This window comes from Streptomyces sp. BF23-19 (genome assembly GCF_041106355.1).
GTDB lineage: Bacteria > Actinomycetota > Actinomycetes > Streptomycetales > Streptomycetaceae > Streptomyces > Streptomyces virginiae_A.
The window spans coordinates 1-108,345 of the sequence record NZ_JBGBPT010000023.1 but is presented as its reverse complement, the minus strand read 5'-3'; the positions used below and the strand labels follow the sequence as shown (position 1 = coordinate 108,345).

The window sequence follows — 108,345 nt, the reverse complement described above, 5'->3', positions numbered from 1 at the left end:
CCCCCCCCCCCCCCCCCCCCCCCCCCCGGGCGGCCCCGCCCCCCCCCTCCCAGGGGCCGTGGGGCGGTGACACTGCGGGGGCTCCCCGCAGGACGAGCGCGCAACCGAGGTCGCACCGCATGACCATGGCCGCGCCGCGCGAGCCGAGGAGAGCCCCCGGAGGGGCACCGCCCCACCCGAAGCCCGACCCAGCCCCGCCGGCGTTTGAGGCGCGACCACCCGGCCGCACCCGGGACGGGACCCGCACCGCCCGGCCAGGGCAACGGCGCCCACCGGGCCGCACCCGGGGACAGGACCCGCACCGCCCGGCCAGGGCAACGGCTGGTTCAATGGGTGGGTGATCGAGATCGCAGGGGTCGTACTCGGCGCCGTGGGGGCCGGGTGGCTGCTGCGGCGCAAGCATCGTGCGCGGACGGCCACCGGGCCCGTGCCCGGGATCCCCTGCATGGTCCGGATTCCGGCCGGAGAGGGTCGGTGGCGGGCCGGGCGGGTGTACGCCGAGGAAGGCGCGGCCCGGTGGGTTCCGCAGCGGGGGGAGCCCGTGGCGCTGCCCGGCGGGCGGGCCACCGGGATCCGGGTGCCCTCCGTGAAGGAGGGGATCGTCATCAACCCCGGCTCGCGGATCGTCACCTGCGCCTACGACGGCAGCGGGAGCATCGAGATCGCCGTCATGCCGCTGGACGTGCGGGAACTGCTGGAGTGCGTGCCGCAGGCCGAATCCTGAGGTCCCCGTCTCAGCTGTTGAGTTCCGCGAGGACGCGCAGGGTGTGGGGGTCCGGGGCCGTCAGGAGGAGGTCGGTCACGGGGCCCTTGCGCCAGAGGTCGAGGCGTTCGGCGATCCGTTCCCTGGGGCCGATGAGGGAGATCTCTTCGGCGAACGCGTCCGGTACGGCCAGGACCGCTTCCTCCTTGCGGCCCGCGAGGAACAGCTCCTGGATGCGGCGGGCCTCCTCCTCGTAGCCCATGCGGGCCATCAGGTCGGCGTGGAAGTTGCGGGCCGCGTGGCCCATGCCGCCGATGTAGAAGCCGAGCATCGCCTTGACCGGGAGCAGTCCCTCGGCGACGTCGTCGCAGACCTTGGCGCGAGCCATCGGCGCGATCATGAAGCCCTCGGGGAGGTCGGTGAGGGAGGCCTGGTAGACGTCGGTGCGGGTGGGGGACCAGTACAGGGGGAGCCAGCCGTCCGCGATCCGGGTGGTCTGGGCGATGTTCTTCGGGCCTTCCGCGCCGAGGAGGATCGGCAGGTCCGCCCGCAGCGGGTGGGTGATCGGCTTCAGCGGTTTGCCGATGCCGGTGCCGTCCTCGCCGCGGTACGGGTGGGTGTGGAAGCGGCCGTCCAGGGCGACCGGGCCCTCGCGGCGCAGCACCTGCCGGACGACGTCCACGTACTCGCGGGTGGCGGTGAGCGGTGAGGCGGGGAAGGGGCGCCCGTACCAGCCCTCGACGACCTGCGGCCCGGACAGGCCGAGGCCGAGCGTCATCCGGCCGCCGGAGAGGTGGTCCAGGGTCAGGGCGTGCATGGCGGTGGCGGTCGGGGTGCGGGCGGCCATCTGCGCGATGGCCGTGCCGAGGTGGATCCGGGAGGTGTGCGCGGCGATCCAGGTCAGGGGGGTGAAGGCGTCCGAGCCCCAGGCTTCGGCGGTCCAGACCGAGTGGTAGCCGAGGTTCTCGGCCTCGGTGGCGAGGTCGAGGTGGTCGGGGTGGGGGCCGCGGCCCCAGTAGCCGAGTGCGAGTCCGAGGCGCATGTACGGTCCCTCCAGAATCTGACGAGGCGTCAGGTGACTGTAGGGCAACGGCCCCCCGCCCGGAAGGGCGGGGGGCCCGTCGGCCTGGGTCCGGGTGGCGGTCAGCCGCGCTGGATGCCCGAGGTGTCGTTCAGGACGCCGCGGCGGCCGTCCTGGGTCTGGGCGATCAGGGTGGCGGCGCCACGCTGCTCGACGGCCAGGTACCAGGTGCCCGGGGCGAGTTCGGCGATCGGGGTCGGCGAGCCGTCCTCCGCGTACAGGGGGCGGGCGACCGGCACCGCGAACCAGAACGGGGTGAAGTCCGCCGCCGGGGCCGGCGTCGGGGCCGGGGTGTGCTGCGCGTCCTGCGGACCGGGACCCGGGTTCGGCGTGCCGCCGTACGGCGGGACCGGCTGCGGGGTGGCGCCGTACGGGGTCGGCTGCCCGCCCGGGTAGCCGTAGCCGGCACCCGGCTGGGGCTGGCCCGGCTGGCCACCGTACGGCGGGACCGCGGCGGGCCGCGGTTCCGGGACGAGCTGGCCGGCCAGTGCCGGGATCTTCGCGCCGGCCAGGGCCACGCCGGCCAGGGCGAGCGTGGCGATGAAGGCGAGGATGGCGCCGGCGCCCAGGTCGAGCATGTCAGGGCACGCGATGAGCCCCCACAGCGCCGACCAGGCGGCGGAGACGGCGAGCACCGTGCCCCACGCCGTGAGCGGCAGGCCGAGCACCTTGCGCTCCGGCTGGAAGCGGGACGCGATCAGCAGACCGGCGGCGATGAAGCCGATCAGGAAGACGGTCGGGAGCGTCAGGTGGTTGGAATCGAGGTCCCACGCACTCGGCCGGTCGACACCGGTGGCGGAGTAGTAGTCGAGGAACGAGGCGATGAACAGCAGCGCCGCTGCTCCGATCACCACGCCGTCGCCTCGAGTGAGGGAGCGGATGTTCACGTCTCAGGTGTCCTTCTCGGTCTCGGTCGTCGTCTCGTGGTGCCACGGTCGCAGAGCGTGTCTGCAGCAGGGCGGGCGGCACCATGGTACGGAGGTTTCCGACGGCCGAGATGATCGGGTCGGCGGGCGGTCCCGCCGGACTCCCGAGAGGACCTACCCGCCGAGGAAGCCGACGATGCCGTCCGCGATGCCTTGGGCCGCCTTCTGTCGCCACTCCGGACTCGTCAGCTGCGCCGCGTCCTTGGCGTCACGCATGTTGCCGCATTCGATGAACACCTTGGGCTGAGTTGACAGGTTCAGTCCGCCCAGATCGTCGCGCACCACCAATCCGGTGCCGCTGCCGAGGTAGTTGGCGGGCGCGGAGCCGGTGGTGCGGGCGAAGTTCCCGGCGATCCGCTCACCGAGTTGCCGGGACGGTTCGACGATCTTCGCGGTGTCGGCGGCGCCGCTCTTGACCTTGGCCGGGAGGATGATGTGGAAGCCGCGGTTGCCCGCCGAGACCCCGTCGGCGTGGACGGACACGACGGCGTCGGCCTTCGCCTCGTTGCCGATGCGGGCCCGCTCGGTGATGCAGGGGCCCCACGGGCGGTCGGCCTGGTGGGTGAGGACCACCTTGGCGCCTTGGGCCTCCAGGGCGGTCCGCAGGCGCCGGGAGACGTCGAGGGTGAAGTCCGCCTCCTTGTAGCCGGCGTTGGTGGTGGTGCCGGTGGTGTCGCATTCCTTGCGGTTCGTACCGATGTCGACCTGCTGGTCGATCTCCTCGGTGTGCTCGAAGTTCCCGGCGTTGTGGCCGGGGTCGACGACCACGGTCCTGCCGGTGAGCGGGCCCTTGGCGGGTGCGGGTGCGGGCGCGGCCGCGGGGGTGCTCGTGCTCGCACTGGGGCTCGCGCTCGCGCTCTCGCCGGCGGTGGAGCCCGGCTTCGCGTCCCGCTGGCCCGGCGAGAGAGCCGAGTGCGAGGCGGGCAGCGGCGCCGAGTGGGACTGCCCGTCGGACCCCGACCCGGCGAACGCCTGGGTCAGGACCCAGCCCGCCAGAGCGGCCGGGGCGAGCGCGGCAACCCCGACGACGAGCGTGGAGCGTCGGGTGAACCAGGGCCGGTGCGGGTCGATGGACGAGCCGGACTCGGGGGGCGGGGGACTGTTGTCGTAGCGCACGCCGCGATGCTAGACCCGCCTCCCGACCCTCGTCCGGACCGTAGGCCATCCGAAGGCGTGGTGCGATTGTCTGCCCGGCGTTCATCAGGTCGGATGACCGGCTGCCCTCAGTGCGAGGCCTGGCTTTCACGCTTCCGCGCCGAGCGCGCCCACCCCCACACCACGTGCCCCACGAGCGCCAGGGCGATGAGGACGGCGAGCACACGAATCGTGCCCCAGGTCACGTCGCCGAAAGCCGCGTTACCCGCTTCCGCTTCCAGGCGTGCGGATGTCTCGACAAAGGCGATCAGCGGAACGAGGAGACGGAAGAGGAGTCCGCCGATTCCGGGGATCCGCGCCAGATTCCCGAAGAGACCCATCGGGGCGCCGAAAAGGAAAGCGGCAATTCCCCAGGCGAGCATTCCCGACGAGACGCCTTCCACTTCCATCCCGTCCGCCGACATTCCGATCGGAGCGACGGGGCTCAGCCACTTGAGCGTGTAGTAGACGACCACGCCGACGGCCAGTGTCGAAGAAGCCAGCACGGCGGACTCGATCTTCGATCGCCGGGCGTACCCGACGAGGAAGGCCAGGCACGCCCACGACCATCCCCCGGAGAAGACGAGGCCCGTGATGTGGAAGATCGGGGTGTCGAATTTGCCCGAGAGTGCGCCGAGCGCGCCGATCACCGCACCGGCGACAAGGGCTAAGAATATGGACATGGCGCGAGTGCGCGATGAATTCACGTCGGTCTTCCCTGTCTACGGGTCGCCGGTGGGCGGGTCGGTGATCTCCCCGGGTTCCGTACCGGCGATTGCGCGGGAACCAGGGCGCCGAAATAGCTGCGGTGGCAGCCTACGGTTTCGCGTACGGTCGCCGGAAGTGGAAATCGAGCTACCCGGACCGAGCACGACGAGCGACCCGGCGAACCGTGCCGGTCACCGCACTAGGTCGTCTCTTTCGGATCTTGTCGGGTGAGCCCGGGTCGTCCGGTGCGGTGCCTCGCAAGGCGGAGGGGCGCCCGTGTACTGGCCGTACTCGAGTGCCCCGACAACGCGGCGAGGTGCCGTGCCGGGCGGGCCGGGCCCGGCAAGATCCGGAAGAGACGGCCTAGACGCCCGCGCCCGTACGCCGCAGCACGCGCAGCGAGTCGGTGACGGAGATCTCCTCGAAGGCGCCGGAGGCCAGGGCCCGCAGATAGATGCGGTACGGGGCCTGGCCGCCGTCGGCCGGGTCCGGGAAGACGTCGTGGATGACGAGCGTGCCGCCCTCCGCGACGTGCGGGGCCCATCCCTCGTAGTCGCCGGTCGCGTGCTCGTCGGTGTGGCCGCCGTCGATGAAGACGAAGCCGAGCTTGCCGCCCCAGGTGGCCGCGACCTGCGGGGACCGGCCGACGATCGCGATCACGTGGTCCTCCAGCCCGGCCTTGTGCAGGGTCCGGCGGAAGGTCGGCAGGGTGTCCATCAGCCCGACCTCCGGGTCCACGACCGTCGGGTCGTGGTACTCCCAGCCCGGCTGCTGCTCCTCGCTGCCCCGGTGGTGGTCGACGGTGATCGCCGCCACGCCGGCCTCGCGGGCGGCGTCGGCGAGCAGGATGGTGGAGCGGCCGCAGTACGTGCCGACCTCCAGCAGCGGCAGCCCGAGCGCCCCGGCCGCGGTGGCCGCCTCGTACAGGGCGAGACCCTCCCGTACGGGCATGAACCCCTTGGCGGCCTCGAAGGCGGCGAGGGTCTCCGGCTTGGGCTGGGCGGCCATGGTGTTCCTCCTGCTGAGCGACGTGTGGCGGCCCATGCTGCCTTACCCGCCGGTAGGGCGCTACGGCCGGGGCACGCTCGTACGCCGCCTCCCGGTCAGCGGCCGAACAGCCGGGACAGGCCACCCGTCCCACCGGCCCCCTCGGCGCGCCGCTGCTCCCGTACGGCTCGCCCCTCGCGTTCGGTGCGCCCGAAGTCGTGGATGGTGGCGATGTTGGGGTGCGCGAGGTTCCCGGCGAGGCCGGCCTCCCGCTCGAAGCGGCGGGTGTCCTCCGGCGTCTGCGGATATCCGATCTTGACCGCGACCTGGCGGCCCACCCGGCTGTCCTCGGCCCGCCACACCTCGCCGAAGCCGCCCCGGCCGAGCAACTCGGCCAGCGCGTACCGGTCTTCGATCACTTCCCGCACCTGCCAGGCCCCCGTCACCGCAAGATCAGTTCGGCAGAGCATTATCGCCGCATACGCGCGGAGCGACTGACGACCGCTTCTGACCGACCGCGACCGATCGCATGATTCGCACCACCGGAGCGCATCCGGCTGATTACGCTCGGCTACAGGGCGAAACGAACGCCGAACGCACAGCGTGCACTTGGGGGTGACCACCTCATGGTCAAGATCCGCGAGCTCGATCCCAGCGCCTCGCCGCTGGACTACTACGGGTACGAACTGCGGCGGCTGAGGGAGCAGGCGGGCCTGAAGCAGGCGCAGTTGGGCGAGATCATCTTCTGTACGGGCTCCCTGGTCGGCCAGATCGAGACGACGAAGCGCGTCCCGACCCGGGACTTCTCGGAGCGGGTGGACGCGGCGCTGGGCACCGGCGGGGTGTTCTCGCGGCTGGTGGGTCTGGTGCTGCGGAGCGTGCTGCCGACCTGGTTCCAGCCGTACGCGGAGATGGAGGCGCGGGCCACCTACCTCTCCACCTATCAGGCGCAGTTGGTGGACGGGCTGCTGCAGACGGAGGCGTACGCGCGGGCGGTGTTGGGGGTGTGGAGTGAGGGCGACCTCGATGCGAAGGTGGCCGCCCGGATGGAGCGCCAGCGCGTACTCGACCGCGAGAATCCGCCACTGATGTGGGTGGTGATGAGCGAGGCCGTGCTGCACCAAGAGATCGGCGGCCGGGAGGTCATGCGGAATCAACTTGCCCATTTGTTGGCCCAGCAGAGGCGGCAGTGGGTGCAGGTGCAGATTCTGCCTTTCGAGGCAGGTGCTCATGCCGGGCAGCCAGGATCGTTCAGTCTCATGCGGTTCGACGGCGACCCGGACCTCGTCTACACCGAGGACTTCGTACAGGGCCATATGACGGCCAATCCACAAGCTCTCAGGGAGGGTTCGCTCCGATACGATCATTTGCAGGCAGCCGCCCTGTCCCTGGAGGACTCGGTGGCACGGATCGCCCGCGTAATGGAGGAGCGATATGGACACCAACCGGAACCTGACGGGCGCGCAGTGGCGTAAGTCCTCGTACAGCTCCGACACCGGCGGCCAGTGCGTCGAGTGCGCGCCGCTCGGTGACACCGGCTGGCTCAAGGCCTCGTACAGCGGGGACACCGGCGGTGATTGTGTCGAGATCGCCGCGCAGCCCTGCCGCGTCGCCGTCCGGGACTCCAAGAACCCCGAGGGTCCCGTATTCACCGTCCACCCCGCGGCGTTCGAGGCCTTCGTGAAGTCCGTCTCGGTATGATCCGCTCCCTGACGACGGGGAGGGAGTCGGGGGGAATGGAGCGCGTAGGACCGGCAGGTCCGACGCACGTGGGGCCGTTCAAGGTGGCCGGCGTGCTCGGGCAGGGGGGCATGGGGCGGGTACTGCTGTGCGCGGGGCCTGACGGGCGGCTCGTCGCCGTCAAGCAGGTGCTCGCGCACTTCGCCGACGACGAGGGCTTCCGGGCCCGTTTCCGGCGCGAGGTCGCGGCCTCGCGCAAGGTCTCCGGTGCCTATACGGCTGCCGTGATGGACGCCGACCCGGACGCGCCGACCCCGTGGCTGGCCTCGGTGTTCGTGTCCGGGCCCTCGCTCGGGGCCATGGTCAAGACGGACGGCGTGCTGGAGGAAGCCGTCGTCCACCGGCTGGCGGCGGGACTCGCGTCGGCGCTCGCGGAGATCCACCGGGCGGGGCTGATCCACCGGGACCTCAAGCCCGACAACGTGCTCCTCACCGAGGACGGCGTGCGCGTCATCGACCTCGGTATCGCACGGGTCACCGAGGCCGAGGCCGAGGCGGAGGGGGACACCGGGCTGACGCGTACCGGGTGGGTGATCGGTTCGCCGTCGTTCATGTCGCCCGAGCAGGCCGAGAGCAAGTCGCTGACCCCGGCGAGCGACGTGTTCTCGCTCGGCTCGTTGCTGGTCATGGCGTTCACCGGCAGCAGCCCCTTCGCCGGGACGTCGACCCTCCGGACGCTCTACGACGTGGTGCACTCCACCCCCGACCTCAGTGCGGTACCGGTCGGGCTGCGCGGGATCGTGGAGCGCTGCCTGGCCAAGGATCCGGCCGCCCGGCCCACGCCGGCGCAGCTGCTCGAACTCCTCGGGCCGGTCGCTCCGGCAGGCCTGCAGTGGCCGCCCGCCGTGGACCGGATGCTGGCCGCGCAACGGGCCGACATCGACCGGCTGTTGTCCGCAGACACGGAGACCGTGGTTGCGCCGCCGGAACCGCTCCCCGAGCCGGAGCCGGAGCGCGAGCCCGAGTCCGATGAGGTGGTGGAGCGGGCGGCCGGGGCCACGGAGTCCACCCCGCCGTCCGTCGTCCTTCCCCGGCCGACGAGCCCGCCGACCGAGCCGGCGTCGATCCCGCCCCGGAGGCGGTCGCGGACGGTGGCGCTGGTGGCCGCCGGAATGCTGGTGGCGACGGGCGTCGGCGTGGGTGCGTACACCCTGGACCGGGTGGCGGAAGGCGCCGATCCCGCGGCCTACGCCGACGTGCCGGCCTGCCAGAAGGCCACCCAGTACATCTCGCTGACCGGGCGGGATGCCAAGGAGGACTTCCACAGCGCGAACAAGACCGAGGTGCACACGATGTGCACCTGGTACGACTCCTTGGCCGGTCGGCGGACCGCGCTGGTCCGGTGGGACGTCAAGCGGGGAAGTGACGACGGGGCCAACGCGAGGCTCCAGCAGGCCGGTTTCGCCACGGACGCGGCCAGGGGGAAGCGGGTGAACAACCTCGGGTTCGGCGACGGGGCGTACTGGGAGTCCGACGGCACCACCGAGTGGACCTGTGCGCTCTCCGTCCGGCACGGCAATCTGGTCGTCCGGGTCGGTCTCTACCATCCCGGGGCGTGCGAGCAGAAGGCCAAGGAGGTCGCCAAGGCGGCGCTCAAGGCGGTGCCGGTCACATCCGGCTGAACCCCTCCTACTGCTTCTCCTGCTGCCGTCGCACCATCTCGCCGATCCAGGCGGGCGCGAACGGAGACGTGCAGTTCGGGGGAGTCGGATAGTCCTTGAGGACTTCCAGGCGCTCGCCGATGTCGATGGCGCGGGCGCGGTACTCGGGGTGCTCGATCCCGATCTGGGCCAGGCAGTGGTTCATCGCCCACTGCAGCCGCTCCGGGGCGTCCTTCATCTCCGCCTCGATGGCATCGAGCAGCCCCGGGAGGTCGAGGCCGGCCGGCTTCTTCGCGACCCGTTCGGTGGTCAGCGCCCAGCCGGCACTCGCGACCACCGGATCGGGGTCCGCGAACCAGGCGAGACGCAGTTCTTCGACGTGCGGGCTCTTCTTCACGACGTAGTTCACGAGCCAGTCGTGCACCTTGGGGGTGCGGGCCTCGCGCAGCATGGTGTCCAGCTCGTCGCGCTCGAAGGCCTTCGGGCGGCAGATCAGCAGCGCCAGGAGCCTGGCCGCGGTGTCTTCGGTCTTCCAGAGTTCGCGTGCGAGGTCCTGCTGCGTCTTGAGGCGCTTGGCGACCGCGCGCAGCTTGGTGAGGTTCACACCGTGATCGTCACCGTGCCTCTCGTTGACCTCGCGCATCCGCGGGTCCTCCAGCGCCGCCAGCTCGGCCATGACCTGCTCGACCGTCGTCCCGGTCATCTCGGCCTCCCGCCCGTCGTGGATGAGTTCCGGCCAGCCTATGGCGCCCGGACCGGTCATGCCGGTGCGCGGGGCCGCTTCCGGTCGGGTCGGTGACCCGCCTCAGCGGAATTCGTGGGTCACCTGGATCTCGCCGACGATGTGGGCGTTGAAGTCGTCCAGCTCCTCGGCCGGAACCCAGAGCTCGAGGATGGTCCGCCCGCCCGCCTGCTGGACGGGGTAGCGGCTCAAGAACTCCGAGTCGACCTCGAAGCGGGTGACGAAGCCGACGCCGCTGTGCTTCACGTTCCAGTCCCGCGCGATCCTGATCGCGTAGTCCTCGTTGAGGACCGGGTAGAAGATCGGCTGCTCGGGCAGTCGGGGCGGCCACGCACGCCAGTTCAGCTCCCGCACCAGGGCCAGCTCCTCGGGGCCGGTGGGGCGCCACAGGGTCGTCGTGGTCCGGGGGCTGGTCATGTGCGTCGCTCTCTGAACGGGTCCGCCGGTACGGCGGGTCGGGGGACCGGACGATACCGGCACCGCGAACCGGGCGGCCACGCGATTTCCGCGCCGGCGGTCACGAGCTCCTACTGCCCGGCCGCGGCCTTCGCGGCGGCCATGGTCTTCTGTTTGGCGGCCAGCGGCTCTGCCAAGGTGCTCTTGTTGGTTTCGATGGCGAACTGCTGGTATTCGCTTTCGGCGTCGGACCATATGCCGATCAGGTTCACCTTCTGCTTGCACAGGACGTCGGCGAGCGCCACTTCCTTCTCGTGGGGTCCGGGGGTCGCGGCGCTGAATTCCTTGTCGTTGATCGCGGCGAGCGGATCAGGGTAGGTGTGACCGGATTCCTTCATGCATGCCGACCATGCCTCGGTCGCCTTCACCACCGCGGGGGCCTTCTGGGACTTCAGGTAGCTTTCCATGTTGAGCTTTTGGGGAAGGGCCAGGGCTCCCTGCAGATCGGCCTCGTGAAGTTCCCGCTGCGCCTGCCCCGCGCACCCGCCTTCCGGTACCGGGAGGCCGTTGTACGTGGTTGCTTCGCCCGTGACGAGCGGCATGATCGCCGATGGGTAGTCTTCGGCCGGTTTCACCATGTCTGGCACGTGGTATCCGTGCTGCTTCGCGAGTTCCGCATCGGCCAGGCCGTAGCGCCGCTCGTTCGTTTCGATATCGGCGCTTCCCCGCGCTTCGGGGGTGTACGGGGCGCCCAATCCGCCCAGGCACCGCTGCATGAGGGAATCGCGGCCGCGGGCGAGCCCGCCCGCGTCGATCGTCGTCAGCAGGTAATCGTCCAGCGGCAGCTTGAGGGCCTTGCTGTCGGCGAGCCGGTGCGCCGCGGTCGGGCCCGGGGTTTCGCCCGGGTCGGCGGGGTCGGCCGTGCACGCCGACAGGAGCGGGAGCAGGAGCACCGCCATACCGGCACACGCTCGGGAGGAAAGGGTGGTCACGTTCACTGGATTCCTCTACGGGTGGCAAGGAAAGGGTGTTCCGCGGCCGCGACGGCGGTTGCGGAACACCCTTTCCCGGTCCAGGTGCCGATGCTCAGCAGATCAGGTCCCGGACGGAAGCGTTGTTGTTGTACGTGTTCACGAGGTTCCGGGACGAGTGAGCCGGAACGGTGTCGTACGGGCCGGCGTAGTTCGAGTTGTAGTAGACCCGGTAGCAGTAGTTCGAGGCGTTCTGGGTCGACGCGGCATTGTTCTTCACCGGCTCACCCTCACCAGTGGCCCACGTGGTGAATTCTTCCCCGGCGAGATTGGGTACATCCCCGTCCGTGAACCATCGGGCTCCGGCCTGGTTGGAGTTGTAGTAGAGGCAGAAAAAGCCGGTCTGGCAGGCGTACGCGCTGGCCGGGGTGGCCATTCCGATCGTGACGCCGGCTGCGGCGGCCAAGAGTGCCAGGGTCCTCTTCATGCGCATGATTCATCCCCCTACGTCGTGGTGTTCTCGCCGACGCCGAATCGGGCGCGACGAAGGGGAGTTGGTTCCCGAATGCGGCACGCTCGGACCCGGGCCGGCCGTGTCGGTGCCGACTATAGTGAACGGTCGATTGGTACTCAACAGCCTGTATATAAGCCCGAGTTGAGGTGTATTGGGTTCGGTGGACCCTCCTACCGGTGGTGCACTCAGATGTGCAACTCGGGCGGAAAACCGGTCCATCGCAGCTCATTCGGCAGGTGCCGCATGTCGTTGGAGAACAGGACGGAGGCGGGCCGGTCGGGCGCGTACCGGATGACCGTCAGGGCGGCGTTGGAATGATTCAGGCCGAGCCAGCGCCATTTCGGCGCGAACATGGCGTCCCGAACGAGCCAGGCGACCAGGAAGTTGTGCGTGACGACCAGCTCGTGCCGATCCTCGTCGCCGTCCACCGGCCCGGTGAACAGGTCCATCGCCCGGCGGGCCAGCGCGGGCCCGTGCTCCCGCTCCTCGGCGGAGGCGCCTTCGAGGAAGCGCAGGAAGAGGTCGGCCGATTCGGGCGGGAGCTCCTCGCGGCCCGGCAGGTACGGGACGTAGTCGCCGGCCGCCTCCGAGCGGTGCAGGGGGACGTCCGCCAGCTGGTCGCCGATCAGGCGTGCCGTCTGCTCCGCCCGGGGCAGTGGGCCGTGGTGAACGGCCGCGAGGGGGACGTCCTGGAGGCGTCGGCCGAGCAGGACGGCCTGCCGGCGGCCGTTCTCGGTGAGCCCGCTCTCGTCCGGCAGCGCCTCGCCGTGGCGGACGAGATAGAGGTATCGGGTGGCCGTGCCGGTCATTCTGACTCCTTCGAACCGGTGATCGATCTTGTGCATCGGTGGACGTCGCCCCTCCCGGTGCCGGTTCCCGCCTCCGACTCACCCCCCATCTGACCTTCCGTCAGATTGGAACGTGTTCTAGTCTGCCGCGCATGGGCATCGGAATCACGCAGGAGCAGCGGGAGTTGGCCGAGGCGGTGCGCGGCTGGGTTGCGCGGGCCGTGCCTCCCGAGGAGGTCCGCAAGCTGCTCGACACCCCGCCGCAGGCCGGGGCGCGGCCCGCCTACTGGGACGCGCTGACCGCACAGGGGCTGCTCGACCCGCACCTGGACGGCGGCACCCTGCTCGACCTGGCCGTCGTCGTCGAGGAGGCCGCCCGGGCCGCGCTGCCCGGGGCGTACCTGCCGAGCGCGCTGGCCTCCGTACTGCTGGAGCGGGCCGGCGCCGAGCCGCTCGAAGGCCGGGTCGGGGCGGTCGCGCTCGGGCCCGGGACCCTGACCGCCGTCGCCGTCGAGGGCGGCGGGTACCTGCTCGACGGCCTCGCCCCGCCCGTCCTCGGCGCCGGCGAGGCCGATCTGGTGCTGCTGGCCGCCGAGGCCGCGCACGGCACCCGCTGGTTCGCCGTGGACGCCGCCGCGCTGGACATCCGTACGCACGAGAGCGCCGACCCCACCCGCCCCACCGCCGAGGTGCGGGCGCGCGGTGTCGCCGCCGCCCCGGACCGGCTGCTGGCCCTGGACGCGGCCCTGGTCCGGGACCTGGCCTGCACGCTCTTCGCCGCGGACGCCTGCGGCACGGCCGCCTGGGCCCTGCACGCGGCCGCCGCGTACGCGAAGGTCCGCGAGCAGTTCGGCCGGCCCATCGGGCGGTTCCAGGGCGTCAAGCACCTGTGCGCCGACATGCTCGTCCGACTGGAACAGGCCCGGGCGCTGGCCTGGGACGCCGCGCAGGCCATGGACGAGCCCGCCGACGTGCGCTCGCTGGTGGCCGCGCTCGCCGCCGGGACCGCCCTGGACGCCGCCTACACCTGCGCCAAGGACTGCATCCAGATCCTCGGCGGGATCGGCTTCACCTGGGAGCACGACGCCCACATCTACCTGCGGCGCGCCCTCGTCGCCCGCCAACTGCTGGGCCCCGGCGACGGGCACCGGGTCCGGGCCGTGCGCTGCGCGGCGGGCGGTGCGCGGCGCGAGCTGCGCCTGGAACTCCCGGCGGAGGCCGAGACGTACCGGGCGAAGGCCCGGACCGCCATCGAGGACGCGCGCGGACTCGATCCGGCCGCCGCGCGCCGGATCCTGGCCCCCACCGGCTACGCGGCCCCCTACCTGCCGCCCCCGTACGGGCTCGGCGCGGGCCCCGTCGAGCAGCTCGTCGTCCAGCAGGAGCTGGCCGCGGCCGGGGTCAAGGTCGCCGACCTCGGGATCGCCACCTGGGTGGTGCCCTCGCTGCTCGCCTACGGGACGCAGGCGCAGCGGGAGGCCTACCTCCGGCCGACCCTGCGCGGCGACGTCACCTGGTGCCAGCTCTTCTCCGAGCCGGGCGCGGGCTCCGACCTGGCCTCGCTGCGGACCCGGGCGGAGCGGCGGGAGGACGGCTCCTGGAGGGTCAACGGCCAGAAGGTGTGGACGAGTTCCGCGCACAGCGCCGACTTCGGGATCCTGTTGGCCCGGACCGACCCGGCCGCGCCCAAGCACAAGGGGCTCGGCTACTTCGTCGTCGACATGAAGAACACCCCCGGCATCGACATCCGGCCGCTGAAGGAGATCACCGGCGAGGCCCTCTTCAACGAGGTGTACTTCGACGACGTGGACCTCCCGGCGGACGCGCTGGTCGGCGCGGCCGACGGCGGCTGGAAGGTGGCCCGCAACACCCTCGGCAACGAACGCGTCCACATGGCCGACCAGATGACCTTCGACACCGGCCTGGAGGTGCTCCTCGCGCGCGCCGCCGACCTCGACGGCACCTACCGGGCGCGGATCGGCGCGCTCGCCGCCGAGGCGCACGCGCTGGCCTGCATCGGGCTGCGCACCACGCTCCAGCAGGTGTCGGGGCTGGAGCCGGGCGCGGGTGCCTCCGTACGCAAGCTCGTCCAGACCCCGCACCAGCAGCGGACCGCCGAGCTCGCGCTCGAACTGCTGGGACCGGCGGGCGCGGTGCGGGAGGGGGCGGGGGAGCGGGCGGTGCACGGGATGCTCATGTCCCGCTGCCTGACCATCGCCGGGGGCACCACACAGGTCCAGCTCAACGTCGTCGCCGAGCGGATCCTCGGCCTACCCAGGGACTAGGAGTTGTCGGGCATGAAGTCGTACATCGTGGGCGTCGGCATGACGAAGTTCGAGAAGCCGGAGTCGCGGGACTGGCAGTACTGGGACATGGTGCGGGAGGCCGGATCGGCGGCGCTCGCGGACGCGGGCATCGACTACGGGCTGGTCGAACAGGTACCGGTGGGCTACTGCTTCCAGGCCTCCACCGCCGGCCAGCGGGCGGCGTACGAGCTGGGGCTCTCCGGGGTGCCGGTCTACAACGTCAACAACAACTGCGCGACGGGCTCGACGGCCCTGATGATGGCGCGGCAGTTCGTGCAGGGCGGGATCAGCGACTGCGTGCTGGCGCTGGGCTTCGAGAAGATGAAGCGCGGCGCGCTGGGCGGGGGCGCCGACGGCGGTGCCCGCGGCGGAGCCGCTGATGAATCCTTCACGACCTCACCGGTGGCCCGACACTACGGGATCATGGCCGCGGGCCACGGCTTCGAGATGTCCCCGCCCACGGCGCAGATCTTCGGCAACGCGGCGCGCGAGCACATGGAGCGGTACGGGACCACGCCCGCGCAGCTCGCGGCGGTCGGCGTGAAGAACCACCGGCACTCGGCGAACAATCCGAACGCGCAGTTCCAGGACGTGTACTCGGTCGAGGAGATCCTGGCGGCGAAGGAGATCCACGCGCCGCTGACGAAGCTCCAGTGCTCGCCGACCTCGGACGGCGCGGCGGCGGCGCTGGTGGTGTCCGAGCGGTTCGTGGTGCGGCACGGGCTGCACGACAAGGCCGTGGAGATCGTCGGCCAGGCGATGACGACGGACACCGAGGCCTCCTTCGCCTCGGGCTCCTGCATCGACGTGGTCGGCAAGCCGATGACGGCGGCCGCGGCCCGGCAGGCGTACGAGGCCTCGGGGCTCGGCATCGAGGACGTGGACGTGGTGGAGCTGCACGACTGCTTCTCGATCAACGAGCTGCTGACGTACGAGGCGCTGGGCATGTGCGGGGACGGCTCGGCCGGGAAGCTGGTGGAGTCGGGCGCGACCACCTACGGCGGGCGGTGGGTGGTGAACCCCTCCGGCGGGCTGATCTCCAAGGGGCATCCGCTGGGGGCGACCGGGCTGGCGCAGGCGGCGGAGCTGGTCTGGCAGCTGCGGGGCGAGGCCGGGCCGCGGCAGGTCGCGGGGGCGCGGGTGGGGCTGGCGCACAACATCGGGCTGGGCGGCGCGGCGGTGGTGACCCTCCTGCGGCGGGGATAGGAACGCGCTTTTCGGCCACGGGGGCGGGGCATTAGGCTCCGCCCCCGTGAGCGAGATACGCGAGGCATCCTTCAGCGCCACCGGCAGCCCGACCAGGGACGAGTACGACGAGGCCGCCAAGGTCGCGGGGCTGTTCCGGCGGGGCCGGGTGGTGGGCGCCCTCGGTACGGTCCTGCTCGCTTCGGCGGGCGTGACGCTGTCCTCCGACGGTCTCACCCTGCACCCCGTCCCCCTCGGGATCGCGGTGGCGTACGGCCTCTTCGCGTTGCTGGTGCTGCCGAGGTGGGCGGTGGCCCGGGGCTTCCGTAGCGGCAGGGCCGCCGAGGAGAAGCGGGTCGTGGTGGACGACGCGGGCATCGAGGTGTTCCGGGGCGAGGAGTCGCAGCGGATCGTGTGGGACGAGATGCGCTACTACCACGAGACGCCCCGGCTGCACGTGTTCGTGGGTCACACGCGCCGCCGGACGTGTCTCGTGGTGCTGCCCAAGCGGCTGTTCACCGCCCCGGGCGAGAACGACCTGCTCGCCGCCTTCGGGCACGCGCAGGCCGGCGACGGCGCGTAGCGGCCCTTGCCGAGGAGACGGCCCAGGACGCGGGTCAGAGCTTCTCGATGTCCTTGTGCTTCACCTCGGCCGAGTCGGAGTGGTAGGCGGCCAGGCGCACCTTGAGCGGGTGGCCGACCGGCGCCTTGATGATCCTGTCGGGGTACTCGCCCAGGCCGGTGCCGCCGCAGGAGGGTTCGCTGGTCAGGCTGCTCCAGCCGGTGGGGTTGTGCGGGTCGTTCCAGTCCAGCCAGGCGCAGTCACGATCGCCGCCGGTGACGTGCACCGAGATGATCCTGACCGCGTTCGCCGCGCCGTCGACGCGCTCGTAGGCCACCGACCCGGTGCTGTGGTGGAGGCCGTCGCCGGCCTCCAGGGGGACCACCAGGAGCGGCCCGGCCGGGGCGTCGGCGGTGGCCGGGACGGCTCCCGCGGCGAGGGTCGCGACCACGAGCGCGGCGGCGGTGGACAGGGCGGATACGCGCATGATTCCGTCTCCCCGGAACTAGGTTGAGGGAGCCTCATCCTGCTCCGGTACACGCACGCGCGCTGCGGCGGATTCCGTCAAAATCGGTGGCCGGGACGGAACGCTCGCGCCCCTGCCCGCAGGCCCGGATCAGCGGGGTGCCACCTTCAGTTCGCAGCGGTCGTCCGTGCACTCCCGTTGCAGGCGGCCCCGGGACAGCGTCTGGGCCAGCCCGATCGCCCAGCACATCGGGCAGCCGCGCAGCGCCAGCAGACCGACCGGGGCGAGGGCCAGGGTGATCGGGCCGTAGAGCGGGAGGAGGGCGACGGAGCCGGCCAGGGCGCCGATGCCGATGGCGCCGCGGACCAGGTGTCGGGGCAGGGTGGAGCTCGCGAAGTCGGGGCCGTCAGTGATCGGCATCGTCGCCTCCAGGAGTCGGGTAAAGGGTGTGCCGGAGGGCCGCGCGGGCCCGATGCAACCGTGATTTCATCGCGGCGGGGCTGAGCCCGAGCGCGTCCGCGGCCATGCGGCCGCTGTAGCCCTGGATGTCCCGCATGATCAGCACCCGCCGCTGCTCGGCGGGGAGGGCGGCGATCGCCCGCGCCACCCGGGCGGCCTCCAGGCGTTCCAACACCTCGTCCTCGGCCGACATCACCGCTTCGCCGGTGTCCGGCAGCGGAGCGGAGCGCTCGCGGGGCACCAGCCGGGCCCGGCGCAGGCACTCGTTGCGGACGATGCGGAACATCCACGAGGCCAGGGCGCCGGACGCGCGCAGCATGCCGATCCGCCGGTAGAGGATGATCAGCGCCTCCTGGGCCGCGTCCTCGGCGTCCTCGGGGGAGGCGCACAGCGAGTACGCGAACTTCCGCACGTTCGGGTGCGATCCGGAGACCAGCGCGGTGACCGCGTCGAGGTCCCCGCGCTGCGCGGCGACGATCAGTGGCTCGGCGGGCCAGGTCGACTCAGCCACGGGAGCGGCTCCGTCGGCGCGCCACGAGGACGGTGCAGGTGCAGAGCAGGAGCAGGACGACGGCGCCCACGGCGACAAGAGTGGTCACGACAACCTCCAGGTCAGGTGCCGAACTCGGCGTCGGCACATGCATAAGAGGCGTGGGCACCGCGAAAGGATTCACCGGAATCCGATCGAGTTCATTCCAGGGCCGGGTCCACCACCGTCTCGCCCGTCGAGGCGCGCCGGACGCAGTCTGCCAGGTCCCCGATCGGGCCGTCCCGCAGCACCAGTCCCACCGCGCCGGCGGCGAGGGCGGCCTCCGCGAGGCCGGGGTGCGCCGAGCCCGTCAGGACCAGCACCCGGCACTCCGGATCGTCGGCCAGCAGGGCGGTGACGGCCGCGAGCTCCTCCACCAGGGCCACCGCGGGCCGGGCCATGGGGTCCCGGACCACCTCGATGTCCGGCTGGAGGCCGAGCTGGAGCGCCAGGGCCGGATTCGGCGGCTCCAGCAGGACGCGCAGGGCGCGGACCTCACGGTGGTCAGCAGGCATTTCTTCCACGCGGGCAGAGTATTGCCCCGCCCCCCGGTGGGCGTGCAACACGCTCCGCACGCAGCGGATCTGACGTGAAGTCAAGAGTCTTCCCAAGTGTGGGGGTGTGCGTTATACATTCCCTCACCGGCCGGGCCTAGAACGCGTTCTAGAACCGGCCCCCGCATGCGACCTCGGTGCGGCCGACGGTGCGGACGGCCGCACCGAGGTCTTCCACGGCTCTTCCACAGCTCTGCCCCGGCTCTTCCACGGCCCCGGTTCTCCAACGACAGGGAGCAGCATCCCCATGCCGATCGATGCCGCCAAGGCCCTCGCCGCCGACCCCCGCCTGGGGGACATCGGCTGGGACCACAAGGACATCCAGCTCTACCACCTCGGCCTCGGCGCGGGCCGGCCGGCCACCGACCCGGACGAGCTGCGCTACACCCTCGAATCCAAGCTCCACGTCCTCCCCAGCTTCGCGACCGTCGCCGGCGCCGGGATGGCCATGATGGGCGGCCTCGCCGCCCCCGGGATCGAGATCGACCTCGCGAACGTGCTGCACGGCGGCCAGTCCATCGAGCTGCACCGGCCCATCCCGGTCAAGGGCAGGGCCACCTCGACCGCCAGGGTCGCGGCCCTCTACGACAAGGGCAAGGCCGCCGTCGTCGTCCTGCGCACCGAGGTCGCCGACGCCGACGGCCCCCTGTGGACGAGCGACGCGCAGATCTTCGTCCGGGGCGAGGGCGGGTTCGGTGGCGAGCGCGGTCCCTCCGTGCGGGAGGAACTGCCCGAGCGCGCCCCGGACCGCGTCGAGGAGCGGCACATCCGTGAGGACCAGGCGCTTCTCTACCGCCTCTCCGGCGACTGGAACCCGTTGCACGCCGACCCCGAGTTCGCCAAGACGGCCGGCTTCGACCAGCCGATCCTGCACGGCCTGTGCTCGTACGGGATGACCCTCAAGGCCGTCGTCGACACGGCCCTGGGCGGGGACGTCTCCCGGGTCCGCGCCTACCGCACGCGCTTCGCCGGGATCGTCTTCCCGGGCGAGACGCTGCGCATCCGGATGTGGCAGGAGCCCGGCCGGGTCCTGGTGTCGGTGACCGCCGTCGAACGGGACGACGCGCCGGTCCTCGCCGACACCGTCGTCGAGCACGCGTAGCCACGAGCACGCGTAGCCACGAGTACGCGTAGCCACGAGCACGCGTAGCCACGAGTACGCGTAGCCACGAGTACGCGTAGCCACGAGTACGCGTAGCCACGAGTACGAGAACCAGACCGTACGAGTACGAGACCCAAGGAGCCGCACCGTGCGCGCAGCACTGCAGAGCGAGATCGGCCAGGACAAGCTCGAAGTCGTCGACGACATGGAGGCCGTGGGCCTCGGCCCGGGCAAGGTGAAGATCCGGATCAAGGCCACCGGCCTGTGCCACTCGGACCTCTCCGCGATGAGCGGCGTCCTGCCGCAGCCCGCCCCCTTCATCCCGGGCCACGAGGGCTCCGGGGTGATCTCCGACGTCGGTGACGGGGTCACCACCCTCAAGCAGGGCGACCGGGTCCTCGTCTGCTGGCTGCCGCCGTGCGGCCACTGTCCGTCCTGCAAGCGCGGCCAGGGCCACCTGTGCCTGGCGAGCCTGGTCAACGCGGGCACCCCCAACTTCCGCCGCGCGGGCGGTGACATCTTCGGCTTCGCCGCGACCGGCACCTTCGCCGAGGAACTCGTGGTCGATGCCGCGTGCGCCGTCCCGATCCCCGACGACGTGCCCTTCGACATCGCCGCGCTGATCGGCTGCGGTGTCACCACCGGCCTCGGCGCGGCCATCAACACCGCCAAGGTGGAGGCCGGATCCTCGGTCGCCGTCATCGGTTGCGGCGGCGTCGGCATATCCGTCATCCAGGGCGCCAAGGTCCAGGGCGCGGCCCAGATCATCGCCGTCGACCCGGTGGAGTCGCGGCGCGAGGCGGCCCTGCGGTTCGGGGCCACCGAGGCCGTGGGCCCGGAGGCCTTCGACGACGCCAAGAACCGGATCACCGGCGGCGAGGGCTTCGACTACGTCTTCGAGGTCGTCGGCAAGTCCGCCACCGCGCAGACCGCCTACAAGATGACCCGCCGTGGCGGCAGCGTGGTGATCGTCGGCGCCGGCGCGATGGACGACAACTACCAGATCGACATGTTCTCGCTCTTCTTCGACGAGAAGAAGATCCTGCCGTCGATGTACGGCGGCGGGGACGTGCTCCGCTCCTACGAGCGCACCATCGCCCTGTGGCGGGCCGGCCGGGTGGACCTGGCGAGCCTGATCACGCACCGGGTGCAGCTCGCCGAGATCAACGACGCGCTCGACCAGATGCGTACGGGCGTGGCCCTGCGCACCTGCATCGAACTCTGACCTGCTCCGAGACCTGCGAGAGGAACGCTACGGATGTCACTCCCACTTGAGGGGCTCTCCGCCATCGTGACGGGCGCGGGCCGCGGGCTCGGCCGGGCCGAGGCGATCGAGCTGGCGCGGCTCGGCGCGAGCGTGGTCGTCAACGACTTCGGCCGGCCGGGCCGGGACGGTTCCGGGGAGGCCTCGGCCGCCCCGGCGGAGGAGGTCGCCGCGGAGATCCGCGCCGCGGGTGGTCGGGCGGTGGTGCACCTGGGCGACGTGGCCGACTTCGAGCAGGCGCGGGAGCTGATCGAGTTGGCGGTGGCCGACTTCGGGAAGCTGGACATCCTGGTCAACAACGCGGGCATCCTGCGCGACCGGATGGTCTTCTCGATGTCGGAGGAGGAGTGGGACTCGGTGATCCGGGTCCACCTCAAGGGCCACTTCAACACCACCCACTTCGCCTCCGTGCACTGGCGCGAGCGGTCGAAGGCAGCCGGCGGCCCGGTCTACGGCCGGATCGTCAACACCTCTTCCGAGGCCTTCCTCGGCGGCTCGGCCGGTCAGCCGAACTACGCGGCGGCCAAGGGCGGCATCGTGGGCCTGACCACCTCCACCGCCCTGGCGCTCGCCAAGTACGGGGTGACGGCCAACGCCATCTGCCCGCGGGCCCGTACCCGGATGACCGAGGACGTCTTCGCCGGCTTCGCGGTCCCGGAGGAGGGCAAGCTGGACGCCCTCGCCCCCGAGCACGTCTCACCGCTCGTCGGCTACCTGGCCTCGCCCGCCTCCGCCAAGGCCAACGGCCAACTGTTCGTCGTGCACGGCGGCATCGTGGCCGTCATGGAGCGCCCGAGGGTGGCCGCCAAGTTCGACACGGCCAAGGAGTCCTTCTCCTACGAGGAGCTCGACGAGCTCCTGACCCCGCACTACGCGTCCCGCCCGGCGAACGAGACCTTCGCCGCGACGGAGGTCCTGGGCCTCAAGCACGCCTGAGTCCGCAGGCGGCGCCCCCCGGCCTAGCGCCCGGCCAGCGGTGCCTGCTGGAGCGGGACCGGGCGGGGGGCGGTCGGCGTGGGCGGCTCCAGGACCACCGGCGGGGGAGGCGGGACCGGCAGGTTCAGGCCGACCATCCCGCAGGGCACCTCGGGGGTCGCGTACGGGAGGTGCAGACGGCCCTGCGCGCTCCACAGGCCGCTCCCGCCGAGCCAGCCCGTCGGGGCGGCGAGCCGGAAGACCTGCCGGTCGGCGGGCCGCCACAGCCCGATGTCGCCCTCGGGCAGCCGCAACGCCACCCCGCAGGTCTCCGGCATCAGGGACTGGCCGGGCTGGACCGCGAACGGCCGGGCGTCACCCAGTCGGGCCAGGCACTCCGGGAAGCGGACGGGCAGGGAGCTGCCGAGCACGCCCCAGCCGAGGCGTGCGGTGCCCGGGGCGTCGGAGCGGATCAGCAGCAGCCCGCTGTCCGGGTCGGCCAGCAGCAGCCGGTCGTCGCTGTCCTCGGTGATCTGCAGCAGCGGGGACACCGCGGCGCTCCCCAGGTCCACGGCGACGGCCTTGGTGATGCCCTCCAGCTCGCGGTCCAGGGCCAGCAGCCGGCCCGCCCGGTCCAGCCAGACGCCGCCCGAGCACCGTCCCGGGATCCGGGCGACGGGCCGCGGCCCCGACGGGTCCCCGGTCACCTGCCAGACCGTGGTCACGGTGTCCTCCGCGGCCAGGGCGAAGGCACCGGATCCGGCCGGGCACGGCGGGAGCAGGCGCACCCGTACGCCCTCGCGCGCGGCCACCCCGCCCAGCTGGAGCTCGCCGGTGCTCGGCCCGGTCTCGGCTCCCGTCGGGTACAGCAGTGCGAAGGCGTGCCGCTCCGCCACCCGCCGGTGGATCAGCACCCGCCCGTCGGCCAGCGGCAGCACCTCGCTGTCCGCCTCCTCGGGCTGCGCGAGCGGCAGCGGTACCGCGTACGCCTCCGGCCCGGCGAGGGTCCAGCGCTCCGCGTAGAGGGCGTCGCCCTCCCCGGCCAGCCGGGCGGCGTACGACCCGTCCGCGGCGATGGTGAACGCGGTCGTGGTCGTCATTTCGATGGCACAGACAGTCATCCGTGGTCACCTCCGGGGGGGAAGCTAGTTTTCGGGCATCACGGCGAACAACACCACCAACACCGCTTCACACATACGGGTGTCCGGGCGGCGATTCGCGCGTGGCGGACGAGGCGTTTGTGCTGTTCGGCATCGGGGCGGGGGCCCGCGGCCGGTTTCGGGGCCGGGACCGGGGCAGGACGGTGGACGGAAATATTCCGGTATGTCCGGCCCGCGGGGTGGGGGCCTCGTCCGGCAGGGCTGTCCTGACCGGGACGGTCGCCCCGGACGGTAGCCTTGGCCCGTGCCCCGTCTCTCTGAAGTCATCGCCGCGCTGGACGCTCTCTGGCCCCCCTCGCGGGCCGAGCAGTGGGATGCCGTAGGAACCGTCTGCGGCGACCCGGACGCCGAGGTCACCCGGGTCCTGTTCGCCGTGGACCCCGTTCAGGAGATCGCCGACGAGGCGGTGAAGCTGGGCGCCGATCTGATCATCACCCACCACCCTCTCTACCTGCGGGGCACCACCACCGTCGAGGCCGGCACCTTCAAGGGCCGCGTCGTGCACACGCTGATCAAGAACGACATCGCGCTGCACGTCGCGCACACCAACGCCGACACCGCCGACCCGGGAGTCTCCGACGCCCTCGCCGGCGCCCTCGACCTGCGGATCACCGGCCCGCTGGTGCCCGACCCGACCGATCCGGAAGGCCGCCGCGGCCTCGGCCGGATCTGCGAACTGGACCACCCCGAGACCCTGCGCGAGTTCGCGGCCCGCGCCGCGGCCTGGCTGCCGCCGACCGCACAGGGCATCCGCGTGGCCGGCGACCCGGACATGCCGGTCCGCCGCATCGCCGTCAGCGGCGGCTCCGGCGACAGCCTCTTCGAGCAGGTCCGCGCCGCCGGTGTGGACGTCTTCCTGACCGCCGACCTGCGTCACCACCCGGCGTCCGAGGCCCGCGAGACGAGCCGCCCGCTCGCCCTCGTCGACGCCGCGCACTGGGCCACCGAGTGGCCCTGGTGCGAGCAGGCGGCCGCGCAGCTCGACGCCGTCTCCGAGCGCCATGGCTGGGGTCTGCGGACCCACGTCTCGCACACGGTCACCGACCCTTGGACGGCCCACGCGCCGTCCGTCACACCCCCTTCTATCTCTGGAGCCCCCAACTGAACGCCGAGCCCGCCGACCAGATCCGACTTCTCGACGTCCAGGCGCTGGACGTCCGGCTGTCTCAGCTCGCCCACAAGCGCAAGTCGCTGCCCGAGCACGCCGAGCTCGACTCGCTCACCAAGGACCTGGCGCAGCAGCGCGACCTGCTCGTCGCCGCCCAGACCCAGGCGAGCGACACCGCGCGCGAGCAGACCAAGGCGGAGCAGGACGTGGACCAGGTGCGCCAGCGCGCCGTCCGCGACCAGCAGCGGCTCGACTCGGGCGTGGGCATCTCGGCCCGGGACCTGGCGAACCTGCAGAGCGAGGTCGTCTCCCTCGCCAAGCGTCAGGGTGACCTGGAGGACGTGGTCCTGGAGGTCATGGAGCGTCTGGAGGGTGCGCAGGAGCGCGTCACCGAGCTGACCGAGCGCGTCACGGCCCTGGAGGCCAAGGCCGCCGACGCCACCGCGCGCCGCGACGCGGCGACCTCCGAGATCGACACCGAGGTCGCGAAGGTCACCAAGGACCGCGAGGTCATCGTCGCGTCCATGCCGGCCGACCTGATGGCGCTGTACGAGAAGATCCGCGTCAAGCAGGGCGGGGTCGGTGCCGCGCGCCTCTACCAGCGCCGCTGCGAGGGCTGCCGGCTGGAGCTCGACATGGCCGAGGTCAACGAGATCAAGGCCGCGGCCCGCGACCGGATCGTCCGTCACGAGAACTGCGGCCGCATCCTGGTCCGTACGGCCGACTCGGGCATCTGATGCCGCGCTTTGTCGTGGAGGCGGACGGCGGGTCCCGGGGCAACCCGGGGCCGGCCGGCTACGGCGCGGTGGTGCTCGACCCGGCGACGGGCGAGACGCTGGCCGAGCGTGCGGAGTACATCGGTGTCGCGACGAACAACGTGGCCGAGTACAAGGGTCTGATCGCCGGGCTCGCGGCGGCCCGTGAGCTCGCCTCCGACGCGCAGGTCCTGGTCCGGATGGACTCGAAGCTGGTCGTCGAGCAGATGTCGGGCCGCTGGAAGATCAAGCACCCGGACATGAAGCCGCTCGCCGCCGAGGCCGCGCGGATCCTGCCGCGCGCCCAGGTGACGTACGAGTGGATCCCGCGCGAGCAGAACAAGCACGCGGACCGGCTCGCGAACGAGGCGATGGACGCGGGCAAGCGCGGCAAGCAGTGGGAGCCGTCGGCGTCCACGGCCGCCCTCGACCACGGTGCGGCGCGCGCCCTGGCCACCCCGCCGGCTCCGGTGGGTCCGCCGGGGGACGCGGCCAAGGGGGCCGCGGCCGTGCGCGCGGCCCTGGTCACCGCCGCCGCGGGCACGGCGGCCCAGGAGCTCGCGGACACGCTGTTCGCCGACGCCGAGGCCCTGACGGAGGCGATCGAGCCCTGCCTCGACGCCGACGCGCCGGCGGTCGCCACCGGCAGCCACGGCTGGGGCCCGGACATGGGGGCGCCGGCCACCTTCGTGCTGCTGCGGCACGGCGAGACGGCCCTCACGCCGCAGAAGCGCTTCTCCGGCAGCGGCGGCAGCGACCCCGAACTGTCCCCGGCGGGCCTGCGACAGGCCACCGCGGTCGCCGAGGCGCTGGCCGCCCGCGGCACCATCCAAACGGTCATCAGCTCCCCGCTGCGCCGCTGCCGGGAGACCGCGCAGGCGGTCGCGGACCGTCTCGGCCTCACGGTGACGGTCGAAGAGGGCCTGCGCGAGGTGGACTTCGGGGCGTGGGAGGGCCTGACCTTCGCCGAGGTGCAGCAGCGCTTCCCGGACGACCTCCAGGCGTGGCTGGACTCCCCGAAGGCGGCCCCGACGGGCGGCGGCGAGAGCTTCCTCTCCGCCACCCGCCGGATCTCGGCGACCCGCGACCGCCTGCTGTCCGCGTACGCGGGCCGCACGGTCCTGCTGGTCACCCACGTGACCCCGGTCAAGATCCTGGTCCGCCTCGCCCTGGGCGCCCCGCCGGAAGCCCTGTTCCGCATGGAACTCTCGGCGGCCTCCCTGTCGGCGGTGGCCTACTACGCGGACGGCAACGCCTCGGTCCGCCTCCTGAACGACACGTCCCACCTGCGGTAGACCCGCTACGGGAAGGCCCTCGCCGACGGCGACCCGCCGGCGGGGGCGGATCGTCACCGCGCCCGTGTCCGCGTCGGCGCCCGCGTCGGCGCCCGTGTCCGCGTCCGTGTGCCGGTCAGGGCGCGGCCTTGAAGGGGCCGAGGGCGTTCATGGCCCGGTCGAGGTCGCGAACCATGTTCCGTGCTTCGGCCTGGGCGGACTGGACGGCATCGCCCGCCTGCCGTGCGTACGGGCGGTGCGCTTCCCCGTCCGGCGGGACCCAGTCGCCCTTGTCCCGCCGCCGCACATGGGTCTCCAAGTGGCGCAACGCGTCCTCGAGATGGCGGGCGAGCTCGCGCAGGCTCCCGGTCACGGCAGCGATCTCGGCGGGGCTCGCGTAGGCGTTGCGGGGGTCGGTGGTCGCTTCGGCGAGTTCACGTAGGTGCGCGGCAGCCGCGGCCGCGCGGGCAGGGTGCTCGGTCATGTGGCTGAGAGTGCCGCATCGGCCGGACCGCCGATAGGCGTGTGCACCGATCGCCGGGATCGCGGCGGCCACCCGGATCTTCGGCGGCACCCCGAACGGGGGTGGAGAAGGCAGACGAGCCGGCCTGTACGCCGGGTTCTGTCGCCCGGTGACCTCGCGGTCGCCGGGGAGACGGCCATCCATCTAGGACCGGTGTTGCCACCGGCCTCGTGCGGTCTACCCGCGAACTCGGGCGAGCAGCCCTCGATCGTTCGCGCAGACCCGTCCGGGGACGGATCCTCTTGACCTTGCTCCGGGTGGGGTTTACCTAGCCGCCTGAGTCACCTCAGGCGCTGGTGGTCTCTTACACCACCGTTTCACCCTTACCGAGGGCCGAAGCCCCTGGCGGTCTGTTTTCTGTGGCACTGTCCCGCGGGTCACCCCGGGTGGCCGTTAGCCACCACCCTGCCCTGTGGAGCCCGGACGTTCCTCGGCGGGATCCTGAGACCCCGACGCGGCCGCCCGGCCGACTCGTCTGCCGTGGCGACCATGTTACCCGTGGCGACGACCCGGCTTGACCTTGACGCAGCGGCAGGGTTTCTACTGGGGGCATGCGGATCGGAGAGATCGCCGCGGTCGTCGGAGTCACCACCCGGGCGATCCGGCACTACCACCATGTCGGGCTCCTCCCGGAACCGGAGCGGCGCCCCAACGGCTACCGGGCCTACAGCCTCCGTGACGCCGTCCTGCTGGCCCGCGTACGCCGGCTCACCGAGCTCGGGCTCGGCCTCGACGAGGTGCGGGACGTCCTCGCCGACGACGCCGGGCGCGAACTGGCCGAGGTCCTCACGGAACTCGACGCCGACCTCGCCCGGCAGGAGGCCGAGATCCAGGAGCGGCGGCGCCGGCTCGCCGTGCTGCTCGCCGCCGGGCCGGGAGAGGCCGAGCCCCTCTCGCCCGGGCTCGCCGCACTGTTGGCGAAGGCGCCGCGGACCGACTCGCCGGCCGCCGCCAAGGACCGCGAACACCTGACCCTCCTCGACGCGACGGGGGTGGGCGGCCAGGAGATCTACGCCGCGCTCGGCCCGCTGGCCGCCGATCCCGCCGTGCTCGCGCTGTACGTGCGCCTCGACGAACTCGCCGACGCGCCCGTGGAAGATCCCCGGATCCCGCCCCTGGCGGCGGAGCTGGTGGCGGCCGTCCCCGACGAGGTGTTCGCCGCGGTCCCCACCGACGGGGTGGTCGTGGCCGGGTTCAAGGAGGCGCTGCTCGCCGAGTACGCGCCCGCGCAGGCCGAAGTCGTCCGCCTCGTCATGGAGGCGTTCATCGAGAGGGGGCGGGGATGACCCGCATACGGGCGGCGCGCATCGCCGTCACCGCCGTCGTTCCGGCGGAGCTGGTGCTCGTGGTGTGCCTGGTGGCCGGGGTGCGCCTGCCCGGCTGGGCGCTCGCCGCCACCGAGGCGCTCGTCGCCGGCGTGCTGCTGCTGGAGGCCTGGGTGCTGTACGGCCTCTACGCCGCCGAGCGGGCCCGCGGCGCGGACCGCCGGGCCGCACGCCGCGCGGCGGTCCGGGCCGTGGTCCCGGTGCAGGTGCGGCGGCTGGTACGGCACGAGCTGCGCGCCGTCGCCGCCCTCGGCCGGTGGGCCGTCCGCGGCAGGCACGGGGTGCGCCCCGGGGACCTCGCCGCCGCGTACACCGGACCGCAGACGGCCATGATGTACGGGTTGCTCTTCGTGTCGGTGATCGAGACCGTCGGCCTGGCCCTGCTCATCCCCTGGCCGACGGTGCACCGGGTGATGCTGGTGCTGGACGTGTACGGCATCCTGCTCGTCCTCGCGCTGCACGCCACGTGCGTGACCCGGCCGCACGTGGTCCGCCCCGACGGGTCGCTGAGGATCCGCTACGGGGCCCTGTTCGACCTGGCCGTCCCGCCGGACGCGGTGGCCTCCGTACGGGTGGACCGGCGCTACCCCGAGGGCCGGCTGGTCACGCTGTCCGAGGACGGGGTGCTCGACCTCATCGTCGGCAGCCAGACCACCGTCACCCTGGAACTGAACCGGCCGCTGCGCTTCACCCGGCCGCTCGGCGCCACGGGCGAGGCCCGGACCGTCCGCTTCCACGCCGACGACCCGCGCGCGCTGGTCACCGCCCTGCGTCGGCAGCCCGCCGGAGCCTAGGCGGGCGCGAAGAGGATCTTCGAGGTGCCCGGGTCGGCCTCCGTCAACCGGACCCGGATCCGGTCGCCCAGGGGCAGGTCGAGCGTGGTGGACCGGATGCGTCCGACCACCGCAGGGTCCTCCAGGTGGACCGTGCCCACCAGCGGCTCCCGGTCCTTGACGTCGATGACCGTGGCTTCGAACGTCTCCCCGACGCGGTCCTTGAGCACGGCGGCCTCGACCAGGTCCACGGACTCCCGTTCGACCGTGTTCGCCAGCCGGCTGCCTTCCGCCATCTCGTCCGGGAGCGCGGGAAGGGCCTCCAGTACCCACGATGGCGGTTCCGTCCCGGCCACCGCCGCCAGGCACAACTCCCCGCCGTAGCGGTCGACGAGCCGGCGCAGCGGCGCGGTGCAGTGCGTGTACGGGGCCGCCACCGCGGAATGGATCGCCGGGTCGGGGCTCTCGCCGCCGGTGAACACCGTGTAGCCGGCGCCGCGCAGCAGGGCCGTGCACTCCTGGAGGAAGGCGGCGTGGGCGGGGCGGTGCGGGTCGAGGGAGCGCACGAGTTCGGCGTACGGCACGTGGTGCGGCCAGTCGATCCGTAGGGCCTTCGCCGTCCGCCGGAGCTTGCCGACCGCGCCGTCGGGGGCGTTGGGCAGCGTACGCAGGATGCCCGTGCCGGTGGCCAGCATCAGATCGGCCGCGGCCATGCCGGTCATCAGGGAGAGCTGCGCGTTCCAGCCGTCGGCGGGCAGCGGGGCGCGGTAGGCGAGGGAGTAGGTGCCGTCGCGCTCGAGGATCTCCTGTTCGGGCACGTTGAGGGAGATGCCGCCGCGTGCCTGTTCCAGGGCCCCGCGGAGCCGGCCGATGTCCTTGAGGAGGGCGAGCGGCTCCTCCGCCGTACCGGTGTCGAGGGCCTTCTGGACGCCGTCGTAGTCGAGCCTGGCCCGGCTGCGGATCAACGCGCGGCGGACGTCGACGGTCTCGACCCGGCCGTCGGGGTCCAGGTCGAAGCACCACACCAGGGCCGGGCGGATCTGGTCGGGCAGCAGGCTGGCCGCGCCCTCCGAGAGGACGGCCGGGTGCAGCGGGACCTTCCCGTCGGGGAAGTACAGGGTGGCCACGCGGCGGTGGGCCTCGGCGTCGAGCGCGCCGCCCGGGGTGACGAAGGCGGCGACGTCGGCGATGGCGTACCGGACCCGGTAACCGCCGCCGGAGCGTTTCGCCAGGTGCATGGCCTGGTCGAGGTCGACGGAGTCCGGCGGGTCGATCGTGAAGAAGGGGGTGTCCGTACTGTCCAGCTCCGGCAGGCGGGGGTGCGCCGCCGCTTGCTCGGCCTCGGCGAGGACGGCGGCCGGGAACGCCTCGGGCACCTCCAGCTTCGTCCGCAGTTCGCGCAGCGCGGCCCGCAGAGCAGTCCCGTCTGCGCCGGTCATGTGCATCTGACGGCGTGGCATGCGTCGAGCGTAGGTGCGGGGGGCCCGGACGGCGCGACGAGCGGGGGCGGCGGACGTCTACCCTGGCTCGGGGGCCGCACCCCCTGCGACGTCGTACCGAAGGAGAACCACCGTGCTCGTGCTGCTGCCGCCGTCCGAAGGAAAGGCCGCCGGCGGCTCCGGCGCACCCCTGAAGCCGGAGGCGCTGTCCCTGCCTGGTCTCGCTCCGGCCCGTGCGGCGGTGCTGGAGGAGCTGGTCGAGCTGTGCGCGGCGGACGAGCTGAAGGCGCGCGAGGTGCTGGGCCTGAGCGAGGGCCTGCGCGGCGAGGTGGCCAAGAACGCGGAGCTGCGTACGGCGGGGGCCCGTCCGGCGGGCGAGATCTACACGGGCGTGCTCTACGACGCGCTCGGCCTGGCCGACCTGCCGGCCGCGGCGCGGGCGTCGGCCGAGGACGCGCTGCTCGTCTTCTCGGGGCTGTGGGGCGCGGTGCGGATCACCGACGCGATCCCCTCGTACCGCTGCTCGATGGGCGTGAAGCTGCCCGGGTCGGGCGCGCTGGGCGCGTACTGGCGGGGGCCGATGGCGGAGGTCATGCCCGAGGCGGCCGGGGACGGGCTGGTGCTGGACCTGCGGTCGGCGGCGTACGGGGCCGCGTGGAAGCCGAAGGGTGAGGTGGCGGGGCGGACCGCGACCGTCCGGGTGTTGCACTCGCAGCTGGTGGACGGGGTGGAGAAGCGGTCGGTGGTGAGCCACTTCAACAAGGCGACGAAGGGTCGGCTGGTACGGGACCTGCTGACGGCGGGGGCCGCGCCGGCTTCGCCCGCCGAGCTGGTCACGGCCCTGCGGGACCTGGGGTACACGGTCGAGGCCGAGGCCCCGGCGAAGGCGGCCAAGGCATGGTCCCTCGACGTGGTCGTGACGCAGATCCACCACTGACGCGCCGTACCGGGGGCTCCGCCCGATCCAGCCTCGCCGGCGTTTTGAGGCGCGGGGGTACGGGGCGGAGCCCCGAGTCCGGGCGGAGCCCGGGTCGCTTGCGCGGCGGGGTCGCCCTCGGCGGAGCCCCGAAGGATCAAGCGGTGGCGGCCGCCCGGGCTACTGGCCCAGGGGCCAGGCCACCGTGGCCGGGGTGCGGTCGGCGGCGCCCGCGTAGGCGGCGCAGGCGTCCGTCAGGGTTTCGAGGAGGGTGAGCGGGTCCGGGAGGGGGTGCTCCATGCCGCGGATCCAGGTCACCGCCTGGTCACCGGGGAGGGCGGCCGGCGGGACCAGGACGTAGCTGCCGCGGCAGTGCCAGCGCAGGCCCGGGTGCTCGTCCATCGTCTCGGGGTGGCAGTCCAGTACGCACGGCCACCACTCGTCCTCGTCCTCGGGGGTGCCGCGGGTGGCGGTGAAGAAGAGCATCCGGGCCTGTTCGCCGGTGCCGCCCGATTCGGCGACGGGGCCGACCTCGATCCCGGCCGCCAGCAGTCGGGCGAGGGCGGCGGTGCCGGCCTCCAGCGGGACGTCGAGGACGTCGTGGACCATGCCGGTCGCGGTGATGAAGTTGGCCTGGGGCTGGTTGCGCGCCCAGCGTTCGACCTGGGCGCGGTCGGTGGTCGACTGGGTCTGCCAGGCGAAGGAGACGGGGTGCCGTGCGGGCGTCGGACAGCCGATCCGGTCGCACGAACATCGGTAACCGGCGGGATGGGCGGCGGGGGCGAGCGGCAGGCCCGCGGCGGCGACGGCCAGGAGGAGCGCCTCGCGCTCCACTCCGGGGTCCTCGGCGGTGGGTTTCTGCCGCCGGCGCAGCCACTGGGAAATCCTGCTCTGCTCGCCGCGTTTGACGCGGCCGGACTCAGACCCCATCTATCCCCTCACCTCACCGTATCCCCGGCGGACCAACCCATCGTCCCACCATCCTGAGCCCCGGGTGACCGCTCTTGACGACCGGGGGGTTGGAGATACGCGACCGGAAACCCCCACATAACCATAGAATCCGGCCAAATGTTCTCGGCCGATCTTCGATTCCCTGCCCGCTATCGGGCGGTGACGTTGGCCACCCCGCCCAGCACCCGGTCCACGAGCGCGTCGGTGTAAGCGTGCGTCAGGGGCGCGGTGCGCAGCAGCCAGCGGTAGGTGAGCGGTCCCACGAGCATTTCCACCATCAGCCGCAGGTCCGTGTCAGGGGCGAGCCGGCCGGCCTCCCGGGCCGTGCGCAGCCGGGCCTCGTACAGGGCGAGCTGGGGTTCCAGCAGCTGCTCGGTGAAGCGGGCGCCGAGCTCGGGGTCGGTGGCGCCGGCCGCCGTCAGGGCGCGCGTGGGGGCGTCGTACTTCTCGTCGTTGAACTGGTCGACCGTCGCCCGCAGTACCTGCTTCAGATCGGCCGCGAGATCCCCGGTGTCGGGGAAGCCGGTCCACTCGGCCTCCGTCTCCGCGTCCCCGGCGAGGGCGAGCGAGGCGTCGAGGAGGACGGCGGCCTTCGAGGGCCACCAGCGGTAGATGGTCTGCTTGCCGACACCCGCGCGGGCGGCGATGGCCTCGATGGTCAGCTTGTTGTAGCCGACCTCTCCGACGAGGGTGAGCGCGGAGTCGAGGATGGCGCGCCGGGAGCGGTCGCTGCGGCGGGTGGCGTCAGGGGTCTTGGGCATGGCCCGAAATTACCAAAGCGAGACGTCTCGTCTTTTTCCAGGTTTGCGTAAACCACCCAATCAGTTCACTGTGCTGTCCAGGTGGAGGAGAGACGATTCTCTCCAGCACTCGTCCCGAGTCGTGAAAGTCGTGAGGAGCCTTCTTTGCGCAGAGACGCCACACCCCGGCGCTACCTGATGTGCCCACCCGCACACTTCAAGGTCACGTACTCCATCAATCCGTGGATGGATCCCACGAAACCGGTGGACCTGCCCCTCGCACTGGCCCAGTGGGAAGACCTGAGGGACCGTTACCGCTCCCTCGGCCACATCGTCGAGACCCTCGAACCCGACCCCGCCCTGCCCGACATGGTCTTCGCGGCGAACGGGGCTCTCGTCGTCGACGGCCGGGTCCTCGGGGCCCGGTTCGCCTACCCGGAACGGACCGCCGAGGCCGAGCGGCACCTCGACTGGTTCCGCGGCAACGGCTACACGGACATCCACGAGCCCTCGCACGTCAACGAGGGCGAGGGGGACTTCGCGGTCACCGAGCACTACATCCTGGCCGGCCGGGGCTTCCGCTCCAGTCCGCTCTCGCACGACGAGGCCCAGGAGTTCTTCGGCCGTCCGGTCATCGGCCTCGACCTGGTGGACCCGCGCTACTACCACCTGGACACGGCCCTCAGCGTCCTCGACGGCGACGAGATCATGTACTACCCGGAGGCCTTCTCGCCCGGCAGCCGGGGAGTGCTCAGGCGGCTCTTCCCGGACGCCCTGATCGCCGACGGCCGGGACGCGGCCGCCCTCGGCCTGAACGCGGTCTCCGACGGCCTGCACGTCCTGCTCCCGCAGGCGGCGATCGGCCTGCTGGAGCCGCTGCGGGACCGGGGGTTCGAGCCGGTCCCGATGGATCTGGGCGAGCTGCTCAAGGGCGGCGGCAGCGTGAAGTGCTGCACCCAGGAGCTGCGCCCGTAGGACCGGCCACGGCTGCGGCTACGGCTGCGGTGCCGGGGGCCAGGCCTGGCCCCAGTCGGTGTCCCGGGCGGCCTTGTAGAGGTCGCCCTGGCGCTTGGTCACGTTGACCCGGGTCAGGCCGCTCCCCTCGGGGCCGCACAGTTCCAGCAGGACGAGCCCCTTCCGGATCTGCGGCTTCCGCGTGATCCGGGAGGCGGCCGGCTCCGTCGGGAAGCGGGTGGCGGCGACGTAGCTGAACTTCTCGTCCTCGTAGGGGAGCGAGCCGCCCTTGACCTGGCGGTGCAGGGAGGACCGGCTCACCCGCGCCGAGAAGTGGCACCAGTCCTGGCCGACCTCGATCGGACAGGTCCCGTCGTGCGGGCACGGGGCGGCGATCCGCAGCCCGGCCTCGATCAGCTGGTCGCGGGCCTCGCGGATGCGCAGGTAGCCCTCCGGCGTGCCCGGCTCGATCAGCACCACGGCCTGGCCGGCCCGCGCAGCCTCGGCGACGACGGCCGTGCGCGCCGGTGCGGTCAGTTCGCCGAGTACGTAGGACACCGTCACCAGGTCCGCCTCGGGCAGGGTCAGCCCGGAGCCGATGACCGCCCGGCGCCAGACCGCGGCGCGGAGCACCTCCGAGGTGGACGCCGCCGCCAGTTCCCGGCCGAGGGCCAGGGCCGGCTCCGCCCAGTCCAGCACCGTGGTCTCCCGCGGGCCGTCCCAGGTGGCGTCCACCGCCCAGGTCGCGGCGCCCGTGCCGCCGCCCACGTCCACGTGCGAGCCCGGCGCCCAGTCGGGCGCGGCCTCGGCCAGCCCGTCGAGGGCGCCCCGGACGGCCTCGAAGGTGGCGGGCATCCGGTACGCCGCGTACGCCGCCACGTCGGAGCGGTCGCGCAGTACGGGCGCGTCGGTCGGGGTCTGCCCCCGGTAGCTGGCGATGAGCCGCTCGACGGCGGCAGTGGCCTGCTTCGGGGGGAGCCCGTCGAGCAGGCCGCCGAGCGTGCGGCGGAGGGTGTCGGCGGAGGTGGGGGCGGAGACGTTCACCCGCGAAGTTTATGCCGCCGGTGCCGGGCCGCCGGTCCGGTGCGGCTGGGGGATCGGGCTCCGCCCCGGACCGCGCGCCTCAAACGCCGGTGGGGCCTGATGTGGCGGGTGTGCTCTGCCACGGGCGGCAGAGGCCGAAGAAGGCGCTCAGGGCCAGCACGGCGCACACCAGCTGGACCAGGGCCATCGGGACCGCCGTGTCCTCGCCCGCGATGCCCACCAGGGGCGAGGCGATCGCGCCGACCAGGAACGAGGTGGTGCCGAGCAGCGCGGAGGCCGATCCGGCCGCGTGCGGGGTCCGCATCAGGGCCTGCGCGTTGGTGTTCGGCAGGACCACGCCCATCGCCGACATCAGCACGAACAGGGCGGCGGCGATCGGGGTCAGCCCGACCTTCCCGAAGACGCCGGTCGACATCAGCAGCAGGGCCACCGCGGCGACGGTGACCACCGCGAGCCCGACGGCCAGGACCTTGTCCAGGCTGACCCGGCCCACCAGCAGCTTGCCGTTGATCTGGCCGACGAGGATCAGGCCGACGGAGTTGAGCCCGAAGAGCAGGGAGAAGGCCTGGGGCGAGGCCCCGTAGATCTCCTGGATCACGAACGGCGAGGCGGATATGTAGGAGAAGAGCGCGGCGAAGGCGAAGCCGCCGGTCAGGGTGTAGCCGGCGAAGACGCGGTCGCCGAGCAGGCCGCGCATGGTCCGCAGGGCCGAGCCGACGCCGCCGGTGTGCCGCCGCTCGGGCGGCAGGGTCTCGCCGAGGGCTCGCCAGACCAGCAGGGTGAGCGCCGCGCCGACGACGGTGAGGACGACGAAGACCCCGCGCCAGTCCGCGAAGCGCAGCACCTGGCCGCCGATGAGCGGGGCGATGATCGGGGCGGCCCCGGATATGAGCATCAGGGTGGAGAAGAAACGAGCCATCTCCTCGCCGTCGTACAGGTCGCGTACGACGGCTCGGGCGATGACGATCGCGGCGGCGCCGGCCAGGCCCTGGAGCAGCCGGAAGGCGATGAGCAGCTCGGCGGTCGGGGCGAGCGCGCAGATCGCGGTGGCCAGGACGTAGACGAGCATGCCGATGAGCAGGGGCCGGCGGCGGCCCCACTTGTCGCTCATCGGGCCGATGACCAGCTGGCCCATGGCCATGCCGGCGAGGCAGGCGGTGAGGGTGAGCTGGATGGTCGCGGCAGGGCTGTTCAGGGCGTCGGTGACCTGCGGCAGGGCCGGCAGGTACATGTCCATGGACAGCGGGGGGAGGGCGGTGAGCCCGCCGAGTACGAAGGTGACCAGCAGGCTCGTGCGGCGGGCGGCCTTCAGGGGTGTCGAAGCGGTGGGGACGGGGGGTGACGCGGGCGACGAGTCGCGCGAGGCGGCCGTCGCGGGGCCTCTCTCCGACATGCGGAACTCCAGTCTGCTCATCTGATCTACGCACCCCTGACCGACCCATGCTCTCAGCAATCGGAACGTCCGGGGAACGGGGCGCCGTGTGACGTACCCTGCGGCCCCATGGATGAAAGTACGAAGAAGATCGCCGTGGTGACAGGCGCCGGCTCCGGGATCGGCCGCTCCGTGGCGCTGACCCTGGCCGCCGCGGGCTGGGCCGTGGCCGTGACCGGCCGGCGCACCGAGCCGCTGGAGGAGACCGCCGCGGCCGCCGGGGAAGGCGCCGACGTGCTGTGCGTACGGGCGGACGTCAGCGATCCGGACGACGTGACTGCGCTGTTCGAGTCGGTCCGGGCCCGGTACGGGCGCCTCGACCTGCTCTTCAACAACGCCGGCACCTTCGGCCCGGGCGGGGTCCCGCTGGAGGACCTCACCTACGAGGCCTGGCGCTCGGTCGTCGACGTCAACCTCACCGGCTCCTTCCTGTGCGCGCAGGCCGCCTTCCGGCAGATGAGGCGACAGGACCCGCAGGGCGGTCGCATCATCAACAACGGCTCCATCTCGGCGCACGTGCCGCGCCCGAACTCCATCGCCTACACCGCGACCAAGCACGCGATGACCGGCCTGACCAAGTCCCTGTCGCTGGACGGACGGCCGTACCGGATCGCCTGCGGCCAGATCGACATCGGCAACGCGGCGACCGATATGACCGAGCGGATGCAGACCGGCATCCTCCAGGCCAACGGGCAGCTGGCCGTCGAGCCGGTGATGGACGCCGCCGACGTGGCCCGCACGGTGCTGCACATGGCGGAGCTCCCGCTGGAGGCGAACGTGCAGTTCGCGACGGTGATGGCGACCTCGATGCCGTACATCGGCCGCGGCTGAGCCACCGCCGAGCCACCGCCGAGCCGTGCCGGTTCCACCGCCGAGCCGCGCCGGCTCCACCGCGGGAATCGCATTGCCAGGCCGTGGGGACGCGGTCGATCATGGCCGGATGACCGATCCCGAGGTACTGCGCTACACCGCCTTCTCCCACGACCCGGACGGCGGCAACCCGGCCGGGGTCGTGCTCGACGCCACCGGGCTGGACGAGCACGCCATGCTGAAGATCGCCGCCGAGCTGGGCTACAGCGAGACGGCCTTCCTGACCGCCCCGCCCGAGGGGTTCGGCGGTGCGGAGGGCCGCTCCTTCACCGTGCGCTACTTCAGCCCGAAGGCGGAGGTCCCCTTCTGCGGGCACGCGACCGTGGCCACGGCCGTGGCGCTGGGCGAGCGGATCGGGCCGGGGGAGCTCCTCCTCGCCACCCGGGCGGGGACCGTACCGGTGTCCGTCACCTCCGAGGGCGGGCGGCTGCGGGCCACGCTCACCAGCGTCGAGCCGCACACCGAGGAGATCGGCGCCGAGGACCTCGCGGAAGCACTGGCCGCGCTGGACTGGCCCGAGGCCGACCTGGACCCGGCGTTCCCGCCCGCGATCGCCTACGCCGGGGCGCGGCACCTGGTGATCGGCGCCCGCACCCGGGTCCGGCTCGCGGACCTGGCCTACGACTTCGACCGGCTGGAGGCCCTGATGCGGCGCCTGGACCTCACCACGGTCCAGCTGGTGCACCGGGCCGGCCCGGCGGAGTTCCACGTACGCGACCCCTTCCCGGTCGGCGGGGTGATCGAGGACCCCGCCACGGGAGCCGCCGCGGCCGCCTTCGGCGCGTACGCCCGCGAGCGCGGCCTGGTCCCGGCGGACGCCGTGCTCACCCTCCACCAGGGAACGGACCTGGGCCGCCCCGGCGTGCTCACCGTGGAACTGCGTTCCGGTGACCCGCGGGTCAGGGTGGGCGGCGAGGGCGTCCGCATCCCATGAGCGAGATCCGGTCCCGCCGACGCCCGGGGCGCGGGGTGCCGGGGGCAGCGCCCCCGGCAGCTTCGCTGAGATCGAGTTCGGAGGTCCGCCGATGAGGGTGCTGCGTTTCGCGGAGGCGGACCTGCCCACGGAGCTCGCACGCGAGATCGCCGAGCTGGAGGCGAGGGCGTGGCCGGGCTCCACTCCGGGGCACGACCCGGCGCTGCACCCGCGGACGATGCTGCTCGTGGGCGGCGTCGGGACGGTGGTGGTCGCGCTGTCGCTGCTGTACAAGCCGGTTCCGCTCGCGGGCCGCACGTACCGGGCCGCCGGGCTGAGTTCCGTCGTGACGCGGACAGGGCTGCGCGGCCGCGGGCTCGGTGGCCGGATGGTGGCGCAGGCCCGCGCCGAGCTGGCGGCGGACCCGGCCGTGGACCTGGCGCTGTTCAGCTGCGACCGGCCCCTGGCGGCCTTCTACGAGGCGGCCGGCTTCGAAGTGCTGCCCGGCACGGTCCTGGTGGGCGGGACCCCCGAGGATCCCCTGGCCACCGACGATCCCGGCTTCGACAAGGTGGTGCTCGCGGCCTTCTTCTCGGACGACCCGGACCGGGACCGTGCCGCCTTCACGGGCGTCCGCGTCCCGCTCCACCCCGGAAACACCGACAGGCTGTGGTGACGGGCCCGAGGGCCCCCCACCACAGCCTGTCGGCGGCAGTCTCCGGGAGACGTCCGCTCAGTTGGCGGGCGTCGAGTCCGAGTCCGAGTCCGCGGGCCGCAGCTTCGGCGCGGCCGGGCGGCCGCGGTCGAGGAGGAACAGCGTCAGCACGGGGACCAGGTACAGCAGCCACACCGTGAGCTGGAGGACCGTGGGGTCGGGCTGGAAGTTGAAGACGCCCTTGAGCAGGGTCCCGTACCAGCTGTCCGGCGGGATCGTCTCGCTGATGTCGAAGGCCTTGTCGCCCAGGCCGCCCAGGAAGCGGGCCTCCTGGAGGTCGTGGACCCCGTACGCGAGCACGCCCGCGGCCACGATCACCAGCATGGCGCCGGTCCACCGGAAGAACTTCGCCAGATTGATCTTCAGCGTGCCCCGGTAGAAGAGGTAGCCCAGCAGGATCGCCGTGGCGATGCCCAGCAGCACACCGATCAGCGGCGCCGAGGAACCCTCGCCGCTGGCCCGTACCGACGCCCACACGAACAGCGCCGTCTCCAGGCCCTCCCGGCCGACGGCCAGGAACGCGGTGGCGACCAAGGCCCCGGTACCCATGGCCAGCGCCGTGTCGAGCTTGCCGTGCAGATCGGCCTTCAGATGCCGCGCGGTGCGCTTCATCCAGAAGACCATCCACGTCACCAGACCCACCGAGATGATCGACAGGGTGCCGCCGAGCAGCTCCTGCGCCTCGAAGGTCAGCTCCTGGGTGCCGAATTCGAGCATCGCGCCGAAGGTGAGGGAGAGCGCGCAGGCGATCGCGATGCCCAGCCACACGGCACGCAGGGCGTCCCGGCGCTCGGTCTTCACCAGGTACGCGACGAGGATGCAGACGACCAGGCTGGCCTCCAGCCCCTCGCGCAGGCCGATCAGATAGTTGCCGAACACGGCGGTGGTTCCTCTCCGGCGGGGACTACGCGAACAGCGTCCGGCCCCACCAGTCGTCCTTGTCACGGACGCCCGGCGGGACGGCGAAGACGGCCGAACCCACGTGCTGGATGTATTCGTTGAGGACGTCGGACCGGGCCAGATTGCGCTGGATCGGGATGAAGCCCTTGCGTATGTCGCGCTGGTAGGCGAGGAAGAACAGGCCCGCGTCCAGGCGGCCCAGTCCGTCCGTGCCGTCGGTGAAGGAGTAGCCGCGGCGCAGGATCGTCGCACCGTTGTTGGTGTCCGGGTGCGCGAGGCGCACGTGCGCCTCCGGCTTCATCGCCTTCAGGAACGGCTCGTCGCGCTCCCGGGACTTGCCGACCGGGGCACCCTCGCCCTTGTCACGGCCGAAGATGTCCTCCTGCTCCTGGAGCGGGGTGCGGTCCCAGGTCTCGATGTTCATCCGGATCCGGCGCGCCACCAGGTACGAGCCGCCGGTCAGCCAGTCGCTGCCGTCGCCCGCGCCGACCCACACGTGCTTGTCCAGGGCGGCCTTGTCGGTGCCGGAGATGTTCCGGGTGCCGTCCTTGAAGCCCATCATGTTGCGCGGGGTCTGCTCGTCGGGGGTGGTCGACGAGGTCTTGCCGAAGCCGAGCTGCGACCAGCGCATGGCGGTGCGGCCGAAGCCGATGCGGGCCAGCTGGCGGATCGCGTGCACGGCGACCTGCGGGTCGTCGGCGCAGGCCTGGACGCAGAGGTCGCCGCCGGAGCGGGCCGGGTCCAGGTTGTCGCCGGGGAACAGCTCCAGGTCCACCAGCGCCTCGGGACGCTTGCCCTCCAGCCCGAACCGGTCCTTGGCGAACAGGCCCGGCCCGAAGCCGATGGTCAGGGTGAGCCGGGAGGCCTTCAGGCCCAGCGCCTCGCCGGTGTCGTCCGGCGGGGCCTCCGGGAGGCCGCCGAAGCCGCCCTCACCGACCGGCAGACCGGCCGCCATCAGCCGGGCCGCCACCGTCCACTCCTTGAGGAGCTTGATCAGTTCCTCGCGGTCCTTCGTCTTCACGTCGAAGGCCGCGAAGTGCAGGCGGTCCTGCACGGCGCTCGCGATACCGGCCTGGTGCTCGCCGTGGAACGACACGGACGCCCCGGCGGCCGCCGCCGACACCATGTCCGGGCCGCCGCCGAACGCGGTCACCGCACCGCCGGCCGCGGCGGCGCCGAGCGCGAACCCGGCCCCGCCCCAGCCCAGCACCGCACGCCGCGAAGGAGCCGCGGCGGGGGCCGGCACCGCACCGTCGCCGTCCTGCTGAGAGTGCTGCGGCTGCTGAGCAGCCGAGTCCGACTCGGTCATCATTCTCTCCCGCCTGCTTCCGTCTCCGCCGGCTACTTGGTGACCGCTGCGGCGAGCTTGGAGAGCGGCTCGGCGAGCGCGTTCACGCCGTCCGACAGCTCCTTGCGCTCCGGCTCGCCGACCTTGTCGTACGAGGTGAACTCGTAGCCGTTCTTGTCGGTGCGGTACTTGTCCAGCAGCACGGTCAGCGCCGCGAACTGGGTGTCGAGCTGCTTGACCAGCTCCGGGTCGTTCTTCGAGGCGATCGGCTTGAGGAGCTCGTACGCCTTCTGCGCGCCCTCGACGTTGGCCTTGAAGTCGACCAGGTCGGTGCGCGAGTAGCGCTCCTCCTCACCGGTGACCTTGCCGGTGGCGACCTCGTCGAGGAGCTCCTTGGCGCCGTTGGCGATCGAGGTCGGGGTGATCTCCGCCTGGCCGACCTTCTTCTGCCAGTCGGTGAGGTCCGTGATCAGGGTGTCGGCGAGCTGCTTCTCGCGGTCGCCGATCTTGTTGTCGGCCCACAGGGCCTTCTCCAGGCGGTGCCAGCCGGTCCAGTCCTTCTCCAGGTCCTGACCGGCCTCCAGGCCGTCCTCGCGGACGTCGACCTTGGGGTCGATGTCGCCGAAGGACTCGGCGACCGGCTCGGTGCGCTCCCAGCCGATGCGCGAGGTGGCGTAGAGCTTCTTCGCGCCCTCGATGTCACCGGCCTTCACCGCGTCCGCGAAGGCCTGCGCCTTGGGAAGGGTCTCCTCGGCCTGCTGGACCACGTACGCGCGGTAGGCGGCGACCGCGGCGTCCATCTCGGGGCTGCGCTTCTCCTCGGCGCCGCCCTTGCCGGTGGCCTTGACCTTCTGCTTGATGCCGTCGCCCTTCATGCCGGGCTTGCAGACGATCTCGTAGTCGCCCGCCTTGATCTCGGCGGTGATGGAGGCCTTGGTGCCGGGGCCGATGTTCTCGCGCTCGGTCACGATGCGGGCGTCCGGGAAGAGGACGTAGACCTCGGTGACCTTGGAGCCCTTGTTCTCGACGTCGATCTGCACCTTGCCGGAGGGGAACTCCGTCTTCGACACCTCGCAGGCGCTGTCGGACGCCGCCACCTTGATCGCGTCGTTGCCGCCCGCTTCGCTCTTCTGGGAGCAGCCGGTGACGGCGGTCAGGGCGGCGGCCACGGAGGCAGCGGCGATGACAGTGAGGCGAGCGGGGCGCATGTGGGGGCTCCTGGCGTCGGACGAAGGGGCCGTCCCGAAGGGGGAGAGGCCGATGAGGCGGACCTAACTTAACCGAGGCTTACCTCACCCATACCCCCGCGTACCGTGATTCAGCTCACGGCTTTCGGCCATGGACACGGCCCTGTCACGGGCCCTCCATGACAGCCCCATGACACGGTCAAGCGACGGTCAAGTCCGGACGGGGACGACCAGTGGGGCCCCGGTGCGCGGGTGCGGGAACACCTCCACCGGCTGCCGGTAGACCCGGCTCAGCAGCTCGCCCTCGAACACCTCGGCCGGCGGGCCGTCCGCGGCGATCCGCCCGTCGTGCAGGACGGCCGCCCGGTCCGCGTAGGCGGCGGCGAGCCCCAGGTCGTGCAGGACGACGACGACCGCGTCCCCGGCCGCGGCCCGCTCCCGGCAGATGCGCAGCACGAGCTCCTGGTGGCGCAGGTCGAGGGCGGCGGTCGGTTCGTCGAGCAGCAGCAACGGGGCCCGCTGGGCCAGTACGCGGGCCAGTGCGACCCGGGCCCGCTCACCGCCGGAGAGGGCGGAGAAGGGGCGCGCGGCGAAGTCCGTGACCTCGGTGGCGGCCATGGCGACGGCCACCGCCTCCTCGTCGGCCTCGGCGAGGGGGGTGCCGGCCCAGGGCGCGCGACCCATCCGTACGACCTCCTCCACCGGGAAGGGGAAGGACAGTGCGGCCGACTGGGGGAGTACGGAGCGGCGCAACGCGAGATCCGGGGCGCTCCACTCGCCCACCGGGCGGCCGTCGATCCGGATCACGCCGGAGGCGGCGGGCAGATCGGCGGCGAGCGCGCCCAGCAGCGTGGACTTGCCCGCGCCGTTGGGGCCGACCAGGGCCAGCACCTCGCCGGCCCGGGCGGTCAGGTCGATGCCGGCCAGCACCTCGCGCCGCCCGAGCCGCAGGCGCAGGTCCACGGCCTCGGCGACGGCGTCGCCCGGGGCGGGCCGGGCCGGGACGGTTCGGCGACCACGGGCGAGCAGCCCGGTCAGCTTGCTGGTCACGCCCAGCCTCCTTGCTTACGGCGGGTGCGGCGCAGCAGCCAGAAGAAGAAGGGGCTGCCGAGCAGGGCGGTCAGTACACCGAGCGGCAGCTCGGCGGGCTGGGCGAGGGTCCGGGCGGCCAGGTCGCCCGCGACCAGGACGACGGCGCCGGCGAGGGCGCTGCCGGGGACCAGGAAGCGGTGGCCGGGGCCGTTGGCCATGCGCAGCAGGTGCGGGACGAGCAGGCCGATGAAGGTGATGACGCCGGCCACGGCGACGGCGGCGGCGGTGAGCAGCGCGACGACCAGGATGAGGGAGAGCCGCAGCCGTTCGACGTCGATGCCGAGGTGGCGGGCGGGGCGTTCGCCGAGCGCGAGCAGGTCGAGGCGGCGGGAGTAGAGCGGGGCGACGAGCAGGCCGGCGACGGCGCACGGCAGGACGGCGAGGACCTTGGGCCAGGTGGCCTGGGCGAGGGAGCCGAGCTGCCAGAAGGTGATCTGGTTGACCTGGCCGCTGTCCGCGAAGAAGACGAACAGGCCGATGAGGGCGCCGGCGAAGGCGTTGACGGCGATGCCGGTGAGGATGAGGGTGACGACCTCCGTCCGCCCGGCGTTGCGGGAGAGGAGGTAGACCGAGCTGACGGTGATCAGGCCCGCGACGAACGCGCAGACGGTGATGGTCCAGTTGCCGAAGAAGCTGAGGCCGAGGCCGATGGCGGCGACCGCGCCGACGGCGGCGCCGGCCGAGATGCCGATGACGCCGGGCTCGGCGAGGGGGTTGCCGAAGACGCCCTGCATGAGCGCGCCCGCGCAGCCGAGGGCGGCGCCGACGAGCAGGGCGAGCACGACGCGGGGGAGGCGGACGTTCCACAGCACGCTCTCGCCGACCCGGTCGAGGGGGGCGCCGCCGAGGCCGAGGTGGTGCTGGACGGAGGCGAGGACGTCGCCGAGGGGGATGTCGTAGGCGCCGGTTCCCGCGGAGACGAGGGCGAGGACGGCGAGGACGGCGACGAGAGCGGTGGTGAGCAGGGCGGGGCGGCGGGTGCGGCTGCCGCTGCGGTTGCGGTTGGGGGGCTTTGCGGGGGCGGGGGCGGTGGTGGGGGCGGTTCCGCCGGGGCCGGGTGCGCGCCGGGGCGTCTCCTCGGGCGCCGAACGTGACGAGGGGTCGGAACGTCGGGCGGCAGTGCGTTCGGCGCCCTGCGGGGATCGCCCCGACACGCCCCCGGCCCCGTCGGAACCGCGCGGGGACTGCCCTGGTACGCCTCCGGCCCCGTCGGAACCGCGCGGGGACTGCCCTGGTACGCCTCCGGGCCCGTCGGGACCGTGCGGGGATCGGCCCGGTGCGCCTCCGGCCCCGTCGGGACCGGCCGACCGGTCTGCGGGTGCGGTGCTTTCGGCCCCGTCGGGGCCGTGCGGTGCCGCCGTGGTGGTCGGTTTGCTGGAGTCCATGCCGGGAGCGGACCTTGCCTCGGGGTCGTAGCGGGTCACCGCAGGCGGCCGTAGAGCTGGGTGACCAGGGAGGAGAGGACCTGGTCGGTGCGGGGGCCGTAGTTGAGGAGGACGCCGTCGTCGACCGTGACCACGCGGCGGTCCATGCCGGCCGGGGTCTGGGCGACGCCCGGGATCTTGACCAGGCCGTCGATGCCGCCGACCGATTCGAGGCCCTTGGACATGACCAGGATGGCGTCGGGGGCGGCGGCCGCCAGGGCCTCGCTGGTGATCGGGGTGAAGTCCTTGCCGAGGCCGGACTCCTTGCCGGTGTCGACAGCGCCGGCCGCTTCGAGGAGTGAGGCCGCTCCGGAGTCCGAGCCGCCCAGCAGGTAGACGGAGGCGGTGCCGCGGAGGTAGAGGAAGGCCACCCGGGGCTGCTTGGCCGTGGAGGCGGGAACGTTCCTGCGGGCGGCGGCGATCCGGTCCGCGGTGCGCTGGTTCAGCTGCGTGCCGGCCTCCTTGACGCCGAGGGCGGCGGCCACGGCGTCGATCCGCTTCGGAACGTCGTCCAGTCCCTTGGCGGGGGCGATGACGAGGACCGGGACGCCGGCGTCGCGGATCTGCTGGATCGCTTCTCCGGGGCCACTGGTGGTCTCCGCTATGACGAGGGTGGGGCGCAGGGACAGGACGCTCTCCGCGGAGACGTCGTGTCCACGTGTCACCACCGGTAGCTGGGCGGCCTGTTCGAAGGTGGCCGTGATGTCCCGGGCGACGACCTGCTTGCCGAGGCCCAGCGTGTGGACGATCTCGTTGAGGCTGCCGCTGAGGGGGACGACCCGGTCCGCGGACGTGATCGTGACCTGGGCGCCGTCGACCGAGGGCACGGTGACCGGCAGGGCGGGCTGTGGCGTCGGGAGCGGTTCCAGCCGATCCGGGACCGCGGCCGCGCTGGGGGCGGATGGGCCCGGGGTGGTGGCCGTACCTCCGCAGGCCGTCAGCGCGAGTGCCAGTGCTGCCACGGCAACTGCGAGACGGGGAAAGCGGGTTGACGCGGCGGGCGTAGGCACGAAGGCACCGTCCTGATCGTCCGACTGAGGTTCTGGAGACCGGGGGGTGTTCATCCGGTCGCGGTTAGCTTAGGTTAGCCTAACCTTGCTCGCTAGACCTGAGGAGGGGGCATTCATGCCCACGAGACCCGTCCGTACGTTCGCCGTCGCCCTGTTGGCGGCCCTGTTGGGCGCGCTGCTCCCGGCGACCGCCGCTCAGGCGGGCACCGTACAGGGGGGTCGACTCGACTGGGGCATCAAATCGTCCTTCCAGAGTTATGTCACGGGTCCGGTGGCAAAAGGTGGTTTCAAGCTGAAGAGTGGCGCGGCCACCGTGGGTGGCAGTCTCTTCCGCTTCCATTCCGCGGCCGGTTCCTACGACCCCGACTCCGGTGCCTTCGAGGCCTCGTACTCGGGCGGGGTGACCTTCCAGGGCCATCAGAAGCCCGACGGTGTCCACGAATTGGACATGACGATCAGTCGCCCGACCGTCAAGATCTCCGGCGGCAAGGGCACCCTGTACGTCGACGTCTCCAGCAAGGCCAAGGACAGCGGCGCGGTCACCGAGCAGTCGCAGGTCGCCTTCGCCTCGCTCGGCGTCGGCGGCATCAACATGAAGGGCGGAGCGAGCCCGCTGTCCCTCACGAACCTCCCGGCCACCCTCACCGCGGAAGGTGCCAAGGCCTTCGCCGGTTACTACGGCGCCGGCACCCAGCTCGACCCCGTCTCGCTCTCCGCCGACGTCAAGACCGCCCCGTCCGCCGAGCCCGCGCCGTCGGCCACGGCCGCGCAGCCGAGCGCCACCGCGCAGACCCCGCAGGCGCCGGGAGCCTTCGCCGACGCCGCCGTCGACTGGGGGGTGCGGCGTACCTTCCGTGAGTACGTCACCGGTTCGGTCGGTCAGGGCAGGTGGACCCTCGCCGAGGGTGCCCAGGACGGCGGCGCACTGTTCCGCTTCCCGCAGGGCAAGGGCTCGTTCGACGGCGCGAAGGGCGCTCTTGACGCGGCCTTCGCCGGTACGGTCCAGTTCACCGGCGCCCACCTGGACCTCACCCTCGGCAAGATGAGCGTGAAGGTGGAGAACGGCAAGGGCGTCCTGTCCGCGGACGTCACCACCGGTGGCGCGACGAAGAACGCCGTGCCGCTCGTGGAGTTCGACGCCAAGGGTCTGAAGACCGAGGGCAAGCTGGCCACCCTGACCGAAGCCCCGGCCACCCTCACCGAGGGCGGCTCCCAGGCCTTCAACTCCATGTACAAGGCCGGCACCGAGATGGACCCCGTCTCGCTCGCCGTCGCCCTGGACGCCACCGCCCAGCTGCCCGCCCTGCCCGACCTGGGCTCGACGGCCTCGCCCGCCCCCGCGTCCGCGTCGCCGTCCGCCGAGTCCGCCCCCGCCGCGAAGGCCACGGAGTCCTCGAACACCGGGCTCTTCATCGCCCTCGCCGTGGCCGTCCTGCTCCTGGCCGGCGGTGGCACGTTCCTGGTGGTGCGCAAGCGTCGTACGGCGGCCGAATCGCCGACGCCGACCGACGCGCCCCAGTAGGCAACCCCCTCCTCTCCCCTTCCCCCTGTTCCTTCAGGAGTGCCCAGCCATGTCGTCCATCCGACGCCCGATCTCCCTCGCGGCCGCGGTCCTGACCGCCGCGGCGCTCGGCGCCACCGCCTTCGCCCTGCCCGCCACCGCCGCGGGCGGCCCGCCCACCGAGCCGATGAAGATCACCGGCGGCACCCTCGACTGGGGTGTGCTCGCGAGCTACCGCGCTTATGTGACCGGCATGGCCAAGGGCACCATCACCGTCGCGGACGGGGCCAAGCAGAACGAGGACGGCACCCTGCGCTTCGTCGAGCCGACCGGCGCGTACGAGCCGGCCGGCGGGAACGTGGTGAAGGCGGCCTTCAAGGGCAGCGTCACCTTCTCCTCGCCCGCCCCGCCGACCGGCCACGGCTTCGAGGTCAAGCTCTCGGACATCCGTATCGACACCGGGACCAAGAAGCTCACCGCGGACCTCACCAAGGGCGGCACGACCACCCAGGACGTGCCCATGGCCACCGTGGCCTTCACCGACCGGTCGATGACGAACGTGGCGACCACGCTCACCCAGGAGGCCGCGGACGCCCTCGGCTCGGCGAGCTACAAGGACAAGCCGGGTGACCCGCTCGACGCCGAGCTGGAGTTCGAGCAGCCCGCCCCCGAGCCCACGCCGGAGCAGCCCACCAAGAACCCGACGCCGCCGGCCGACGACACGCAGAAGGTGCTCAGCGGCAAGCTGACGTGGGGCGTGAAGGAGTCCTTCCGCAAGTACGTGCTGAGCGCGGGCTCGATCACCCCGGCCGGCGGTGCCGCCAAGAACGGCGACACCTTCGACTTCGCCTTCGGCAAGGGCGACCTGGACGTCAAGAAGCAGAAGCTGAACGCCTCCTTCCAAGGCAGCCTCCGGTTCCAGTACGCGGCCCACGGCATCGACATGACCTTCGGCAACCCCCGCGTCGAGGCGACCGGCAAGACCGGCACCCTCTACGTGGACGTCAAGAACGCCTCCGGCGCCAAGACGGGCCTTCGCTTCGCCACGCTCGACCTGTCGAAGACCGACTACAAGACCAAGAACGGCCTCCTGGCCCTGAACGCGGTCCCGGCGGCCTTCACCGCCGAGGGCGCGGCCACCTTCGCCAACGACGCCAAGGGCTCCATGTACAAGGCGGGCGACGCGATGGACCCGCTCAGCTTCGCCGTGGCGGTGGACAAGGACGTCGTCCTCCCGCCGACGACGGGTGGCACGACGGGCGGGTCGACGGGCGGGTCGAACGGCGGCACCACCGGCGGAACCGGCGGCACCACGGGCGGTACGACCGGCAGCACCATCGGCGGTACGGGCGGCACCGTCGGCGGCGGCTCCTCCGTCGGCGGCAACCTCGCCGACACCGGCGCCGAGATCCCGGCCGGGGCCCTGCTCACCACCTCCGGCGTGGTGATCGTGGCCGGCGCGGGCGCGGTGTACTTCGCGCGCAGGCGCCGTACGACCCAGGTCTGAGCCGTGCTTGAATTCCCGCGTGAACGATCTCGACGTGTTGAAGGTCTTCTGCGCGGGTGACGGCCGCTTCGGCAACCTGCTCGGTGTCGTACGCGACGGCCGGACCTGCCCCGACGATGCGTCGCGGCAGGCCTTGGCCGCCGAACTCGGTTACAGCGAGACGGTGTTCGTCGACGACCCCGAGCGCGAGGTCGTCGACATCCGCACCCCCGGCACGCGGATGTCCTTCGCGGGACACCCGCTGGTCGGGGTCGCGTGGTTGCTGGACATTGAGGAGCTCCAGCCGCCCGTCGGATCCGTATGGTCGCGTGACGACGGGGAGTTCACCTGGATCACGGCCCGGCCCGAGTGGGTCGAGGGCAAGCGCACCGAGCAGTACGGATCCGTCGCCGAGGTCGAGGCGCTGCCCGCCCCGCCGCCCGGCGAGGGCTGGTTGTACGCCTGGGCCTGGGAGGACGAGGCCGCGGGCCGCGTGCGCGCCCGGGGCTTTCCGCGCCGCCCCGACGGGGTCATCGCCGAGGACGAGGCCACCGGCTCGGCGGCGATCCTGCTGACGGCCCAGCTGAACCGCGCCCTGAACATCACCCAGGGCGCCGGCTCCCAGATCCTCACCGCCCCCGGCCCGGACGGCACCGTGGAGATCGGCGGCCGCGTCCGTTTCGCCCCGACCCGGGACGCCTCCTAGGTCCTCTCTTTCGGATCTGGCCGGCCCGGCCAGATTCGGAAGAAGAGACGCCCTGGTGCTGTGACCCGGTGGACCTTTCCGGTCACAGCACTAGGTATCCCGCACGGACAGAAGTGAGTACGCGGGCGCTGCCCCGGCCCCGGGTCGCCCGGGTGCAATGGCGTCATGACGAAGACTTCCCTCGCCCCCCGCCCCGCCGAGCGCCAGCAGTGGCTGCAGGTGGCGGCGCTCTTCACCGTGCTGGCCCCGGTGGCCGTGTGGTGCGGCCGGGCGACCTCCTACCTGCCCGGCTTCCCGCCCGGATTCGTCTTCCTCTACGCCGTCCCGCTGGCGATGGTGGCCTTCACCTGGATCCCGCCCCGGACCGACGCGCAGCGCAGGCGACGCCTCGCGCTGGGCAGCATCGGCTGCCTCCTGGCCTTCCTCTACCCCCACGTGCTCCTCGTCGGGTGGCTCACGCTCTGGGCGTTCTCGGCCGGCTGACACGGGGCGCGGAGCCCGATTTTTTACCGACAAGGCGTCGGGAACTCATTGACTTAGGCAAGCCTAAGTAGGAGGATCAGGCGTGGCGGCATTGCCGTCACGCCTGTTTCCTCTTCCTGGAGGTCCGCCTTGGACGCCTTCTCTACGGTCATCCGCGTCGCCTCGCACGAGCAGCACACCGAGGCCGAGACGTCGACCTTCATGAGCGATCTGCTGGGTGGACGACTCGGCGTGGACGCCTACACGCGCTACACCGAGCAGCTGTGGTTCGTGTACCGGGCCCTGGAGGACGCGGCCGAATCCCTCAAGGACGACCCGGTGGCCGGCCCCTTCATCCAGCCCGAGCTCATGCGCGTCGCCGAGATCGAGCGCGACCTCGCGCACCTGGTGGGCCCGGACTGGCGCGAGAGCGTGACGGCCCTGCCCGCGACGCGTGCGTATGCCGACCGGGTCGCCCGGTGCGCCGCCGAGTGGCCGGGCGGGTACGTCGCCCACCACTACACCCGCTACCTGGGCGACCTCTCCGGCGGCCAGATCATCCGTGACAAGGCCGAGCGCACGTGGGGCTTCGAGCGTAAGGGCGACGGCGTCCGGTTCTACGTCTTCTCGGACATCTCCAACCCGGCCGCCTTCAAGCGGACCTACCGCGAGCTGCTGGACGCCATCGTCGCGGACGACCTGGAGAAGCAGCGCATCATCGACGAGTGCAAGCGTGCCTTCGACTTCAACGGCGCGGTCTTCCGCGAGCTGGGCGAGCAGTTCCCGCTCAGCGCGTAGCCCCTCCGGGGAGGTCTGCGGAAACCACGGAAACAGGGCCGGGCCCGGTGCACAGGTGCACCGGGCCCGGTCGCGTACCGGTGGACCTTTCCGGTCACAGCACTAGGGGAGGGTCAGGATCTCCGCGCCCGAGTCCGTCACCACCAGCGTGTGCTCGAACTGCGCCGTGCGCTTGCGGTCCTTGGTGACGACCGTCCAGCCGTCCGCCCACATGTCGTACTCGTGGGTGCCCAGCGTCAGCATCGGCTCGATGGTGAAGGTCATGCCGGGCTCGATGACGGTGGTGGCGTGCGGGCTGTCGTAGTGCGGGACGATCAGGCCGGAGTGGAAGGACGAGTTGATGCCGTGGCCGGTGAAGTCCCGGACCACGCCGTAGCCGAAGCGCTTCGCGTACGACTCGATGACCCGGCCGATGATGTTGATCTGGCGGCCCGGCTTGACGGCCTTGACGGCCCGGTTCAGCGCCTCCCGGGTGCGCTCCACCAGCAGCCGCGACTCCTCGTCCACCTCCCCGCACAGGTAGGTCGCGTTGTTGTCGCCGTGCACGCCGCCGATGTACGCGGTCACGTCGAGGTTCACGATGTCGCCGTCGCGCAGGACGGTGGAATCGGGGATGCCGTGGCAGATGACCTCGTTCACGGAGGAACACAGCGACTTGGGGAAGCCCCGGTAACCGAGCGTCGAGGGGTAGGCCCCGTGGTCGCACATGTACGCGTGGGCGACCCGGTCGAGCTCGTCGGTGGTCACCCCCGGCGCGATCAGCTTCGCGGCCTCTTCCATCGCCTGGGCGGCGATCCGGCCGGCGATGCGCATGGCCTCGATGGTCTCGGCCGTCTGCACCTCCGGTCCGGTGTACGGAGTGGGCGCGGGCTTGCCCACGTACTCGGGCCGGCGGATGTTTCCGGGAACGGAACGGGCGGGAGAGAGCTCGCCTGGTACGAGCAGCGACTGGCCAGACATGCGAGCGAGTGTATCCAGCGGGGATGGGGCAGCATGGCGGGACGGAGCGGTATGAGAGGAGCCCGACGACGATGGCCCTGTTCAAGAAGCGTCAGGTGGGCAAACCCGGCGAGTGGTACTACTGCCTGGTCCACAAGAAGGTCGAGGAAGGTCCCGACTGTCCGGCCAAGGACCGGTTCGGGCCGTACGCGACCCCGGAGGAGGCGAACCACGCCATGGAGACGGCGCAGGAACGCAACCTCGAATGGCAGAACGACCCCAAGTGGAACGACAAGACCCGCGAGGACGAAGAGGGCACCACCGGCACGGGCGGGGCGTAGGTCCTACCAGCGGCTGGGCGGCGGCGCGGTCAGGTGGTCGGCCAGCCGCGCCAGCCGGTCCCTGAAGCGGCGCGGTCCGCGCTGCGCAGGCGTGCCGTTCTCCCCGGCCGCCGCGCTGACCAGGTGCTGCACGGTGTCCAGATCCATCTCGCCGTCGGGTTCCGGTACCGACAGGGCGTCGTGGGCGAGCGTGCCCAGGTCCGGGTCCCCGCCGTCCAGGGACAGTACGGTCGCCCCCGCGCGCCGGGCGTCGTGGACGCGCTCCAGCAGACCCTCGCCCGGAGCCCCGGGCGCCACCACCAGCAGCGTGTGCCCGCGCCGGGCCGCCGCCAGCCGGCCCAGCCCCACCGACAGGTGCGGCGGCTCCCCGGGCCGCACGTGGTGGCGTACGAGCGTGGGCGCCAGCTCCGGCAGACCCGACCAGGCGGACTCGTCCACCAGGTGCGCCGCCAGATGCCAGGGCTCGTAGCCCTCGGTCCCCACCAGCAGCAGCTGACCACCGGCCGGCACGACGGACCGGCGCAGCGATCCGGCGAAACGGCGCGCGGCGCCCGGCCACTGCGTACCGGCGAGCACCTCGCGCAGCAGCGCGACCCTCACGGCGTCCATATCGGCATCCTGCACCATGCGGGGGGCACGGGGAGCGGTTCCTTCCCCTTCGACACCCTTCGACTGTGGGCTACCCGGCAGTACCCTCGCCCCCATGACTTCCTCAGACAACACGCAGAAGCCGCCGGTCAAGGACCCGTGGGAGCTGCCGGACGTGTCCGGCCTCGTCGTCGGCGTCCTCGGCGGCACCGGAGACCAGGGCCGGGGCCTGGCCTACCGGCTCGCCAGGGCCGGCCAGAAGGTGATCATCGGGTCCCGCGCCGCCGACCGCGCGCGGACCGCGGCCGAGGAGCTGGGCCTGGGCGTGGAGGGCGCGGACAACGCCGAGTGCGCGCGCCGCAGCGACATCGTGATCATCGCGGTGCCGTGGGAGGGCCACGCCAAGACCCTCGAGGCGCTGCGCGAGGACCTCGCGGGCAAGCTCGTGGTGGACTGCGTCAACCCGCTCGGCTTCGACAAGCAGGGCGCGTACGCCCTCCAGGTCGAAGAGGGCAGCGCCGCCCAGCAGGCCGCCGCCCTGCTCCCGGACTCCCGCGTCACCGCCGCCTTCCACCACCTCTCGGCCGTCCTGCTCCAGGACGAGTCGATCGACGAGATCGACACCGATGTGATGGTCCTCGGCGAGGTCCGCGCCGACACGGACATCGTCCAGGCCCTGGCCGCCCGTATCCCCGGTATGCGCGGCGTCTTCGCGGGCCGCCTGCGCAATGCCCACCAGGTCGAGTCCCTGGTGGCCAACCTGATCTCCACCAACCGCCGTTACAAGGCCCACGCGGGCCTGCGCGTCACGGACGTCTGATCCGGTCCGTCCGGTCCCGCCCCTTCCGGGCCGGGACCGGACCGCCGGGAACGCGGATCAGCCCCGGCGGCCGCCTCGCGCCTCGACGGCGCCCAGGTGGGCCACCACACCGTGGTAGAAGCGGTCGACCGCGGCGTCGACACCGCGGATGAAACCGGACTCCGTATTGCCCCGGGTGCCGCCCATCCCCTTGATCAGCGACAACCGGAACCCGGTCGGCGCGGCCCCGTCCTTGGGCAGCAGATCGCCGGGCTCCGGGCGCAGCCGTTCCAGGGTGCCGCGCGTCCCGTTCCCACCCTCCACCAGGCTCTGGACGTGCAGGTCCGCCGGCGCTTCGGCCAGTGCCCTCAGCAGTCGCTTCACCATCGCCAGCGGGTAGGAGCCCTCCGGGGCGGGGATGTCCACGGAGGTCCGGACCTTGCCCGTCCGCAGATCGGCGGTGACGGCGATGACGGAACTCGTCCCGTCGATGCGCAGTTCGGCCGACAGCCTTCCGTCGACGCAGAGCGCCCCGGCCGCCGCGACCCGACGGGCCCGCGGATCGCTGTCGCGCCGGGTCCGCTGCACCGGCAGGGCCTTCTGCCCCAACTCGCCGCCCAGGCGCAGGCAGACCTGGCGGATCAGCCGCTCCCAGCTCTCGACGACATCGACGGCACGCTCGTCGTCGGGGCTGATGGTCTCGTCCTCGATGCCCTTGCGTACGGGCACCCAGGCGGGGCCCATGTTCTGGAATCCGTGGCAGCCCGAGTTCTCGTGCTGGAGGTATTCCAGGAGCTCCTGGAGGAGCCAGGCGTGGGCGGCGTTGCCGACCCCCTCGTGGCGGATCAGCATCTGGGCCTGGTGGGCCACCTCCGCCCAGGACAGGTGCCAGAGGCTGACCTTGTGCTTGCGCCGCCCGTCGATCTTGACGTCGACCACGGGTGAGCCGTCCAGGGCCACGTCGTTGGAGAGCGTGATCACCGCCTCGTAGCCGCGACGTGCGGCGATGTCCATGTACTGCTGGACCTGCTCGTCCTTGAGCGGGTTGCCGTGCGTCTTCGTCTCCACGAGGGCCGTCCACAGCTTGCCCGCGCGTTCCACCCGGACCACGCCGTCGGGCCGCCTCGGGGTGTCGCCGTGGGGGAGGGGGACCTCGGTGAAGGTCTGCATACGACCTGCGGGTGCCCCGAATCCGGCGGTGAGGCGCCGGCCCAGCTCGGGTACCTCCGCCATGACGGACAGCAGGACGGAGGTCGCCCGGACCTCGCGCTCCTTGTCGCTCTTGAGGGACGGCACGGGGAACAGCCGCGCGGTGCGCCAGGAATCGTTCTCGGCGAGGGACTTCTTGGCCACCTTGGGCAGGGTGACCTTCTTCTTCGTCGTGCGGGGTGCGCGGCCGCGGGTCTGGGCGGGCACGGTGGCGCTCGCCGTAGCCGTAGCCGTAGCCGTGGTCGCGGTTGTGGCCGCAGTCGTGGCCTCGGGCGCCGTCGCGGCGGTCGCGGCGCCCTCCTCCGGCGGCGCGGGCACGGCGGTGGTCGCGGCTTCCGGCGCCGCCGTCGGCTCGGTGTCCTCCAGTACCTCGATGCCGAAGTCCGTGGCCAGCCCGGCGAGGCCGGTCTCGTACCCCTGTCCCACGGCCCGGAACTTCCACTCCTCGCCGCGCCGGTACAGCTCACCGAAGATGAAGGCCGTCTCCACGCCCGCGTCCTCGATCGAGTACCCGACGAGCGACTCCCCCGACCGGTCCGCGACCGTCATCCGCAGATCGTCGAGATCCCCGAAGCGCGCCCCGCCGTACTGGCTGGCCGCCACCACGATCCGTGCCACGTCCTCGGGAACGGCGGTGAGGTCCACGCTGATGCGGTCCTCGTCGCCGTTCGAGGTCGGCGTCTTGCCCAGGAGCTGGACGCTTCCGTCCGCGGCGGCGGGGTGGTTGTAGAAGTAGAAGTCGTTCTCGCTGCGGATCTTGCCGTTCTCGTCCAGGAGCAGGACGGAGACGTCGGCATCGCCCGCTCCGGTGGCGCTGGTCCAGCCCAGGCTCACGACGACCGCCCCGGCGTCCTCGCTGAGGGCGGACAGGCTGACGTTCGCGCCCTTGGAGATCTCCTGCATGCGTGCTCCCCCCACTCACCCGGCGTCGTCCGTCGCGGGCCGAGCAGGCCGGGCCGTTCGTTCCGTGACGCGCGCAATACGGCGCGTATCCGCCGAACCGTAACGCCATGGGGTACAGAAGGTCAGGTAAAGCCGAAAACGAACCCGATGCGATCGCCGACGCCCTTACGGCAGCACTGCGGGGCATGGGGGACACTGGAGGGGCTCGACCCCGTTCAGTGTTTTTCGAGGAGCTCCCCCCATGCCCCGCCTTGCCGTCTTCGCCCTTGTCGTCTGCGCCTGTGCGGTGGTCGCGGCCGTCGTCGCCTTCGTCGAGGGCAGCTTCCTCGGGATCGTCTGGGTGCTGCTGGCCGGCCTCACGTCCAACATGGCCTGGTACTACCTGCGCAAGGCGAAGGCCGACAAGGCCTCTGCCGCGCGCCAGGTCGGCTAGGACCTGCCCGGGCGCCCTCGGGGGCGTCCGGTGGGTCGGGCGGCCGGGCCGAAGCCGGTGACCGTGGGGTGCGGGGCGGTCGTGCCCGTACCCGGGAAGACGGTGACCTTGCCGGTCGCGTCCGCCGGACCACAGGTCCGGCAGGCCGTCACCCGTGAGGTCGCCGTCGGAGCCGATGCGCGGGTGCGCCGCCGGGGTCAGGCCGCCGAGGTGGCGGTGACCACTGACATGTGATCGGGTGGGGGCTCGGGCCGCAGCGGTCTCCGCCCGACACCGGCCCGTCAGTCCTGCGGGACGGCGCAGAAGCCGTCGCTCTCCCGCCAGAAGGTGTAGAGGTCGCGGCCGCAGTACGTCTCCAGGTCCGAGACGCCGAGCGCGGACATCAGGCCGTCCACCGCGCCGAAGAAGAACGCGTTGACCCCCGGGATCCACAGCAGCGCGAACACGGCCAGCAGGCCGAACGGCGCCAGCGGCTCCACCTCGCGGCGCACCCGGTACGACAGCCAGGGCTCGATCACCCCGTAGCCGTCCAGGCCCGGTACCGGCAGGGAGTTCAAGATCGCCGCCGTGACCTGCAGCATGGCGAGGAAGGCGAGCGCGTAGCGGAAGGCCAGTGGGACCCCGTCGAGGGCGTCCAGCCAGAACGGGGCCGTGCACACCACGGCGAAGGCCACGTTGGTCAGCGGGCCCGCCGCCGAGATGAGGCTGTGCTTCCAGCGACCCTGGATCCGGTTGCGCTCGATGAACACCGCGCCGCCGGGCAGGCCGATGCCGCCCAGGATCACGAAGACCACCGGCAGCACGATGCTGAGCAGCGCGTGCGTGTACTTCAGCGGGTTCAGCGTCAGGTAGCCCTTCGCGCCCACCGTGAGGTCGCCGCCGTGCAGGGCGGTGCGGGCGTGCGCGTACTCGTGCAGGCACAGGGAGACGATCCACGCCGACGTCACGAAGAGGAACACGGCCAGCCCCGGGCTGGCGGCGTACCCCGTCCACACCGCCCAGCCCGTGACGGCCATGATCGCGACGATGCCGAGGAATACCGAACTGATGCGCCGCTCGCCGCGGCTGCCCTGATGACCCATGCGGGCAACCTATCCCGCGGCCCCGACGGAAAACGGTGCGGGTCCCGGGCCGGGTGCGGGGACAATGGGCCGGTGCGTTACGCGATCCTCGGAACCGCCCAGGCCATTCACGACGACGGGACCCCCGTGGCCGTCGGCGGAGCACGCCTTCGGGCGCTCCTGACAGCGCTCGCGCTGCGGCCGGGGCGGGTGGTGCCCGCCCGGCTGCTCGTCGCCGAGGTGTGGGACGGCGATCCGCCGGCCGACGCGGTGGCCGCCCTGCAGGCGCTGGTCGCCCGGCTGCGGCGGGCCCTCGGTCACGCGGCCGTGCGTTCCGCGGAAGGCGGCTACCAGCTGGCCGCCGAGCGGCAGGACGTCGACCTGTACCGCTTCGAGCGGCTGGTCCGGGCCGCGGGCCAGGTGCCGGATCCGGTCGAGGCGGCGGCCCTGTACGAGGAGGCCCTCGCCCTGTGGCGCGGACCGGCCCTCGCCGACCTGCCGGCCCCGGCCGCGGAGGCCGCGCGCTGGGAGGCGGTACGGATGGACGCGCGCCGGGGGCGGCTCGCGGCCGCCCTGGCCCTGGGCGAGGCGGAACGTTCCCTGCCGGAGCTGACCGCGCTGTGCGCGCAGCACCCCTTGGACGAGCCGTTGCACACCCTGCGCATCCGGGCCCTGCGCGACGCGGGCCGCCCCGCGGAGGCGCTGGCCGAGTACGACAGCCTCCGGCGGGAGCTGTCCGACCGGCTGGGCACGGACCCGGGCCCGGAACTGCGCGGCCTGCACGCCGAACTGCTGACCTCGGACGCGCGGCCGCCGACCACGCCCGCCGCCGTCGCGCCCGCCGCTGCCGTGCCCGCCGCCGTCCCGCCCCCGCCGGCCCCCGTGTCCGCGGGAAACCTGCGGGCGCGCCTGACCACCTTCGTCGGCCGTGAGGACGACATCCGCGTCATCGGGGACGATCTCGCGCGGGCCCGCCTCGTCACGCTCCTCGGGCCCGGCGGTGCCGGCAAGACGCGGCTGTCCCAGGAGGCCGCCGAGGCTCAGGACGAGAGCGCCTGGCCCGACGGGGTCTGGCTCGTCGAACTCGCCCCCATCGACGGACCCGGAGACTCGGAGGACGTCGCCGAAGCCACCCTGGCCGCGCTCGGGGCCCGGGAGACCAAGCTGCGCGGCGCCGCCGCCGAGGAACTGCGCGCCTTCACCGAACGCGGCGGGGACGACCCCCTCGACCGGCTCGCCGAGCACTGCGCACGGCGCCGGCTCCTGCTGCTGCTCGACAACTGCGAGCACGTCATCGGTGCGGCCGCCGCCCTCGCGGAACGCCTCCTCACGCACTGCCCCGACGTCCGGATCCTGGCCACCAGCCGCGAACCCCTCGGCGTCCCGGGGGAGTCCCTGCGCCCGGTGGAACCGCTGCCCGACCCGATCGCGCTGCGGCTGCTCGGCGACCGCGGGGCCGCCGCCCGCGCCGGGTTCAGCATCGAGGAGGACCCGGCCGCGGCCGCCGAGATCTGCCGCCGCCTCGACGGGCTGCCGCTGGCCATCGAGCTGGCCGCCGCCCGGTTGCGGCTGCTCACCCCGCGCCAGATCGCCGACCGTCTCGACGACCGCTTCCGGCTCCTGACCGGCGGCGCCCGTACCGTCCTGCCCCGCCAGCAGACCCTGCGCGCCGTCGTCGACTGGTCCTGGGACCTGCTCGACGAGGCCGAACGCACAGCCCTGCGCCGGCTCTCCGTCTTCGCCGGCGGCTGCGACCTCGCCGCCGCCGAGGCCGTCTGCGCCGACCCGTCCGACCCCGCCTCCTACGACGCCGCCGACGTCCTCGGCTCCCTCGTCGACAAGTCCCTCGTCGTGGCCGCCCCCGGCCCCGACGGCCTCGGCATGCGCTACCGCCTGCTGGAGACGGTCGGCGAGTACGCCGCCGAACGCCTCGCCGAGACCGCCGGCGACCGCGAGGCCACCGAGCACCGCCACCTCGTCCACTACCGCGAGCTCGCCCGCACCACCGAGCCGCTGCTGCGCGGCCACGGCCAGCGGGCGGCCGCCGACCGGCTCGCCACCGAGTACGAGAACCTGCGTACCGCCCTGCGCCGGGCCGTCGCCGTACGCGACGCCGACGAAGCCCTGTGCATGGTCCACTCGCTCGGCTGGTACTGGCACATGCACGACCTGCGCTCCGAGTCCCGGCACTGGGCCGAGGCCACCGCCGCCCTCGGCCCCAACCCCTTCGAGCCGCCCTTCGTCGCCGCCGAGCCCGTCTACGAACGGCTCGTCGACACGCCGCCGCCCTACTCCGCCGAAACGCGCACCGAGGGCTGGCGCGCCCTCAACCTGGTCCTGCTGGCCTCCCGCGACCAGACCAACGAGACCTGGAACACCCCCTCGGTCCGCGCCCTGATCGACGGGGTCCTCGCCACCTACCGGCCCGGACTGCCGCAGACCTGCCGGACCCCCGCCTCCCTGTGGATCTACGCCGTCATGATCGCCGGCGACCCCGGACTGCTCCAGCGGGTCGTCGACGCGACCGTCGAGACCACCCGCGAGCTCGGCTACCGCTGGGAACTGGCCTCCGCGCTCCAGCTGCGCGCCAACATCCTCGCGAACCGGGCCGACTGGGCCGGGGACGCCTCGCGCGACGCCGACGAGAGCCTGGCCCTGTTCCGCGAACTCGGCGATGCCTGGGGCTGCGCCGAGGCGCTGTCCGCCCGCGCCGAGGCTCGGGAGAAGCGCGGCGAGTACGTACAGGCCGCCCGCGACTACCAGGAGGCCATCGCCTACGCGGAACGCCTCGGTGCCATGGCCCAGGTGACGGTGTTGCGCGTACGGATGGCCGGGACGCTGACCGAGGCCGGCCGGATCGAGGAGGCCGAACAGATCCTCACCGAGATCACCGCGACGGTGCAGCGGTACGGCAACGAGGCCATGCCCGCCGCCCGGATGTTCCTCGCGGGCATCCTCGGCCGTACGGGGCGGATCCCCGAGGCGCGCGCCCAGCTGCAGCTCCTGCGGGACGAGTTCGCCTTCGGCGCGTTCGCCATCTTCGACGGCTTCCTGCTCGGCACGATGGCCTGGTTGGACAACCGGCAGGGGCTGTACGAGGAGGCCCTCGACCGGCTGCGCCAGGCCATGGACACCGCCCTGGACCCGATGGCGCGGATGGTGGCCCCGCAGATGCCCGCGGTCCACCTGCTGACGGCCGCCTTCTCGCTGGTCTCGCTCGGCGGCCCGCGCCGGGAGTACGACGCCGCCAGGCTGCTGGGCGCCTACCGGGCGCAACTGCCGCCCGCGCACTTCCCGGTCACGACGGAGCGCGAGGACCACACCCGCGCGACGGAGCTGGCCCGGGCGGCGCTGGGCGACGCCGTCTACGAGAAGGCGTACGCCGAAGGCGGTGGCCTCTCCCTGGAGGAGGCCACCGCCCTCATCTGACCCGGCCCCCGGCCGGTGCCCGTCCGGGACGCGATCCGAACGGATCGGTCCGCGGATCAGGTCTTCTGGCGGAACTTCCGTACCGCGAGCGGCATGGTGACCGCGGTGATGGCCAGCGACCAGACCAGGGTCATCCACACGGAGTCGCCGACCGGAACGCCGTTGATCAGGGATCGGGCCGCGTCCGCCAGGTTCGACAGCGGGTTGTAGTCCGTGAAGGACTGCAGCCAGCCCGGCATCGTGGTGGGCGGGGCGAAGATCGAACTGCCGAACTGCAACGGCATCAGGACCATCATCGCCATGCCCTGGACGGCCTGCGGGGTCTTCAGGGTGAGTCCGAGCAGGACGAAGATCCACATCAGCGAGGCGCCGAAGACGGCCGACAGCCCGATGGCGAGGAACAGGCCCAGCACCGGACCCTTGATCGACAGGCCGAGCAGGAAGCCCACGGCGAGCAGGATGGCGATGGCGACCATCATCCGGCCGAGCTCGACGACGATCTTGGCGATGAGCACCGACGACCGGGCGATGGGCATGGACCGGAACCGGTCCATGACGCCCTTCTTGAAGTCGTCGTTGACCCCGGTGCCGACACCCATGGCGATGTTCATGCCCATCATGGCCATGAGGCCCGGGACCACGTAGTTGACGTAGTCCCCCTGGTTCCCCTTGCCGGAGATCGCGCCGCCGAAGACGAACACGAACAGCAGCGTGAAGATGATCGGCATGAACACGACGTCGAACATCGACTCGGGATCCTGCTTGATCTGAAGGGCGTTGCGGCGCACCAGGGCGCCGATGTGCCGCAGGTTGCCCCGCAGGCCGATCCGGCCCTCGCCGTGCGTGGCGGCCACCGGGGCCGGACCGGCCGCGGTGGGAGCGGGCTTCGTCGTGGTTACGGTGCTCATGCCGCGACCTCCTCGGTCTTCTCGGTGGGAACGGAGTCCTCGACGGAGGCCGGCTTCTGGCCGGTGATGGACAGGAACACCTCGTCGAGGCTGGGCAGGTAGGTGCCGAGGTCGGCGATCGCGTACCCGCGGGCGGCCAGCAGACCGACGACGGCCGTCAACTGCTCGTCGCTGAGGATCGGGACCAGCAGCACGCCCTCGTCCGGTACGGCCTGGCTGCCGGCCACGCCGTCCAGTCCGGCCTCGGCCAGCGAGCGGGCCATCCCCGGCAGGTCCGCGGCGGCCACGGGGCGGATCTTCAGGGTGCGGCCGCCGACGCGCGCCTTCAGCTCGTCGACCTTGCCGTTGGCGATGACCTTGCCGCGGTCGATGACCGTCAGCTCGCTCGCGAGCTGCTCGGCCTCCTCCATGTACTGGGTGGTGAGCAGCACGGTGGCGCCCTCGGCGACCAGGCGCTGAACCTCGTCCCACACCTCGTTGCGGGTGCGGGGGTCGAGACCGGTGGTCGGCTCGTCCAGGTAGAGCACGGCCGGGTTGCCGATCAGGGAGGCGGCGAGGTCGAGCCGGCGGCGCATACCGCCGGAGTAGTTCATGACGGCCTTCCTGGCCGCCTCGGTCAGGGAGAACCGCTCCAACATCTCGTCCGCGCGGCGGCGGGCGTCCTTGCGGGAGAGGTCGAGCAGCCGCCCGATCATGTAGAGGTTCTCCCAGCCGGAGAGCTTCTCGTCGACCGAGGCGTACTGGCCGGTGAGGCCGATCGTGCGGCGCAGCTGCCGCGGCTGGCGGACCACGTCGAAGCCGGCGACGGTCGCCGTCCCGGAGTCCGGGATGATCAGGGTGGAGAGGCAGCGGACCAGCGTCGTCTTGCCGGCGCCGTTGGGGCCGAGGACCCCGAGGACGGTGCCCTCCCGTACGTCCAGGTCGACACCGTCGAGGGCCTTGGTCTCGCCGTAGTGCTTGACCAGCCCCCGTACCTCCACGGCGTTGGGCTTGTTGTCGTTTCGCGTCATGCCCTCATGGGACCAGCCGCCACTGACAAAGCACCGACAGCCGACCGACAAACGTACGACAGACATACGACAGCCCGCCGACACGGGGTCGGCGGGCTGTCGGCCGTCGCTCACGGCATCAGTGGAAGGCGTGCTCCGCCTGCGGGAACGTTCCGCCGACCACGTCCTCGGCGAAGGCCCTCGCCGCGCCGGTCATGGTCTCGCGCAGCTGCGCGTACTGCTTGACGAACTTCGGCATCTTCCCGCCGGTCAGGCCCATCATGTCGGTCCACACCAGCACCTGCGCGTCGCACTCCGCGCCCGCGCCGATGCCGACCGTCGGGATGTGCAGGGACCGGGTGACCTCGGCGGCCAGCTCGGCCGGGACGAGCTCCAGCACCACCGCGAACGCGCCGGCGTCCTGCGCCGCCTTCGCGTCGCGCAGCAACTGGTGCGCGGCCTCGTCACCGCGGCCCTGCACCCGGTAGCCCATGGCGTTGACGGACTGCGGGGTCAGGCCCAGATGGGACATGACGGGGATGCCGGACTGCACGATCAGCTCGGTCTGGGACAGCGAGCGCTCGCCGCCCTCCAGCTTCACCGCTCCGACCCCGGCCTCCTTGACGAGACGGGTGGCGCTGCGCAGGGCCTGCACGGCGCCTTCCTGGTACGAGCCGAACGGCATGTCGCCGATGACCAGCGCACGGCTCGTGCCGCGTACGACGGCCGCCGACAGCATGGTCATCTGGTCCATCGTCACCGGGACGGTGGAGTCGTAGCCGAGGTGGCAATTGCCCATGGAGTCGCCGACGAGGATGACCGGGATACCGGCCTCGTCGAAGACGGACGCGGTCATCGCGTCGTAGGCCGTGAGCATGGGCCACTTCTCGCCGCGTTCCTTGGCGAGGGTCAGGTCGCGGACGGTGATGCGCCGGGTGCGCGTGCCTCCGTACAGGGTGGGTGCGTCCGACGGAGATGCTGCTGCGGGTTCGCGGGCAGGCGAAACGGCATGCGTCATTGCAACTGCTCCTTGTGTCATCTCGAGGCGCCCTTACGACGTCCCCGGACTCACCCCCCATGGTGGCATCCGCGCGGGCAAAGGCGGAAGTGGTCCGTGGTGCGAGCCTGACCACGGGATCCAATGTGCGCGTTTCGTGACAAGCGGAACCCCCTGCGTACGGCCGTTCGTCCTCCCGGACACACGACCGTGACCGACGGTCGTGACGTACGGCACGGAAGGCTCCGCTTCATCGCCTAGGGTCAAGGGGCGGGGACGGAGCGCGAGCACGGCAGTGAGGGCAGTGGTATGGCACAGGCGTACATGACGGAGTCGGGGAACGGTGGCTCGGAGCCCGAGCCCTCCGGAACCCGCCTCCGGCGCCGGCTGACCGCACTGCGCAAGGATCCGGGGATCTGGCGGCGCGGCTGGGTCCTCGCCGGGATCGCCGCGCTGCTCTCGCTCATCATGATCTTCCACGCGGACCTGCCCAACGACGTGGGCAACCTCGGAAGCCTCACCGAGACCTTCCTGCCCTGGCTGGGCCTGGCCGTCCCGCTCCTGGTCGTCGGGGCCGTCCACCGGAAGTCCGCGACCGCGCTCCTCGCGATACTGCTGACGGCCGCGGTCTGGGCGAACATCTTCGGCGGCCTGGTCACCGACAAGTCCGGCTCCGGCGGCAACCTGGTCGTGGCCACCCACAACGTCGACGCCGACAACCCCGACCCGCACGGCACCGCCGAGTCGGTGGCCCGGTCCGGGGCCGACGTACTGGCCCTGACCGAGCTCAAGGGCAGCGCCGTCCCCGTCTACGAGAAGGCCCTCGCGGCCACGTACAAGTACCACTCCGTCGAGGGCACCGTCGGCCTGTGGAGCAAGTACCCGCTCACCGCGAGCGCGCCCGTCGACATCCGGATGGGCTGGACCCGGGCCATGCGCGCCACGGTCACCACCCCCCAGGGGCCGGTCGCCGCGTTCGTCGCCCACCTGCCCTCCGTCCGGGTCAAGCTGAACGCCGGTTTCACCGCCAACCAGCGCGACGACAGCGCCGACGCGCTGGGCGCCGCGCTCGCCGCCGAACCGCTGAAGAAGGTCATCCTGCTCGGCGACCTCAACGGAACCATGAACGACCGCGCCCTGTCCGAGGTCACCTCGCAGATGCGCTCGACCCAGGGCGCGGCGGGCGACGGCTTCGGCTTCAGCTGGCCGGCGCAGTTCCCGATGGCCCGGATCGACCAGATCATGGTCCGCGGGATCAAGCCGGAGGCCTCCTGGACCCTGCCCCGCACCGGCAGCGACCACCTTCCCGTCGCCGCCCGGGTCACGCTGAAGCCCTGACGGATACGGGACCACCGGGGCCTACCCGCATCGGGTGGTCCCGCGTGGTCCCGTAACCGCTACGCCTGCTCGCGCCAGCCGTTCGTGATCGGCAGCCGGCGGTCCTTGCCGAAGCCCTTCGCGGAGATCTTCGTGCCCGGCGGGTACTGGCGGCGCTTGTATTCCGCCGTGTCCACCATCCGCAGGGTCCTGGCCACCAGCTCCGCGTCGAAGCCGGCCGCCACGATCGCGTCCAGGCCCTGGTCGCGGTCCACGTACATGGCCAGGACCGCGTCGAGCACCGGGTAGTCCGGCAGCGAGTCGGTGTCCACCTGGCCCGGGCGCAGCTCGGCGCTCGGTGGCTTCACGATCGAGTTCTCCGGGATCGGCGGGGTCTCGCCGCGCTCGGCGGCGGCCCGGTTGCGGTACTCCGAGAGTCGGAAGACGTCCGACTTGTAGACGTCCTTGATCGGGCCGTACGCGCCCACCGAGTCGCCGTACAGGGTGGAGTAGCCGACGGCCAGCTCCGACTTGTTGCCCGGGGCCAGCACGATGTGGCCCTCCTGGTTGGACAGGGCCATCAGCAGGGTGCCGCGCAGTCGGGACTGGAGGTTCTCCTCGGCCAGGCCGGTCAGGCCCAGCGAGCCCATGTAGGCGTCGAACATCGGCTCGATGGGGACGGTCCGGAAGTTCAGCCCGGTGCGCTCGGCCAGGTCGGCCGCGTCGCTGCGGGAGTGGTCCGAGGAGTACTTCGAGGGCATCGAGACGCCGTACACGTTCTGTGCGCCGATCGCGTCGCAGGCGATGGCGGCGACGAGCGCGGAGTCGATGCCGCCGGAGAGCCCGATCAGGACGGAGCGGAACCCGTTCTTCTTGACGTAGGCGCGCAGTCCCACGACCAGCGCGTCGTAGATTTCCTCGTCGTCGTCGAGCCGATCGGCGTACCCGCCGGTGACCACCGGCTCGTACGGCTCCACGGGCTCCTCGGAGAGGATCACGCGCTCGATGCGCAGTCCGTCGTCCACCACGCCCTCGGGTGCGTCGGCGCGGGCGGCCGGCAGGTCGAGGTCGACCAGGACGCAGCCCTCGGAGAACTGCGGGGCGCGGGCGATGACCTGCCCGTCGGCGTCGACGACGATCGAGTCGCCGTCGAAGACCAGCTCGTCCTGGCCGCCGATCATCGCCAGGTAGGCGAGGGTGCAGCCGGCCTCCTGGGCCCGCTTCTGGACCAGTTCGAGGCGCAGGTCGTCCTTGTTGCGCTCGTACGGGGACGCGTTCACGGAGATCAGCAGCCCGGCCCCGGCGGAGCGGGTGGCCGGGACCCGGCCGCCCTCCTGCCACAGGTCCTCGCAGATGGCCAGGGCCACGTCGACCCCGCCCACCCGGATCACCGGCTGCGTGTCGCCCGGCACGAAGTACCGGAACTCGTCGAACACGCCGTAGTTGGGGAGGTGGTGCTTGGCGAAGCGCAGGACGACCTGCCCGCGGTGCAGCACGGCGGCCGCGTTCTCCGGGGACCCGGCCGGGCGGCCCAGGCGGGGTACGGCCCGCTCGGTGCGGTCGAGGTAGCCGACGACGACCGGCAGCTCGCCGAGGCCCTCGGCCGCCAGCCGCTCCGCGAGCTCGCGCAGCGCGGTACGGGAGGCCTCCACGAAGGAGCCGCGCAGGGCGAGGTCCTCGACGGGGTACCCGGTCAGCATCATCTCCGGGAAGGCCACCAGGTGGGCGCCCTGCTCGGCGGAGTGCCGGGTCCAGTGGACGACCGAGTCGGCGTTGGCGGCGATGTCGCCGACGTGCGAGTCGATCTGATTCAGAGCGAGTCGAAGTTGAGGCACGGGCCCAGTGTAATCGTCTTTCTGACGCGATGTCCTGGGCCCCGCCTGTTTCCCGCTGTTTCCCGCGTGGTGACGTTCCGTCAGCCGATCGGGCCCGCGTACTTCACGTCGTCGCCCAGGAGTCCGGGGCGGATGTCCGCGGTGATGCTCTCGGTGCCCTCGGGGAGCTCGAAGGCCTCCACCCCGCTGGCGGTTTCGCCCGGCATGATGGAGCCCCTGATCGCCTTCGGCACGCTGCCGTCGTAGACCTCGTCGGCGGTCATGCCCTGGTTGTCGCGGACGTTGGGGCGGGCGTAGCCCACCTCGTAGGGCGTGTTCGAGTTGTTGGTGATGGTGACGGTGAGCTGGACCGCGTTCTTGACCTGCTTGCGGGAGTACGCGTCCTTCGGCTCGTACTTCGTCGGAACCGAGAGGCTCACCGTGATGCCGTTCGGATAGGTGAAGCTCTCGCCGAACGGCAGCGCGCTGGTCAGGCCGGGGACCTGGGTGGGCGCCGCGGACCTGGACGGGTCACCGCCGGGGCGGCGACCGTTCGCCCTCCGGTCCTCCTCGACCTGCCGGTCGACGCGGCTGTCGGCCGTGTCGACGACCAGGACGGTGAGGAAGAGGCCGCCGACCGAGGCGAACAGGCCGAGCACGGAGAGAACGGTGCCGACGACGGCCATCGACTTGTTCGGGGCGCCCTTGTTGGCGCGGACGACACCCCCGATGCCGAGGCCCAGGCCGACGGCGGCGATCAGGGTGCCGGCCCAGAAGAAGAACGGGATGATGCCGAGGATGATGCCGAGGCCGCCGGTGACGAGGGAGGCGACGGCCAGGCCGTTGCTGGTCGGGGCGGCCTGCGGGTACCCGGGGTACGGGGCTCCGGGGTAGCCGGGGGTGGGCGCGCCCCACTGGTTGCCGGGTGCGGCGGGAGCGCCGGGGAAGTCGGGTGCGCTGAAGCCCCCACCGAAGCCCGCGGTCGCGGGCGGCGTGGGAGGGGCGAAGGCCGACGGCGGCGGAGCGAAGGCCGACGGGGCGGGAGCCGGCTCCGGGGCGGGCGCCGCGGGGGCCTCGGGAGCCGGGACCGCCGCGGGGGTCGTGGGCGCCTGGGGTGCTGCCGGCATCTCGGGGGCCTCGGGGGCCTCGGGGGTCGCCGGGGCGGCCGGGGTCTTCTCCAGCGAGAGCGGCTGTGCGGGCGCCGGTACGGAGTCCGTCCCGGGGGCCCCGGATATCTCCGGCGTTTCGGGTGTCGGGGTGCCCGCCGGCTCGGTCGGCGGACCGACGGGATTGCTGGGCGGGTTCGGCGGGGTGCTCATACCGGCGGGGTCGTCCTCTTGTCGCGGCGGCCGTGATCTCCGCAAGAGTGCCATGCCCGCGCCCGGGGCCCACCCCGATTCCCGCCCGCCCGGCCCCGTGTCAGGGTCGGGCGGGCGGCCGTGCCCTACAGCTGGTAGCCGAGCACCGTCATCATCCCGGACTCCGAGTGGTAGACGTTGTGGCAGTGCGTCATCCACAACCCGGGGTTGTCCGCGTCGAAGTCCACCGTCAGCCTGCGGCCCGGCAGGAGGATCGCGGTGTCCTTGCGCGCCCCGCCCCCCTGCTCGCCCAGTGCGAAGGTGTGCCCGTGCAGGTGCAGCGGGTGCCACATGGGCGTGGCGTTGGCGAACACCAGCCGGACCCGTTCGCCCGCCTTCACCGGATGCCGCTGGTCGGGGGTGTACGGCTTGCCGTCGAAGGCCCAGTCGTACGAGGTCATGTTGCCGGTGAGCCGGATCTGCACCGTACGGTCCGGGTCGCGCGGGGCCAGGGCGACCGGTCCGGCGGCCTTCAGCGCGTCCGCCATCAGCGGTGGCGCGTCCAGTTCGGCCGGCCGGGTCGCGGCCGTGGGCGCCGTCCCCGACCCGGTACGCAACACCGCGAGCGCCGAGCCCTCCTTGCCCTCGGCCAGCGCGGTGAGCGGGAACACCCCGTCCTTGGCGGTGACCAGGACGTCGTACCGCTCGCCCATGCCCAGCAGCAGCGAGCCCGTCCTCGTCTGCTCCACCGGGTAGCCGTCGGTGTGGGTGACCGTCAGTTCGTGGTCACCGAGGGCGATACGGAAGGCGGTGTCCCCACCGGCGTTGATGATGCGCAGCCGGATCCGGTCGCCGGGCTTCGCGGTGAGGACCGAAGGGTCGTCCGCCACCCGCCCGTTGATCAGGTAGTGCGGGTAGACGACGTCGCCCGCGTCCCCGCCGAGGTAGTCGCTGTGGCCGCCCATGGCGACGTACGAGCGCTTCTTCGTGCCGCTGGAGGACGGGGAGGGGGAGGCGCTCCGACCGTGGGCCGCGTGGGCCCCGCCGTTTCCGTTCATGCCCTTGCGGAGCTCGGCGAGGACGGCGTCGGGGGTGGCGCCGTCCACCCCGTCGATCCAGTCGTCCAGGACCACCACCCACTCCTTGTCGTAGGAGAGGGGCTCCTTCGGGTCCTCGATGACGAGCGCGCCGTACAGGCCGCGGTCCTGCTGCACCCCGGTGTGCGGGTGGAACCAGTAGGTGCCCGGGGTCGGGACGGCGAACTTGTACGGGAAGGAACCGCCCGGGGCGATGTCCCGCTGGGTCAGTCCCGGGACCCCGTCCATGTCGTTGCGCAGGGTGAGGCCGTGCCAGTGCATGGAGGTGGCCTCGGGAAGGTTGTTGGCCAGGGTGAGGGCGAGCGTGCCGCCCGCGGTGGCCCGGACCTCCTGGCCCGGCAACTTGTCCCCGTACGCCCAGGAGCGGACGGTGATGCCGGCGCCGAGGTCGAGCGGGGTGGCGGTGGCGGTCACCTTGACCTCGGTGAGGGGGCCGGTGGCCTTGCGGGCGGCCTCGGCGGCCCGCACCTCGGGCCCGGCCGGGTCGACGTACCCCTCGGGCACGTCGGCGGCGGAGCCGCCGTGGTTCATCGAGCCGTGGCCGGCGGCCCCGGATCCGCCGGAGGCCCCGGAGGGCCCGGCCGATCCGGAACAGGCGGTGAGCAGCCCGGAGCCGAGGACGGCTGCGGACGCTCCGAGCACGGTGCGACGGGTGGGAAGAGAGCGCATGGGAGCACCTCATGGGTGTGGTGTTACGGGTATATGGGCACGGAGGGGCGCCGCCCCGGGCATGCGCGGGCATGCGGGGGCGGCGGCACCGGCCTATACCCGCAGGACCGCCAGCCGAGTGAGGAGCTCGCGGGGCGAGGGCGGGTCCGGACCTCCGCCGGACCGGCCCGGTATGCGAGCCGCGCCCCCGAGCGGCGCGGCGCGTCGGGATCCGGTCCGGTCGGTGCCGATGAGCAGCACGACGAGCCCCGCGAGCACGGCGAGGCAGACCGACATGGGGTCCATCTCGGTCGCGGGCATCTCGTACCCCCACGCGGGGACCGCGGGGGAGGGCACGCCGGTGGTGGCGGTGGTCGCGGCGGCGGTGTGGCGCGTGCCACCGTGCACGGCCGGGGCCGGCCGCTGCGCCGAGGCAACGGAGTGGGCCGGGGACACGTCTTGCATGGCGTGGGACTCAGTCGGATGGCCCAGGGTGTGCATGGTGACGATGCCCAGCAACAGCGCGGCGAGCAGCAGCAACCGGGCTCCCGGGGCGGCTCGCCGAGCACTGCGCGTCATGACCGGAACCCTACCGGGGGTGGGTATCCGATCGGAGGACCGACCCCGAGTCTGCTTAGGATTAGTCACACTATGTCCACACATGGACTCTCGCCGCGGACCGCCTGGCCGGTCGCCACCCTGATCGGTCTCGCCGCGGCGGCCTACACCGCGTGGGTGCTCGAAGTCGTCCTCTCCACGGGACTCAACCCCATCGAGACGTACGTCAGCGAGCTCGCCGCCCAGGACCAGCCGCTCGGCGGCCTCTTCCGGGCCACCGACTTCACCGCCGGGCTGCTCGCCTTCTGCGGGGGGCTCCTGGCCCTGGTCCGGTTGCTGAAGTACGCGGAGTCCCGCCGCTCCTGGGCGGTCATCGGCTGGGCCGGGGTCGCCCTCTTCGGCGCGGCCACCGCCGCCGACGCCTGGCTGCCGCTGAGCTGTACCCCCACCGTGGACCCCGAATGCGCCGCCCGGGAGACCGCCGGACTGGTCCCCGCCACCCACCAGGCCCACGCCGTCAGCAGCAGCCTCGCCATGACCGGGGCACTCGTCGGCCTGGTGGCCCTCACGGTCGCCGCCCGCCGCTACGGCTGGTTCGCCCCGCTCGCCCGCTACGGCCCCGCCCTCGTCGCCCTCGAACTGCTCGCCACCGTCTGGACGCTGTCCGCGATAGCCCTGTTCACCGCCGGGCGCGGGACCTGGGCCCTCGGCGCCGGCCAGCGGCTCCAGGTTCTCCTCGTCGCGCTCTGGCTGGGCCTGCTCGCCTATTCCGTCCACAAGGAAGGCCGTACGTGAGTGTCACCGGCCGGTTCGTCCGCGTACGAGTCCCCGTCGATGCCGTCGATGCCGGCGACGGGGGTGACGGGGCCGGCGGGGTTCCGCTGCACGTCGTCGTCGAAGGCCGCGGCCCCGTGTGCGTCCTCAGCGCCGGGCTCGCCATGGCCTGGTTCGACTGGGACCCGGTCGTCGCACCGCTCGTCGCCGCGGGCCGCACCGTCGTCCGCTTCGACCGCCCCGGACACGGTCTCAGCGGCCCCGCCACCGAGCCGCCCACCACCGCCGGGGAGGCCCACCGGATCGCCGGGCTGCTGGACGCGCTGGGGCTCGGCGCCCGCGCCGCCGGCCCCGTCACCGTGGTCGGGCACTCCCTCGCCGGGTTCCACGCCGAGGCCTTCGCCCGCCTGTACCCCGAGCGCACCGCCGCGCTGGTCCTGGTCGACGGCAGCGTCGAGGAATCCCCGCGTACGCTCCTGCCCGCCGCACTGCGCACCGGCGCCGCCCGCGCCCTCGGCCGGGCCGTGACCGCCGCCGGACTACCGGCCGCGCTGGGCCCCTCGGCCCGGCGCGCCACCGTACGGGCCTCCCGCACCGGCGGCTCCGACCCGGCCCCACGAGACCTCGTACGCCGCTGCTACCGCACCGGCCGGGTCTGGCGCGGCGCCCTCCTGGAGAACTCCCGCTACCTGGACATGGCCGCCGAGCTGCGGGCCCTGCGCGGGACGCACCCGCTGACCGCCCCCACCACCGTCCTCGCCGGCCACGACGGCTCGGCCGGGCGCTCGGCCCTGCGCTGGCTGTCCCGGCAGGCGGACCTCGCCGACCTGCTCGGCGCCCGCTTCGAGGTCGCCGAACCCGCCGGACACCTGGTCATGCTGGACCGCCCGGGCCAGGTGGCGCGGACGGTCCTGGAAACGGCCGGGCAGGGTCAGACCCGCGCGTAGACCTTCTCCACGAAGGTGGCCATCTGGTCGTCGGTGAGGTGCTGGGCGAGGTCGGCCTCGCTGATCATGCCCACCAGCTTCTTGTTCCGGATCACGGGCAGCCGGCGGATCTGGTGGCTCTGCATCTCGTCCAGCACGTCACCGACGTCCGCGCCGGCGTCGATCCAGCGCGGGGTGCCCTGGGCCATGTCACCGCAGGTGACCTTGGCCGGGTCGTGGCCCTTGGCCACACAGTTCACGACGATGTCGCGGTCGGTGATGATGCCGCACAGCCGCTCCTCGGCGTCACTGATGGGCAGGGCGCCCACATCGAGCCGGGCCATCAGCTGGGCGGCCCGGTCGAGGGTCTCGGTGGCGGGAATCCACTGGGCCCCGGGGTGCATGATGTCTGCGGCGGTGGTCATCGCTGAACCTCCTGAGCACGCCGTTCGACACCGGGCGCGGACGCGTCCGGTGCGGCGTCCCCACCGGCGGAGCACACGCCCGTACGGGTGAGAGGGCGCCTCTCACCACGGTACGGGCGTGTCCCGTCACCCGCGCGGCGCGGCTCCGCGCTGCCGCAGCATGTCCTCCATCAGGGTGAGCTCCGAGCGCTGCGCGTCGACCATGCCCTGCGCCAGCGCCCGCTCGACCGGGGTCTCGCACTGCTGCGCACAGCCCTCGGCCATCGCGACGCCACCCTTGTGGTGGTCGGTCATCAGCTGGAGGAACAGCACCTCCGCGTCCCGGCCGGAGGCGGCGCCCAGCCGGTCCAGCTCCTCCTTGGTGGCCATGCCCGGCATCAGCGCACCGGGCTTCGCGGTGTCGTGCCCCGCGTGGCCGCCGTGGCCGCCAGAGGCCCCCATCCAGGACATCGGCGGCTCGTCGGCCAGCACCTTCGGCAGCCCCCACAGGTCCAGCCAGCCGAGCAGCATGCCCCGCTGGTTGGCCTGGGTGTTGGCGATGTCGTAGGCGAGGGTGCGCACCGCCTCGTCCTGGGTGCGGTCGCGGACGATGAAGGACATCTCCACCGCCTGCTGGTGGTGCACCGCCATGTCCCGGGCGAAGCCCGCGTCCGGGGACCGCAGCCCCGGGGTGCGGGGCGCCGCCGTACCGGCCGACGGACCGGTATCGGCGGAACCGCCGCCGTTCGCGGCGCCCACCGTGGCGGCCGCCGCGAACAGCAGGGCCAGCAGGACGGCCGTGCCCGCGACCCAGTACGTACGGGGGACGGGGCGGTCGGCGCCGGCCGGGCGGCTCACTTGCCGGCCAGCCCGCTCGTGCAGGCCGCGCCCGGCTCCGGGGTCTGCTCGCCCTGCACGTACTTCGTGAAGAACTTCGAGACCCGCGGGTCGTCCGCGCTGTCCACGGTCAGCTGCTTGCCCCACGCACTGAGCGTGATCGCGCCGGTCTGCTCCTTCACCGGGCTCATCAGCGAGTACGGGGTCTTGCCGACGGTCGCGGCGAGCTTGTCCACGTCGGCCTTCGGAGCCTTCTCGTTGTACGTCACCCAGACCGCGCCGTGCTCCAGCGAGTGCACGGCGTTCACCTCCGGCACCGGGTTCTTGTAGACGTCACCGTTGCAGTTCATCCAGCGGGGGTGGTGGTCACCGCCGACCGGCGGGTTCATCTCGTACTTCACCGGGGTCTCGACGTGATTGCGGCCGAGCTTCTTCACGTCCCAGAGCTGCTCGCCCTCCACCGGCTGCTTGCGGATCTCCTCGGCCTCCTTGCGGATCTTCGCCGCGGTCGCCTCCTTGCGCTGCTCGGCCTGCTTCTGGTCGATCAGCACCCAGGAGCCGAAGCCGACGAGGCCGACGACGACGGCCGACGCGGCCGTGATCGCGATGGCCTTGTTGCGCCGCTCCCGGATCTGTTCGGCGCGGCGCATCTCGGCTATGCGCGCCTGAGGCGAGTTCGGGTCGGCGTACTGGTTGGTCCTGCCGGACTTGCTGGCCATGTGCCCTGGTTCCTTCTGCTGAGGGGGGTGGATGAACACGAAACCGAACCGGACCACTCAGGTCCGCAGCACCTGGAGGGCATACAGGTCAGGGGCGCGCGGCGGAGCCCCGTACGGCGGGATCCGCGACGCCCCGGAGACAATCGCGGCGGGCGCCGGCGCACCCATCGGGCCGGTCACGGCGGGCGGCGGCACCGGCAGCACACCCGGAGTGACGCGCGTGAGCGGCGAGCAGCCGGGCAGGTCGTACGGAGACACGCAGACGGCGTGCGCCGGCGCCCCCGCCCGTACCTGCGCCCCCGGAGCCGGGGCGTGCGACTCGCCCGAGCGCGCGCACAGCAGCAGCGCGCCGGCCAGCACCCCGAAGACGATCAGCAGGGCGGCACGCCGAAGCCCGGGACGTCCGCGACGCCCCGGCTGCGTGTGCTGCCGGCCCCCCATGGGCGCAGATGGTAATGCTCATGACGGCTCCCAGGTCAGTGCGGGGGTGCCGCGAGCTTTCCCGGGTGCGTAATGTGGCGGAAACCACGACTGGCCATACTGGGCGCGCCCGACTGTGCCCCGACTGTCGAGGCGGTGGTGCACAGGCCGTCTGAACTGCGAGGATGAAGGCATGGACAAGCAGCAGGAATTCGTCCTCCGGACGCTTGAGGAGCGCGACATCCGCTTCGTGCGCCTGTGGTTCACCGACGTACTGGGCTTCCTCAAGTCCGTCGCGGTCGCGCCGGCGGAGCTGGAGCAGGCCTTCGACGAGGGCATCGGGTTCGACGGCTCCGCGATCGAGGGCTTCGCCCGGGTCTACGAGTCCGACATGATCGCCAAGCCGGACCCGAGCACGTTCCAGATACTGCCGTGGCGCGCGGAGGCCCCCGGGACCGCCCGGATGTTCTGCGACATCCTGATGCCGGACGGCTCGCCGTCCTTCGCGGACCCGCGCTACGTCCTCAAGCGCATCCTGGCCAAGACCTCCGACCTGGGCTTCACCTTCTACACCCACCCGGAGATCGAGTTCTTCCTGCTGAAGGACAAGCCGCTGGACGGCACCCGCCCGGTCCCGGCCGACAACTCCGGCTACTTCGACCACACCCCGCAGAACGTGGGCATGGACTTCCGCCGCCAGGCGATCACCATGCTCGAATCGATGGGCATCTCGGTGGAGTTCAGCCACCACGAGGGCGCCCCCGGCCAGCAGGAGATCGACCTCCGCTACGCCGACGCGCTCTCCACGGCCGACAACATCATGACGTTCCGCCTGGTGATGAAGCAGGTGGCGCTGGAGCAGGGCGTCCAGGCCACCTTCATGCCGAAGCCGTTCTCGGAGTACCCCGGCTCGGGCATGCACACCCACCTCTCCCTCTTCGAGGGCGACCGCAACGCCTTCTACGAGTCGGGCGCCGAATACCAGCTCTCCAAGGTCGGCCGCTCCTTCATCGCGGGCCTGCTGCGCCACGCGGCGGAGACGGCGGCGGTCACCAATCAGTGGGTCAACTCCTACAAGCGCATCTGGGGCGGCTCCTCCCGCAGCGCCGGCGCGGGCGGCGAGGCCCCGTCGTACATCTGCTGGGGCCACAACAACCGCTCGGCCCTGATCCGCGTCCCGATGTACAAGCCGGGCAAGACGGGCTCGTCGCGCGTCGAGGTCCGCTCGATCGACTCGGGCGCCAACCCGTACCTCACCTACGCCGTCCTCCTCGCGGCCGGCCTCAAGGGCATCGAGGAGGGCTACGAACTCCCGGCGGGCGCCGACGACGACGTCTGGGCCCTCTCCGACGCCGAACGCCGCGCGATGGGCATCGAACCCCTCCCGCAGAACCTCGGCGAGGCCATCGCCCTGATGGAACGCAGCGAACTGGTCGCCGAGACCCTCGGCGAGCACGTCTTCGACTTCTTCCTGCGCAACAAGAAGCAGGAGTGGGAGGAGTACCGCAGCGAGGTCACGGCCTTCGAACTCCGCAAGAACCTCCCGGTCCTGTAACCGCAGGTCAGAGTCAATATCCCAGCACCACGACCCTCCCGGGCCGACGGCAATCAGCCGCCGGCCCGGAGCCGTCTCACCCCTCCCGGGCCGGTCGTGATCGAGGACCTCGGCGACCGCCGGCGCATCGGACTGCGGGGCAGCCCGGTGCGGGCCGTCTCACGGACGGAGGCGGCCCTCTCGGTGACGTTCGCCGACGAGGTGGTGCTCACGGTCGCCGGCCCCGTACTCCTGACGGACGGGCCGGAAACCGCTCCGGGGGCCGTAGCGGTCGGCGGTGAAGAGTGGGGCCGACTCGTCGGCGCCACCGTCCTGTCGGCGATCGTCTTCAAGTCCGGCTCGCTGCGCCTGGTGTTCAGTACGGGCCATCACCTGAACCTACGGGGCGCGGAACCCGGAATGGAGGCGTCCCTGCGGCAGCCCGGAGTGTTCCGCTGGTCGAGCCGTCAGGGGGGCAGCGCCATGGAGACTCTCGGGACGGAGGACCAGGAGCGCTACGTCGTGTCGGGCGAAAGCACCGTGGATGCGGCGGCGTGATCCTCGCAGGCGGCCCACCAGCTGTCGCCGCCGGTGTCGCTGACCCGCACGCTCCACACCGCGGGGTGGGAGCAGGGAGCTCCCCAGGTGCACTCGCCCCGTGCGGAAGCCGTGCCGACCCTGTGGTGGGCGGCTGCCCACGGGTACTTCTCGCGGAGTTCCATGGCGGACATTGAAGCGGAGGTGCGTACGGCCTCGCCGCCGAACGAGCTGATTCACCCGGGCCGTCTCTGCTTCGGGACGAAGGCCGGGGATATTCGGTTCTCGGGGATTCGGGGCGTCGGCGACGATGGGGGTATGGAGTCCCTTCCGGCCGTCAGTGTCCTTCGTCTCGGGTTCGTCGTGCCGCGCCCTGACCTCGCCCTCAGTCAGTGGGCGGAGATGCGGCTGCTGATCGACGGGCGGGACGTGCTGGAGGAGATCCACCCCGGCGGGGTGTCGAGCTGCTCGCGCGAGAAGTGGTTCGGTCGGGTCGAGGAGTGGCCGTTGGCCGCCTCGGACGAGCCGCGCAGGGTCGAGCTGACGAACAACGACTGCGTCACCGACTGCTGCGGGGGCATCTTCGTCACGATCCGGCGCCGGGCCGACCGGGTGGTGTGGACGGGCTGGGAGAACACGGAAGACATCCGGGTCCCGGTGCCCGCCGACGTCCACTTCGACGCGGCCCGGTACGACGCCGAACTGGCGCGGGCCGTGGCGGATCTCAGCTGGGAGGAGCCCGTGGACAGTGTCACCCGGCTGATGGCCCTGGAGCTCGCAGAATCCGACTGCTTCGAGCGCTGGGGCTGGGGCGTGAACGCCGTCCATCCGCTGCGGCGTCAGGAGTCCGCACAGATCGTGGTGCGTTTCAGCCCTCTCGAGGAGCCGTACTCGATCGGGAGCACCTTCGTGCATGAGGTTCCGGTGTCGCGCGACGTGCCCGCCGAGGAGCAGGTCCGGCGGTTCATCGACAGGGTCGCGGCCGACGACCCCCGAGGGACGGCCAGGGCGCTGGGTTGAGTCTCCCGTGGGGGGAGACAGCAGGCTGGGGGCCATGGACAGCGCGACGCTTCATTCGATCGGCGAGTCGGCCCGGCGGACCGGTCTGACCGTGAAGACCGTCCGGTTCTACTCGGACCAGGGCATCGTCCCGCCCACCGAGCGGAGCCCGGCCGGATACCGGCTCTACGGGCCGGACGCGCTCGCCCGCCTCGACCTGGCCCGCACGCTGCGCGACCTCGGGATCGATCTGGCCACCGTACGCAAGGTGCTGGACCGGGAAGCGTCCGTGGCGGAGGTCGCGGCGGCGCACGCCGACGCCCTGGACGTACAGATCCGGACCCTCAGCCTGCGCCGGGCCGTGCTCCGCGCGGTCGCCGGACGCGGCCCCACCACCATGGAGATGGACCTCATGCACCGACTCGCCACGCTCTCCCGCGCCGAACGGCGCCGACTGATCGGCGACTTCGTCGAGGAGGTATTCCAAGACCCGTACACCAATCCCGAGTTCGCGGCTCTGATGCGCTCCGTCGTGCCCGAGCTCCCCGACGATCCCACGCCCGAACAGGTCGAGGCCTGGGTGGAACTCGCCGGGCTCTGCCAGGACGAGGACTTCCGGGCCGCGATCCGCCGCACTGCGGAGCATCAGGCGGAAGAGCCTGACCAGCAGGACGTCGGCACCCTGCAGGACGCGCTCGACCGGGCGATGCGGGAACGGATCGACGAGGCCGTGTCCGTCGGCCTCCTGCCGGTCTCGGCCGGGGGTACGTTGCTCGCCGGCTCACTGGGCAGCCTCTATGCCCACGCGTTCGAGCGTGCCGACGAAGGCGGGCTGCGGCGCTGGCTTCTCGCCCGCCTGCGGACGACCGCCGATCCCCACGCCGAGCGATACTGGCAGCTTCTTGCCGCGGTCAACGGATGGCCCGCGTCGCCGGCGCTCGCCCCCGTGCACTCCTGGTTCACCACGGTCCTCACGAAGGTCTGATGCGATGAGAACGCGCACACTGAGGTTCGGCCTGTACGCGGACGAGCAGGGGCTGGCCTGGGTCGAGGGGCTCGTCGCGGACGCCGTGGGTTCGCGGAGCGCCCGGATCACGGGTGAGAGCGTCCTACGGACCCTGCCCGGGAGCGGGATGCCGACCGCCGAGATGTACGACCACCTGGCGGAGCAGTGGGACATCGAACATCCCGGCGAGAGCCGTGGTGCGCGGGAACCGGTCGAGCTGCAGGTCGACCTGGCCTGTTCGCTGCGGACCTGGCGGGCGATCCGCGCGACGGTGATCAGGACCCTGTGTCCGGAGGGAACGGCCCCGCACACCTGCCGTGTCCCCTGGATGGCTCGCTGACACCGTTCGCGCCCGTCGTCAGTGGACCGCCCGGTGCCAGGCGGGGCGGTTGGGGGTGATGGGGGTCGTCGTCGTGTGGAGTTCGCCGTCCAGGCCCAGGACCGCCGTCGTGGTGGTGCCGGACGGTTCCAGGACGGCCGACGGGGCGCCCGCGAAGAGCATGCGGGATTCCTCCCACGCCGGCGGGCCGCCGAGGCCCGTGGTGCTGACGGTGCCGCTGTCCGCGCGCCCCACCATGAGGCGGCCCGCGGCGCAGACCGCGCCGTAGCCGGCGCGGCCGCCCGCCTCCGTGACGCTGGAGACCTGGGGCCGGACCGAGGGACCCGCCGTGACCAGGGCGGTGCGCACGACCCCCGAGTCCGGGCGGCGGAAGAACAGGCGCACGCCCGCACCGTCCGGGGCCGCCGAGAGGGGGACCGTGGTGGCGGGCAGGCCCGTCGGGGCGGGGCCGAGCAGCGGGGTGTCCGGGGTGCGCTGGGTCCAGGCCAGGACGGAGGTGGTGGTGGTCGCGTACACGTGCCGCCGCCCCGCCGCGTCGAGCGCCGTCACCGGGTCGCTCTGCAGGTCCTCGCCGCCGAGCCGCTCCCACGGGGAGAAACCGCCGTCCGACTGCTGCGTGGTCGCGCGCAGGGTGCGGCGCGAGTCGCGGACGTAGACGGTCAGGCCGCCCCGCGCGTCCACGGCCACCGCCGGCGCGCTGATCGCCGAGGTGCCCTCGTCGTCGGTGCTCTCCGGGGTGCCGAGCGACTGCCACGGGCCGAACGGGCCGTCGGGCGCGGACTGGACGGCGTACACGACCTCGCGCCGGTACTCCGCGGGCGCGGAGCCGAAGGTGGTGCGGGTGGCGAGGACGGCGACGCGGCCGCCGGGGAGGCGGGCGGCGGTGGCGCCCGGGTCGATGCCCGTGCCCGGGAGGAACATGGGGCCCGCCCAGTCGCCGCCGGCGTTGCGCGTCCAGTACGCGGTCCGGCCGTCCAGCGTGGCGAAGGCCCACAGTCGGCCGGGCGTTCCCTCCGTCAGCCAGGAGGTGGTCTCGGCGCGGGTGTAGCGCAGCGACTGGGCCCAGTTGCGCCCGGTCGGGTTGCCCGCGACCTTGCGGTCGCCGCAGCCCGACGGGCTGCCGCAGTAGTCCTGGCGGTCCTGCCAGGCGTAGGTCCTCAGGAAGCCGGTCTTGGTCTCGGCGGTCTGCGGGTCCAGCGCGTGCGGGAGGGTGCTGTTGTGGTAGCCGAGGTAACTCTGGACCGTGAAGTGCGGGCGCCTGTGGACCTGGGCGGCGTAGGCGGCGGTGGCGGCCTGCACGAAGCGGGCGCCGTACATGTGGTCCTGGTGGTCGGTGTACCGGCCGGTCCCGTTCTCGCCGTACCGGTTCGGCGTCGGGTCCTGCATCCGTATCGTCGTCGGCCGGTACTGCTCCAGGACCCCGGCTATCGCCTGGACGAGCTGGTCCTTCGTGTACGTGAACGACTGCTTGACCGGGGTGCCGGAGGTGAGCTGGGCCTCCAGCGCGGGTATCCGACCGTTCCACAGGCCGCGCAGGCTCTCGGGGGTGTCCCCGCCGGTGCTGCGGGCCTCGCGCAGCATCAACCACACCAGGTTGACCTGCGGCTTGGCTATGAGGACGTCGACCTCGGCCCGGCCGCCGCCGGCGGTGGCCAGCACCGTACGCTTCCACGCGCTCGTGCGGTCCCCGGTGGCCATCTGCGCGTACGCGGAACGGATGCCGTTCTGCCGGGCCTCCGCGTAGTGGGCGCGGTCGGCGGGCTGTTCGGGGTCGTCGGCGGCGCCGCCGTGGGCCTCGTTGCGGCCGTCGGACTCGCCGGAGGTGAGGTAGGCGGTGGTGACCTGGGTGCCGGACAGCAGGGACCGGCTGAGGTCCGGGTTCATGAAGAACAGGTCGTCGTCGGGGTGGGCGACGACCTGGACGACCGAACCGGAGGTGACGCTCGCGGGCCGGACCGCGGCCGGGTTCTTCTCCTGGGTGGCTTCGGCGGTGGTCTGTTGGCCGGCCACGGAGAGCACACCGGTGGCGCCGGCTGTCAGCACGGTGAGCAGGGCCGCGAAGCGGCGACGGGTCACAGGCATCGGGTCACGCCTCGGGTTCGGTCTCGCTCTGACGGAAGAAGTGTTGAACAGTCAGAGAGAGGGAAAATCGGCGGACTTGGTTCACCGAATCCGCAGATGACCAGTGGTATTCCGGTACCAGATGCGGACTTTGTCCGTCCACCTACGGTGCTGCGGAACCCGGGCCCGACGCGGGCGATGCGGGCGATGCGGGCGATGCCGGAGACGGAGACGACGCGGGCGGCGGCGACACGGGCGAGGGGAGCGACGGGGGCGCGTTGCGCGGGCCCACCGGCTGCCACGGCGCCAGGTGCGCGTTCGGCACGTCGGCCGAGGAGGTCACGTACAGCCGTGCGTCGAGCCCCACCACCGCCAGGCTGACCAGGCTCTTGCCGGTCATCGTGGAGGAGGGCGCGCCGACGAACATCAGCGGGGACCGTTCCCACGGCCGCCCCGACCCGGCCTCCGAGCCCAGTTGCCCGCCCGCCGTGCGGCCCGCCAGTACGTGCCCGCTCGCCGTCACCGAGCCGAAGCCCTGGAGGCCGCCGAGGTCGGTCATCTGGCTCACCTTCAGCCCGCCCTCACCCGTGATCAGGGCGGTACGGACATTGCCCGAGCCGGGCTTGCGGAACCACAGCCGTACGCCGCCCTCGCGGCCGTCCGCGGTCAGCGGGAGCGTGGTGTCCGGCAGCCCGGTGGCCGTGACCTGGCCCAGCGGGGCGCCCGGCGTCGGCTGCGTCCAGCCCACCACCGACTTGGAGGTGGCGGCGAAGACCATGCGCCGCCCGGCGCCGTCGGTGGCGGTGGCCGGGGAGCCGTGCAGGTCGGTGCCGCCGTACTTCTCCCAGGGCCCCCAGCTGCCGTCCGCCTGTTGCACCCGCCCGCGCAAGCCGGCCGCGCCGTCGCGGACGTACGCCGCCAACTGCCCGGTGCCGTCGACCGATACGGCCGGGGCGCTGATGTCGGAGGTCCAGTTCTCGTCCGCGGTCTCGGGGGTGCCGAGCGACTGCCACTCGGTGAACTCCTCGGCCCCCGGCTGCTTCTGGACGACGTGGACGACCTCGCGCTTGTAGTCGGTGGGCTTCACGCCGAAGGAGGTGCGGGTGCCGAAGACGGCTATCCGGCCGTCCGCCAGGGTCACGGTGCTCACGCCCGGGTCCATGCCGGTGCCGGGGAGCAGGTCCGGCCCCTTCCAGCGGCCGGCGGGACCGGCCCGGTGCCAGACGGCCACCTGGCCGTCGAGCACCTTGAAGGCCCACAGTCCCTGCTGCGCGTCGGAGGTCAGCCAGTCGGTGCTGGTGCCGCGGGCGTAGTTGATGGAGTCCGACCACCGGTTGCCGCCCGGCTGGTCGGAGATCTTGAGGTCGCCGCAGCCGGCGGGGCTGTTGCAGTGGTTCTGCCGGTCGAGCCAGGCGTAGGTGCCCAGGATGTCCAGCTTCTCCTTGGCCTCGTCCGGGTCCAGGGCGCTGGGCAGCGAGCCGTTTATGTAGCCGGCGTAGTTCTGCACCGCGAAGTGCGGGCGGTCGGTGACGTCCTTGGCGTAGGCGGCGGTGGCCAGCTGCACGAACCGGGCACCGTAGAAGTGGTCCTGGTGGTCGGTGTACCGCTTGGTGTCGGGATACCGGCCGGGGGTCGGGTCCTGGGAGCGGACGGTGGTCGGCCGGTACTGCTCCAGGATGCCGACGAGGGTCTGGACGACCTGATCTTTGGAGTACGAGAACTTCTGCGTGACCGGGGTGCCGGACGCGAGCATGGAGTCCAGGCGGGGAACCTTGCCGTCCCACAGGCCGTGCAGGCTGTTCGGGGCGTTGTCGTAGACGGTGCCGGCCTCGCGGAGCTGCAACCAGACCAGGTTGACCTGGGGCTTGGCGACGAGGACGTCGACCTCGGCGTGGCCGCCGCCCTTGGTCGGGACGACGGTGCGGGTCCAGGGGCTGCCGCGGTCGCCGGTGGCCATCTTGGCGTAGGCGGCGCGTATGCCGTTCTGGCGGGCCTCGGCGTAGGCGGGCTTGTCGGGCTTGGTGGTGGCCGCCTTGGCGGAGCCCGCGTTGATGCCGTCGGCCTCGCCGGAGGTCAGGTAGACCGAGGTGACGGGGCTGCCGGCGGATATGGAGTACCGCAGGTCCGGGTTCATGAAGTACAGGTCGTCGTCGGGGTGCGCGATGACCTGGAGCACCCGGCCCGGGTCGGGCGGCTCGGGGGCGGGGGTGGGGGTGCCGGCCGCCTTGTCGGGGGCGGTGGAGGGGCCGAGGCGGTCGAGGAGCTCGTTGCCCCGGAGGAGGAGCAGGCCGCCGAGGGCGGTGACCACGCAGAAGGCGACGACCTTGACGAGGCCGGCCCGGCGACGACGACGGGGACGGGCCCCGCCCCGGGCACCACTTCGGGCGCCGTCCTTGCCGCGCGCCCGGCGGCGCGCCTGACGGCGGCTGCCGGACGTCTCGGCCTCGGCCTCGACCTCGGCGGCTGCGACGGCCTCGGCTTCGGGAGCGGCGGGAGCGGCGGGAGCTTCGGGGGCTTCGGGGACTTCGGCGTGTTCGGCCGTGGCCTGGGGCTCGGCCAACTCGGCCTGGGGATCGGCCTGGTGGACCTGCTGAGGCGGGTGCGCGTACACGTGCTGCTGGGGCGGGTGCGCGTGAGCGTGCTGCTCCTGCGGGTGCCCCTGGTACGGCTGTTGCTGCGCGTCCTGCGCCGGGTAGGGCTGTTGTCGACCCTGCTGCGCCGCCCGGTACGGCTGCTGTCCCTGCTCCGACGGCCAGGCCTGCTGCCCCCACCCGGATCCGGTCGACGCACCCTGTGGGTCCCAGGCCCCGGGGCCCTGCCAGGAGTCGGACACGAGGCTCCTCCCGGCCGGCGGGGAGTACCCCCATGACGTGTTTAGTAAACCGATGATCGGACAGATCCTGGCATCGTATGCGTCTCGGGTCGAACATTTGATCCGGACACGCCTAAATCTGCGTCGCGGCCAGGGCGGGACTCCGCCGACAGGTCCCAGGGCCTAGGCTCAGGAGAAGAGCACGCCAGGGCAGTGGCAGCGACAACCGCGGGAGGCGGCGGGATGACGGTCCCGGGACGCAGGAGCAGCACCTTCATCCGACTGCTCCGCAGCGGTTTCACCGACCCCTCGACCGCCGCCCGGCTGCTCGACGCCGACGCGCTCGCGGCCGTACGCACCGATCCCGTGCTGCTTGACGCCCTCGGCGCGACCGCCGACCCCGACCTCGCCCTCCTCGGACTGGTCCGGCTCGCCGAAGCGCAGCCGGACGGCGAGCTGCCCGGGCTCCTCGACACCCTCGTCAGCGCCAAGCCGCTGCGCGACCGGCTGCTCGGTGTGCTGGGCGCCTCCGAGGCCCTCGGCGACCACCTCGCCCGCCACCCCCGCGACTGGCTCGGCCTCATCACCTACGAGGCCGCCGACCTGCACCCCGGACTCGCCGAGTTCGAGCAGGGCCTCGCCGACGCGCACGACCCCGTCGGCCTGCGCGTCGCCTACCGCCGCTGCCTGATCTCCATCGCCGCCCGCGACGTCTGCGGCACCATCGACGTCGCCCAGACCGCCGCCGAGCTCGCCGACCTGGCCACCGCCACCCTCCGCGCGGCCCTGCGGATCGCCTCCGCGGCCGCCCCCGAGGATGCCGCCCTGTGCCGCCTCGCCGTGATCGCGATGGGCAAGTGCGGCGGCAACGAGCTGAACTACGTCTCCGACGTCGACGTCATCTTCGTCGGCGACGCGGCCCCCGGCGCCGACGAGGCCAAGGCCCTCCAGGCCGCCACCCGCCTCGCCTCCCACCTCATGCGGATCTGCTCGGAGACCACCGTCGAGGGCACCATCTGGCCCGTCGACGCCAACCTCCGCCCCGAGGGCCGCAACGGCCCCCTCGTCCGCACCCTCGCCTCCCACCTGGCCTACTACCAGCGGTGGGCCAAGACCTGGGAGTTCCAGGCCCTCCTCAAGGCCCGCGCCGTGGCCGGCGACGAGGCCCTGGGCGCCGAGTACATCGCGGCCATAAGCCCGCTGGTCTGGCAGGCCGCCGAACGCGAGAACTTCGTCGCCGACGTCCAGAGGATGCGCCGCCGCGTCGTCGACAACATCCCCGCCGCCCAGGTCGACCGCGAGCTCAAACTCGGCCCCGGCGGCCTGCGCGACGTCGAGTTCGCCGTCCAGCTCCTCCAACTCGTCCACGGTCGCAGCGACGCCACCCTGCACTCCGGCACCACCCTCGACGCCCTCCACGCCCTCGCCGCCGGCGGCTACGTCGGCCGCGCCGACGCCGCCCAACTGCACGACGCGTACCGCTTCCTGCGCGCCATGGAGCACCGCATCCAGCTCTACCGGCTGCGCCGCACCCACCTCGTCCCCGAGGACGAGAACGACCTGCGGCGCCTCGGCCGCTCCATGGGCCTGCGCACCGAACCCGTCGCCGAGCTCAACAAAGCCTGGCGCCGGCACGCCTCCGTGGTCCGCCGCCTGCACGAGAAGCTCTTCTACCGGCCGCTGCTCGACGCCGTCGCCCAGCTCACCCCCGGCGAGACCCGGCTCTCCCCGCGCGCCGCCGGCCAACGCCTGGAGGCCCTCGGCTACGCCGACCCGGCCTCGGCCCTGCGCCACCTCGAAGCCCTCGCCTCCGGCGTCACCCGCAAGGCCGCCATCCAGCGCACCCTGCTCCCGGTCATGCTCGGCTGGTTCGCCGACTCCGCCGACCCGGACGCCGGCCTGCTGAACTTCCGCAAGGTCTCCGACGCCCTCGGCAAGACCCCCTGGTACCTGCGCCTGCTGCGCGACGAGGGCGCCGCCGCCGAGAACCTGGCCCGCGTCCTGTCCGCCGGGCGCCTCGCCCCCGACCTGCTGATGCGCGCCCCCGAGGCCGTGGCCCTGCTCGGCGATCCCGAAGGCCTGCAGCCCCGTACGCACGAGGCCCTGGAGCAGGAGGTCCTGGCCGCCGTCGGCCGCGCCGAGAACCCCGAGGCCGCCGTCGCCGTCGCCCGCGGCGTGCGCCGCCGCGAGCTCTTCCGGACCACCGCGGCCGACATCATCGGCTCCTACGGTACGGAGGACAACCCGGCCGAGGAGGACCACGGAGCCCTCGTCGACCGGGTCGGCGGGGCCGTCTCCGACCTCACCGCCGCCACCGTCGCCGGGGCCCTGCGCGCCGCCGTCCACAGCCACTACGGCGACACCCTGCCCACCCGCTTCGCCGTCATCGGCGTCGGTCGCTTCGGCGGCCACGAACTCGGCTACGGCTCCGACGCCGACGTCCTGTTCGTCCACGAACCCCGCGAGGGCGTCGACGAGCAGGAGGCCGCGAAGGCCGCCCAGACCGTCATCGCCGAGATGCGCAGGCTGCTCCAACTGCCCACCACCGACCCGCCGCTGCTCATCGACGCCGACCTGCGCCCCGAAGGCCGCTCCGGCCCGCTGGTGCGCACGCTCGCCTCCTACGCCGCGTACTACCGGCGCTGGTCCCTGACCTGGGAGAGCCAGGCCCTGCTGCGCGCCGAACCGGTGGCGGGCGACGCCGACATCGGCGCCCGGTTCATCGAGCTGATCGATCCGCTGCGCTACCCGATGGAGGGGCTCGGCGAGGACGCCGTACGCGAGATCCGCCGGCTCAAGGCCCGCATGGAGTCGGAGCGGCTGCCGCGCGGCGCCGACCCGACCCTGCACACCAAGCTCGGCCGCGGCGGCCTGAGCGACGTCGAGTGGACCGTCCAGCTGATGCAGATGCGGCACGCCTGGGCCGAACCGGGCCTGCGCACCACCCGTACCCGCGAGGCCCTGGCGGCCGCCCACGCGGCCGGGCTGATCCCGACCGAGGAGGCGCAGATCCTGGACGAGGCCTGGGTCCTGGCGACCCGGGTCCGCAACGCCGTGATGCTGGTGCGCGGGCGGGCCGGGGACACCTTCCCGACCGAGGCCCGGGAGCTGGCGGCGGTGGGCCGTTACCTCGGATACGCCGAAGGCACGGTCGGGGAGATGCTGGACGACTACCGCCGCATCACCCGGCGTGCCCGGGCGGTGGTGGACGAACTGTTCTACGGGGCGTAACGGCTCCGGGGACCGGGCCGCCCAACTGGCCTGCCGTGCCTAGCAAATGCCTTCGCTATTTGCATAGGATCAGCCTTCGATCATGGGGGAGGCACGGAAATGACAGACGTGTTGGGTCCGATACCGGATCAGCCGGTCGACATGCGCTTGAACAGCGGACCGCCGATGGGTCCGTACGCTCCGGGGGTGACCCTGCCGCCGTCCGGGCCGTTCGTTCGGGGCGGGTCCCCGGACTTCGCCTCGTCGCCCGCCGAGAAGAACGCGGCGGCGGGCACGATCCAGAACTATCTGGAACCCGAGACCAAGAAGCACGCCGAGGATGCGGACGAGGCCATCGAGGCCGCCCGGAAGGGCTTCGAGGGCTGGCAGACCGCCGCCGCCCTGAAGAAGGTGGCGGACACCTGGGACCAGCAGGTCACGACCCTGATGGGCCGCCTCGCCGGGGAGAAGGCCGCCCTGCGCCGTGCCTCGGGTTCTTTCACGAGCAACGACATCGGCCTGGGTAACCAGTTCACGTCGCAGTCGCAACTGAGCCGGATGTAAGGGGCTTCGGTGCTGACCTACTACGAAGTCCTGACCACGGATCTGGGTCTGCTGTCGACGGCCGCCGCCAAATGGGAGGCGATGGCGACCGAGCTGCAGAAGATCGAGACCCACTACGGCGACACCGTCCAGAAGATCACCATGGGCGACACCTGGTCCGGTCTCAGCGTCCAGGCCGCACGGGTGAAGTTCACGGCGACCCGCTACGAGTACTCCGCCGCGCAGAGCCAGGCCAAGGCCGTCGCGAGCCTGCTACGGGGCGCCCACGAACTGCTCACCGACCTCAGGAAGAAGCTGGAGAGCGCCCGCGACGACGCGATCGCCGCCGGCATGACCGTCTCGGAGCAGGGCCGCGTCGCCTTCGACTACAGCAAGCTCACGCCCGCCGAACGCAGTGCCTATCACCACGACCCCGACGGCCAGGCGGCCGTCCGGACCGCCGTCGGCAAGTGGCAGAAGCACATCGACGACCGGGTGAAGGCCGCCTCCGACGCCGACCAGCACGTCCACGACGCCCTCACGACGGCCGTGGTCGACAGCAACAAGGACGCCCTCGGCAAGGGCAGCGGCAGGGACGAGACCCTCACCGGCTTCAACAAGTACGCGGAGGGCGACCTCAAGAAGTTCGAGAAGCCCGAAGCCGCGCCTGCGAAGAGCGGTGGACCCGAGGGGAAGCTGACGGTGACCGGGCCCGATGCGGGCTTCACCATCAGCGGTGTCAAGTACGGCAAGGAGGGCTCGTTCAAGGCGTACGCCGACCTCTTCCATGTCACCGCGGAAGGATCGATGCCCAAGGGCGACTGGGCGCTCTCCGGGGTCGCCGATGTCTACGGGGGCGCCAGAGCCACCGCGAACTACGGCATCACCGGCGAGGGCGTCGTCGCCAAAGCCGAGGGATCCGTAGGGCTGCGGGCACTGGCCGAGGCGCGTGCCCAGAACGGGCGTTTCGGTGCCTACGGGCGTTTCGAGGGCTTCGCCGGAGGCGAGATAAGCGGCACTGCCCAGGCGACCAAGGACGAGGTCACGCTGGGGGCGAAGGCGTTCGCCGGGACGAAGGCCGGTGTCGCCGGGGGCGTGGAGTATGCGGGGATCGGCATCGGCGGAACTGCCGAGGGGTGGAACGGGCCCGGTGCCAAGGCCTGGGCGGGTCTGAAGCACGACGAGGCGACGGGTGTGTGGAAGCTCGGAGCAGACGCGGGTGCTTCCCTCCCGAGGGGTGGTGCCCTGGGGTTCGAGATCACAGTCGATCCTGACAAGGTCAAGGAGGCCGCCGGCGCCGCGGCCGACTCGGTCGGCGACGCGGTCGGCGACTTCAGAGACTGGTTGATCGACCTACGTCTGTCGCAGTGAAGGGAAGGTTGGAAATGTCCACAGCACTGCCGGTGCCGATCGAGTTCCGGCTGCCGGAGGGCTGGCTCCCGGCCCGTCCCGAGGGGGCCGGGGTACCAGATGTGGCTTTCGCCGCGGTGCATCCGCAGCCGGACGCCGGGTTCACCGCCAACATCACCGTCGACGGTGGGTTCCCGAAGGAAGACGTGACCCTGGCCGAGATCGCCGACGCGTCGGTGGAGCAGCTGCGCACGTTCGCCGAGTCGGTGGAGGTGGTCCACCGCCGCGAGGTCGGTTCCGAGGACGCGCCCGCCCTGACCCAGCGGCTGAGCTTCTCGGCCGTGGCCGACGGCGTCCGCCACGAGCTGGTCCAGTCCCAGGTGTACCTGTCCCTCGTGGACACCGAGGACCCGCACAAGCGGGCGATGATCCGCCTGGCCCTGACCGCCACCAGGGCCCAGCATGACGAAGTCCTGCACCAGTTCCAGGACTTCGTACGCACGGTGCGCCCGGACAATGGGGCGGTGAGCTGACGATGGGCCGCCTCTGGGACAAATACACCGGCACCAGGCACCCCGACAACGGGATCGCCCCGTTGCCGACGATGGAGCTCCGGGAAGCGCTGCTTGCGATCAACGGCCAGGATGTGCCGTTCCGTATCCGCTATGCCTTCCCGAAGGAGAAGGCCGACCTGGTGGCGGAGTGGCGGGTGCTGAAGCCCGCCTCGGGCTCCGGCTTCTCCCGTCGGCAGGTGGAGCTGAGACTCAAGATCCGGATGCGCTTCATCCCCCTGCAGCGCGAGGTGCGCACCCTCGACGAGCAGGTGCAGGTGACGTGGGTCGGGGATCCGCCCAAGTTGGCCGTGTCGCGTGAGTCCGGAAGTGGGCCGGCGCCCAGGGCTTCCCGGGAGTGGACGTATGAGAAGGGGCCTGACGGCCGGCGGCGCAAGGTCGAGACGTTCCGCTTCGACTCGCGGGACATGAAGGACCCACTGCGGAACCTGGTTCTCGGGGCGGGCTGGACCTGGCGCGGGGTGGTGTACAGGTTTTGACGAGCGGACCGCCGGGCGGGCCGACGCACGGTGTGCGCCCCGACAACGGGGCGAGGAGCTGACGGTGGGCCGTTTCTGGGACGGGCGCACGGGCACGAGGTACCCGGCCCGTGGAATGACTCCGGGGGCCGCTGAGGAGCTCCGGGACGCGCTGCTCGCGCTGGGCGGTCCGGGGGCGCGGTTCGTCGTGCGTGAGGGCACCTCGCGCGAGCGTGCGGACCTGGTGGCGGAGTGCCGTATCAGCGAGATGCGGTTGACCCTGAAGACCAGCATGCGGCTGGTCCCCGCGAAGCACGAGGTGCGCGTACTCGAAGAGCGGTGGGAGCCCTCGCTGGAGCACTCCGGCGAGCAGTACGGCCGGGGTCCGGGGAAAGCGGTCTACAAGCAGTGGGAGTTCCAGCGGGGCGCCGACGGCCGCCGCCGCAAGGTGGAGACGTTCCGCTTCGAGACGGGGGAGATGAAGAACCCCCTGCAGAACACGGTCCTCACGGCGGGCTGGACCTGGCGCGGAGTGCTGGTCAGGCTCTGACCGGAACGGACGAGGCGGACCGCGGACCCTGCGTGGGTCCGCGGTCCGCCATGTCGGGGTGGCGCCGTCGTCAGCGGGCGGTGCCGAAGTCCTGCGTCCAGTAGTTGCCGGGCTGCGCCAGGCCGATACCGATCTCCTTGAAGGAGCAGTTCAGGATGTTCTCCCGGTGGCCCTGGCTGTTCATCCAGCCCTCCATGACCTTCTCGGGAGTGCTGTAGCCGTAGGCGACGTTCTCGCCGTAGGTGCTCCAGGTGTATCCGGCGCGGGTGATCCGCGCGCCCGGATCCGAGCCGTCGGAGCCGGTGTGGGACATGTTGCTGTGGGAGGCCATGTCGGCGCTGTGGTCCTGTGCGGCCTTCGTGAGCTTCGCGTTCAGGGAGACGGCCGAGCATCCGGCGGCGGCGCGCTCCTGGTTGACGAGCGCGAGGACCTGCGCGACGGAGCCGCTCGCCGGCGGGGCGGCGGGCTTGGACGGCTGGGGTGCCGTCGTCGGCTTCTTCGTCTCGACCGGCGGCTTCGCGGGCTCGGGCTGCGCGGGCGGGGTGGTCTCCACGACCGGCTGCGTGGGCGCGGCGGTGCTGGGGGAGGCCTCGGAGGGGCTGCTGCTCGGCGTCTCGCTCGGGAGCGGCGCGTCCACGGGTGCCAGGGTGGTCGGCGTGGCCGACGGCGTCTGCTGCCACTGCCACGGCCGCTGCTGCTGGTGGCTCACGGTCCGGGTCCGGCCGTCGTCCTGACCGTCGAAGCAGGCCATGGCAGCGGTGGGAACACCCACGATGGCGAGCGCGCCGACACCGATGGCTATTTTCTTGTAGGACGTCTTCTTCCGATGCTTCTGCATGCCTGACCTCATTCAGTGATCGCGAAGCTTTCGGCGCCGGAATCGCAGGGCACCGAAGAGGCCGCCATTCTTAGAAGCCTGTGAATGGCCTGGCAAGTTTCCGCTGATCACGAGCCCGCGGCGGTCGGCGCGCGGCTTGAAAGAGGACAGTGATCGTGCATCATCACGATTTGGTCACTCCCGCAACCGTCTGATGGGTGATCAGAAACAGCTGTGACCTGGTCGGTCGGGGACACGCCCCTCGGTGCCGCGTATTCCGTTTCCGGCGGAGAGGGGAATGTCGATTCCAAAAGGGACAAATATCGAAATGTCGCCGGGTTAACGCTCCATCAAGAAAGCCCACCGCCGCCGGGGGTGCCGTGACGCATGTCACTGTTTCCCGGCCGGGCCGCCTGGGACGCCAGGGCGGCCGATGGATCAGATCGACCCGAAAAGGCCGAGACGGAGCAAAGCGCCCGTTTCCCCTCGGAGGGAAAACGGGCGCTACGCGCGCTACAGGCGCCGCTGATACCCCGCGGACCTGACCGACAAGATCCGAAAGAGACGACCTACCGCGGTTCCAGGGCCGCCGCCCGGCAGGCACCGTTCGCGGCGCCACCCGGCACTCCGGCCGCGGTCAGGCCGCTCACGCAGCCTTGCAGATCGCCGCTCACGCCCTGCCTGCAAGACGCCGTGACGGCGTCGGTGACCTCGACACCCGCCTGCGCGACCATGTTCGTGCAGGCTGGGATGTCCGCGTGGGCGGCGGGGGCGACGAGGGCGGCGCCGCCGAGGGCGAGGGTCAGGCCGGTGAGCACACCGGCGATACGGGTCGACGTGCGCATGGGGCACACACCTGCTCTCGGAAACGAGTGGGGGCACGACTGGCGGTGCGGGGGGTGGTGCGGGCGGCGGAACTCCTACTCGGGGGCCACCCGACAGGCGCTCACCGCGGTCCCGTTGGTGACACCTCCCGCCGTCAGGCCGGACACGCACTGCTCCTGGTCGCCGGTCAGACCGACGTAGCAGGCCATGCGAACGGAGTCCGGGGCCTCACCCCCCTGCAGCTCGCGCTCGACCTGGTTGATGCAGGCCGTGACGTCCGCGTGGGCGGCGGGAGCCGCGAAGGCGGCGCCGCCGAGGGCGAGCGCCAGGCCGGTGAGGACACCGGCGATACGGGTCGACATGTGCATGGGGGCGTACCTGCTCTCCGCATTCGGGCTGGATCAGCGGTCAGCGGTGCGGCTACCGCGACTGGACGGCGAAGAGCTCGACGGCGTACTCACCGCTCGTGCCGATCCCGGTCTGCTTGTACGTGCAGTTCAAAATGGCTGCCCGGTGGCCCCTGGTGCTGGCCATCCAGCCGTCGACGTGGGACTTCGAGGAGTGGTGGCCCGGTCCGGAGACGTTCTCCGAGGACGGGCCCGCGGGCGAGTAGCCGGCCTTCTCCATGCGGGACAGGTCGCTGGACCCGTCCGAGCCGGTGTGCGCGGTCAGCCCGTTCGCCGCCATGTCGTCGGCGTGGGCCTGGGCGGCCGCCGCGAGCCGCGGGTCCACCGTCAGGGGCTCACAACCCGCCTTCTCCCGTTCGGCGTTGACCAGCCCGAGGATCTCGTCCGGCGAGGACTGCTGCACGCTACGGGTGACCGAGGCGGACGCCGTCGGGACGGCGAGCGCGGTGGCGGCGCCGCCCAACACGAGCAGCGGGACGGTACAGGCGACCGCGCACGTGCGACGGATCCGGCTGTTCTTGGTACGCATCAGAGTTTTCCCCTCGTCGGGGGTCGTGGGGAGCCGCCCACGACACCCGACTCTCGGGGCGGCCGCCCTGGGGGCGGCCACGGGGTGTCGCGCGGCCTGCACAGGGGACGTGCACGACCCACAGGCTCCTGCGGGGGCACGTGCCTCCTTCCACCGTACGACCGGTGGCACCTCCCCACGACCGGAAGTTCCGGTGGAAGCGCAGGGAGCCCCACTGCAGGCCGTACCAGTACGTGTACATCTCCACGACGAGCTCGTGCGGGGCTTGGTCGCCGTACCGGCACAGGGTGAGCTTGACGAAGAAGTCCTCGTCCCGAGCCGGCAGGTCCACCACATCGGTCGGGAGGTCCGACTGCATGGCGATGCTCCGCCGCAGCGGGACATGCCCGGAGAAGGCACAACAGTTACCAGGACCGGTCCGCCCCCGGCAGCCGAATCCGCAACACCGTCACCGGCTTCAGGCCGCCGGGGCAGCTGCCGCACAGGAGGTGCAGCGGCCCGGGACGGGGGAGCGGAAGGCGCGGTCGCAGTCCTCGCACGAGCGGAGCGGATGGACCACCCGGTCGGGGACCGCGGGGTGCGCCGCCCAGGCGTCCGGGATCCGGGGCGGAAGCTGTTCCCGCAGACGGTGGGCGAGCAGGGCCGCCGGGGAGTGGATCGTGGCCGAGGGCAGCGCACGCGTCAGGGCGGCGGTGACGGCGGCCGGCACGAGCCCGCGCTCCAGCCAGCGCGCCGCGGCCGGCGCCAGCCGTACCGTGTCGCGCTCGGACAGCACCAGCCGGGGATCGCGCAACCGCAGCCGGGCCAGTAGCTCCCGGGCCTGGATCTCGGCTTCCGGTACTTCCGCCTCCGGGACCTCTTCCGGTGCGGGTGCGGGGGCAGGCTCCGGGTCCGGGTCGGAATCAGGGTCCGGCCGGGGAGTCGAGGCGGGCTCGCGTCGCTCGCGGTGGGTCTCCGTCGACCGCGCGGGCGGGTTGTTGTACGAGACCGTGCAGGTCACGACATGCCCGGACGGGAGTCGCTCCTTGAGGCGCGCCAGGTAGCCGTGCGTCTCCAGCTCGCGCAGGGCGGCGGCGATCCGGACCTCGCCCTCCGGGAAGCGCTCGGCCAGGGCCTTGATGGTGACCTTGCTGCCCGTCGGGAGGGACTGGATGTGCGTGGCCAGGCCGATCGCCGTCATGCTCAGCTCGCGGTGCTGGGCGAGGTGGTTGCCGATCTTGACGTAGCCGCGGCGGTGGTCGTGGTTGATGTGTCGGATGCCCGACGAGGCGCGCGAGGGCACGCTAAGCTGCTGGTCAGCCATGGGAAGGGGTTTGCCTTCTCTTTGGTCAGGCCCTCGGGCGGGATGCCAGTCCCGTACGAGGGCCGTACGCGTTCTATGGGGTTGTCGGGAGCCAGAGTGCCCGGCGAATTCGCATATGCGCCAGCTGGGTTGGGGTGATTCACCCGACCGAGTGAGGAGGGAGGGGGAGGTATGGAGAGGTTATTCCTCCCGGTTATCTGTCATTAGGTGTCGTGCGGCACCGGACATCGCCCCACCGGGTCGTGGAAACCTCGATCCGGTGAAATCGGACTCGCCAAATCCATTTCGGCCCATACGGTTTTCAGTGGTGCGGGCCCGTGATCCGTCCCCCATCGCGTGGCGAGCGCGGACACCAGAACCAGTCCCCGCCCCGACTCCGCCCCGGGCGTCGATACTTCGGTCACCGCCGGCGGTCCGAACTCCCGCCGGGTGTCCGATACTTCGATACGGAGCGTAGGCCCGGGCGTGATGCGCAACGCCAGCCGGAAGTCCCGTCCGCGTACCTTCCCGTGCGTCACGGCATTCGCGGCCAGCTCGGCGACGACCTGCGCCGCATCCTCGAACGGAAGCTTCTGTTCCGTAAGTTGGGCGACCGTGAGCGCGCGGGCGGCGCGTGCGCCGCGCGGGGTGGAGGGGAGCGTGGCGACGAGGCAGATTTCCTGATTCACGTGACTCAGCGTGGCCATCCGCGCGTAATCTGAACAGAGTTGAGGGCGCTGTGTACGACGGCTGTCCAAAGTCGTCCCGTCGTGTCCTCCCGGTCCCGCGGAGGTGGAAGTGAGCACGGACGGCACGGACGAGTCGAGCTGGGAACTCGACCCTGAGGACGAATCCGGGGCGGTCATCGCCACGGTGGGACGCCAGCTGAAAATGTGGCGGGAGGCCGCCGGACTCGACCGGGCGAAGTTCGGTGAACGGATGGGTTACGGAGCGAACCTGATCTACAAGATCGAGCGCGGCGCCCGCATTCCGCGTCCGGAGTTCTTGGACAAGGCGGACGAGGTTCTTGGGGCGGGTGGGAAAATCGCCGCGATGAAGACCGATATCCAGCAGGCCCGGTATCCGAAGAAGGTTCGCGATCTGGCCAGGCTGGAATCCGAGGCGGTTGAGATCGGATCGTACGACAACGTCGTGGTGCCGGGCCTCTTGCAGACCGAGGAGTACGCTCGCGCCCTCTTTGGGCTCAGGCGCCCCGGATTCTCGGAGGACGAGATCGAACGCCTGGCCACGGCAAGGCTGGCGCGCCAGAAAATCCTCCGACAGCATCCGGCCCCGCTGCTGACCGTCGTGCAGGAGGAGGCTGTCCTCCGACGGCCCATCGGGGGCAAGATGGTGCTGCGCCGCCAACTGGAGCACCTGTTGGAGGTCGGTCGGTTGCGCAATGTGGAGATCCAGGTCATGCCCATTGCGGTCGAGGAACACTCGGGTCTCGCCGCGTCGTTCAAAGTCATGCGCCTCAACGACGGAACGACGGTCGGACACAACGAAGGCCAGCTGACGCACCGCTTGATCACCGAGCCCAAAGAGGTCCAGATCCTGGACATGCGCTATGGCATGATCCGGGCGCAGGCCCTGACGCCTCGCGCATCGCTGACGTTCGTCGAGAAGGTACTGGGGGAGACATGAGCATCACGCCGTCGGCCGAGGGCCTCTCTGCGTTGACGTGGGTCAAGAGCAGTTACAGCACGGCTGACGGCCCCGACTGCGTCGAGGTCGCCCACACCCCCGGCACCGTCCTCGTCCGGGACTCCAAGCGTCCCGAGGACGCCCGGCTCACGCTCAGCGCGCGCGCCTGGACCGGCTTCGTGGCCTTCGCCGCCGCGTGAGAAGACTCGACGCCGCCACCGAGGCCGTCCTCCGGTACCGGCGGCCCGAGCCGTGGTGCTGGGAGCTCGTCGTCAAAGCCGTCTGCGACGACATGCACAGGAGGAACGCCTCAGCCACCCGTACGAGAGGGAACGGATCCTGGTGGACGCGGCCTACGTCCGTACCCTCACCGAGGCCCTGGACCGGATCGCTCCGGGCGCGGCCGGCTCCGTAGGGGCGCCGCCGTCGAAGGAGCTCGTACCGGTCTCCTCGCCGCTGCGGGGCCGGGATTCCTCCGGAGGTGGCTGCGCTGACCACCCGCGCGGTCGAACGGGCCCGGGCAGGACGCCCCTTGTCGGCATGGGGCAAGGTGGGGGCATGCTTGTTGATCACCAAGAGTCCGATGTGGTCGTCACGGCCGTGGCCCCGGTGGGATGCACCGTGGACGCGGACGGGCACGACGGTTTCATCGACCAGGCCAAGCACCCCTCGTGGTGGGCGGACGTGCCGCGCGCCGAGGTCGGCGACCGGATGCGCGCCGTGGTACTCGATTCCACCAGGACGCCGGCCCGGTTCAGTGCCCTGCCGGACGATGTACGGATCGCCCGGAGCCTGCGCCACACCCAACCGCTGAGGCGTCTGTGTCCGCCGCCCGGTGACGCCCGCAGCGTGGAGTGGGCCGTCGTGGAGGAGGCGCTGGGCACCGCCCTCCCGGCCGACTACAAGCGGCTCGTCGACACCTACGGGGGCGGGGTCTTCGCCGGAACGATCTGGCTGCTGGAACCGGACTGCCCGGAGAAGATGTACGACCTCCTCGCCCAGACCGCGGAGCGCGAGGAGATCCTCACCCGTTTCTGGGAGGCGGGCGAGGCCAAGCCGGCGGAAATCCTGGACGGCGACATCCGACTGGTGCCCTGGGGGTACGCGGAGGGTTCGGGACACGTCCTGTACTGGGTGGTCCGGCCCGGGGTCGAGCCGGAGGAGTGGACGGTCATCCTCAACGAGGGCCGCGGCCCCTTCTGGGAGGCCCATGAGGCCTCGTGCAGCCAGTTCCTCCTCGACGTGGTGGCCGGCACGACGACCTCGTTCTACTTCAGCGACGACGACCACGACGACGACCACGACGACATCGACGCGGAGGACAGGTTCCGCTTCATCCCCGGCTCCCGGATCCACAGCGGAACCGGCGCGCCGCCCGCGGACCGCGGATAGGGTGCCCGGATGTTCACAGTTCGTCGCGCCGGCCCGTACGACGGGGACATCCTCGGCGAGATCCACGCCGCGGCCTGGGAGGCGGCGTACGCGCCCTTCTTCGATCCCGAGTTCGCCGCACACGGTGTCCGGAGCAGGCGGACGCGGTGGCACGAGAGGGTCGGGCAGGCGGACACCCCGATCCTGCTGGCCGAACACGACGGCCGCCCGCTCGCTCTGACCGCCTTCCGGGCATCCGCGACCCGGCCGGGCCTCGCCGAGATCCTCTCCTTCTACTCCCACCCCGACGGCTGGGGCAGCGGCATCGCGGCCGCGCTGATGACCGAGACCCTGCGCCACCTGCGCGACGACGGGTTCGCCCGTACCCACCTGTGGACCCTGCGCGACACCCCGCGCTCCCGCCGCTTCTACACCAAGTGCGGCTTCACCGAGAGCGGCACCGTACGGCCCTTCGACTTCGGCGACGGGAAGCCCCTCACCCAGGTCGAATACGAGCGGACGTGCTGACACCCCGGACTTCCCGTTCCCCGGCGCCGGTCACCTCAGGTCGTACGCGGATCGCGCGGTGGCCGGGTCCGGCCGGCAGTTGATATGTGCCGGCACGGAACGAGCGGTCGCTGGTTGAATGCCGGGATGAGCGATGACCTTCCCGACGGATACGAGATCTCCACCGACGCCACCCGACTCGATGTCGGGCTCGTCCACCGGTGGCTGTCCGAGGACGCCTACTGGGCGCTCGGGCGCAGTCGGCAGAAGCAGGAGGACGCCATCGAGGGCTCCTTGAACTTCGGCCTCTACGACCAGGCCTCCGGAGCCCAGCTCGCGTACGCCCGCGTCGTCACCGACCGGGCCACCTTCGCCTGGCTCTGCGATGTCTACGTCGACCCGGGGGCCCGCGGCAAGGGGCTCGGCGGGGCCCTCGTCGACGCGGTGTGCGCGCACCTGGAGCCGTACGGGCTGCGCCGGGTGCTGCTCGCGACCGCCGACGCGCACGCCGTCTACGCGCGGGCCGGCTTCGAGACCCTCAGTACGCCCGGGAAGTGGATGGCCCTCGGGGAGCAGTAGCGCAGCGGTCGCCTCAGGCGCGGCTGCGGGCGAGGACGCGGTTCAGCAGGTCCGACGCGGGGTGCGGGCCCGTGTGCTCGGGGTGGCGGGGCAGGTGGTGGGCGAAGGAGCCGTACCAGGACCGCGAGACCGTGTAGCCGAAGGCCAGGCAGATCATGCCGCCCACGGCGTCGAGCCAGAAGTGGTTGGCGGTGGCCACGATGACGATGAGCGTCGCCGTCGGGTAGAGCAGGCCCAGGATCCGGGCCCAGGGGGCCGAGGCGACCGCGAAGATCGTCAGGCCGCACCAGAGGGACCACCCTATGTGCATGGACGGCATCGCGGCGTACTGGTTCGACATCTGCTTGAGGTTGCCCGAGGCCATGGAGCCCCAGGTGTGGTGGACCAGCACGGTGTCGATGAAGTTCTGCCCGTTCATCAGCCGGGGCGGCGCGAGCGGGTAGCAGTAGTAGCCGACCAGGGCCACGCCGGTGGTGGCGAAGAGGACCATGCGCGTGGCGGCGTACCGCCCCGGATGGAAACGGTAGATCCAGACCAGCACGCCGATCGTCACGACGAAGTGGAGCGTGGCGTAGTAGTAGTTCATGCCCACGATCAGCCACGTCACGGAGTTGACCGTGTGGTTGACCGACTGCTCCACGGCGATGCCGAGGGTCCGCTCGACGCTCCAGATCCAGTCGGCGTTGGCGAGGGCCGCCGTCTTCTGCTCGGGCACCGCGTTGCGGATCAGCGAGTAGGTCCAGTAGCTGATCGCGATGAGCAGGACCTCGAACCAGATACGCGGCCGGCGCGGGGCTCGCAACCGGGAGAGCAGGGTGCGCTCGGACCCCGGGCGGGTCTCGGTCTCGACCACGGTGGGTGATGAGACGTCCGTCCGGGTTTCCAGTGTCTTCACGCTCGATTCACCCATGGGGAGAGAGTCTGCCAGATGCGTTCCCGCCTCCGATCATCCCTCGGTACGGTCTTCGGCGCAGCCGCTCAGACCTGGGTACTACGTGGCCGTGTCAGCCTCCACCTTCCCGGCGACGATCTGCTGCCCGCGGGTGGCGTCGACGACGATCGGGACGCCGTCGGGGAGCTGCCCTTCGAGGTCGTCGAGCAGGTCGTCGATCGGCGGGAGGTCGCCGAGCGCCACGAAGGTGAGGGGCCGTGGAGCGGCGGCGCTGTATCAGGACCGGGATCGCTCCGCCGCCGCAGGGACACGTGCCACTGCCGCGGGCCGGCGCCGGCTGCCTACCGGTCCCGGCGGCGCTGACCCGGGCCCGAGGCCGTGGAGCCGCGCACCACCAGTTCGGGCAGGAACACGAACTCGCTGTGCGGGGCCGGCGTGCCGCCGATCTCCTCCAGCAGGGTCCGGACCGCGGCCTGACCCATCGCCTGCACGGGCTGGCGGATGGTGGTGAGCGGCGGATCGGTGAACGCTATGAGCGGGGAGTCGTCGAAGCCGACCACCGACACGTCCTGCGGCACCTTCAGCCCCTGCTGCCGGGCCGCCCGGATCGCGCCGAGCGCCATCATGTCGCTCGCGCACACGACCGCCGTGCAGCCCCGCGAGATCAGCGCGGTCGCGGCGGCCTGGCCGCCCTCCAGCGAGTAGAGGGAGTGCTGGATCAGCTCCTCGATCTCGGCCTCGCCGAGGCCGAGCCGCTCCTTCATCCCGAGCCGGAAGCCCTCGATCTTGCGCAGGACCGGCACGAAACGCTTCGGTCCGACCGCGAGCCCGATGCGGGTGTGCCCGAGCGCGGTGAGGTGGGTGACGGCGAGCTGCATCGCGGCCCGGTCGTCGGGGGAGACGAAGGGGGCCTGGACCTTCTCGGAGAACCCGTTGATGAGGACGTACGGAACGCCCTGCCCGCGGAGTTGGTCGTAGCGGCCCATGTCGGCCGTGGTGTCGGCGTGCAGACCGGAGACGAAGATGATCCCGGAGACCCCGCGGTCGACCAGCATCTCGGTCAGTTCGTCCTCGGTGGACCCGCCGGGCGTCTGCGTGGCCAGCACCGGCGTGTACCCCTGCCGGGTCAGGGCCTGACCGATGACCTGGGCGAGCGCCGGGAAGATCGGGTTGTCCAGTTCAGGAGTTATCAGACCGACGAGCCCCGCACTGCGCTGGCGCAGCTTCACGGGCCGCTCGTAGCCGAGTACGTCGAGGGCGGCCAGCACGGATTCGCGGGTGCCTGCGGCCACACCGGGCTTGCCGTTGAGCACGCGGCTGACTGTGGCTTCGCTGACCCCCGCCTGGGCTGCGATGTCGGCTAGCCGTGCGGTCACGGGATTGGACTGTACCGGTCGGACGTTCACCATGACCACCACGTGCACGAATCCGGTGGAAGCCGGACGGTACGGCCGTCCGTCTCCACCGGGGCGCTGGAGAGTACGGGACGACCGGGCGCGGGAAGCTCGACCGGGCCGGAGCGGCTGTTGAGGGTGCAGGCGAAACCGGGGCGGGTGAAGAGGAGCACGCCCTCGGGGGCGGACTGCCAGCGCATCCCGCAGGGGTACGACTCCTCGGCCTCGGCCTCGGCCTCGGCCAGGGACATGGCGCCGGGTCCGTGGCCCGTGCCCGCCTCCGGTGCGCCCAGGCCCGGCATCGCCCGGCGCAGTTCCAGGGCGGCCCGGTAGAGCTCCAGCGTGGAGTGCGGGTCGCCGGTCTGCGCGGCGACGCCGAGGTCACCCCAGCCGGCGGGCTGCGGGAGCCAGCTGCCGGCCGGCCCGAAGCCGTACGGGGGCTCCGCGCCGGACCAGGGGAGCGGCACCCGGCATCCGTCGCGCAGCCCGTCCTGTCCGGCGGTGCGCAGGAAGGCGGGGTCCTGGCGCACCTCGTCCGGGAGGTCCACCACCTCCGGGAGGCCGAGCTCCTCGCCCTGGTAGACGTACGCCGACCCGGGCAGGGCCAGCATCAGCAGGGCGGCGGCCCGGGCCCGGGCCAGGCCGCGGGCCCCGCCGCCGTACCGGGTCACATGGCGTACGACGTCGTGGTTGGACAGCACCCAGGTGGTGGGGGCGCCGACGGCGGTGGTGGCGGCCAAGGACTCGTCGATGACGGTGCGCATCGCGGCGGGGTCCCACGGACAGTTCAGGAAGCGGAAGTTGAAGGCCTGGTGCAGTTCGTCGGGGCGTACGTACAGGGCGAGGCGCTCCGAGGTGGGCGCCCAGGCCTCGGCGACCCCGATGCGCCCGCCCGCGTAGGAGTCGAGGAGGCGGCGCCAGGAGCGGTGGATCTCGTGGACCCCGTCCTGGTCGAAGAAGGGGAGCGGCTCGGTGCCGATGAGGGTGGCCTGGGCACCGCGGCCGATGTCCGGCAGGCCCGGGGCCTTGACCATGCCGTGGGCGACGTCGACGCGGAACCCGTCGATGCCGAGGTCGAGCCAGAAGCGCAGGACGGAGGTGAATTCGGCGGCGACCTCGGGGTGGTCCCAGTCGAGGTCCGGCTGCTCGGGGGCGAAGAGGTGCAGGTACCAGGCGCCGTCCGGCACCCGGGTCCAGGCCGGGCCGCCGAAGATCGACTCCCAGTCGTTGGGCGGGAGCTCCCCGCGAGCACCCCGCCCCGGACGGAAGTGGTAGCGCTCGCGGGCCCCCGGATCCCCGGCGAGGGCGGCCCGGAACCACGGGTGCTGCTCGGAGGTGTGGTTGGGGACCACGTCCACGATGACGCGCAGCCCCAGCGCGTGCGCGGCCCGGACCAGCTCGTCGGCGTCGGAGAGGTCCCCGAAGAGGGGGTCGACGGCCCGGTAGTCGGCGACGTCGTAGCCGCCGTCCGCCTGCGGGGAGACGTAGAAGGGGGTGAGCCACACGGCGTCGACCCCGAGGCGGGCGAGGTGGGGGAGGCGGGAGCGGACCCCGCGGAGGTCGCCGATGCCGTCTCCGTCGCTGTCGGCGAAGGAGCGCACGTACACCTGATAGATGACGGCATCGCGCCACCAGCCACCGCTCGCGGTCGCTTTGCTGGAAGAGCTTGCAAGCTGGACGGCCGTCGAGTCGTGGGTCATATCGGGGTCAACGCGGGTACATGCCCCCTGGTTGCGGGCCCGGGCAGTCGAAGGTGACTCGAACTAACAGCAAGCTGCGGCAACCGTACGGACACACGGATGTAACGATCGCCTCCGCTTGCAGAAAGTTTGCGCAAGGTCTTTCGGTCCTCTTTCAGTCTTGTTACGTTCCTGGCAACTCGGGACCGCGAGGGCGCGGCCGGGATCATCGAAGGAGTTCATATGCGGCGTGGCATAGCGGCCACCGCGCTGGTCGCGACCCTGGCGCTCGCGGCAACGGCTTGCGGTGGGGACGACAAGGACGCGGCCGACGGCACCAAGGCAGGCGGCGAGCTTTCCGGCACGGTCACGTGGTGGGACACCTCGAACGACGCCGAGAAGGCCAGCTTCCAGAAGATCGCCGAGGCGTTCACCGCGAAGCACCCGAAGGTGACCGTCAAGTACGTCAACGTCCCGTACGGCGACGCGCAGAACAAGGTCAAGAACGCCTTCAGCAGCGGCTCCGACGCGCCTGACGTCATCCGCGCCGACGTCGGCTGGGTCGCGGACTTCGCCTCCCTGGGCTACCTCGACGAGGTCCCGGCCGAGACGGCGAAGAAGGTCGACGCCGAGTTCCTCCCGCAGGCCGCGGCCAGCGGCAAGTTCGAGGGCAAGACCTACGCCGTCCCGCAGGTCATCGACAGCCTCGGCCTCTTCTACAACAAGAAGATGCTCGCCGACGCCGGCGTCCAGCCCCCCAAGACGCTGGCGGAGCTGAAGACCGCCGCCGAGGCCATCAAGGCGAAGACCGGCAAGGCCGCTCTCTACCTGCGCGGCGACGACTCCTACTGGTTCCTCCCGCTGATCTACGGCGAGGGCGGCGACCTCGTCGACGCGAAGAACAAGACGGTCACCGTCGACAACGAGGCGGGCGTCAAGGCCTTCAAGACCGCCCGCGACCTGGTCAGCTCCGGCGCGGCGATCACCAACGCCACCGACGGCTACACCAACATGCAGACGGCCTTCAAGACCGGCGAGGCCGCCATGATGATCAACGGTCCGTGGGCCGTCGCCGACACCTACGCCGGCGACCAGTTCAAGGACAAGGCCAACCTCGGCATCGCCGCGGTCCCGGCCGGCTCCGCCAAGGCCGGTGCCCCGCAGGGCGGCCACGACCTCGGCGTCTACGCCGGCTCCAAGAACACCGCTGCCGCGCACGCCTTCGTCGAGTACATGACCTCGCAGGAGGTCCAGGTGCAGTCGACCAAGGAGCTCAGCCTGCTCCCGACCCGGACCGCCGCCTACGAGCTGCCGGACGTCAAGGGCAACGAGATGGTCCAGTTCTTCAAGCCGGCCGTGGACAAGGCCGTCGAGCGAGCCTGGATCCCGGAGAACGGCTCCCTCTTCGAGCCGCTGAAGGTCGAATACACCAAGGCGATCACCGGGGCGTCGAGCCCGGAGGACGCGGCCAAGGCGGCCGGCATCGAGTTCCGCAAGATCCTCAAGGGCTGGAAGTAACGAAACCATGGCTGCTCACACCAGCCAGTCGGTGGCGAAGGCCGCGGGCGACGACGTCGAGAACGACGTCGCCGCCCGCGGCCGGAGCCGCAGGACTGACAGCGACAGCGGTAACCGCGGCGGTGCCCGCGGTGGGAAAGGCGCGTCCGGCCTCCGGCGCCCCGTCGGCACGCACTGGTACGCCTGGGCCATGGTCGCCCCGGTGGTGCTCGTCCTCGGCGTGATCATCGGCTGGCCGCTGGTCCGGGGCGTCTACCTGTCGCTGACCGACGCCACCGAGCGCAACGTCTCGCGCACCATCGGCGCCCGGCACATCGAGGCCACGTACGAGTTCGTCGGACTCGACAACTACGTGGCCGTGCTCAGCGACCCGGTGTTCCTGCAGCGGCTGGTGTGGACGGTGATGTGGACCGTCGCGTGCGTGTCCATCACCTTCACGCTCGGTCTCATCCTGGCCAACATGCTCAACCGGGACTTCCGGGGCCGCGCCGCCTACCGGATGGCGCTCATCCTGCCCTGGGCCGTTCCCGGCTTCGTCTCCGTCTTCGCCTGGCGGTTCCTCTTCAACCGCGACAACGGCATCCTCAACAAGATCCTCGACGGTGGCGGCATCGCCGCGATCCCGTGGCTCGACGACCCGACCTGGGCCAAGTTCTCGGTCGTCGCCGTCAACGTCTGGCTCGGCGTCCCCTTCATGATGGTCGCCCTGCTCGGCGGCCTGCAGTCGATCCCCGGCGAGCTCTACGAGGCCGCCGAGATGGACGGCGCCAGCGCCTGGCAGCGCTTCCGGCACATCACCCTGCCCGGACTGCGCGCGGTGAGCATGACGGTGATCCTGCTCTCCACCATCTGGACCTTCAACATGTTCCCGGTGATCTTCCTGCTCACCCGCGGCGGACCCGGCGACTCCACCGAGATCCTGGTGACCCAGGCCTTCCGCGAGGCGTTCGTGTCGAGCCCGCGCGACTTCGCCGGCTCGGCCACGTGGGGCGTCCTGATCCTCGCCCTGCTCATGATCTTCGCGCTGGTCTACCGGCGCTCGCTGCGCAAGCAGGGAGAGGTGTGGTGACCATGTCCACCGCGACCACCGCTCGTACGGCCACCACCGGCGAGGCGACCTCCGGCAAGGGGGCCGCCGGCAAGGCGACCGCCCGCGCCCGGGGCAGCCGTTCCCCGCTCGCCTCCGTCGGCCTGCACGCCACCCTCGTCGTGGCGTCCGTGATCGCCGTCTTCCCGGTGCTGTGGATCGTGCTGACCTCGCTCAAGCCGGCCAAGCACGCGGTCACCACCGACTTCGTCAAGGAACCGACCCTCAGCAACTACACGAACCTGCTGGAGCAGAGCCACTTCCTCAGCTGGTTCGCCAACTCCGTCCTGGTCGCCGGCGTCACCACCGTCCTCGGTGTCTTCATCGCCGCCACCACCGGATACGCGGTCAGCCGCTTCAAGTTCCCCGGCATGAAGCCGCTCATGTGGACCCTGCTCATCACGCAGATGTTCCCGATGGCGATCCTCATCGTGCCGCTCTACAACCTGATGGGCGACCTCGGCCTGCTCAACCAGCCGCTCGGTCTGATCATCACGTACCTCACCATCGCCGTGCCGTTCTGCGCCTGGATGATGAAGGGCTTCTTCGACACCATCCCGGTGGAGATCGACGAATCCGGCCGCGTCGACGGGCTCAACCCCTTCGGCACCTTCTGGCGCCTCATCCTGCCGCTCGCCAAGCCCGGCCTCGCCGTCACCGGCTTCTACGCCTTCATCACCGCCTGGGGCGAGGTCGCGTACGCCTCCGCCTTCATGGTCGGCGAGGAGAACCTCACCCTGGCCGGCGGACTGCAGACCTTCGTCACGCAGTACACCTCCAACTGGGGAGCCATGAGCGCCGCCTCGGTGCTCATCGCCATCCCCGCGGCGATCTTCTTCGTCTTCGCCCAGCGTCACCTCGTCGCCGGGATGACGGCAGGCGCAACCAAGGGCTGACCACCCGAGCCTGCCCCTTCTCACCCCCGGCCCGATCTCTTCAAGGACACCATGACCCAGCACCTCGCCGACGCGCTCCCCACCTCCACCGGCACGCAGCCCGGCTGGTGGAGAGAAGCGGTGATCTACCAGGTCTATCCGCGCAGCTTCGCCGACTCCAACGGGGACGGCATGGGGGACCTCGAAGGAGTCCGCAGCCGCCTGCCCTACCTCAAGGAGCTGGGCGTCGACGCCGTCTGGCTCAGCCCCTTCTACGCCTCCCCGCAGGCCGACGCCGGCTACGACGTCGCCGACTACCGGGCCATCGACCCCATGTTCGGCACCCTGCACGACGCCGACGCCGTGATCCGCGAAGCCCACGAACTGGGCCTGCGCATCATCGTGGACCTCGTCCCGAACCACTGCTCCGACCAGCACGAATGGTTCAAGCAGGCGCTGCGGGAAGGCCCCGGCAGCCCGCTGCGCGAGCGCTTCCACTTCCGCCCCGGACAGGGCGCGGACGGCTCGGAGCCCCCGAACGACTGGGAGTCGATCTTCGGCGGCCCGGCCTGGACCCGCGTCGCGGACGGCGAGTGGTACCTGCACCTCTTCGCCCCCGAGCAGCCCGACTTCAACTGGGAGCACCCCGCCGTACAGGACGAGTTCCGCTCCATCCTGCGCTTCTGGCTCGACCTCGGCGCCGACGGCTTCCGCATCGACGTCGCCCACGGCCTGGTCAAGGCCCCCGGCCTGCCCGACCTCGGCCGCGACGAACAGCTCAAGCTGCTCGGCAACCAGGTCCTGCCCTTCTTCGACCAGGACGGCGTCCACGAGATCTACCGCTCCTGGCGCCTGGTCCTCGACGAGTACGCGGGCGATCGCATCGGCGTCGCCGAGGCCTGGACCCCCAGCGCCGACCGCACCGCCATGTACCTGCGCCCCGACGAGCTGCACCAGGCCTTCAACTTCCACTACCTGAACACCGGCTGGGACGCCGAGGCCCTGCGCGCCACCATCGACGAGTCCCTCGACTCGATGCGGCCCGTCGGCGCCCCCACCACCTGGGTGCTGTCCAACCACGACGTGGTCCGCCACCGCACCCGCTTCGGCACCCTGGAGAAGGCGCGCGCCGCCGCCCTGCTGATGCTGGCCCTGCCCGGGTCGGCGTACGTCTACCAGGGCGAGGAGCTCGGCCTCCCGGAGGTGGTGGACCTCCCGGACGAGGTGCGCCAGGACCCCTCCTTCTTCAAGGCGAACGGCCAGGACGGGCTCCGCGACGGCTGCCGCGTACCGATCCCGTGGAGCGGCGACCAGGCCCCGTACGGCTTCGGGACCGGCGGCAGCTGGCTCCCGCAGCCCGCCGAATGGGCCGGGCTCAGCGTGGAGGCGCAGACCGGCGACCCGGAGTCCACGCTGGAGCTGTACCGCTCCGCGCTGCGGGTACGGCGCGCGCACCCGGCGCTGGGCGCGGGCGACGCCGTCGAGTGGCTGCCCGCCCCGGCCGGCGTCCTGGCCTTCCGGCGCGGAGACTTCGTCTGCACCGTGAACACCACGGACGAGCCGGTACGGCTGCCCGCGCCGGGCACCGTGCTGCTGGCGAGCGGCGACCTCGCCGACCCCGACGTCCTCCCCGCGGACACCACGGTGTGGTGGCAGGGGTGACTTCCCCTCTGAGGCTGACGGACATCGCCGCGCAGGCCGCGGTCAGCGAGGCGACCGTCAGCCGCGTGCTCAACGGCAAACCGGGCGTGGCGGCCGGCACCCGGCACAAGGTGCTGGCCGCGCTCGACCTGCTGGGCTACGAGCGGCCCGTACGGCTCAAACGACGCAGCAACGGGCTGGTCGGGCTGCTGATCCCGGAGCTCACCAACCCGATCTTCCCGGCGTTCGCGCAAGTCATAGAGCAGGCGCTGGCCGGGCACGGCTACACGCCGGTCCTGTGCACGCAGACCCCGGGCGGGGCCACCGAGGACGAACTCGTGGAACAGCTCGAGGAACGCGGGGTCACCGGGATCGTCTTCCTGTCGGGCCTGCACGCCGACGCCCACGCGGACCCCGCGCGCTACCAGCGACTGGCGGCGCGCGGGGTGCCGTTCGTTCTGATCAACGGATTCAACGAGCAGGTGAACGCCCCGTTCATCTCCCCTGACGACCGGGCGGCGGCGGACATGGCCGTACGGCACCTCCAGGACCTGGGGCACCACAGGATCGGCCTCGCGATCGGACCGACGCGGTACGTGCCGTCGGCCCGCAAGGAGCAGGGCTTCCTCACCGCCCTGCCGACGGCGGAGGCGGACGGGCTGATCCAGCGCACGCTCTTCACGGTGGAGGGGGGACACGCGGCGGGCATGGCCCTGCTGGACCGCGGCTGCACGGGCATCGTGTGCGGCAGCGACCCGATGGCGCTCGGCGTGATCCGGGCGGCGCGCGAGCGCGGGCTGCGGGTGCCGCAGGACGTGTCGGTGGTCGGCTTCGACGACTCCCCGCTGATCGCGTTCACGGACCCGCCGCTGACCACGGTCCGCCAGCCGGTACGCGCGATGGCGACGGCGGCGGTGGGCGCCCTCCTGGAGGCGGTGTCGGGCACCCCGGTCCAGCGCACGGAGTACGTCTTCCAACCGGAACTGGTGGTGCGGGGCTCGACGGCACAGGTGCCGTAGCAGCTTCGCCGGGCGGGGGTGGGCTACAGCCCACCCCCGCTTTTTCTTTCTCTGAATAGAAAATCCTAGGTGGGATTCACGTCATGTTCAGTGGCTCGATCGTGGCATCGACTGCCCCTAATGCGGGCATTTAAGCGTCTATTGCGGTGCAAAATAGCTCGCCGTATTGAGCCAGGCTCGACGCTCTGGATCCGAGTCATTTTCAATAAATGTTGACGCTGGGTGGGTCGGGCCGTGATGCTCTTCCCGTCTGACCCGGTGTCAAGGCGACGAGCAGGGGGGCCTGTTGGCGCCATCGCCATCGTCACCATAGACGCGCACGCTCGTGCGTGGCGGCCTCTCGCGCCGGGTCGGATGGCGTCATATGTCATGCACTCGTCAGCAGGGGGGATCCTTCATGTCGAACACGCACGTCCTGGGTCGAGGGGCGGCCGGCGTGGCCGCCGCAGGGCTGATCGTCAGCCTTCTGGCCGCCGCACCGGTGCACGCGGCCGAACCGGTCCCGACACCGTCCGCC

At 71.9% G+C, this 108,345-nt stretch carries 109 protein-coding genes and 1 other RNA gene; 54 read left to right on the top strand and 56 right to left on the bottom strand.

Annotation, left to right across the window (positions count from 1 at the left end; genetic code table 11):
- Positions 1-337 precede the first annotated feature (337 nt).
- Complete coding sequence (locus AB8A24_RS15865) at positions 338-724, top strand: hypothetical protein (RefSeq protein WP_369476166.1); 387 nt, start codon at positions 338-340, stop codon at positions 722-724.
- A gap of 10 nt (positions 725-734) precedes the next feature.
- Here the strand turns inward: AB8A24_RS15865 and AB8A24_RS15860 are convergent, their stop codons facing one another.
- From AB8A24_RS15860 to AB8A24_RS15835, 6 genes are all read right to left on the bottom strand, one after another.
- A complete protein-coding gene (locus AB8A24_RS15860) occupies positions 735-1,745 on the bottom strand; it encodes an LLM class F420-dependent oxidoreductase (RefSeq protein ID WP_369476164.1) in 1,011 nt (336 codons plus the stop codon).
- Between the two features lie 101 nt (positions 1,746-1,846).
- Positions 1,847-2,671 carry a hypothetical protein gene (locus AB8A24_RS15855; protein WP_328963517.1) on the bottom strand — a complete coding sequence of 275 codons (825 nt, stop codon included), beginning with the start codon at positions 2,669-2,671 and terminating at the stop codon, positions 1,847-1,849.
- Positions 2,672-2,824: 153 nt separating this feature from the next.
- Entirely contained in the window at positions 2,825-3,826 is a 1,002-nt protein-coding gene (locus AB8A24_RS15850; protein ID WP_369476162.1) for an N-acetylmuramoyl-L-alanine amidase, read from the bottom strand.
- A gap of 107 nt (positions 3,827-3,933) precedes the next feature.
- Entirely contained in the window at positions 3,934-4,527 is a 594-nt protein-coding gene (locus tag AB8A24_RS15845; RefSeq protein WP_369476160.1) for a hypothetical protein, read from the bottom strand.
- 388 nt (positions 4,528-4,915) lie between these two features.
- Complete coding sequence (locus AB8A24_RS15840) at positions 4,916-5,560, bottom strand: class I SAM-dependent methyltransferase (RefSeq protein WP_161290481.1); 645 nt, start codon at positions 5,558-5,560, stop codon at positions 4,916-4,918.
- Between the two features lie 95 nt (positions 5,561-5,655).
- Positions 5,656-5,958 (bottom strand): protein kinase, encoded by a 303-nt coding sequence (locus AB8A24_RS15835; protein WP_328963520.1) that lies wholly within the window; start codon positions 5,956-5,958, stop codon positions 5,656-5,658.
- A gap of 207 nt (positions 5,959-6,165) precedes the next feature.
- On the opposite strand from AB8A24_RS15835, the gene AB8A24_RS15830 reads away from it, so the two are divergent.
- From AB8A24_RS15830 to AB8A24_RS15820, 3 genes are all read left to right on the top strand, one after another.
- The gene (locus AB8A24_RS15830) at positions 6,166-7,014 is read left to right on the top strand and encodes a helix-turn-helix transcriptional regulator (protein ID WP_328963521.1); all 849 of its coding nucleotides are present in this window, start codon (positions 6,166-6,168) and stop codon (positions 7,012-7,014) included.
- Complete coding sequence (locus tag AB8A24_RS15825; RefSeq protein WP_328963522.1) at positions 6,974-7,240, top strand: DUF397 domain-containing protein; 267 nt, start codon at positions 6,974-6,976, stop codon at positions 7,238-7,240. The genes AB8A24_RS15830 and AB8A24_RS15825 overlap by 41 nt, the downstream gene beginning before the upstream one ends.
- Before the next feature lie 92 nt (positions 7,241-7,332).
- Positions 7,333-8,901, top strand: coding sequence for a serine/threonine-protein kinase (locus AB8A24_RS15820; protein WP_328963523.1), 1,569 nt, complete (start codon positions 7,333-7,335; stop codon positions 8,899-8,901).
- Between the two features lie 7 nt (positions 8,902-8,908).
- On the opposite strand, the gene AB8A24_RS15815 is transcribed toward AB8A24_RS15820, so the two are convergent.
- The 5 genes from AB8A24_RS15815 to AB8A24_RS15795 all read right to left on the bottom strand — a co-directional run bounded on the left by AB8A24_RS15815 (position 8,909) and on the right by AB8A24_RS15795 (position 12,312).
- On the bottom strand, positions 8,909-9,583 hold the full coding sequence (locus tag AB8A24_RS15815) for a DNA alkylation repair protein (protein ID WP_328963524.1): 675 nt from the start codon (positions 9,581-9,583) through the stop codon (positions 8,909-8,911).
- A 102-nt stretch (positions 9,584-9,685) separates the two neighbouring features.
- Positions 9,686-10,039, bottom strand: coding sequence for a hypothetical protein (locus tag AB8A24_RS15810; RefSeq protein WP_030730637.1), 354 nt, complete (start codon positions 10,037-10,039; stop codon positions 9,686-9,688).
- 110 nt (positions 10,040-10,149) lie between these two features.
- A complete protein-coding gene (locus AB8A24_RS15805; RefSeq protein ID WP_369476156.1) occupies positions 10,150-10,977 on the bottom strand; it encodes a hypothetical protein in 828 nt (275 codons plus the stop codon).
- A 127-nt stretch (positions 10,978-11,104) separates the two neighbouring features.
- Positions 11,105-11,482, bottom strand: a complete 378-nt coding sequence (locus tag AB8A24_RS15800) for a peptidase inhibitor family I36 protein (protein WP_266391017.1) — start codon at positions 11,480-11,482, stop codon at positions 11,105-11,107.
- Between the two features lie 206 nt (positions 11,483-11,688).
- Positions 11,689-12,312, bottom strand: coding sequence for a histidine phosphatase family protein (locus AB8A24_RS15795; RefSeq protein ID WP_328963526.1), 624 nt, complete (start codon positions 12,310-12,312; stop codon positions 11,689-11,691).
- A gap of 131 nt (positions 12,313-12,443) precedes the next feature.
- Here AB8A24_RS15795 and AB8A24_RS15790 point away from each other — a divergent pair, with 131 nt between their 5' ends.
- The 3 genes from AB8A24_RS15790 to AB8A24_RS15780 are packed head-to-tail and all read left to right on the top strand — an operon-like array spanning position 12,444 to position 16,365.
- A complete protein-coding gene (locus AB8A24_RS15790; protein ID WP_369476154.1) occupies positions 12,444-14,576 on the top strand; it encodes an acyl-CoA dehydrogenase in 2,133 nt (710 codons plus the stop codon).
- A gap of 12 nt (positions 14,577-14,588) precedes the next feature.
- Positions 14,589-15,803 (top strand): lipid-transfer protein, encoded by a 1,215-nt coding sequence (locus AB8A24_RS15785; protein WP_369476152.1) that lies wholly within the window; start codon positions 14,589-14,591, stop codon positions 15,801-15,803.
- A gap of 46 nt (positions 15,804-15,849) precedes the next feature.
- Positions 15,850-16,365, top strand: coding sequence for a YcxB family protein (locus AB8A24_RS15780; RefSeq protein ID WP_328963529.1), 516 nt, complete (start codon positions 15,850-15,852; stop codon positions 16,363-16,365).
- A gap of 34 nt (positions 16,366-16,399) precedes the next feature.
- On the opposite strand, the gene AB8A24_RS15775 is transcribed toward AB8A24_RS15780, so the two are convergent.
- From AB8A24_RS15775 to AB8A24_RS15760, 4 genes are all read right to left on the bottom strand, one after another.
- A complete protein-coding gene (locus AB8A24_RS15775; RefSeq protein ID WP_328963530.1) occupies positions 16,400-16,831 on the bottom strand; it encodes a hypothetical protein in 432 nt (143 codons plus the stop codon).
- Positions 16,832-16,960: 129 nt separating this feature from the next.
- Positions 16,961-17,230 carry a hypothetical protein gene (locus tag AB8A24_RS15770; RefSeq protein ID WP_328963531.1) on the bottom strand — a complete coding sequence of 90 codons (270 nt, stop codon included), beginning with the start codon at positions 17,228-17,230 and terminating at the stop codon, positions 16,961-16,963.
- Positions 17,217-17,780, bottom strand: coding sequence for an RNA polymerase sigma factor (locus AB8A24_RS15765; protein ID WP_328963532.1), 564 nt, complete (start codon positions 17,778-17,780; stop codon positions 17,217-17,219). Before AB8A24_RS15765 ends, AB8A24_RS15770 begins: the two co-directional genes overlap by 14 nt.
- Positions 17,781-17,959: 179 nt before the next feature.
- On the bottom strand, positions 17,960-18,313 hold the full coding sequence (locus tag AB8A24_RS15760) for a DNA-binding response regulator (RefSeq protein WP_369476174.1): 354 nt from the start codon (positions 18,311-18,313) through the stop codon (positions 17,960-17,962).
- A gap of 286 nt (positions 18,314-18,599) precedes the next feature.
- Here AB8A24_RS15760 and AB8A24_RS15755 point away from each other — a divergent pair, with 286 nt between their 5' ends.
- The 3 genes from AB8A24_RS15755 to AB8A24_RS15745 all read left to right on the top strand — a co-directional run bounded on the left by AB8A24_RS15755 (position 18,600) and on the right by AB8A24_RS15745 (position 21,654).
- Positions 18,600-19,454 carry a MaoC/PaaZ C-terminal domain-containing protein gene (locus AB8A24_RS15755; protein WP_369476149.1) on the top strand — a complete coding sequence of 285 codons (855 nt, stop codon included), beginning with the start codon at positions 18,600-18,602 and terminating at the stop codon, positions 19,452-19,454.
- A 148-nt stretch (positions 19,455-19,602) separates the two neighbouring features.
- A complete protein-coding gene (locus tag AB8A24_RS15750; protein WP_030730669.1) occupies positions 19,603-20,679 on the top strand; it encodes a Zn-dependent alcohol dehydrogenase in 1,077 nt (358 codons plus the stop codon).
- Between the two features lie 33 nt (positions 20,680-20,712).
- Positions 20,713-21,654, top strand: a complete 942-nt coding sequence (locus AB8A24_RS15745; RefSeq protein ID WP_369476148.1) for a 3-oxoacyl-ACP reductase — start codon at positions 20,713-20,715, stop codon at positions 21,652-21,654.
- A 23-nt stretch (positions 21,655-21,677) separates the two neighbouring features.
- On the opposite strand, the gene AB8A24_RS15740 is transcribed toward AB8A24_RS15745, so the two are convergent.
- Positions 21,678-22,733, bottom strand: a complete 1,056-nt coding sequence (locus tag AB8A24_RS15740) for a hypothetical protein (protein WP_369476147.1) — start codon at positions 22,731-22,733, stop codon at positions 21,678-21,680.
- A 304-nt stretch (positions 22,734-23,037) separates the two neighbouring features.
- Between AB8A24_RS15740 and AB8A24_RS15735 the strand changes: the two genes are divergently transcribed.
- The 3 genes from AB8A24_RS15735 to AB8A24_RS15725 are packed head-to-tail and all read left to right on the top strand — an operon-like array spanning position 23,038 to position 25,951.
- The gene (locus AB8A24_RS15735) at positions 23,038-23,898 is read left to right on the top strand and encodes a Nif3-like dinuclear metal center hexameric protein (protein ID WP_266390996.1); all 861 of its coding nucleotides are present in this window, start codon (positions 23,038-23,040) and stop codon (positions 23,896-23,898) included.
- Complete coding sequence (locus tag AB8A24_RS15730; protein ID WP_328965996.1) at positions 23,895-24,638, top strand: C4-type zinc ribbon domain-containing protein; 744 nt, start codon at positions 23,895-23,897, stop codon at positions 24,636-24,638. The genes AB8A24_RS15735 and AB8A24_RS15730 overlap by 4 nt, the downstream gene beginning before the upstream one ends.
- Positions 24,638-25,951: a bifunctional RNase H/acid phosphatase gene (locus AB8A24_RS15725; protein WP_369476145.1), complete on the top strand. Its 1,314-nt coding sequence runs from the start codon at positions 24,638-24,640 to the stop codon at positions 25,949-25,951. Before AB8A24_RS15730 ends, AB8A24_RS15725 begins: the two co-directional genes overlap by 1 nt.
- Positions 25,952-26,066: 115 nt before the next feature.
- On the opposite strand, the gene AB8A24_RS15720 is transcribed toward AB8A24_RS15725, so the two are convergent.
- Together AB8A24_RS15720 and rnpB are read right to left on the bottom strand one after the other, a co-directional pair.
- Positions 26,067-26,414: a hypothetical protein gene (locus tag AB8A24_RS15720; protein WP_328963537.1), complete on the bottom strand. Its 348-nt coding sequence runs from the start codon at positions 26,412-26,414 to the stop codon at positions 26,067-26,069.
- Between the two features lie 111 nt (positions 26,415-26,525).
- Positions 26,526-26,927, bottom strand: an RNA gene (gene rnpB, locus AB8A24_RS15715) — RNase P RNA component class A.
- A 77-nt stretch (positions 26,928-27,004) separates the two neighbouring features.
- On the opposite strand from rnpB, the gene AB8A24_RS15710 reads away from it, so the two are divergent.
- Both AB8A24_RS15710 and AB8A24_RS15705 read left to right on the top strand, forming a co-directional pair.
- Positions 27,005-27,739, top strand: a complete 735-nt coding sequence (locus AB8A24_RS15710; protein ID WP_369476144.1) for a MerR family transcriptional regulator — start codon at positions 27,005-27,007, stop codon at positions 27,737-27,739.
- Positions 27,736-28,572 (top strand): hypothetical protein, encoded by an 837-nt coding sequence (locus AB8A24_RS15705; RefSeq protein WP_328963539.1) that lies wholly within the window; start codon positions 27,736-27,738, stop codon positions 28,570-28,572. Before AB8A24_RS15710 ends, AB8A24_RS15705 begins: the two co-directional genes overlap by 4 nt.
- Here AB8A24_RS15705 and AB8A24_RS15700 read toward each other — a convergent pair.
- Positions 28,569-30,011 (bottom strand): RNB domain-containing ribonuclease, encoded by a 1,443-nt coding sequence (locus tag AB8A24_RS15700; protein WP_369476142.1) that lies wholly within the window; start codon positions 30,009-30,011, stop codon positions 28,569-28,571. The genes AB8A24_RS15705 and AB8A24_RS15700 overlap by 4 nt on opposite strands.
- A 112-nt stretch (positions 30,012-30,123) precedes the next feature.
- Here AB8A24_RS15700 and yaaA point away from each other — a divergent pair, with 112 nt between their 5' ends.
- Positions 30,124-30,927 carry a peroxide stress protein YaaA gene (yaaA, locus tag AB8A24_RS15695; RefSeq protein ID WP_369476140.1) on the top strand — a complete coding sequence of 268 codons (804 nt, stop codon included), beginning with the start codon at positions 30,124-30,126 and terminating at the stop codon, positions 30,925-30,927.
- 159 nt (positions 30,928-31,086) lie between these two features.
- On the opposite strand, the gene AB8A24_RS15690 is transcribed toward yaaA, so the two are convergent.
- Both AB8A24_RS15690 and AB8A24_RS15685 read right to left on the bottom strand, forming a co-directional pair.
- Positions 31,087-31,836 carry a bifunctional DNA primase/polymerase gene (locus AB8A24_RS15690; protein WP_328963542.1) on the bottom strand — a complete coding sequence of 250 codons (750 nt, stop codon included), beginning with the start codon at positions 31,834-31,836 and terminating at the stop codon, positions 31,087-31,089.
- 170 nt (positions 31,837-32,006) lie between these two features.
- Complete coding sequence (locus AB8A24_RS15685) at positions 32,007-32,618, bottom strand: TetR/AcrR family transcriptional regulator (protein ID WP_328963543.1); 612 nt, start codon at positions 32,616-32,618, stop codon at positions 32,007-32,009.
- A gap of 144 nt (positions 32,619-32,762) precedes the next feature.
- Here AB8A24_RS15685 and ddaH point away from each other — a divergent pair, with 144 nt between their 5' ends.
- The gene (ddaH, locus tag AB8A24_RS15680) at positions 32,763-33,572 is read left to right on the top strand and encodes a dimethylargininase (protein WP_369476137.1); all 810 of its coding nucleotides are present in this window, start codon (positions 32,763-32,765) and stop codon (positions 33,570-33,572) included.
- Positions 33,573-33,590: 18 nt separating this feature from the next.
- Here the strand turns inward: ddaH and AB8A24_RS15675 are convergent, their stop codons facing one another.
- Together AB8A24_RS15675 and AB8A24_RS15670 are read right to left on the bottom strand one after the other, a co-directional pair.
- Positions 33,591-34,595: a small ribosomal subunit Rsm22 family protein gene (locus AB8A24_RS15675; protein WP_369476135.1), complete on the bottom strand. Its 1,005-nt coding sequence runs from the start codon at positions 34,593-34,595 to the stop codon at positions 33,591-33,593.
- A 79-nt stretch (positions 34,596-34,674) separates the two neighbouring features.
- Entirely contained in the window at positions 34,675-35,988 is a 1,314-nt protein-coding gene (locus tag AB8A24_RS15670; protein WP_328963545.1) for a Bcr/CflA family multidrug efflux MFS transporter, read from the bottom strand.
- Positions 35,989-36,096: 108 nt separating this feature from the next.
- Between AB8A24_RS15670 and AB8A24_RS15665 the strand changes: the two genes are divergently transcribed.
- The 3 genes from AB8A24_RS15665 (at position 36,097) to AB8A24_RS15655 (ending at position 38,486) form a co-directional block, all read left to right on the top strand.
- Positions 36,097-36,858 carry an SDR family oxidoreductase gene (locus tag AB8A24_RS15665; protein ID WP_328963546.1) on the top strand — a complete coding sequence of 254 codons (762 nt, stop codon included), beginning with the start codon at positions 36,097-36,099 and terminating at the stop codon, positions 36,856-36,858.
- Positions 36,859-36,967: 109 nt separating this feature from the next.
- The gene (locus AB8A24_RS15660; RefSeq protein ID WP_369476132.1) at positions 36,968-37,831 is read left to right on the top strand and encodes a PhzF family phenazine biosynthesis protein; all 864 of its coding nucleotides are present in this window, start codon (positions 36,968-36,970) and stop codon (positions 37,829-37,831) included.
- A 91-nt stretch (positions 37,832-37,922) separates the two neighbouring features.
- A complete protein-coding gene (locus AB8A24_RS15655; RefSeq protein WP_328963548.1) occupies positions 37,923-38,486 on the top strand; it encodes a GNAT family N-acetyltransferase in 564 nt (187 codons plus the stop codon).
- A gap of 57 nt (positions 38,487-38,543) precedes the next feature.
- Here the strand turns inward: AB8A24_RS15655 and efeU are convergent, their stop codons facing one another.
- The 6 genes from efeU to AB8A24_RS15625 all read right to left on the bottom strand — a co-directional run bounded on the left by efeU (position 38,544) and on the right by AB8A24_RS15625 (position 45,426).
- Positions 38,544-39,404: an iron uptake transporter permease EfeU gene (gene efeU / locus AB8A24_RS15650; protein WP_328963549.1), complete on the bottom strand. Its 861-nt coding sequence runs from the start codon at positions 39,402-39,404 to the stop codon at positions 38,544-38,546.
- Positions 39,405-39,429: 25 nt separating this feature from the next.
- Entirely contained in the window at positions 39,430-40,734 is a 1,305-nt protein-coding gene (gene efeB, locus AB8A24_RS15645) for an iron uptake transporter deferrochelatase/peroxidase subunit (RefSeq protein WP_369476130.1), read from the bottom strand.
- A gap of 32 nt (positions 40,735-40,766) precedes the next feature.
- Entirely contained in the window at positions 40,767-41,921 is a 1,155-nt protein-coding gene (efeO, locus tag AB8A24_RS15640; RefSeq protein ID WP_328963550.1) for an iron uptake system protein EfeO, read from the bottom strand.
- Between the two features lie 189 nt (positions 41,922-42,110).
- Entirely contained in the window at positions 42,111-42,956 is an 846-nt protein-coding gene (locus tag AB8A24_RS15635) for a heme ABC transporter ATP-binding protein (protein WP_369476172.1), read from the bottom strand.
- Positions 42,947-43,957, bottom strand: a complete 1,011-nt coding sequence (locus AB8A24_RS15630; RefSeq protein ID WP_369476170.1) for a FecCD family ABC transporter permease — start codon at positions 43,955-43,957, stop codon at positions 42,947-42,949. The genes AB8A24_RS15635 and AB8A24_RS15630 overlap by 10 nt, the downstream gene beginning before the upstream one ends.
- Positions 43,958-44,412: 455 nt before the next feature.
- Positions 44,413-45,426, bottom strand: a complete 1,014-nt coding sequence (locus AB8A24_RS15625) for an ABC transporter substrate-binding protein (protein WP_328963551.1) — start codon at positions 45,424-45,426, stop codon at positions 44,413-44,415.
- 115 nt (positions 45,427-45,541) lie between these two features.
- Between AB8A24_RS15625 and AB8A24_RS15620 the strand changes: the two genes are divergently transcribed.
- From AB8A24_RS15620 to AB8A24_RS15600, 5 genes are all read left to right on the top strand, one after another.
- The gene (locus AB8A24_RS15620) at positions 45,542-46,948 is read left to right on the top strand and encodes an HtaA domain-containing protein (protein WP_369476127.1); all 1,407 of its coding nucleotides are present in this window, start codon (positions 45,542-45,544) and stop codon (positions 46,946-46,948) included.
- A gap of 49 nt (positions 46,949-46,997) precedes the next feature.
- Entirely contained in the window at positions 46,998-48,434 is a 1,437-nt protein-coding gene (locus AB8A24_RS15615; RefSeq protein WP_369476125.1) for an HtaA domain-containing protein, read from the top strand.
- Positions 48,435-48,453: 19 nt separating this feature from the next.
- Positions 48,454-49,119, top strand: a complete 666-nt coding sequence (locus AB8A24_RS15610) for a PhzF family phenazine biosynthesis protein (RefSeq protein WP_369476123.1) — start codon at positions 48,454-48,456, stop codon at positions 49,117-49,119.
- 165 nt (positions 49,120-49,284) lie between these two features.
- Complete coding sequence (locus AB8A24_RS15605) at positions 49,285-49,602, top strand: hypothetical protein (RefSeq protein ID WP_328963555.1); 318 nt, start codon at positions 49,285-49,287, stop codon at positions 49,600-49,602.
- Between the two features lie 129 nt (positions 49,603-49,731).
- Positions 49,732-50,379, top strand: coding sequence for a biliverdin-producing heme oxygenase (locus AB8A24_RS15600; protein WP_328963556.1), 648 nt, complete (start codon positions 49,732-49,734; stop codon positions 50,377-50,379).
- 102 nt (positions 50,380-50,481) lie between these two features.
- Here AB8A24_RS15600 and map read toward each other — a convergent pair whose 3' ends face one another.
- Complete coding sequence (gene map, locus AB8A24_RS15595) at positions 50,482-51,339, bottom strand: type I methionyl aminopeptidase (protein WP_328963557.1); 858 nt, start codon at positions 51,337-51,339, stop codon at positions 50,482-50,484.
- Between the two features lie 71 nt (positions 51,340-51,410).
- On the opposite strand from map, the gene AB8A24_RS15590 reads away from it, so the two are divergent.
- The gene (locus AB8A24_RS15590; RefSeq protein WP_030733080.1) at positions 51,411-51,659 is read left to right on the top strand and encodes a hypothetical protein; all 249 of its coding nucleotides are present in this window, start codon (positions 51,411-51,413) and stop codon (positions 51,657-51,659) included.
- Between the two features lie 3 nt (positions 51,660-51,662).
- Here the strand turns inward: AB8A24_RS15590 and AB8A24_RS15585 are convergent, their stop codons facing one another.
- Entirely contained in the window at positions 51,663-52,268 is a 606-nt protein-coding gene (locus AB8A24_RS15585; protein ID WP_328963558.1) for a hypothetical protein, read from the bottom strand.
- Positions 52,269-52,362: 94 nt separating this feature from the next.
- On the opposite strand from AB8A24_RS15585, the gene npdG reads away from it, so the two are divergent.
- A complete protein-coding gene (npdG, locus tag AB8A24_RS15580; protein ID WP_030733074.1) occupies positions 52,363-53,067 on the top strand; it encodes an NADPH-dependent F420 reductase in 705 nt (234 codons plus the stop codon).
- 57 nt (positions 53,068-53,124) lie between these two features.
- Here npdG and AB8A24_RS15575 read toward each other — a convergent pair whose 3' ends face one another.
- Positions 53,125-55,158, bottom strand: coding sequence for a TerD family protein (locus AB8A24_RS15575; protein WP_369476119.1), 2,034 nt, complete (start codon positions 55,156-55,158; stop codon positions 53,125-53,127).
- A 241-nt stretch (positions 55,159-55,399) separates the two neighbouring features.
- Between AB8A24_RS15575 and AB8A24_RS15570 the strand changes: the two genes are divergently transcribed.
- Together AB8A24_RS15570 and AB8A24_RS15565 are read left to right on the top strand one after the other, a co-directional pair.
- Entirely contained in the window at positions 55,400-55,591 is a 192-nt protein-coding gene (locus tag AB8A24_RS15570) for a hypothetical protein (protein WP_266484774.1), read from the top strand.
- Between the two features lie 81 nt (positions 55,592-55,672).
- Positions 55,673-55,825: a hypothetical protein gene (locus AB8A24_RS15565; protein WP_369476117.1), complete on the top strand. Its 153-nt coding sequence runs from the start codon at positions 55,673-55,675 to the stop codon at positions 55,823-55,825.
- Between the two features lie 47 nt (positions 55,826-55,872).
- Here AB8A24_RS15565 and AB8A24_RS15560 read toward each other — a convergent pair whose 3' ends face one another.
- Positions 55,873-56,673, bottom strand: a complete 801-nt coding sequence (locus tag AB8A24_RS15560) for a site-2 protease family protein (protein WP_328963559.1) — start codon at positions 56,671-56,673, stop codon at positions 55,873-55,875.
- A 72-nt stretch (positions 56,674-56,745) separates the two neighbouring features.
- Here AB8A24_RS15560 and AB8A24_RS15555 point away from each other — a divergent pair, with 72 nt between their 5' ends.
- Entirely contained in the window at positions 56,746-60,081 is a 3,336-nt protein-coding gene (locus AB8A24_RS15555) for a BTAD domain-containing putative transcriptional regulator (RefSeq protein ID WP_369476115.1), read from the top strand.
- A 56-nt stretch (positions 60,082-60,137) separates the two neighbouring features.
- Here AB8A24_RS15555 and AB8A24_RS15550 read toward each other — a convergent pair whose 3' ends face one another.
- The 3 genes from AB8A24_RS15550 to panB form a co-directional block, all read right to left on the bottom strand.
- Positions 60,138-60,989 (bottom strand): ABC transporter permease, encoded by an 852-nt coding sequence (locus AB8A24_RS15550; protein ID WP_328963561.1) that lies wholly within the window; start codon positions 60,987-60,989, stop codon positions 60,138-60,140.
- Positions 60,986-61,999 (bottom strand): ATP-binding cassette domain-containing protein, encoded by a 1,014-nt coding sequence (locus AB8A24_RS15545; protein WP_328963562.1) that lies wholly within the window; start codon positions 61,997-61,999, stop codon positions 60,986-60,988. Before AB8A24_RS15545 ends, AB8A24_RS15550 begins: the two co-directional genes overlap by 4 nt.
- A gap of 118 nt (positions 62,000-62,117) precedes the next feature.
- Positions 62,118-62,996, bottom strand: a complete 879-nt coding sequence (gene panB, locus AB8A24_RS15540) for a 3-methyl-2-oxobutanoate hydroxymethyltransferase (protein WP_328963563.1) — start codon at positions 62,994-62,996, stop codon at positions 62,118-62,120.
- 288 nt (positions 62,997-63,284) lie between these two features.
- Between panB and AB8A24_RS15535 the strand changes: the two genes are divergently transcribed.
- Entirely contained in the window at positions 63,285-64,313 is a 1,029-nt protein-coding gene (locus tag AB8A24_RS15535) for an endonuclease/exonuclease/phosphatase family protein (protein ID WP_328963564.1), read from the top strand.
- A 59-nt stretch (positions 64,314-64,372) separates the two neighbouring features.
- On the opposite strand, the gene AB8A24_RS15530 is transcribed toward AB8A24_RS15535, so the two are convergent.
- The 4 genes from AB8A24_RS15530 to AB8A24_RS15515 form a co-directional block, all read right to left on the bottom strand.
- Complete coding sequence (locus AB8A24_RS15530) at positions 64,373-66,127, bottom strand: NAD+ synthase (protein ID WP_369476111.1); 1,755 nt, start codon at positions 66,125-66,127, stop codon at positions 64,373-64,375.
- An 80-nt stretch (positions 66,128-66,207) separates the two neighbouring features.
- Positions 66,208-67,425, bottom strand: coding sequence for a hypothetical protein (locus AB8A24_RS15525; protein ID WP_369476109.1), 1,218 nt, complete (start codon positions 67,423-67,425; stop codon positions 66,208-66,210).
- A gap of 125 nt (positions 67,426-67,550) precedes the next feature.
- Positions 67,551-69,170 (bottom strand): multicopper oxidase family protein, encoded by a 1,620-nt coding sequence (locus AB8A24_RS15520; protein WP_369476107.1) that lies wholly within the window; start codon positions 69,168-69,170, stop codon positions 67,551-67,553.
- A gap of 93 nt (positions 69,171-69,263) precedes the next feature.
- Positions 69,264-69,728 carry a hypothetical protein gene (locus AB8A24_RS15515; RefSeq protein WP_328963568.1) on the bottom strand — a complete coding sequence of 155 codons (465 nt, stop codon included), beginning with the start codon at positions 69,726-69,728 and terminating at the stop codon, positions 69,264-69,266.
- A gap of 72 nt (positions 69,729-69,800) precedes the next feature.
- Between AB8A24_RS15515 and AB8A24_RS15510 the strand changes: the two genes are divergently transcribed.
- Positions 69,801-70,502, top strand: a complete 702-nt coding sequence (locus AB8A24_RS15510; protein WP_266390942.1) for a DUF998 domain-containing protein — start codon at positions 69,801-69,803, stop codon at positions 70,500-70,502.
- Positions 70,503-70,588: 86 nt separating this feature from the next.
- Positions 70,589-71,428, top strand: coding sequence for an alpha/beta fold hydrolase (locus AB8A24_RS15505; RefSeq protein WP_328966000.1), 840 nt, complete (start codon positions 70,589-70,591; stop codon positions 71,426-71,428).
- Here the strand turns inward: AB8A24_RS15505 and AB8A24_RS15500 are convergent.
- The 4 genes from AB8A24_RS15500 to AB8A24_RS15485 form a co-directional block, all read right to left on the bottom strand.
- Positions 71,413-71,832, bottom strand: a complete 420-nt coding sequence (locus AB8A24_RS15500; protein WP_266390941.1) for a CBS domain-containing protein — start codon at positions 71,830-71,832, stop codon at positions 71,413-71,415. The two genes, AB8A24_RS15505 and AB8A24_RS15500, sit on opposite strands and share 16 nt — an antisense overlap.
- A gap of 126 nt (positions 71,833-71,958) precedes the next feature.
- Positions 71,959-72,594, bottom strand: coding sequence for a DUF305 domain-containing protein (locus tag AB8A24_RS15495; RefSeq protein WP_369476167.1), 636 nt, complete (start codon positions 72,592-72,594; stop codon positions 71,959-71,961).
- Between the two features lie 71 nt (positions 72,595-72,665).
- On the bottom strand, positions 72,666-73,367 hold the full coding sequence (locus AB8A24_RS15490; protein WP_328963569.1) for a DUF3105 domain-containing protein: 702 nt from the start codon (positions 73,365-73,367) through the stop codon (positions 72,666-72,668).
- A gap of 57 nt (positions 73,368-73,424) precedes the next feature.
- On the bottom strand, positions 73,425-73,808 hold the full coding sequence (locus AB8A24_RS15485; RefSeq protein WP_328963570.1) for a hypothetical protein: 384 nt from the start codon (positions 73,806-73,808) through the stop codon (positions 73,425-73,427).
- A gap of 172 nt (positions 73,809-73,980) precedes the next feature.
- Between AB8A24_RS15485 and AB8A24_RS15480 the strand changes: the two genes are divergently transcribed.
- The 5 genes from AB8A24_RS15480 to AB8A24_RS15460 all read left to right on the top strand — a co-directional run bounded on the left by AB8A24_RS15480 (position 73,981) and on the right by AB8A24_RS15460 (position 78,203).
- Positions 73,981-75,342, top strand: a complete 1,362-nt coding sequence (locus AB8A24_RS15480; RefSeq protein WP_030012459.1) for a glutamine synthetase family protein — start codon at positions 73,981-73,983, stop codon at positions 75,340-75,342.
- A gap of 96 nt (positions 75,343-75,438) precedes the next feature.
- The gene (locus tag AB8A24_RS15475; RefSeq protein WP_369476104.1) at positions 75,439-75,879 is read left to right on the top strand and encodes a DUF6188 family protein; all 441 of its coding nucleotides are present in this window, start codon (positions 75,439-75,441) and stop codon (positions 75,877-75,879) included.
- Between the two features lie 297 nt (positions 75,880-76,176).
- A complete protein-coding gene (locus AB8A24_RS15470; RefSeq protein ID WP_328963572.1) occupies positions 76,177-76,878 on the top strand; it encodes a hypothetical protein in 702 nt (233 codons plus the stop codon).
- A gap of 34 nt (positions 76,879-76,912) precedes the next feature.
- Positions 76,913-77,842 carry a MerR family transcriptional regulator gene (locus AB8A24_RS15465; protein WP_328963573.1) on the top strand — a complete coding sequence of 310 codons (930 nt, stop codon included), beginning with the start codon at positions 76,913-76,915 and terminating at the stop codon, positions 77,840-77,842.
- A gap of 4 nt (positions 77,843-77,846) precedes the next feature.
- Entirely contained in the window at positions 77,847-78,203 is a 357-nt protein-coding gene (locus AB8A24_RS15460; RefSeq protein WP_369476101.1) for a hypothetical protein, read from the top strand.
- Between the two features lie 18 nt (positions 78,204-78,221).
- On the opposite strand, the gene AB8A24_RS15455 is transcribed toward AB8A24_RS15460, so the two are convergent.
- Both AB8A24_RS15455 and AB8A24_RS15450 read right to left on the bottom strand, forming a co-directional pair.
- The gene (locus AB8A24_RS15455; protein WP_369476099.1) at positions 78,222-80,285 is read right to left on the bottom strand and encodes a PIG-L family deacetylase; all 2,064 of its coding nucleotides are present in this window, start codon (positions 80,283-80,285) and stop codon (positions 78,222-78,224) included.
- Between the two features lie 142 nt (positions 80,286-80,427).
- Complete coding sequence (locus AB8A24_RS15450; RefSeq protein ID WP_369476097.1) at positions 80,428-83,097, bottom strand: PIG-L family deacetylase; 2,670 nt, start codon at positions 83,095-83,097, stop codon at positions 80,428-80,430.
- Between the two features lie 222 nt (positions 83,098-83,319).
- On the opposite strand from AB8A24_RS15450, the gene AB8A24_RS15445 reads away from it, so the two are divergent.
- The 6 genes from AB8A24_RS15445 to AB8A24_RS15420 all read left to right on the top strand — a co-directional run bounded on the left by AB8A24_RS15445 (position 83,320) and on the right by AB8A24_RS15420 (position 89,759).
- Complete coding sequence (locus tag AB8A24_RS15445) at positions 83,320-86,307, top strand: bifunctional [glutamine synthetase] adenylyltransferase/[glutamine synthetase]-adenylyl-L-tyrosine phosphorylase (protein WP_369476096.1); 2,988 nt, start codon at positions 83,320-83,322, stop codon at positions 86,305-86,307.
- Between the two features lie 186 nt (positions 86,308-86,493).
- On the top strand, positions 86,494-86,850 hold the full coding sequence (locus AB8A24_RS15440) for a hypothetical protein (protein WP_369476094.1): 357 nt from the start codon (positions 86,494-86,496) through the stop codon (positions 86,848-86,850).
- Positions 86,851-86,859: 9 nt separating this feature from the next.
- Positions 86,860-88,200 carry a hypothetical protein gene (locus AB8A24_RS15435; protein ID WP_369476092.1) on the top strand — a complete coding sequence of 447 codons (1,341 nt, stop codon included), beginning with the start codon at positions 86,860-86,862 and terminating at the stop codon, positions 88,198-88,200.
- Positions 88,201-88,214: 14 nt separating this feature from the next.
- On the top strand, positions 88,215-88,712 hold the full coding sequence (locus AB8A24_RS15430; protein ID WP_369476091.1) for a hypothetical protein: 498 nt from the start codon (positions 88,215-88,217) through the stop codon (positions 88,710-88,712).
- Between the two features lie 2 nt (positions 88,713-88,714).
- Positions 88,715-89,230, top strand: coding sequence for a hypothetical protein (locus tag AB8A24_RS15425; protein ID WP_369476090.1), 516 nt, complete (start codon positions 88,715-88,717; stop codon positions 89,228-89,230).
- A gap of 64 nt (positions 89,231-89,294) precedes the next feature.
- Complete coding sequence (locus AB8A24_RS15420; protein ID WP_369476088.1) at positions 89,295-89,759, top strand: hypothetical protein; 465 nt, start codon at positions 89,295-89,297, stop codon at positions 89,757-89,759.
- Positions 89,760-89,829: 70 nt separating this feature from the next.
- Here AB8A24_RS15420 and AB8A24_RS15415 read toward each other — a convergent pair whose 3' ends face one another.
- The 6 genes from AB8A24_RS15415 to AB8A24_RS15390 all read right to left on the bottom strand — a co-directional run bounded on the left by AB8A24_RS15415 (position 89,830) and on the right by AB8A24_RS15390 (position 94,308).
- Positions 89,830-90,597, bottom strand: coding sequence for a CAP domain-containing protein (locus tag AB8A24_RS15415; protein WP_369476087.1), 768 nt, complete (start codon positions 90,595-90,597; stop codon positions 89,830-89,832).
- Positions 90,598-91,145: 548 nt separating this feature from the next.
- Positions 91,146-91,421, bottom strand: coding sequence for a hypothetical protein (locus AB8A24_RS15410; protein ID WP_369476085.1), 276 nt, complete (start codon positions 91,419-91,421; stop codon positions 91,146-91,148).
- A 75-nt stretch (positions 91,422-91,496) separates the two neighbouring features.
- On the bottom strand, positions 91,497-91,769 hold the full coding sequence (locus AB8A24_RS15405) for a hypothetical protein (protein WP_266390922.1): 273 nt from the start codon (positions 91,767-91,769) through the stop codon (positions 91,497-91,499).
- Between the two features lie 52 nt (positions 91,770-91,821).
- Positions 91,822-92,337, bottom strand: coding sequence for a CAP domain-containing protein (locus tag AB8A24_RS15400; RefSeq protein WP_369476084.1), 516 nt, complete (start codon positions 92,335-92,337; stop codon positions 91,822-91,824).
- Positions 92,338-92,794: 457 nt separating this feature from the next.
- Positions 92,795-93,640 (bottom strand): helix-turn-helix domain-containing protein, encoded by an 846-nt coding sequence (locus AB8A24_RS15395; RefSeq protein WP_369476083.1) that lies wholly within the window; start codon positions 93,638-93,640, stop codon positions 92,795-92,797.
- A gap of 203 nt (positions 93,641-93,843) precedes the next feature.
- Positions 93,844-94,308: an ATP-binding protein gene (locus AB8A24_RS15390; protein WP_369476081.1), complete on the bottom strand. Its 465-nt coding sequence runs from the start codon at positions 94,306-94,308 to the stop codon at positions 93,844-93,846.
- Between the two features lie 109 nt (positions 94,309-94,417).
- Between AB8A24_RS15390 and AB8A24_RS15385 the strand changes: the two genes are divergently transcribed.
- From AB8A24_RS15385 to AB8A24_RS15365, 5 genes are all read left to right on the top strand, one after another.
- Positions 94,418-95,266, top strand: coding sequence for a helix-turn-helix domain-containing protein (locus tag AB8A24_RS15385; RefSeq protein ID WP_369476080.1), 849 nt, complete (start codon positions 94,418-94,420; stop codon positions 95,264-95,266).
- The gene (locus AB8A24_RS15380; RefSeq protein WP_369476079.1) at positions 95,263-95,466 is read left to right on the top strand and encodes a DUF397 domain-containing protein; all 204 of its coding nucleotides are present in this window, start codon (positions 95,263-95,265) and stop codon (positions 95,464-95,466) included. Before AB8A24_RS15385 ends, AB8A24_RS15380 begins: the two co-directional genes overlap by 4 nt.
- A gap of 358 nt (positions 95,467-95,824) precedes the next feature.
- A complete protein-coding gene (locus AB8A24_RS15375; protein ID WP_369476078.1) occupies positions 95,825-96,658 on the top strand; it encodes an SMI1/KNR4 family protein in 834 nt (277 codons plus the stop codon).
- A gap of 9 nt (positions 96,659-96,667) precedes the next feature.
- Positions 96,668-97,165 (top strand): GNAT family N-acetyltransferase, encoded by a 498-nt coding sequence (locus tag AB8A24_RS15370; protein WP_328963587.1) that lies wholly within the window; start codon positions 96,668-96,670, stop codon positions 97,163-97,165.
- 126 nt (positions 97,166-97,291) lie between these two features.
- Positions 97,292-97,723 (top strand): GNAT family N-acetyltransferase, encoded by a 432-nt coding sequence (locus AB8A24_RS15365; RefSeq protein WP_328963588.1) that lies wholly within the window; start codon positions 97,292-97,294, stop codon positions 97,721-97,723.
- A 13-nt stretch (positions 97,724-97,736) separates the two neighbouring features.
- On the opposite strand, the gene AB8A24_RS15360 is transcribed toward AB8A24_RS15365, so the two are convergent.
- The 4 genes from AB8A24_RS15360 to AB8A24_RS15345 form a co-directional block, all read right to left on the bottom strand.
- Positions 97,737-98,633, bottom strand: coding sequence for a phosphatase PAP2 family protein (locus AB8A24_RS15360; protein WP_328963589.1), 897 nt, complete (start codon positions 98,631-98,633; stop codon positions 97,737-97,739).
- 81 nt (positions 98,634-98,714) lie between these two features.
- Entirely contained in the window at positions 98,715-98,858 is a 144-nt protein-coding gene (locus AB8A24_RS15355; RefSeq protein WP_328963590.1) for a hypothetical protein, read from the bottom strand.
- A gap of 98 nt (positions 98,859-98,956) precedes the next feature.
- On the bottom strand, positions 98,957-99,991 hold the full coding sequence (locus AB8A24_RS15350) for a LacI family DNA-binding transcriptional regulator (RefSeq protein WP_266390910.1): 1,035 nt from the start codon (positions 99,989-99,991) through the stop codon (positions 98,957-98,959).
- A gap of 26 nt (positions 99,992-100,017) precedes the next feature.
- On the bottom strand, positions 100,018-101,709 hold the full coding sequence (locus AB8A24_RS15345) for a glycoside hydrolase family 13 protein (protein ID WP_369476073.1): 1,692 nt from the start codon (positions 101,707-101,709) through the stop codon (positions 100,018-100,020).
- A gap of 222 nt (positions 101,710-101,931) precedes the next feature.
- Between AB8A24_RS15345 and AB8A24_RS15340 the strand changes: the two genes are divergently transcribed.
- The 5 genes from AB8A24_RS15340 to AB8A24_RS15320 are packed head-to-tail and all read left to right on the top strand — an operon-like array spanning position 101,932 to position 107,828.
- Positions 101,932-103,206, top strand: coding sequence for an extracellular solute-binding protein (locus AB8A24_RS15340; RefSeq protein WP_328963592.1), 1,275 nt, complete (start codon positions 101,932-101,934; stop codon positions 103,204-103,206).
- Positions 103,207-103,213: 7 nt separating this feature from the next.
- A complete protein-coding gene (locus tag AB8A24_RS15335; protein WP_369476071.1) occupies positions 103,214-104,275 on the top strand; it encodes a carbohydrate ABC transporter permease in 1,062 nt (353 codons plus the stop codon).
- Between the two features lie 2 nt (positions 104,276-104,277).
- Positions 104,278-105,189 (top strand): carbohydrate ABC transporter permease, encoded by a 912-nt coding sequence (locus AB8A24_RS15330; RefSeq protein ID WP_328963594.1) that lies wholly within the window; start codon positions 104,278-104,280, stop codon positions 105,187-105,189.
- Between the two features lie 51 nt (positions 105,190-105,240).
- Positions 105,241-106,830: a glycoside hydrolase family 13 protein gene (locus tag AB8A24_RS15325; RefSeq protein ID WP_328963595.1), complete on the top strand. Its 1,590-nt coding sequence runs from the start codon at positions 105,241-105,243 to the stop codon at positions 106,828-106,830.
- Complete coding sequence (locus AB8A24_RS15320; protein ID WP_266390899.1) at positions 106,818-107,828, top strand: LacI family DNA-binding transcriptional regulator; 1,011 nt, start codon at positions 106,818-106,820, stop codon at positions 107,826-107,828. Before AB8A24_RS15325 ends, AB8A24_RS15320 begins: the two co-directional genes overlap by 13 nt.
- Positions 107,829-108,345: the final 517 nt, after the last annotated feature.

Bases quoted from the DNA above. Each gene is read 5' to 3' on its own strand.
- AB8A24_RS15520 (WP_369476107.1), bottom strand. From the start codon at position 69,170: ATGCGCTCTCTTCCCACCCGTCGCACCGTGCTCGGAGCGTCCGCAGCC.
- AB8A24_RS15785 (WP_369476152.1), top strand. From the start codon at position 14,589: ATGAAGTCGTACATCGTGGGCGTCGGCATGACGAAGTTCGAGAAGCCG.
- AB8A24_RS15690 (WP_328963542.1), bottom strand. From the start codon at position 31,836: ATGGGGTCTGAGTCCGGCCGCGTCAAACGCGGCGAGCAGAGCAGGATT.
- AB8A24_RS15455 (WP_369476099.1), bottom strand. From the start codon at position 80,285: ATGCCTGTGACCCGTCGCCGCTTCGCGGCCCTGCTCACCGTGCTGACA.
- AB8A24_RS15395 (WP_369476083.1), bottom strand. From the start codon at position 93,640: ATGGCTGACCAGCAGCTTAGCGTGCCCTCGCGCGCCTCGTCGGGCATC.
- AB8A24_RS15700 (WP_369476142.1), bottom strand. From the start codon at position 30,011: ATGCCACGCCGTCAGATGCACATGACCGGCGCAGACGGGACTGCTCTG.
- AB8A24_RS15605 (WP_328963555.1), top strand. From the start codon at position 49,285: ATGACGAAGACTTCCCTCGCCCCCCGCCCCGCCGAGCGCCAGCAGTGG.
- AB8A24_RS15405 (WP_266390922.1), bottom strand. From the start codon at position 91,769: ATGCACATGTCGACCCGTATCGCCGGTGTCCTCACCGGCCTGGCGCTC.
- AB8A24_RS15525 (WP_369476109.1), bottom strand. From the start codon at position 67,425: ATGAGCACCCCGCCGAACCCGCCCAGCAATCCCGTCGGTCCGCCGACC.
- AB8A24_RS15550 (WP_328963561.1), bottom strand. From the start codon at position 60,989: ATGAGCACCGTAACCACGACGAAGCCCGCTCCCACCGCGGCCGGTCCG.
- AB8A24_RS15705 (WP_328963539.1), top strand. From the start codon at position 27,736: ATGACCCGCATACGGGCGGCGCGCATCGCCGTCACCGCCGTCGTTCCG.
- AB8A24_RS15460 (WP_369476101.1), top strand. From the start codon at position 77,847: ATGAGAACGCGCACACTGAGGTTCGGCCTGTACGCGGACGAGCAGGGG.
- AB8A24_RS15330 (WP_328963594.1), top strand. From the start codon at position 104,278: ATGTCCACCGCGACCACCGCTCGTACGGCCACCACCGGCGAGGCGACC.
- AB8A24_RS15825 (WP_328963522.1), top strand. From the start codon at position 6,974: ATGGACACCAACCGGAACCTGACGGGCGCGCAGTGGCGTAAGTCCTCG.
- AB8A24_RS15535 (WP_328963564.1), top strand. From the start codon at position 63,285: ATGGCACAGGCGTACATGACGGAGTCGGGGAACGGTGGCTCGGAGCCC.
- AB8A24_RS15470 (WP_328963572.1), top strand. From the start codon at position 76,177: ATGGAGTCCCTTCCGGCCGTCAGTGTCCTTCGTCTCGGGTTCGTCGTG.
- AB8A24_RS15335 (WP_369476071.1), top strand. From the start codon at position 103,214: ATGGCTGCTCACACCAGCCAGTCGGTGGCGAAGGCCGCGGGCGACGAC.
- AB8A24_RS15720 (WP_328963537.1), bottom strand. From the start codon at position 26,414: ATGACCGAGCACCCTGCCCGCGCGGCCGCGGCTGCCGCGCACCTACGT.
- AB8A24_RS15480 (WP_030012459.1), top strand. From the start codon at position 73,981: ATGGACAAGCAGCAGGAATTCGTCCTCCGGACGCTTGAGGAGCGCGAC.
- AB8A24_RS15345 (WP_369476073.1), bottom strand. From the start codon at position 101,709: ATGACCCACGACTCGACGGCCGTCCAGCTTGCAAGCTCTTCCAGCAAA.
- AB8A24_RS15575 (WP_369476119.1), bottom strand. From the start codon at position 55,158: ATGCAGGAGATCTCCAAGGGCGCGAACGTCAGCCTGTCCGCCCTCAGC.
- AB8A24_RS15370 (WP_328963587.1), top strand. From the start codon at position 96,668: ATGTTCACAGTTCGTCGCGCCGGCCCGTACGACGGGGACATCCTCGGC.
- AB8A24_RS15710 (WP_369476144.1), top strand. From the start codon at position 27,005: ATGCGGATCGGAGAGATCGCCGCGGTCGTCGGAGTCACCACCCGGGCG.
- AB8A24_RS15400 (WP_369476084.1), bottom strand. From the start codon at position 92,337: ATGCGTACCAAGAACAGCCGGATCCGTCGCACGTGCGCGGTCGCCTGT.
- AB8A24_RS15810 (WP_030730637.1), bottom strand. From the start codon at position 10,039: ATGACCAGCCCCCGGACCACGACGACCCTGTGGCGCCCCACCGGCCCC.
- AB8A24_RS15665 (WP_328963546.1), top strand. From the start codon at position 36,097: ATGGATGAAAGTACGAAGAAGATCGCCGTGGTGACAGGCGCCGGCTCC.
- AB8A24_RS15795 (WP_328963526.1), bottom strand. From the start codon at position 12,312: ATGACCGGCACGGCCACCCGATACCTCTATCTCGTCCGCCACGGCGAG.
- AB8A24_RS15740 (WP_369476147.1), bottom strand. From the start codon at position 22,733: ATGACGACCACGACCGCGTTCACCATCGCCGCGGACGGGTCGTACGCC.
- AB8A24_RS15655 (WP_328963548.1), top strand. From the start codon at position 37,923: ATGAGGGTGCTGCGTTTCGCGGAGGCGGACCTGCCCACGGAGCTCGCA.
- AB8A24_RS15415 (WP_369476087.1), bottom strand. From the start codon at position 90,597: ATGCAGAAGCATCGGAAGAAGACGTCCTACAAGAAAATAGCCATCGGT.
- AB8A24_RS15775 (WP_328963530.1), bottom strand. From the start codon at position 16,831: ATGCGCGTATCCGCCCTGTCCACCGCCGCCGCGCTCGTGGTCGCGACC.
- AB8A24_RS15560 (WP_328963559.1), bottom strand. From the start codon at position 56,673: ATGGGTCATCAGGGCAGCCGCGGCGAGCGGCGCATCAGTTCGGTATTC.
- AB8A24_RS15770 (WP_328963531.1), bottom strand. From the start codon at position 17,230: ATGCCGATCACTGACGGCCCCGACTTCGCGAGCTCCACCCTGCCCCGA.
- AB8A24_RS15510 (WP_266390942.1), top strand. From the start codon at position 69,801: ATGTCCACACATGGACTCTCGCCGCGGACCGCCTGGCCGGTCGCCACC.
- AB8A24_RS15545 (WP_328963562.1), bottom strand. From the start codon at position 61,999: ATGACGCGAAACGACAACAAGCCCAACGCCGTGGAGGTACGGGGGCTG.
- AB8A24_RS15725 (WP_369476145.1), top strand. From the start codon at position 24,638: ATGCCGCGCTTTGTCGTGGAGGCGGACGGCGGGTCCCGGGGCAACCCG.
- panB (WP_328963563.1), bottom strand. From the start codon at position 62,996: ATGACGCATGCCGTTTCGCCTGCCCGCGAACCCGCAGCAGCATCTCCG.
- AB8A24_RS15830 (WP_328963521.1), top strand. From the start codon at position 6,166: ATGGTCAAGATCCGCGAGCTCGATCCCAGCGCCTCGCCGCTGGACTAC.
- AB8A24_RS15805 (WP_369476156.1), bottom strand. From the start codon at position 10,977: ATGGCGGTGCTCCTGCTCCCGCTCCTGTCGGCGTGCACGGCCGACCCC.
- AB8A24_RS15755 (WP_369476149.1), top strand. From the start codon at position 18,600: ATGCCGATCGATGCCGCCAAGGCCCTCGCCGCCGACCCCCGCCTGGGG.
- AB8A24_RS15425 (WP_369476090.1), top strand. From the start codon at position 88,715: ATGGGCCGCCTCTGGGACAAATACACCGGCACCAGGCACCCCGACAAC.
- AB8A24_RS15485 (WP_328963570.1), bottom strand. From the start codon at position 73,808: ATGGGGGGCCGGCAGCACACGCAGCCGGGGCGTCGCGGACGTCCCGGG.
- efeB (WP_369476130.1), bottom strand. From the start codon at position 40,734: ATGACCGAGTCGGACTCGGCTGCTCAGCAGCCGCAGCACTCTCAGCAG.
- AB8A24_RS15590 (WP_030733080.1), top strand. From the start codon at position 51,411: ATGGCCCTGTTCAAGAAGCGTCAGGTGGGCAAACCCGGCGAGTGGTAC.
- AB8A24_RS15745 (WP_369476148.1), top strand. From the start codon at position 20,713: ATGTCACTCCCACTTGAGGGGCTCTCCGCCATCGTGACGGGCGCGGGC.
- AB8A24_RS15815 (WP_328963524.1), bottom strand. From the start codon at position 9,583: ATGACCGGGACGACGGTCGAGCAGGTCATGGCCGAGCTGGCGGCGCTG.
- AB8A24_RS15670 (WP_328963545.1), bottom strand. From the start codon at position 35,988: ATGTCGGAGAGAGGCCCCGCGACGGCCGCCTCGCGCGACTCGTCGCCC.
- efeO (WP_328963550.1), bottom strand. From the start codon at position 41,921: ATGCGCCCCGCTCGCCTCACTGTCATCGCCGCTGCCTCCGTGGCCGCC.
- AB8A24_RS15375 (WP_369476078.1), top strand. From the start codon at position 95,825: ATGCTTGTTGATCACCAAGAGTCCGATGTGGTCGTCACGGCCGTGGCC.
- AB8A24_RS15840 (WP_161290481.1), bottom strand. From the start codon at position 5,560: ATGGCCGCCCAGCCCAAGCCGGAGACCCTCGCCGCCTTCGAGGCCGCC.
- npdG (WP_030733074.1), top strand. From the start codon at position 52,363: ATGACTTCCTCAGACAACACGCAGAAGCCGCCGGTCAAGGACCCGTGG.
- AB8A24_RS15325 (WP_328963595.1), top strand. From the start codon at position 105,241: ATGACCCAGCACCTCGCCGACGCGCTCCCCACCTCCACCGGCACGCAG.
- AB8A24_RS15490 (WP_328963569.1), bottom strand. From the start codon at position 73,367: ATGGCCAGCAAGTCCGGCAGGACCAACCAGTACGCCGACCCGAACTCG.
- AB8A24_RS15685 (WP_328963543.1), bottom strand. From the start codon at position 32,618: ATGCCCAAGACCCCTGACGCCACCCGCCGCAGCGACCGCTCCCGGCGC.
- AB8A24_RS15430 (WP_369476091.1), top strand. From the start codon at position 88,215: ATGTCCACAGCACTGCCGGTGCCGATCGAGTTCCGGCTGCCGGAGGGC.
- AB8A24_RS15620 (WP_369476127.1), top strand. From the start codon at position 45,542: ATGCCCACGAGACCCGTCCGTACGTTCGCCGTCGCCCTGTTGGCGGCC.
- AB8A24_RS15410 (WP_369476085.1), bottom strand. From the start codon at position 91,421: ATGCGCACGTCGACCCGTATCGCCGGTGTGCTCACCGGCCTGACCCTC.
- AB8A24_RS15790 (WP_369476154.1), top strand. From the start codon at position 12,444: ATGGGCATCGGAATCACGCAGGAGCAGCGGGAGTTGGCCGAGGCGGTG.
- AB8A24_RS15845 (WP_369476160.1), bottom strand. From the start codon at position 4,527: ATGTCCATATTCTTAGCCCTTGTCGCCGGTGCGGTGATCGGCGCGCTC.
- map (WP_328963557.1), bottom strand. From the start codon at position 51,339: ATGTCTGGCCAGTCGCTGCTCGTACCAGGCGAGCTCTCTCCCGCCCGT.
- AB8A24_RS15380 (WP_369476079.1), top strand. From the start codon at position 95,263: ATGAGCATCACGCCGTCGGCCGAGGGCCTCTCTGCGTTGACGTGGGTC.
- AB8A24_RS15515 (WP_328963568.1), bottom strand. From the start codon at position 69,728: ATGACGCGCAGTGCTCGGCGAGCCGCCCCGGGAGCCCGGTTGCTGCTG.
- AB8A24_RS15615 (WP_369476125.1), top strand. From the start codon at position 46,998: ATGTCGTCCATCCGACGCCCGATCTCCCTCGCGGCCGCGGTCCTGACC.
- AB8A24_RS15445 (WP_369476096.1), top strand. From the start codon at position 83,320: ATGACGGTCCCGGGACGCAGGAGCAGCACCTTCATCCGACTGCTCCGC.
- AB8A24_RS15465 (WP_328963573.1), top strand. From the start codon at position 76,913: ATGGACAGCGCGACGCTTCATTCGATCGGCGAGTCGGCCCGGCGGACC.
- AB8A24_RS15800 (WP_266391017.1), bottom strand. From the start codon at position 11,482: ATGCGCATGAAGAGGACCCTGGCACTCTTGGCCGCCGCAGCCGGCGTC.
- AB8A24_RS15500 (WP_266390941.1), bottom strand. From the start codon at position 71,832: ATGACCACCGCCGCAGACATCATGCACCCCGGGGCCCAGTGGATTCCC.
- AB8A24_RS15760 (WP_369476174.1), bottom strand. From the start codon at position 18,313: ATGCCTGCTGACCACCGTGAGGTCCGCGCCCTGCGCGTCCTGCTGGAG.
- AB8A24_RS15360 (WP_328963589.1), bottom strand. From the start codon at position 98,633: ATGGGTGAATCGAGCGTGAAGACACTGGAAACCCGGACGGACGTCTCA.
- AB8A24_RS15585 (WP_328963558.1), bottom strand. From the start codon at position 52,268: ATGGACGCCGTGAGGGTCGCGCTGCTGCGCGAGGTGCTCGCCGGTACG.
- AB8A24_RS15860 (WP_369476164.1), bottom strand. From the start codon at position 1,745: ATGCGCCTCGGACTCGCACTCGGCTACTGGGGCCGCGGCCCCCACCCC.
- AB8A24_RS15570 (WP_266484774.1), top strand. From the start codon at position 55,400: ATGCCCCGCCTTGCCGTCTTCGCCCTTGTCGTCTGCGCCTGTGCGGTG.
- AB8A24_RS15660 (WP_369476132.1), top strand. From the start codon at position 36,968: ATGACCGATCCCGAGGTACTGCGCTACACCGCCTTCTCCCACGACCCG.
- AB8A24_RS15365 (WP_328963588.1), top strand. From the start codon at position 97,292: ATGAGCGATGACCTTCCCGACGGATACGAGATCTCCACCGACGCCACC.
- AB8A24_RS15340 (WP_328963592.1), top strand. From the start codon at position 101,932: ATGCGGCGTGGCATAGCGGCCACCGCGCTGGTCGCGACCCTGGCGCTC.